Source organism: Paraburkholderia atlantica, assembly GCF_009362785.1.
Classification (GTDB): domain Bacteria; phylum Pseudomonadota; class Gammaproteobacteria; order Burkholderiales; family Burkholderiaceae; genus Paraburkholderia; species Paraburkholderia atlantica.
Map to the genome: position 1 here is coordinate 112,309 of NZ_WHNQ01000009.1, position 112,805 is coordinate 225,113.

Annotated in this window: 110 protein-coding genes and 1 other RNA gene (2 of these 111 only partly in view); 44 read left to right on the forward strand and 67 right to left on the reverse strand. The window is 65.0% G+C overall.

The window, feature by feature from the left end; all coding sequences use genetic code 11:
• Both GCT19_RS15550 and GCT19_RS15555 read right to left on the reverse strand, forming a co-directional pair.
• On the reverse strand, positions 1-637 hold the 5' portion of the coding sequence (locus GCT19_RS15550) for an MFS transporter (RefSeq protein WP_152852459.1). It extends 530 nt beyond the left edge of the window; the window shows 637 of its 1,167 coding nt (coding positions 1-637); the start codon lies at positions 635-637; its stop codon lies off the left edge, out of view.
• Between the two features lie 26 nt (positions 638-663).
• Positions 664-1,071: a VOC family protein gene (locus GCT19_RS15555; RefSeq protein WP_018437715.1), complete on the reverse strand. Its 408-nt coding sequence runs from the start codon at positions 1,069-1,071 to the stop codon at positions 664-666.
• Between the two features lie 109 nt (positions 1,072-1,180).
• Between GCT19_RS15555 and GCT19_RS15560 the strand changes: the two genes are divergently transcribed.
• The 7 genes from GCT19_RS15560 (at position 1,181) to lnt (ending at position 9,047) form a co-directional block, all read left to right on the forward strand.
• Positions 1,181-2,101, forward strand: coding sequence for a LysR family transcriptional regulator (locus tag GCT19_RS15560; protein WP_152852460.1), 921 nt, complete (start codon positions 1,181-1,183; stop codon positions 2,099-2,101).
• A 189-nt stretch (positions 2,102-2,290) separates the two neighbouring features.
• Positions 2,291-3,676, forward strand: a complete 1,386-nt coding sequence (miaB, locus tag GCT19_RS15565; protein WP_018437713.1) for a tRNA (N6-isopentenyl adenosine(37)-C2)-methylthiotransferase MiaB — start codon at positions 2,291-2,293, stop codon at positions 3,674-3,676.
• 52 nt (positions 3,677-3,728) lie between these two features.
• The gene (locus tag GCT19_RS15570; protein WP_152852461.1) at positions 3,729-4,808 is read left to right on the forward strand and encodes a PhoH family protein; all 1,080 of its coding nucleotides are present in this window, start codon (positions 3,729-3,731) and stop codon (positions 4,806-4,808) included.
• Positions 4,809-4,898: 90 nt separating this feature from the next.
• Positions 4,899-5,360, forward strand: a complete 462-nt coding sequence (ybeY, locus tag GCT19_RS15575) for an rRNA maturation RNase YbeY (protein ID WP_018437711.1) — start codon at positions 4,899-4,901, stop codon at positions 5,358-5,360.
• A gap of 31 nt (positions 5,361-5,391) precedes the next feature.
• The gene (locus GCT19_RS15580; protein WP_013090489.1) at positions 5,392-6,051 is read left to right on the forward strand and encodes a gamma-glutamylcyclotransferase; all 660 of its coding nucleotides are present in this window, start codon (positions 5,392-5,394) and stop codon (positions 6,049-6,051) included.
• Positions 6,052-6,270: 219 nt separating this feature from the next.
• Entirely contained in the window at positions 6,271-7,176 is a 906-nt protein-coding gene (locus GCT19_RS15585) for an HlyC/CorC family transporter (RefSeq protein ID WP_013090490.1), read from the forward strand.
• A 119-nt stretch (positions 7,177-7,295) separates the two neighbouring features.
• The gene (gene lnt, locus GCT19_RS15590) at positions 7,296-9,047 is read left to right on the forward strand and encodes an apolipoprotein N-acyltransferase (RefSeq protein ID WP_152852462.1); all 1,752 of its coding nucleotides are present in this window, start codon (positions 7,296-7,298) and stop codon (positions 9,045-9,047) included.
• Between the two features lie 87 nt (positions 9,048-9,134).
• On the opposite strand, the gene GCT19_RS15595 is transcribed toward lnt, so the two are convergent.
• Positions 9,135-9,749: a glutathione S-transferase C-terminal domain-containing protein gene (locus GCT19_RS15595; protein ID WP_018437709.1), complete on the reverse strand. Its 615-nt coding sequence runs from the start codon at positions 9,747-9,749 to the stop codon at positions 9,135-9,137.
• Between the two features lie 210 nt (positions 9,750-9,959).
• Between GCT19_RS15595 and GCT19_RS15600 the strand changes: the two genes are divergently transcribed.
• The 5 genes from GCT19_RS15600 (at position 9,960) to purH (ending at position 15,772) form a co-directional block, all read left to right on the forward strand.
• Positions 9,960-11,378: an aminopeptidase P N-terminal domain-containing protein gene (locus tag GCT19_RS15600; RefSeq protein ID WP_152852463.1), complete on the forward strand. Its 1,419-nt coding sequence runs from the start codon at positions 9,960-9,962 to the stop codon at positions 11,376-11,378.
• A gap of 6 nt (positions 11,379-11,384) precedes the next feature.
• Positions 11,385-12,656 carry a UbiH/UbiF/VisC/COQ6 family ubiquinone biosynthesis hydroxylase gene (locus GCT19_RS15605; RefSeq protein ID WP_152852464.1) on the forward strand — a complete coding sequence of 424 codons (1,272 nt, stop codon included), beginning with the start codon at positions 11,385-11,387 and terminating at the stop codon, positions 12,654-12,656.
• A 187-nt stretch (positions 12,657-12,843) separates the two neighbouring features.
• Positions 12,844-13,920: a tRNA dihydrouridine synthase DusB gene (gene dusB, locus GCT19_RS15610; protein WP_018437706.1), complete on the forward strand. Its 1,077-nt coding sequence runs from the start codon at positions 12,844-12,846 to the stop codon at positions 13,918-13,920.
• Entirely contained in the window at positions 13,917-14,150 is a 234-nt protein-coding gene (locus tag GCT19_RS15615; RefSeq protein WP_013090496.1) for a Fis family transcriptional regulator, read from the forward strand. The genes dusB and GCT19_RS15615 overlap by 4 nt, the downstream gene beginning before the upstream one ends.
• Before the next feature lie 56 nt (positions 14,151-14,206).
• Positions 14,207-15,772, forward strand: coding sequence for a bifunctional phosphoribosylaminoimidazolecarboxamide formyltransferase/IMP cyclohydrolase (gene purH / locus GCT19_RS15620; RefSeq protein ID WP_152852465.1), 1,566 nt, complete (start codon positions 14,207-14,209; stop codon positions 15,770-15,772).
• A gap of 74 nt (positions 15,773-15,846) precedes the next feature.
• Here the strand turns inward: purH and GCT19_RS15625 are convergent, their stop codons facing one another.
• A complete protein-coding gene (locus GCT19_RS15625; RefSeq protein WP_018437704.1) occupies positions 15,847-16,086 on the reverse strand; it encodes a hypothetical protein in 240 nt (79 codons plus the stop codon).
• 130 nt (positions 16,087-16,216) lie between these two features.
• Between GCT19_RS15625 and ruvC the strand changes: the two genes are divergently transcribed.
• The 4 genes from ruvC to GCT19_RS15645 all read left to right on the forward strand — a co-directional run bounded on the left by ruvC (position 16,217) and on the right by GCT19_RS15645 (position 19,521).
• Entirely contained in the window at positions 16,217-16,759 is a 543-nt protein-coding gene (gene ruvC / locus GCT19_RS15630) for a crossover junction endodeoxyribonuclease RuvC (protein ID WP_008919621.1), read from the forward strand.
• A gap of 90 nt (positions 16,760-16,849) precedes the next feature.
• Entirely contained in the window at positions 16,850-17,431 is a 582-nt protein-coding gene (gene ruvA, locus GCT19_RS15635; RefSeq protein ID WP_018421776.1) for a Holliday junction branch migration protein RuvA, read from the forward strand.
• Positions 17,432-17,461: 30 nt separating this feature from the next.
• On the forward strand, positions 17,462-18,523 hold the full coding sequence (gene ruvB / locus GCT19_RS15640; protein WP_013090500.1) for a Holliday junction branch migration DNA helicase RuvB: 1,062 nt from the start codon (positions 17,462-17,464) through the stop codon (positions 18,521-18,523).
• Between the two features lie 23 nt (positions 18,524-18,546).
• Positions 18,547-19,521: an oxygenase MpaB family protein gene (locus GCT19_RS15645; RefSeq protein ID WP_018437703.1), complete on the forward strand. Its 975-nt coding sequence runs from the start codon at positions 18,547-18,549 to the stop codon at positions 19,519-19,521.
• A gap of 36 nt (positions 19,522-19,557) precedes the next feature.
• On the opposite strand, the gene GCT19_RS15650 is transcribed toward GCT19_RS15645, so the two are convergent.
• The 3 genes from GCT19_RS15650 to tyrS form a co-directional block, all read right to left on the reverse strand.
• Positions 19,558-20,232 (reverse strand): histidine phosphatase family protein, encoded by a 675-nt coding sequence (locus GCT19_RS15650; RefSeq protein WP_018437702.1) that lies wholly within the window; start codon positions 20,230-20,232, stop codon positions 19,558-19,560.
• A gap of 102 nt (positions 20,233-20,334) precedes the next feature.
• Entirely contained in the window at positions 20,335-20,793 is a 459-nt protein-coding gene (gene dtd / locus GCT19_RS15655) for a D-aminoacyl-tRNA deacylase (protein ID WP_184132325.1), read from the reverse strand.
• A complete protein-coding gene (gene tyrS, locus GCT19_RS15660) occupies positions 20,790-22,040 on the reverse strand; it encodes a tyrosine--tRNA ligase (RefSeq protein ID WP_013090504.1) in 1,251 nt (416 codons plus the stop codon). Before tyrS ends, dtd begins: the two co-directional genes overlap by 4 nt.
• A 179-nt stretch (positions 22,041-22,219) precedes the next feature.
• Between tyrS and GCT19_RS15665 the strand changes: the two genes are divergently transcribed.
• Positions 22,220-23,350, forward strand: a complete 1,131-nt coding sequence (locus tag GCT19_RS15665; protein WP_321576814.1) for an anhydro-N-acetylmuramic acid kinase — start codon at positions 22,220-22,222, stop codon at positions 23,348-23,350.
• A gap of 122 nt (positions 23,351-23,472) precedes the next feature.
• Here GCT19_RS15665 and erpA read toward each other — a convergent pair whose 3' ends face one another.
• The 3 genes from erpA to rplM all read right to left on the reverse strand — a co-directional run bounded on the left by erpA (position 23,473) and on the right by rplM (position 24,905).
• Positions 23,473-23,838, reverse strand: coding sequence for an iron-sulfur cluster insertion protein ErpA (gene erpA / locus GCT19_RS15670; RefSeq protein ID WP_013090506.1), 366 nt, complete (start codon positions 23,836-23,838; stop codon positions 23,473-23,475).
• Positions 23,839-24,072: 234 nt separating this feature from the next.
• Entirely contained in the window at positions 24,073-24,465 is a 393-nt protein-coding gene (rpsI, locus tag GCT19_RS15675; RefSeq protein WP_013090507.1) for a 30S ribosomal protein S9, read from the reverse strand.
• Between the two features lie 11 nt (positions 24,466-24,476).
• Positions 24,477-24,905 carry a 50S ribosomal protein L13 gene (gene rplM / locus GCT19_RS15680; RefSeq protein WP_013090508.1) on the reverse strand — a complete coding sequence of 143 codons (429 nt, stop codon included), beginning with the start codon at positions 24,903-24,905 and terminating at the stop codon, positions 24,477-24,479.
• 638 nt (positions 24,906-25,543) lie between these two features.
• Between rplM and GCT19_RS15685 the strand changes: the two genes are divergently transcribed.
• Entirely contained in the window at positions 25,544-25,966 is a 423-nt protein-coding gene (locus tag GCT19_RS15685; protein ID WP_026226035.1) for an OsmC family protein, read from the forward strand.
• A gap of 87 nt (positions 25,967-26,053) precedes the next feature.
• Here the strand turns inward: GCT19_RS15685 and rnpB are convergent.
• The 3 genes from rnpB to pyrC form a co-directional block, all read right to left on the reverse strand.
• An RNA gene (gene rnpB, locus GCT19_RS15690) (RNase P RNA component class A) lies at positions 26,054-26,467 on the reverse strand.
• 35 nt (positions 26,468-26,502) lie between these two features.
• Positions 26,503-27,429, reverse strand: coding sequence for a DUF3025 domain-containing protein (locus tag GCT19_RS15695; RefSeq protein WP_152852467.1), 927 nt, complete (start codon positions 27,427-27,429; stop codon positions 26,503-26,505).
• An 11-nt stretch (positions 27,430-27,440) separates the two neighbouring features.
• Positions 27,441-28,502 (reverse strand): dihydroorotase, encoded by a 1,062-nt coding sequence (gene pyrC, locus GCT19_RS15700; RefSeq protein WP_018437697.1) that lies wholly within the window; start codon positions 28,500-28,502, stop codon positions 27,441-27,443.
• Between the two features lie 163 nt (positions 28,503-28,665).
• Between pyrC and GCT19_RS15705 the strand changes: the two genes are divergently transcribed.
• A complete protein-coding gene (locus GCT19_RS15705; protein WP_084598445.1) occupies positions 28,666-29,625 on the forward strand; it encodes a class II glutamine amidotransferase in 960 nt (319 codons plus the stop codon).
• 101 nt (positions 29,626-29,726) lie between these two features.
• Here GCT19_RS15705 and GCT19_RS15710 read toward each other — a convergent pair whose 3' ends face one another.
• The 6 genes from GCT19_RS15710 to GCT19_RS15735 form a co-directional block, all read right to left on the reverse strand.
• The gene (locus tag GCT19_RS15710) at positions 29,727-30,452 is read right to left on the reverse strand and encodes an amino acid ABC transporter ATP-binding protein (protein ID WP_013090513.1); all 726 of its coding nucleotides are present in this window, start codon (positions 30,450-30,452) and stop codon (positions 29,727-29,729) included.
• Positions 30,449-31,126 (reverse strand): glutamate/aspartate ABC transporter permease GltK, encoded by a 678-nt coding sequence (gltK, locus tag GCT19_RS15715; RefSeq protein ID WP_018437695.1) that lies wholly within the window; start codon positions 31,124-31,126, stop codon positions 30,449-30,451. The genes GCT19_RS15710 and gltK overlap by 4 nt, the downstream gene beginning before the upstream one ends.
• The gene (locus GCT19_RS15720) at positions 31,126-31,866 is read right to left on the reverse strand and encodes an amino acid ABC transporter permease (protein ID WP_152852468.1); all 741 of its coding nucleotides are present in this window, start codon (positions 31,864-31,866) and stop codon (positions 31,126-31,128) included. Before GCT19_RS15720 ends, gltK begins: the two co-directional genes overlap by 1 nt.
• Before the next feature lie 91 nt (positions 31,867-31,957).
• Positions 31,958-32,851, reverse strand: a complete 894-nt coding sequence (locus tag GCT19_RS15725; RefSeq protein ID WP_013090516.1) for a glutamate/aspartate ABC transporter substrate-binding protein — start codon at positions 32,849-32,851, stop codon at positions 31,958-31,960.
• Between the two features lie 283 nt (positions 32,852-33,134).
• The gene (locus tag GCT19_RS15730) at positions 33,135-34,457 is read right to left on the reverse strand and encodes a Glu/Leu/Phe/Val family dehydrogenase (protein ID WP_018437693.1); all 1,323 of its coding nucleotides are present in this window, start codon (positions 34,455-34,457) and stop codon (positions 33,135-33,137) included.
• Between the two features lie 162 nt (positions 34,458-34,619).
• Positions 34,620-35,576, reverse strand: coding sequence for a LysR family transcriptional regulator (locus GCT19_RS15735; protein WP_152852469.1), 957 nt, complete (start codon positions 35,574-35,576; stop codon positions 34,620-34,622).
• A 186-nt stretch (positions 35,577-35,762) separates the two neighbouring features.
• Between GCT19_RS15735 and purB the strand changes: the two genes are divergently transcribed.
• The gene (gene purB, locus GCT19_RS15740; protein ID WP_018437691.1) at positions 35,763-37,151 is read left to right on the forward strand and encodes an adenylosuccinate lyase; all 1,389 of its coding nucleotides are present in this window, start codon (positions 35,763-35,765) and stop codon (positions 37,149-37,151) included.
• Positions 37,152-37,246: 95 nt separating this feature from the next.
• Here the strand turns inward: purB and GCT19_RS15745 are convergent, their stop codons facing one another.
• Together GCT19_RS15745 and GCT19_RS15750 are read right to left on the reverse strand one after the other, a co-directional pair.
• Positions 37,247-37,741, reverse strand: coding sequence for a gluconokinase (locus GCT19_RS15745; RefSeq protein ID WP_013090520.1), 495 nt, complete (start codon positions 37,739-37,741; stop codon positions 37,247-37,249).
• A 10-nt stretch (positions 37,742-37,751) separates the two neighbouring features.
• Positions 37,752-39,137, reverse strand: a complete 1,386-nt coding sequence (locus GCT19_RS15750; RefSeq protein WP_013090521.1) for a GntP family permease — start codon at positions 39,135-39,137, stop codon at positions 37,752-37,754.
• Between GCT19_RS15750 and GCT19_RS15755 the strand changes: the two genes are divergently transcribed.
• Positions 39,136-39,324, forward strand: coding sequence for a hypothetical protein (locus GCT19_RS15755; RefSeq protein ID WP_026229119.1), 189 nt, complete (start codon positions 39,136-39,138; stop codon positions 39,322-39,324). The genes GCT19_RS15750 and GCT19_RS15755 overlap by 2 nt on opposite strands.
• 66 nt (positions 39,325-39,390) lie before the next feature.
• Here the strand turns inward: GCT19_RS15755 and eda are convergent, their stop codons facing one another.
• Positions 39,391-40,032, reverse strand: a complete 642-nt coding sequence (gene eda / locus GCT19_RS15760) for a bifunctional 4-hydroxy-2-oxoglutarate aldolase/2-dehydro-3-deoxy-phosphogluconate aldolase (protein WP_152852470.1) — start codon at positions 40,030-40,032, stop codon at positions 39,391-39,393.
• A gap of 2 nt (positions 40,033-40,034) precedes the next feature.
• Positions 40,035-41,999: a phosphogluconate dehydratase gene (gene edd, locus GCT19_RS15765; protein ID WP_152852471.1), complete on the reverse strand. Its 1,965-nt coding sequence runs from the start codon at positions 41,997-41,999 to the stop codon at positions 40,035-40,037.
• Between the two features lie 299 nt (positions 42,000-42,298).
• Here edd and GCT19_RS15770 point away from each other — a divergent pair, with 299 nt between their 5' ends.
• Positions 42,299-43,144: a MurR/RpiR family transcriptional regulator gene (locus GCT19_RS15770; RefSeq protein WP_152852472.1), complete on the forward strand. Its 846-nt coding sequence runs from the start codon at positions 42,299-42,301 to the stop codon at positions 43,142-43,144.
• Between the two features lie 113 nt (positions 43,145-43,257).
• On the opposite strand, the gene GCT19_RS15775 is transcribed toward GCT19_RS15770, so the two are convergent.
• The 9 genes from GCT19_RS15775 to GCT19_RS15815 form a co-directional block, all read right to left on the reverse strand.
• Complete coding sequence (locus GCT19_RS15775) at positions 43,258-43,674, reverse strand: CopD family protein (protein ID WP_013090525.1); 417 nt, start codon at positions 43,672-43,674, stop codon at positions 43,258-43,260.
• A gap of 62 nt (positions 43,675-43,736) precedes the next feature.
• Entirely contained in the window at positions 43,737-45,008 is a 1,272-nt protein-coding gene (locus tag GCT19_RS15780; protein ID WP_152852473.1) for a glutamate-5-semialdehyde dehydrogenase, read from the reverse strand.
• Positions 45,009-45,254: 246 nt separating this feature from the next.
• A complete protein-coding gene (holA, locus tag GCT19_RS15785) occupies positions 45,255-46,382 on the reverse strand; it encodes a DNA polymerase III subunit delta (protein ID WP_152852474.1) in 1,128 nt (375 codons plus the stop codon).
• A gap of 54 nt (positions 46,383-46,436) precedes the next feature.
• A complete protein-coding gene (locus GCT19_RS15790) occupies positions 46,437-46,988 on the reverse strand; it encodes an LPS-assembly lipoprotein LptE (protein ID WP_026229118.1) in 552 nt (183 codons plus the stop codon).
• An 88-nt stretch (positions 46,989-47,076) separates the two neighbouring features.
• The gene (gene leuS / locus GCT19_RS15795) at positions 47,077-49,668 is read right to left on the reverse strand and encodes a leucine--tRNA ligase (RefSeq protein WP_018437682.1); all 2,592 of its coding nucleotides are present in this window, start codon (positions 49,666-49,668) and stop codon (positions 47,077-47,079) included.
• Between the two features lie 199 nt (positions 49,669-49,867).
• Positions 49,868-50,299 (reverse strand): ExbD/TolR family protein, encoded by a 432-nt coding sequence (locus GCT19_RS15800; protein ID WP_018437681.1) that lies wholly within the window; start codon positions 50,297-50,299, stop codon positions 49,868-49,870.
• A 91-nt stretch (positions 50,300-50,390) separates the two neighbouring features.
• The gene (locus GCT19_RS15805) at positions 50,391-51,107 is read right to left on the reverse strand and encodes a MotA/TolQ/ExbB proton channel family protein (protein ID WP_018437680.1); all 717 of its coding nucleotides are present in this window, start codon (positions 51,105-51,107) and stop codon (positions 50,391-50,393) included.
• 78 nt (positions 51,108-51,185) lie between these two features.
• Positions 51,186-51,983 (reverse strand): 4-hydroxy-tetrahydrodipicolinate reductase, encoded by a 798-nt coding sequence (gene dapB, locus GCT19_RS15810; RefSeq protein ID WP_013090532.1) that lies wholly within the window; start codon positions 51,981-51,983, stop codon positions 51,186-51,188.
• Positions 51,984-52,351: 368 nt separating this feature from the next.
• Positions 52,352-53,188, reverse strand: coding sequence for an outer membrane protein assembly factor BamE (locus GCT19_RS15815; protein WP_152852475.1), 837 nt, complete (start codon positions 53,186-53,188; stop codon positions 52,352-52,354).
• A 152-nt stretch (positions 53,189-53,340) separates the two neighbouring features.
• Here GCT19_RS15815 and fur point away from each other — a divergent pair, with 152 nt between their 5' ends.
• Positions 53,341-53,769, forward strand: a complete 429-nt coding sequence (gene fur / locus GCT19_RS15820; protein ID WP_013090534.1) for a ferric iron uptake transcriptional regulator — start codon at positions 53,341-53,343, stop codon at positions 53,767-53,769.
• A 106-nt stretch (positions 53,770-53,875) separates the two neighbouring features.
• On the opposite strand, the gene GCT19_RS15825 is transcribed toward fur, so the two are convergent.
• The 3 genes from GCT19_RS15825 to GCT19_RS15835 form a co-directional block, all read right to left on the reverse strand.
• Positions 53,876-54,388: an ureidoglycolate lyase gene (locus GCT19_RS15825; protein WP_152852476.1), complete on the reverse strand. Its 513-nt coding sequence runs from the start codon at positions 54,386-54,388 to the stop codon at positions 53,876-53,878.
• 27 nt (positions 54,389-54,415) lie between these two features.
• Positions 54,416-55,426 (reverse strand): allantoicase, encoded by a 1,011-nt coding sequence (gene alc, locus GCT19_RS15830; protein WP_152852477.1) that lies wholly within the window; start codon positions 55,424-55,426, stop codon positions 54,416-54,418.
• Positions 55,427-55,558: 132 nt separating this feature from the next.
• A complete protein-coding gene (locus GCT19_RS15835) occupies positions 55,559-56,887 on the reverse strand; it encodes a C4-dicarboxylate transporter DctA (protein WP_018437675.1) in 1,329 nt (442 codons plus the stop codon).
• A 235-nt stretch (positions 56,888-57,122) separates the two neighbouring features.
• Here GCT19_RS15835 and GCT19_RS15840 point away from each other — a divergent pair, with 235 nt between their 5' ends.
• A complete protein-coding gene (locus tag GCT19_RS15840) occupies positions 57,123-57,809 on the forward strand; it encodes a FadR/GntR family transcriptional regulator (RefSeq protein WP_018437674.1) in 687 nt (228 codons plus the stop codon).
• Between the two features lie 76 nt (positions 57,810-57,885).
• On the opposite strand, the gene gap is transcribed toward GCT19_RS15840, so the two are convergent.
• Entirely contained in the window at positions 57,886-58,896 is a 1,011-nt protein-coding gene (gene gap, locus GCT19_RS15845; RefSeq protein ID WP_013090539.1) for a type I glyceraldehyde-3-phosphate dehydrogenase, read from the reverse strand.
• A gap of 112 nt (positions 58,897-59,008) precedes the next feature.
• Positions 59,009-61,030 (reverse strand): transketolase, encoded by a 2,022-nt coding sequence (gene tkt / locus GCT19_RS15850; RefSeq protein ID WP_152852478.1) that lies wholly within the window; start codon positions 61,028-61,030, stop codon positions 59,009-59,011.
• A gap of 712 nt (positions 61,031-61,742) precedes the next feature.
• Between tkt and GCT19_RS15860 the strand changes: the two genes are divergently transcribed.
• Entirely contained in the window at positions 61,743-62,156 is a 414-nt protein-coding gene (locus GCT19_RS15860) for a VOC family protein (RefSeq protein WP_008923880.1), read from the forward strand.
• A gap of 19 nt (positions 62,157-62,175) precedes the next feature.
• Positions 62,176-62,916: a 16S rRNA (uracil(1498)-N(3))-methyltransferase gene (locus GCT19_RS15865; RefSeq protein ID WP_152852479.1), complete on the forward strand. Its 741-nt coding sequence runs from the start codon at positions 62,176-62,178 to the stop codon at positions 62,914-62,916.
• 129 nt (positions 62,917-63,045) lie between these two features.
• On the opposite strand, the gene GCT19_RS15870 is transcribed toward GCT19_RS15865, so the two are convergent.
• The 3 genes from GCT19_RS15870 to GCT19_RS15880 form a co-directional block, all read right to left on the reverse strand.
• Complete coding sequence (locus GCT19_RS15870; RefSeq protein WP_152852480.1) at positions 63,046-63,606, reverse strand: barstar family protein; 561 nt, start codon at positions 63,604-63,606, stop codon at positions 63,046-63,048.
• A gap of 16 nt (positions 63,607-63,622) precedes the next feature.
• Complete coding sequence (locus tag GCT19_RS15875) at positions 63,623-64,036, reverse strand: ribonuclease (RefSeq protein WP_018437670.1); 414 nt, start codon at positions 64,034-64,036, stop codon at positions 63,623-63,625.
• 421 nt (positions 64,037-64,457) lie between these two features.
• Positions 64,458-66,797 (reverse strand): NADP-dependent malic enzyme, encoded by a 2,340-nt coding sequence (locus GCT19_RS15880; RefSeq protein ID WP_152852481.1) that lies wholly within the window; start codon positions 66,795-66,797, stop codon positions 64,458-64,460.
• Positions 66,798-66,973: 176 nt separating this feature from the next.
• Between GCT19_RS15880 and thiL the strand changes: the two genes are divergently transcribed.
• The 4 genes from thiL to GCT19_RS15900 all read left to right on the forward strand — a co-directional run bounded on the left by thiL (position 66,974) and on the right by GCT19_RS15900 (position 69,713).
• On the forward strand, positions 66,974-67,975 hold the full coding sequence (gene thiL / locus GCT19_RS15885; RefSeq protein ID WP_152852482.1) for a thiamine-phosphate kinase: 1,002 nt from the start codon (positions 66,974-66,976) through the stop codon (positions 67,973-67,975).
• Entirely contained in the window at positions 67,965-68,540 is a 576-nt protein-coding gene (locus GCT19_RS15890; RefSeq protein WP_152852483.1) for a phosphatidylglycerophosphatase A family protein, read from the forward strand. The genes thiL and GCT19_RS15890 overlap by 11 nt, the downstream gene beginning before the upstream one ends.
• Positions 68,541-68,648: 108 nt before the next feature.
• A complete protein-coding gene (locus GCT19_RS15895; RefSeq protein WP_013090547.1) occupies positions 68,649-69,149 on the forward strand; it encodes a CinA family protein in 501 nt (166 codons plus the stop codon).
• 33 nt (positions 69,150-69,182) lie between these two features.
• Entirely contained in the window at positions 69,183-69,713 is a 531-nt protein-coding gene (locus tag GCT19_RS15900) for a cupin domain-containing protein (protein ID WP_152852484.1), read from the forward strand.
• A 121-nt stretch (positions 69,714-69,834) separates the two neighbouring features.
• On the opposite strand, the gene pyrF is transcribed toward GCT19_RS15900, so the two are convergent.
• The 16 genes from pyrF to mpl form a co-directional block, all read right to left on the reverse strand.
• A complete protein-coding gene (gene pyrF / locus GCT19_RS15905; RefSeq protein WP_018437665.1) occupies positions 69,835-70,650 on the reverse strand; it encodes an orotidine-5'-phosphate decarboxylase in 816 nt (271 codons plus the stop codon).
• 154 nt (positions 70,651-70,804) lie between these two features.
• The gene (locus tag GCT19_RS15910) at positions 70,805-71,866 is read right to left on the reverse strand and encodes an aldose 1-epimerase (protein WP_026229113.1); all 1,062 of its coding nucleotides are present in this window, start codon (positions 71,864-71,866) and stop codon (positions 70,805-70,807) included.
• 220 nt (positions 71,867-72,086) lie between these two features.
• A complete protein-coding gene (locus GCT19_RS15915; protein ID WP_176137225.1) occupies positions 72,087-73,028 on the reverse strand; it encodes an SMP-30/gluconolactonase/LRE family protein in 942 nt (313 codons plus the stop codon).
• The gene (locus GCT19_RS15920) at positions 73,025-73,825 is read right to left on the reverse strand and encodes an SDR family NAD(P)-dependent oxidoreductase (RefSeq protein ID WP_018437661.1); all 801 of its coding nucleotides are present in this window, start codon (positions 73,823-73,825) and stop codon (positions 73,025-73,027) included. The genes GCT19_RS15915 and GCT19_RS15920 overlap by 4 nt, the downstream gene beginning before the upstream one ends.
• Positions 73,826-73,866: 41 nt before the next feature.
• Positions 73,867-74,883, reverse strand: coding sequence for an L-arabinose ABC transporter permease AraH (araH, locus tag GCT19_RS15925; protein ID WP_018437660.1), 1,017 nt, complete (start codon positions 74,881-74,883; stop codon positions 73,867-73,869).
• Positions 74,884-74,937: 54 nt separating this feature from the next.
• A complete protein-coding gene (gene araG / locus GCT19_RS15930; protein WP_018437659.1) occupies positions 74,938-76,500 on the reverse strand; it encodes an L-arabinose ABC transporter ATP-binding protein AraG in 1,563 nt (520 codons plus the stop codon).
• 103 nt (positions 76,501-76,603) lie between these two features.
• Positions 76,604-77,602 carry an arabinose ABC transporter substrate-binding protein gene (locus GCT19_RS15935; RefSeq protein WP_013090555.1) on the reverse strand — a complete coding sequence of 333 codons (999 nt, stop codon included), beginning with the start codon at positions 77,600-77,602 and terminating at the stop codon, positions 76,604-76,606.
• Between the two features lie 120 nt (positions 77,603-77,722).
• Entirely contained in the window at positions 77,723-78,505 is a 783-nt protein-coding gene (locus GCT19_RS15940) for an SDR family oxidoreductase (RefSeq protein ID WP_152852485.1), read from the reverse strand.
• Positions 78,502-79,182 carry a 2-dehydro-3-deoxy-6-phosphogalactonate aldolase gene (locus GCT19_RS15945; protein ID WP_013090557.1) on the reverse strand — a complete coding sequence of 227 codons (681 nt, stop codon included), beginning with the start codon at positions 79,180-79,182 and terminating at the stop codon, positions 78,502-78,504. The genes GCT19_RS15940 and GCT19_RS15945 overlap by 4 nt, the downstream gene beginning before the upstream one ends.
• A gap of 45 nt (positions 79,183-79,227) precedes the next feature.
• Positions 79,228-80,343 (reverse strand): 2-dehydro-3-deoxygalactonokinase, encoded by a 1,116-nt coding sequence (locus GCT19_RS15950; RefSeq protein WP_026229112.1) that lies wholly within the window; start codon positions 80,341-80,343, stop codon positions 79,228-79,230.
• The gene (locus tag GCT19_RS15955; RefSeq protein WP_152852486.1) at positions 80,340-81,347 is read right to left on the reverse strand and encodes an IclR family transcriptional regulator; all 1,008 of its coding nucleotides are present in this window, start codon (positions 81,345-81,347) and stop codon (positions 80,340-80,342) included. The genes GCT19_RS15950 and GCT19_RS15955 overlap by 4 nt, the downstream gene beginning before the upstream one ends.
• Before the next feature lie 363 nt (positions 81,348-81,710).
• The gene (mtgA, locus tag GCT19_RS15960; RefSeq protein WP_152852487.1) at positions 81,711-82,445 is read right to left on the reverse strand and encodes a monofunctional biosynthetic peptidoglycan transglycosylase; all 735 of its coding nucleotides are present in this window, start codon (positions 82,443-82,445) and stop codon (positions 81,711-81,713) included.
• A 25-nt stretch (positions 82,446-82,470) separates the two neighbouring features.
• Positions 82,471-83,334, reverse strand: a complete 864-nt coding sequence (gene aroE, locus GCT19_RS15965; protein ID WP_018437655.1) for a shikimate dehydrogenase — start codon at positions 83,332-83,334, stop codon at positions 82,471-82,473.
• Positions 83,331-85,469 carry a ribonuclease catalytic domain-containing protein gene (locus GCT19_RS15970; protein WP_321576812.1) on the reverse strand — a complete coding sequence of 713 codons (2,139 nt, stop codon included), beginning with the start codon at positions 85,467-85,469 and terminating at the stop codon, positions 83,331-83,333. Before GCT19_RS15970 ends, aroE begins: the two co-directional genes overlap by 4 nt.
• Before the next feature lie 218 nt (positions 85,470-85,687).
• Positions 85,688-86,302, reverse strand: a complete 615-nt coding sequence (locus GCT19_RS15975) for a YqiA/YcfP family alpha/beta fold hydrolase (protein ID WP_018437653.1) — start codon at positions 86,300-86,302, stop codon at positions 85,688-85,690.
• Positions 86,299-87,693 carry a UDP-N-acetylmuramate:L-alanyl-gamma-D-glutamyl-meso-diaminopimelate ligase gene (gene mpl, locus GCT19_RS15980; protein ID WP_152852488.1) on the reverse strand — a complete coding sequence of 465 codons (1,395 nt, stop codon included), beginning with the start codon at positions 87,691-87,693 and terminating at the stop codon, positions 86,299-86,301. The genes GCT19_RS15975 and mpl overlap by 4 nt, the downstream gene beginning before the upstream one ends.
• A gap of 188 nt (positions 87,694-87,881) precedes the next feature.
• On the opposite strand from mpl, the gene GCT19_RS15985 reads away from it, so the two are divergent.
• The 10 genes from GCT19_RS15985 (at position 87,882) to GCT19_RS16030 (ending at position 96,294) form a co-directional block, all read left to right on the forward strand.
• A complete protein-coding gene (locus GCT19_RS15985) occupies positions 87,882-88,532 on the forward strand; it encodes a hypothetical protein (protein WP_018437651.1) in 651 nt (216 codons plus the stop codon).
• A 19-nt stretch (positions 88,533-88,551) separates the two neighbouring features.
• Positions 88,552-89,112 carry a TlpA family protein disulfide reductase gene (locus tag GCT19_RS15990; RefSeq protein WP_026229111.1) on the forward strand — a complete coding sequence of 187 codons (561 nt, stop codon included), beginning with the start codon at positions 88,552-88,554 and terminating at the stop codon, positions 89,110-89,112.
• Positions 89,113-89,321: 209 nt separating this feature from the next.
• Positions 89,322-89,777 (forward strand): type II 3-dehydroquinate dehydratase, encoded by a 456-nt coding sequence (gene aroQ / locus GCT19_RS15995; RefSeq protein WP_152852489.1) that lies wholly within the window; start codon positions 89,322-89,324, stop codon positions 89,775-89,777.
• Between the two features lie 76 nt (positions 89,778-89,853).
• Positions 89,854-90,321: an acetyl-CoA carboxylase biotin carboxyl carrier protein gene (gene accB, locus GCT19_RS16000; protein WP_018437648.1), complete on the forward strand. Its 468-nt coding sequence runs from the start codon at positions 89,854-89,856 to the stop codon at positions 90,319-90,321.
• A 116-nt stretch (positions 90,322-90,437) separates the two neighbouring features.
• Positions 90,438-91,802 (forward strand): acetyl-CoA carboxylase biotin carboxylase subunit, encoded by a 1,365-nt coding sequence (gene accC, locus GCT19_RS16005; RefSeq protein ID WP_013090569.1) that lies wholly within the window; start codon positions 90,438-90,440, stop codon positions 91,800-91,802.
• 3 nt (positions 91,803-91,805) lie between these two features.
• Positions 91,806-92,708 carry a 50S ribosomal protein L11 methyltransferase gene (gene prmA, locus GCT19_RS16010; RefSeq protein WP_018437647.1) on the forward strand — a complete coding sequence of 301 codons (903 nt, stop codon included), beginning with the start codon at positions 91,806-91,808 and terminating at the stop codon, positions 92,706-92,708.
• Positions 92,709-92,755: 47 nt separating this feature from the next.
• Positions 92,756-94,186 carry a zinc-ribbon and DUF3426 domain-containing protein gene (locus tag GCT19_RS16015; protein ID WP_152852490.1) on the forward strand — a complete coding sequence of 477 codons (1,431 nt, stop codon included), beginning with the start codon at positions 92,756-92,758 and terminating at the stop codon, positions 94,184-94,186.
• A gap of 72 nt (positions 94,187-94,258) precedes the next feature.
• Positions 94,259-94,759 (forward strand): thiol peroxidase, encoded by a 501-nt coding sequence (gene tpx, locus GCT19_RS16020; RefSeq protein ID WP_013090572.1) that lies wholly within the window; start codon positions 94,259-94,261, stop codon positions 94,757-94,759.
• A 94-nt stretch (positions 94,760-94,853) separates the two neighbouring features.
• Positions 94,854-95,792 carry a carbohydrate kinase family protein gene (locus GCT19_RS16025; protein WP_018437645.1) on the forward strand — a complete coding sequence of 313 codons (939 nt, stop codon included), beginning with the start codon at positions 94,854-94,856 and terminating at the stop codon, positions 95,790-95,792.
• Positions 95,793-95,817: 25 nt separating this feature from the next.
• Positions 95,818-96,294: an outer membrane lipoprotein gene (locus GCT19_RS16030; RefSeq protein WP_013090574.1), complete on the forward strand. Its 477-nt coding sequence runs from the start codon at positions 95,818-95,820 to the stop codon at positions 96,292-96,294.
• Between the two features lie 238 nt (positions 96,295-96,532).
• Here GCT19_RS16030 and GCT19_RS16035 read toward each other — a convergent pair whose 3' ends face one another.
• From GCT19_RS16035 to GCT19_RS16065, 7 genes are all read right to left on the reverse strand, one after another.
• Positions 96,533-97,159 carry a histone H1-like DNA-binding protein gene (locus tag GCT19_RS16035; protein ID WP_013090575.1) on the reverse strand — a complete coding sequence of 209 codons (627 nt, stop codon included), beginning with the start codon at positions 97,157-97,159 and terminating at the stop codon, positions 96,533-96,535.
• A 29-nt stretch (positions 97,160-97,188) separates the two neighbouring features.
• Positions 97,189-97,506, reverse strand: coding sequence for a hypothetical protein (locus GCT19_RS16040; protein ID WP_013090576.1), 318 nt, complete (start codon positions 97,504-97,506; stop codon positions 97,189-97,191).
• Positions 97,507-97,593: 87 nt separating this feature from the next.
• On the reverse strand, positions 97,594-98,817 hold the full coding sequence (locus tag GCT19_RS16045; protein ID WP_018437643.1) for a ribonucleotide-diphosphate reductase subunit beta: 1,224 nt from the start codon (positions 98,815-98,817) through the stop codon (positions 97,594-97,596).
• 585 nt (positions 98,818-99,402) lie between these two features.
• Positions 99,403-102,408: a ribonucleoside-diphosphate reductase subunit alpha gene (locus GCT19_RS16050; RefSeq protein ID WP_152852491.1), complete on the reverse strand. Its 3,006-nt coding sequence runs from the start codon at positions 102,406-102,408 to the stop codon at positions 99,403-99,405.
• A gap of 533 nt (positions 102,409-102,941) precedes the next feature.
• Entirely contained in the window at positions 102,942-103,538 is a 597-nt protein-coding gene (gene ampD / locus GCT19_RS16055) for a 1,6-anhydro-N-acetylmuramyl-L-alanine amidase AmpD (protein WP_152852492.1), read from the reverse strand.
• On the reverse strand, positions 103,535-103,837 hold the full coding sequence (locus GCT19_RS16060) for a PP0621 family protein (protein ID WP_018437638.1): 303 nt from the start codon (positions 103,835-103,837) through the stop codon (positions 103,535-103,537). Before GCT19_RS16060 ends, ampD begins: the two co-directional genes overlap by 4 nt.
• Before the next feature lie 8 nt (positions 103,838-103,845).
• Complete coding sequence (locus tag GCT19_RS16065) at positions 103,846-104,769, reverse strand: cytochrome C assembly family protein (RefSeq protein WP_152852493.1); 924 nt, start codon at positions 104,767-104,769, stop codon at positions 103,846-103,848.
• Between the two features lie 81 nt (positions 104,770-104,850).
• Here GCT19_RS16065 and ffh point away from each other — a divergent pair, with 81 nt between their 5' ends.
• On the forward strand, positions 104,851-106,218 hold the full coding sequence (gene ffh / locus GCT19_RS16070) for a signal recognition particle protein (protein WP_013090582.1): 1,368 nt from the start codon (positions 104,851-104,853) through the stop codon (positions 106,216-106,218).
• A gap of 158 nt (positions 106,219-106,376) precedes the next feature.
• Positions 106,377-106,928 (forward strand): hypoxanthine-guanine phosphoribosyltransferase, encoded by a 552-nt coding sequence (locus GCT19_RS16075; protein ID WP_018437636.1) that lies wholly within the window; start codon positions 106,377-106,379, stop codon positions 106,926-106,928.
• A gap of 93 nt (positions 106,929-107,021) precedes the next feature.
• Here GCT19_RS16075 and GCT19_RS16080 read toward each other — a convergent pair whose 3' ends face one another.
• Positions 107,022-107,621 carry a MarC family protein gene (locus GCT19_RS16080; protein WP_013090584.1) on the reverse strand — a complete coding sequence of 200 codons (600 nt, stop codon included), beginning with the start codon at positions 107,619-107,621 and terminating at the stop codon, positions 107,022-107,024.
• A 12-nt stretch (positions 107,622-107,633) separates the two neighbouring features.
• Entirely contained in the window at positions 107,634-109,370 is a 1,737-nt protein-coding gene (locus GCT19_RS16085) for a proline--tRNA ligase (RefSeq protein WP_018437635.1), read from the reverse strand.
• 299 nt (positions 109,371-109,669) lie between these two features.
• On the opposite strand from GCT19_RS16085, the gene GCT19_RS16095 reads away from it, so the two are divergent.
• Positions 109,670-110,419 (forward strand): RNA pyrophosphohydrolase, encoded by a 750-nt coding sequence (locus GCT19_RS16095; RefSeq protein WP_013090586.1) that lies wholly within the window; start codon positions 109,670-109,672, stop codon positions 110,417-110,419.
• A 77-nt stretch (positions 110,420-110,496) separates the two neighbouring features.
• Positions 110,497-111,054, forward strand: coding sequence for a CNP1-like family protein (locus GCT19_RS16100; protein ID WP_152852494.1), 558 nt, complete (start codon positions 110,497-110,499; stop codon positions 111,052-111,054).
• Between the two features lie 123 nt (positions 111,055-111,177).
• On the opposite strand, the gene proB is transcribed toward GCT19_RS16100, so the two are convergent.
• The gene (gene proB / locus GCT19_RS16105; protein ID WP_152852495.1) at positions 111,178-112,296 is read right to left on the reverse strand and encodes a glutamate 5-kinase; all 1,119 of its coding nucleotides are present in this window, start codon (positions 112,294-112,296) and stop codon (positions 111,178-111,180) included.
• A gap of 69 nt (positions 112,297-112,365) precedes the next feature.
• Positions 112,366-112,805, reverse strand: partial view of an Obg family GTPase CgtA gene (gene cgtA / locus GCT19_RS16110; protein ID WP_018437632.1) — the final stretch only. The gene runs 682 nt beyond the window's last position; only the last 440 of its 1,122 coding nucleotides appear in the window; the start codon falls outside the window, past its right edge — the gene reads right to left on this strand; the stop codon is at positions 112,366-112,368.

Below are 112,805 nucleotides of genomic sequence, written 5' to 3' on the forward strand. Positions count from 1 at the left end.
CGAAGCCGAGCACCGTCATCGCGAGCGCGGTCCACACTTGCGGGTCTTTCAGCACGCGCACTTCGTGACCGAGGCCGGCCGGCCCGGTGTCGTGGCGGTTCGGCACCAGCGCGCTGATGCCCGCGAGCGACAGCACGCCGAAACCGCTGACGATCCAGAACGCCGCGCGCCAGCCGAACTGCTGGCCGATGAAGGTGCCGAACGGCACGCCGAGCACGTTCGCCAGCGTCAGGCCCGTGAACATCAGCGCGATCGCGCTCGCGCGCTTGTCGGCCGGCACTAGCGAGGCGGCGACCACCGCACCGATTCCGAAGAACGAGCCGTGCGCGAACGAGGTCACGACGCGCGCGATCATCAGCACCGCATAGCTAGGCGCCACCGCGCACAGCACATTGCCGACGATGAACACGCCCATCAGCAGTTGCAGCGCGAATTTGCGCGACATCCTGCTCGTGATCACCGCGAGCAGCGGCGCGCCGACCGCGACGCCAAGCGCATAGCCGCTGACGAGCAGGCCCGCGGACGGAATCGACACGGCCAGATCGTGCGCGACCTCGGGCAACAGGCCCATGATGACGAATTCGGTCGTACCGATCGCGAATGCGCTAATCGCGAGCGCGAGTAATGGAATGGGCATTTTTCTGCTCCGGTAATGAGGTGTGGTCAGGATTCGGGTTGGATGGTCTGGCGCGCCGCCGTCACGAATTCGATGACGACGCCCTGCGCGAGCGCGACGAACAACTGCCGCTCCGCCGGTTGCGCGGCGCTCGCCGGCACCTGCGCGGTCTGATAGCCGATGTGGTGCGCGTCGAGCCGCTCGAGCAACGCTTGCCATTCGCCGGCGCTATCGAGCCGAAAGGCGATGTGATCGATGCGCGGCGTGATGCGGCCCACCGCGCCGGAAGCCGGCGCGCCGATCAGATGCAAGACCGGGCGGCCGCTTGCGTACAGCCAGTAGCCGTCGACGGAAAACGGCGGGCGCGCGCCGTCGGTAAGCCCGGCGATATCGACGAAGAAACGTCGGGCCGAATCGAGGTCGGCGGTGACGATGGTCGCGTGATCGAGTTGCATGGCTAAGGACAGCAGCGGAGTTTCGACGGCTGCATTGTCGTGGCGCCGCGTCGATTTGATAATTGGCGTAGCATTTGAAGCATTTTCAAATTCTGCTTGAAAGCCAGCGATGGATAACCTCGGCGACATCCGCCTCTTCGTCGAAGCGGCGCAGCAAGGCAGCCTGTCGGCGGCGGGCCGCAAGATGGGTCTGACGCCCGCCGCGGCGAGCGCGCGGCTCGCGAAGCTCGAAGCGAGGCTCAAAGCGCGCCTGTTCGAGCGCACTACCCGGCAACTACGGCTCACCGACGAAGGCCGCCTCTACCTGAACTGCTGCCGCCAGGCGCTGCAATCGCTCGACGACGCCGAAGCCGCGCTGCAAGCGGGCCAGGGCGTCGTGCGCGGCAAGGTGCGGGTGTCGGCGACTTCGGACTTCGGCCGCAATCTGCTGATGCATTGGCTCGACGAATTCAACGCGCTGTACCCGGACGTGACGTTCGCGTTGACGCTGTCCGATGCGCTGGCCAATCTCGTGCAGGAGGACATCGATCTGGCGATTCGCTTCGGCGTGCCGCAGGACAGCTCGCTGGTCGCGCGCCGGCTCGCGCCGAACCGGCGCGTGCTGTGTGCATCGCCGGAATACATCGGGCGTCGCGGCGAGCCGAAAGACCCGCTCGACCTCGCCAATTTCGACTGCATCGTGCTCGGTACCACATCGGGGCCGGCCAGCGAATGGCGCTTCACGCGCGGCGACGAGGTGCAGCACTACAGCGTGCCGTTCGAAGCGGCGCGCGAAACCAACGACGGCGCGGTCGCGCGCGAATGGGCGTTGCGCGGCTACGGCATTGCGATCAAATCGATGTGGGACGTGGAAGCGGACCTGCGCGCCGGCCGCCTGAAGATCCTGCTGCCGGAGTGGCGCTATCCGGATGCGCCGCTGCACGCGCTGTATCACCGCAACCGCTTCATGGCGCCGCGCGTGCGCGTGCTGCTCGATTTCCTCGCCGAGCGCTTCGCGCAGGTGTCGGATGAACTGGAAAGCCTGTTGTGACTGCCGCCGGACCGGCCAATGAGCGCCCAGTGGCCGACAAAAACCCCCGCAGCTTGAAGGGCTATAATATGCAGTTACGCTGCGAAGACATGCGCAAGCCGGCCATCACGCGCCGCGCTGCCCCGCGCCGCGGCCTCCTTCACCTTTTTACGACGCCCCCAGGTTAACCACTGCGACCGGCGAAATTCGATGACCAAGAAAGTTTATGTAAAGACCTTTGGCTGCCAGATGAACGAGTACGACTCCGACAAAATGGTCGACGTGCTCGGTGCCGCTGAAGGACTCGTCAAGACCGACACGCCGGAAGACGCCGACGTGATCCTGTTCAATACCTGCTCGGTGCGCGAAAAAGCGCAGGAAAAAGTCTTCTCCGACCTCGGCCGCGTGCGCGAGCTGAAGGACGCGAATCCGAATCTGATCATTGGCGTGGGTGGCTGCGTCGCGAGCCAGGAAGGCGCATCGATCGTCGCGCGCGCGCCTTACGTCGATATCGTGTTCGGTCCGCAAACGCTGCACCGCCTGCCGCAGATGATCGACGAGCGCCGTGCGAGCGGCCGCGCGCAGGTCGATATTTCGTTTCCCGAAATCGAGAAGTTCGATCACCTGCCGCCGGCGCGCGTCGAAGGTCCGAGCGCGTTCGTGTCGATCATGGAAGGCTGCAGCAAGTACTGCAGCTATTGCGTCGTGCCGTACACGCGCGGAGAGGAAGTGTCGCGTCCGCTCGACGACGTACTGACCGAAATCGCCGGTCTCGCCGACCAGGGCGTGCGCGAAGTCACGCTGCTCGGCCAGAACGTGAACGCTTATCGTGGAAAATTCGGCGGCGCGCTGACCTTGGGCTCGACCGAGATCGCCGACTTCGCGACGCTGATCGAGTACGTCGCGGACATCCCCGGCATCGAACGGATTCGCTATACGACGTCGCATCCGAAGGAATTCACGCAGCGCCTGATCGACACCTACGCGAAGGTGCCGAAGCTCGTCAGCCACCTGCATCTGCCGGTACAGCACGGCTCCGACCGCATCCTGATGGCGATGAAGCGCGGCTACACCGTGCTCGAGTACAAGTCCGTGATCCGCAAGCTGCGCGCGATCCGCCCGGACCTGTCGCTGTCGACGGACATGATCGTCGGCTTCCCCGGCGAGACCGAGGAAGACTTCGCGAAGATGATGGCGCTCGTCGAAGAGATGAAGTACGACACGAGCTTCTCGTTCATCTACAGCCCGCGCCCAGGCACGCCGGCCGCGAACCTGCACGACGACACGCCGCGCGAGGTGAAGCTGAAACGTCTTCAGCATCTGCAGGCCACGATCGAAGAGAACGTGCAGCGCATCAGCGACGCGATGGTCGGCAAGGTCGAGCGCATTCTGGTCGAGCGCCCGGCGCGCAAGGACCCGAACGAGCTCGCGGGCCGCACCGAGAACAACCGCGTCGTCAATTTCCCGGCGCCGGTGGCGTCGCATGCACGGCTGATCGGTCAGATGGTCGACGTGAAGATCGTGCACGCGTACCCGCACTCGCTGCGCGGCGAACTGGTGATGGTTCACGACGACAGCACCGCCGCGACGCACTGAGCGCACTGACCGACATTCTGAGTATCGCAACCGACAGGATCGACTCACCGCCTTGAAGACCACTCAGCAGCATCTGGAATTCACCGCACCGCGCGAAGACAACGCGCGGCTCGCCAACCTCTGCGGACCGCTCGACGAAAATCTGCGGCAGATCGAGCAGGCCCTCGACGTGACCCTGTCGCGCCGCGGCCACCGCATCACGATTCGCGGGCGCGGCGCGAAACTCGCGCTCACCGCCCTCGAAAACTTCTACAACAGCGCACGCGAGCCCTTGTCGGTCGATGACATCCAGCTCGCGCTCGTCGAAGTGCGTCATCCGGCGCGCCATCGTTCGAATGGCAACGGCAATGGCGACGGCGACGGCGACGCGCGCTTCGCGGGCAACCCCGATCATCCGTTCGACCAGCCCGCCGATGCGAATGCGAGCGAAGACGACTTCGAGGAATACGGCCCGAAGCTGTACACACGGCGCGCGGATCTGCGCGGCCGCACGCCGGCGCAACGCGAATACCTGAAGCAGATCGTGTCGCACGACGTCACGTTCGGCGTCGGCCCGGCCGGTACAGGCAAGACCTACCTCGCGGTGGCCTGCGCGGTCGACGCGCTCGAGCGCGATCAGGTCAAGCGCATCGTGCTGACGCGCCCGGCCGTCGAAGCGGGCGAACGCCTCGGCTTTTTGCCGGGCGATCTCGCACAGAAGGTCGATCCGTATCTGCGTCCGCTGTACGACGCGCTGTACGACCTGCTCGGCTTCGACAAGACCGCCAAGATGTTCGAGCGGCAGATGATCGAAATCGCGCCGCTCGCGTACATGCGCGGCCGCACGCTGAATCACGCGTTCATCATCCTCGACGAGGCGCAGAACACCACGCCCGAGCAGATGAAGATGTTCCTCACGCGGATCGGCTTCGGCTCGAAGGCGGTCGTCACCGGCGACACGACCCAGGTCGACCTGCCGCGCGGCCAGAAGAGCGGGCTGATCGAAGCGCAGCAGGTGCTCGCGAACGTGCGCGGCATCGCGCTCACGCGTTTCACGAGCGCGGACGTGGTGCGCCATCCGCTGGTCGCGCGAATTGTGGAGGCGTACGATGCGCATGCGCAGAAGTCGACGGCTGCGGCCGATCCGCGCTAAAGCGATGCGCTTCGCAGCGCGAGGCCCTGGTGGCCTCGCCACCACGCCGCAAAAAACGACTGAGCCACGAACGCCACGCATAGACACCGCATGAGCCGCACCCCGAAACTAACGCTGAGCCTGCAATTCCCCGCCGCCAAAGCCTGGCCGGAACACAAGGCGTTGCTGCCGCGCGCGACGGTGGCAGGCTGGATCAAGGCGGCGCTCTTCGCGGACGGCGAACTGACGGTTCGCTTCGTCGACGCCGAAGAAGGCCGCACGCTGAACCGCACCTATCGCGGCAAGGATTACGCGACCAATGTGCTGACCTTCGCCTACGCCGAATCGGAAGACGACCCGGTGACGGGCGATCTGATTCTGTGCTGCCCGGTCGTCGAGAAGGAAGCCGCCGAGCAGGGCAAGCCGCTCGCCGCGCATTACGCGCACCTGCTCGTGCACGGCACGCTGCATGCACAAGGCTACGACCACGAGGTCGAAGAAGAAGCCGAGGAAATGGAAGCGATCGAAACCGAAATCCTCGCCAGACTCGGCTTTCCGGACCCTTATCAATAGGCGTCCCCGCCCCCTTCCAACCGAACCTACCGTGAGCACTCCGTCCCCCGAAGCCGAGATCCCCGTGCGCTGTCCGGACTACCCGCCGGTACTCGGCGAATCGCGGCTTCTGACGAACGACGAACTGCACGCGTCGCTCGAATGCACATTGCGCGGCTGGGACCGCCAGAGCGATCTGTGGCTGTTCGGTTATGGCTCGCTGATCTGGAATCCGGGCCTGCCCACCGTCGAAGCGATGCGCTCGAAGGTGCACGGCTATCACCGTGGCCTCTATCTGTGGTCGCGAGTGAATCGCGGCACGCCCGAGCAACCCGGCCTCGTGCTCGCGCTCGACCGCGGCGGCTCGTGCACCGGCATGGCGTTCCGGCTCGCCGCCGATGGCTCGATGCCGCATCTCGAAGCACTGTGGCGCCGCGAAATGCCGATGGGCTCGTACCGTCCCGCGTGGCTGCCATGCGTGCTCGCCGACGGCCGGCGCGTCGACGCGCTCGCCTTCGTGATGCGCCGCGACGTACCGAGCTACACCGGCAAGCTTCGCGACGACATCATCCAGACCGTGCTGGGCTGCGCGAGCGGCCGCTACGGCACGACCTTCGATTACGTCAGCCGCACCGTGCATGCGCTGCGCGAAAGCGGCATGCCGGACCGTGCGCTCGAAGCGCTGCTCGCGCGCTGCAAGCCGGCCGTGTAATTTCGTCATCTCGGCGAAAACCCCACCCGCGACTTTTTTGCCGGCGAGCGCTTTTGCCCGCGTAATCGGTTAGGATGATTCCACGCCACGCCATCGCGGCGCGGCCGTTTCACCCTGGCTTCGCTCATCGCCCGGCCCGGCGGGACACGGTTCCGCCATGTGCCTGGTGTATCCTTAACGCTCTGTAACAGCGCGCCCAGTCTCGCCGGGCGCACTACCATGAACGACACGTATCCCAGTCGACGCCATACCGGACGCCAACTCGACAAACCGCAGGAAAAGCGCTCGCTGCTCGAGCGCCTGACCGACTTCATCTCGCCCGAACCCGACTCGCGGGCCGAACTTCTGGAAATTCTGCAGGACGCGCACGAGCGCAACCTGATCGACGCCGACTCGCTGTCGATGATCGAAGGCGTGTTCCAGGTGTCGGAACTGAGCGCACGCGACATCATGGTGCCGCGCGCGCAAATGGACGCGATCAACATCGCGGACAATCCCGCTGAATTCATCCCCTACGTGCTGGAGAAAGCGCACTCGCGCTATCCGGTCTACGAGGGCAATCGCGACAACATCATCGGCGTGCTGCTCGCGAAAGATCTGCTGCGCTACTACGCAGAAGAAGAATTCGACGTGCGCGGCATGCTGCGCCCGGCCGTGTTCATCCCCGAGTCGAAGCGGCTGAACGTGCTGCTGCACGACTTTCGCGTGAACCGCAACCACCTTGCGGTGGTCGTCGACGAATACGGCGGCGTCGCGGGCCTGATCACGATCGAAGACGTGCTGGAGCAGATCGTCGGCGACATCGAGGACGAATACGATTTCGACGAGGAAAGCGGCAACATCATCGCGTCGCCGGACGGACGATTCCGCGTGCGCGCGCTGACCGAAATCGAGCAGTTCAACGACACCTTCGGCACGCATTATTCAGACGAAGAAGTCGACACGATCGGCGGGCTGGTCACGCATCACTTCGGCCGGGTGCCGCATCGGGGCGAGAAAGTGCGCCTCGACGATCTGATCTTCGAGATCCTGCGCGGTGACGCCCGCCAGATCCACATGCTGCTGGTGCGCCGCGATCCGCTCGCGGGCCAGCGCGAGCGCGAGTCTCAGCACGTGCAGACCTGAGCCAGCGGCTCGGGCCGATGCACGGCCCAAGCGCGCGCGCACTTTTATTGCGGGCGCATGTCGCCTGCTCGTTTGCCTACTGATTTGCCCTTTCAACTTCCGACGCCGACCGAGCAACAATGGCCGACCCGATTACTTCCCGTTCACAGCGCGGCGTGAGCGCCCCCGCTCCCACCGACGACGCCACGCGCAGCCGCGCGCTGCCGCGCTGGCACTACCTCGTCGCACTGGCCGCGGGCGCGGCCAATACGCTGTCGTTCGCGCCGACGCCGCATGGCGGCTGGCTGCAACTCGCAATCTTCGTGTTCTTCTTCGCGTGGCTCACACGCAGCACCGGCTGGAAAAGCGCCGCGCTGACGGGCGGCGCGTTCGGCTTCGGCAACTTCGTGAGCGGGGTCTGGTGGCTGTATGTGAGCATGCACTACTACGGCGGCATGCCGGCGCCGCTCGCCGGCACGGCGCTCGTGCTGTTCTCGCTGTATCTCGCCCTCTATCCGGCGCTCGCCGCGGGGATATGGTCGTTCTGCGCGGGCCATGCGCGCAACGGTGCGGCCGACGACCGCGCGCCATTCTCGCCGACCTGGCACGGCGCGCTGGCTTTTGCCAGCGCGTGGGCGATCGGCGAATGGCTGCGCGGCACGGTGTTCACGGGCTTTCCGTGGCTCGCCACCGGTTATGCGCAAGTCGACGGCCCGTTGGCGGGGTTCGCGCCGGTAGTCGGCGTGTATGGCGTCGGCTGGATGGTCGCGCTGACGGCCGCGTTGATCACGCAGGCGTTGCTGGCGCTGCTGCCGTCGTGGCGCCCCGGGCATGCCAATGAATCGCGCGAGCCGAACGCCAGCGCCGCTGGTGAGGTCGACACCCGCGCCGTGCGAGGCCGCGGCACGCGCGTCGCCCGCATCGCCGTGCCAGCCGGCGTCGCGCTCGCGCTGCTCGTGATCGGCCTGCTGCTGCCGCTCGTGCAGTGGACCACGCCCGCCAACGCGCCGCTGACGGTGCGTCTACTGCAAGGCAACGTGAAGCAGGAGATGAAATTCGAGGAAGCCGGCTTGCGCGCGGCGGTCGACGAGTATCAGAAAATGATCACATCGAAGCCGGCCGATCTGATCGTCACACCCGAAACTGCGATCCCCGTGCTCGCGCAGCAGCTGCCGCCGAACTTCGCGGCGGCGATCCGCCAGTTCACCGATTCGACCGGCAGTGCGCTGCTGTTCGGCGCGATCGGCGGCACGATCACGCCGGACGGCCGGGTGGTCGACTACACCAACAGCCTGTTCGGCGTCACGCCCGGCTCGCACGAGATCTATCGCTACGACAAGCACCATCTGGTGCCGTTCGGCGAATTCGTGCCGTGGGGCTTCCGCTGGTTCGTGAACCTGATGAACATTCCGCTCGGCGACTTCTTCCGCGGCCCGACGGTGCAAAAGCCGTTCATGGTGCATAACCAGCCGGTCGCGGTGAACATCTGCTACGAGGACATCTTCGGCGAGGAAATCGCGCGCACGCTGCGCGAGAACTCGACGCCCGCCGGCGTGCTGATCAACTCGACCAATCTCGCGTGGTTCGGCGACACGATCGCGCTCGACCAGCATCTGCAGATCGCGCGCATGCGCTCGCTTGAAACCGGCCGCCCGATGCTGCGCGCAACCAACACCGGCATGACCGCCGCGATCGACGCGAACGGCCGCGTGATCGGCCGCCTGACGCCGTACACGGTCGGCTCGCTCGACGTCAACGTGCAAGGCACCGCCGGCAACACGCCTTACGTGACGAGCGGCAACAACACGGTGCTCGCGGTGTCGGTGCTGCTGCTCGCGATCGGTTTCGCGTTCGGACCGGGAATCGCGCGGCGACGCAACGGCAAGCGGTAACGCCTACGCTGACGTAACGGGAACACCACCCGCAAAAAAAATGCGCCTGACATGCAGGCGCATTTTTTTATGCTCATTCGAGCTTCATCAATCCTTCGGCGCGGTATCGATGAACGACTGCCGCTGCGACAGCTTCTGGAAATGCTTGTCCAGATTCGGATGCGATTCGCGCCAGTTCAGATCCGGCATACGGAAGTCCAGATACCCGAGCGCGCAGCCCACCGCGATGTCGGCGAGCGTGTAGTGATTGCTCGCGCACCACGGCTTGCTGCCGAGCCCCTGCGACATCGCGATCAGCGCTTCGTCGATCTTGCGCTGCTGCCGCGCGACCCACGCGTCCACGCGCTGCTCGGGCGCGCGCTGTGTGCTTTCGAGACGGATCAGCACGGCCGCGTCGAGCACGCCGTCGGCGAGCGCCTCCCAGCAGCGCACTTCGATGCGCTCGCGCCCCGACGGCGGAATCAGCTTGCCTACCGGCGACAGCGTATCGACGTATTCGCAGATCACGCGTGAATCGAACACGGCTTCGCCGTCTTCCATCACGAGGCACGGCACCTTGCCGAGAGGGTTGAAGGTGTGAATCCGGGTATCCGGCGCCCAGACGTTCTCGGGCACCAGTTCGTAGTCGATCTTCTTGTCGGCGAGCACGATGCGCGCTTTACGCACGTACGGGCTGCCGAACGAACCGATGAGTTTCATCATGACCTTCTGCCTTTTTCTGAATCCGGCGAAAGTATAAGTGGTCTAAGGCTTTCGCGAGATGCTGGCGGCATCTTCGCGAACCGCTCGCCGAGCCGCTGTGGACGGATTGCAACATGACGGCGGCCGCCGCGCCGTCGGAATCCGCACAAAGCGAGGCAATGTCGTGCGCGGAGAATGGGGCCAGCAGACACGCGGCGCTACAATCGCACGATGAACCAGCCGACCGAACCCACCATCGCCATCGACGTCTACCGCACGCGCCGCGAGCGCGTTCTCGCCGCGCTGCGCGCCGCGGGCGGCGGCGTCGCCATCGTCCCGACCGCGCCGGAAGCGCTGCGCAACCGCGACACCGACTATCCGTACCGCCACGACAGCTACTTCTATTATCTGACCGGCTTCACCGAGCCCGAAGCGCTGCTGGTGCTCGATGCGAGCGCCGCGCCCGGCGCGCCCGCGTCAGTGCTGTTCTGCCGCGAGAAAAGCGTCGAGCGCGAGACGTGGGAAGGCTTCCGTTTCGGCCCCGACGGCGCGCGCGAAGCATTCGGGCTCGATGCCGCGTTCCCGATCGGCGAACTCGACACGCAGTTGCCGCGCATCATCGCCGACAAGCCGGGGCTGCACTACGCGTTCGGCACCTCGGCGCATCTGGACGAGCAGGTGCGCGGCTGGCTCGACGCGGTGCGCGCACAAAGCCGCAGCGGCACCGTCGCGCCCACGGCCGCGCGCGACCTGCTGCCGTTGCTCGACGACATGCGGCTCGTCAAGGACGACCACGAACTCGCGATCATGCGCCGCGCCGGACAGATTTCGGCGGCCGCGCATCGTCGCGCGATGGCGGTGTGCCGGCCCGGTATCCGCGAGTACGAACTCGAGGCCGAACTGCTCTATACGTTCCGCAAGTTCGGCGCGCAGGCGCCGGCCTATACGTCGATCGTCGCGGCCGGCGCGAACGCGTGCGTGCTGCACTACCCCGCCGGCAACGCGATCGCGCACGACGGCGACCTGATCCTGATCGACGCGGCCTGCGAACTCGACGGCTATGCGTCGGACATTACGCGCACGTTCCCGGCGAGCGGCCGGTTCACGCCGGCGCAGCGCGAGCTGTACGACATCGTGCTGGCCGCGCAGCAGGCCGCCGTCGACGCAACGCACGCCGGCGCTAGCTTCGACGATCCGCACCAGGCCGCGCTGCGCGTGCTGTCGCAGGGGCTGCTCGACACCGGCATCGTGGCGCGCGCGAAGTTCGCATCGGTCGACGACGTGATCGCCGAGCGCGCCTACGCGCCGTTTTACATGCACCGCACCGGCCACTGGCTCGGCATGGACGTGCACGATTGCGGCGATTACCGTGAGCGTGGCGCGGCTCGCGACGAGACCGGCGCGCTGCCGTGGCGTACGCTGCGCGCGTCGATGACGCTGACGATCGAGCCGGGTCTGTACGTGCGCCCGGCCGAAGGTGTGCCTGAGCGCTACTGGAACATCGGCATCCGTATCGAGGACGACGCGATCGTCACGCCGAGCGGCTGTGAGCTGATCACGCGCGACGTGCCGGTCGCCGCCGACGAGATCGAGGCGCTGATGCAGCAAGCACGAGCGGCCGATCAAGCGTTTCCTCAACAGAGGACCTGATCCGCGATGAACGAAGCATCTCCATCGGCGGTGATCCTGAGGCCCGCCTCCCACCAGCACAGGTTCGATTTCGATGTGACGATCGTCGGCGCCGGTCCGGTCGGACTCGCGCTCGCCGGCTGGCTCGCGCGCCGCAGCGTGACGCGCGAACTGAAGATCGCGCTCGTCGACGCGCGCGAGCCGGAAGACTCGATCGCCGATCCGCGCGCGATCGCAGTCTCGCACGGCAGCAGGATGATCCTCGAGCCGCTGCGCTGGCCGGCCGACGCCACCGCGATCGAGCGCATCCACGTGTCGCAGCGCGGTCATTTCGGCCGCACGCTGATCGATCATCGCGAGCACGGCCTGCCCGCGCTCGGCTACGTGCTGCGCTACGGCTCGATCGTGCACGGCCTCGCCGACGCCGTGCACGCGACGCCGGTCCACTGGTTCCGCTCGACGTCGGCCGGCGCGCCGGTTCAGGAGCTCGACGGCGTCACCCTGCCGATCGAAACCGCGGGCGTCGCGCGCCAGTTGCGCACGCGAATTCTGGTGAACGCCGAGGGCGGCCTGTTCGGCGACCAGAAGCACGCGAAAAAAACGGGCCGCGCCCCGGACGAAGGCCCCGGCGCACACAGCATCGGTAAAAACAACACCGGCTCGCGCGACTACGGCCAGACCGCGCTGGTCGGCACGGTCACCGTGTCCGCGCCGCAGCCGCACGTCGCATGGGAGCGCTTCACGTCGCAAGGCCCGATCGCGCTGCTGCCGATGGGCGGCGTACGTGGCGCCGACTACGCGCTCGTCTGGTGCTGCGCGCCCGACGAAGCCGCGCGCCGCGCCCGGCTTCCCGACGAAGCGTTCCTGCGCGAGCTCGATGCCGCGTTCGGCGACCGCATGGGCCGCTTTACGCACATCAAGGGCCGCGCGTCGTTTCCGCTCGGTCTGAACACGGTCGACACGCTCGTGAACGGGCACATCGTCGCGATCGGCAACGCGGCGCAGACGTTGCATCCGGTGGCGGGCCAAGGCCTCAACCTCGGCCTGCGCGACGCGCACGCGCTCGCCGACGCGCTGTCCGCCGAGGGCCCGACACCGCTCGCGCTCGCCACTTTCGCGCAGCGCCGCGCGCTCGACCGGCGCCTGACGATCGGCTCGACCGACACGCTCGCGCGCCTGTTCACCATCGACTTCGCGCCGCTCGCGGTACTGCGCGGTCTCGCGCTGACCGCACTCGAATTCGTCCCTCCGGTGAAAACCGCGCTCGCGCGTCAGATGATGTTCGGCCAGCGGCGCTAGCGGCGCAAAACGCCGCGCGGCTCTATGAACCGCGCGACTTTCATAGAAGATTTAACGGGTTACGAGACCCGGTTCGCGAGTCCCGGCAACCCGTTAACGCTAAAATGGTGGTTTTCCCTCGCATTTCGCGCTGCGTCGGCCGTCACGATTGTCAAATCCTGACCCGTCGTCGGCGCACGCTCACGTCATGCCCACTCTCGGCCCCCACAATCTGCGCAATAACCTGTTCGTCGCTCCGATGGCCGGCGTGACCGACCGGCCGTTCCGCCAGCTGTGCAAACGGCTCGGCGCGGGCTACGCGGTGTCGGAAATGGTCGCGTCGAACGCGCAGCTGTGGAAAAGCGAAAAGACCATGCGCCGCGCGAATCACGAAGGCGAGGTCGAGCCGATCGCGGTGCAGATCGCCGGCGCTGACCCGGACATGATGGCCGAGGCCGCCCGCTACAACGTCGCTAACGGCGCGCAGATCATCGACATCAACATGGGCTGCCCGGCCAAGAAGGTTTGCAACGTGGCGGCCGGCTCGGCGTTGCTGCAGAACGAGCCGCTCGTGCAGCGCATCGTCGAGGCCGTCGTGAACGCGGTTGGCGTCGGGCCCGACGCGGTGCCCGTCACGCTGAAAATCCGCACCGGCTGGAATCGCGAGAACAAAAACGCGCTGAACGTCGCGCGTCTCGCTCAAGCCGCGGGCATTTCGATGCTGACCGTGCACGGCCGCACGCGCGCCGACCTGTACCACGGCGACGCCGAGTACGAAACCATCGCCGCCGTGAAAGCGGCGGTGGACATTCCGGTCGTCGCGAACGGCGACATCACGTCGCCGCAAAAGGCGCGCGAGGTGCTCGCCGCGACCGGCGCGGACGCGATCATGATCGGGCGGGCCGCGCAGGGCCGTCCGTGGCTGTTCCGCGAGATCGAGCATTTCCTGCAGACGGGCGAGCTTCTGCCGCCGCCGCGCATCGATGAAATCCAGCAGGTGATGAACGAGCATCTCGAAGATCACTATGCTTTTTACGGGGAATTTACCGGTGTTCGCACTGCGCGCAAGCACATCGGCTGGTACACTCGCGGCCTTTCCGGCGCCAACCTGTTCCGGCATCGCATGAATACGCTGGACACCACGCGCGAACAACTCCTCGCCGTCAACGAGTTCTTTGACGCGCAAAAGGCGATCTCAGACCGCCTCGTCTACGTCGACGAAGCGCCCGGCAATCCCGGGCTCGACAGCCAGGGCGAGGACAACACCGACCGACTAGCAGCATGAGCAAGAACAACATCGAACAATCTGTCCGCGACAGCCTGGATGTGTATTTCCAGGATCTCGACGGCTCCAATCCGCACGACGTCTACGACATGGTCATTTCATGCGTGGAAAAACCCTTGCTCGAAGTGGTGCTCGAGCAGGCCAACGGTAACCAGTCGCTGGCCGCCGAGTATCTCGGCATCAACCGCAATACGCTGCGCAAGAAGCTGCAACAACACGGTTTGCTGTAGCGCGTTGTAGTTTCTCGCGCCCTGCCACGTTTCCCCTTCGGCTTTTCGTCTTCATCATGATCAAGCAAGCGCTCATCTCCGTTTCCGACAAGTCCGGCATCGTCGACTTCGCCAAATCGTTGTCGGACCTCGGCATCAAGATCCTGTCGACCGGCGGCACCGCGAAACTGCTCGCGGACGCGGGCCTGTCCGTCACCGAAGTCGCCGATTACACGGGCTTCCCGGAAATGCTCGACGGGCGCGTGAAAACGCTGCATCCGAAGGTGCACGGCGGCATCCTCGCGCGCCGCGATCTGCCCGAACACATGGCCGCGCTCGAGAAGCACGAGATTCCGACCATCGACCTGCTGGTCGTGAACCTGTACCCGTTCGTGCGGACCGTGTCGAAGGAAGAGTGCTCGCTCGAAGACGCGATCGAGAACATCGACATCGGCGGCCCGACGATGCTGCGCTCGGCCGCGAAGAATCATCGTGACGTGACGGTGGTGGTCGATCCGGCCGACTACGCGGTCGTGCTCGACGAAATGCGCGCGAACGGCAACACGGTGTCGTACAAGACGAACTTCCGCCTCGCGACCAAGGTGTACGCGCACACCGCGCAGTACGACGGCGCGATCACGAACTACCTGACGAGCCTGACCGACGAGTTGCAGCACTCGTCGCGCAACGAATACCCGGCCACCTTCAACTTGGCGTTCAACAAGGTGCAGGACCTGCGCTACGGCGAGAACCCGCACCAGAGCGCGGCATTCTTCCGCGACCTGACCGTGCCGGACGGCGCGCTCGCGAACTACAACCAGTTGCAGGGCAAGGAACTGTCGTACAACAACATCGCCGACTCCGACGCGGCGTGGGAATGCGTGAAGACCTTCGACGTGCCCGCCTGCGTGATCGTCAAGCACGCGAATCCGTGCGGCGTCGCGATCGGCGCGAACGCGCACGAAGCGTACTCGAAGGCGTTCCAGACCGACCCGACCTCGGCGTTCGGCGGCATCATCGCGTTCAACCGCGAAGTCGACGAAGCGGCCGCGCAAGCCGTCGCGAAGCAGTTCGTCGAAGTGCTGATCGCGCCGTCGTTCAGCGCCGAAGCACGCCACGTGTTCGCGGCGAAGCAGAACGTGCGTCTGCTCGAAATCGCGCTGGGCGAAGGCCATAACACGTTCGATCTGAAGCGCGTCGGCGGCGGCCTGCTGGTGCAGTCGCTCGATTCGAAGAACGTGCAGCCGCGCGAACTGCGCGTCGTCACGAAGCGTCATCCGACGCCGAAGGAAATGGACGACCTGTTGTTCGCATGGCGTGTCGCGAAGTACGTGAAGTCGAACGCGATCGTGTTCTGCGCGAACGGCATGACGCTCGGCGTCGGCGCGGGTCAGATGAGCCGCGTGGACTCGGCGCGCATCGCGAGCATCAAGGCGCAGAACGCCGGTCTGACGCTGGCCGGTTCGGCGGTCGCATCGGACGCGTTCTTCCCGTTCCGCGACGGTCTCGACGTGGTGGTCGCGGCAGGCGCGACCTGCGTGATCCAGCCGGGCGGCTCGGTGCGCGATGACGAAGTGGTCATGGCCGCCGACGAGCACAACATCGCTATGGTGCTGACGGGCGTGCGTCACTTCCGTCATTGACCGGCTGAAGTTCGCTAGCTGAAAAAAGGCCCGGCGGGTTGTCCCGCCGGGCCTTTTGTCTTGCAGCGACGCGTTCAATCATCCGGATCTTTGCGCGCGTAACCGTCCCGCACTTGCGTATGCTGGCTGATGTACGTGCCCAAACCCTGGCCGCGCCGCGCGAGACGCTTCAGCACCGAGAGATGCTCGGCGCCGACACTTGCCTCTGTGTACCAATACACGACGCCCGGCCGAAAACGCACCTTGATGAAATCGTCGCCGATTTCATAGGCGTCGACGCCCGAGTCGCGGCTGAGATTGCGGTAGCGCTCCATTCCCGATCGCCCTCCTCGTGCAAAGCTTTAGCAGGTTTTATTCCGCCTGGCATGCTGCCAGCAGTCCGCCGCACGCCGCGTTCGTTGTAGTATCGCAGGCACCTGGTTTTTATCGCTTGTGCGGCACTTCATGAGAATTCTCGGCATCGACCCCGGCCTACGCGTGACCGGCTTCGGCGTGATCGAACAACACGGCCACACACTGCGCTACGTCGCGAGCGGCGTGATCCGCACCGCCGACGCCGATCTGCCGTCGCGGCTTGGCACCATCTTCGCAGGCATCTCGACGCTGATCCGCGAGCACGCGCCGGATCAGGCGGCGATCGAAAAAGTCTTCGTCAACGTCAATCCGCAGTCGACGCTGCTGCTCGGCCAGGCACGCGGCGCCGCGATCTGCGGGCTCGTCGCGGGCGGCGTGCCGGTCGCCGAATACACCGCGCTGCAGCTGAAGCAGTCGGTGGTCGGCTATGGCCGCGCGACCAAAGAGCAGATGCAGCAGATGGTCGTGCGGCTCTTGAGCCTGTCGGGCGTACCCGGCACCGACGCCGCCGACGCGCTCGGCATGGCCATCTGCCACGCGCACGGCGGCTCGACGCTGAGCACGCTCGGCGGCATCGCACCGGCGCTCGCGAAGAAGGGGCTGCGGGTGCGGCGCGGGCGTCTGGTCGGCTAGCGCGACGCATGGCCCGGTAACGCCGTTCGCATCGCCGATCCGCTACGCTACACTCGCGCATTCCCATCCGACTCTGAAAACTAATCCGCCATGATCGGTCGCATCGCCGGCGTTCTGCTGGAAAAAAACCCGCCGCATCTGCTCGTCGACTGCAACGGCGTCGGCTATGAAGTGGACGTGCCGATGAGCACGTTCTACAACCTGCCGTCGACCGGTGAGCGCATCGTGTTGCTTACGCAGATGATCGTTCGCGAGGACGCGCATCTGCTGTACGGCTTCGGCACCGCACAGGAACGCGCGACGTTCCGCGAGCTGCTGAAGATTTCCGGCATCGGCGCGCGCATGGCGCTCGCGGTGCTGTCGGGCATGAGCGTCGCGGAGCTCGCACAGACCGTCACGATGCAGGACGCCGCGCGCCTCACGCGGGTGCCGGGCATCGGCAAGAAGACCGCCGAGCGGCTGCTGCTCGAACTGAAGGGCAAGCTTGGCGCCGACCTCGGCGCGATGGCGGGCGCCGCGTCGCCATCCGACCACGCGTCCGACATCCTCAATGCGCTGCTCGCGCTCGGCTACTCGGAAAAAGAAGCGCTTGCGGCGATCAAGAACGTGCCGGCCGGCACGGGCGTGTCCGAGGGCATCAAGCTCGCGCTGAAGGCGCTGTCGAAGGGCTGATGCGCGATCCGTGCGCGGTACAATGAGCAGATGATCGAAACCGACAAACTCGCCGCCGAGCGCATCATCGCGGCCACGCCCGTGTCGCCGAACGAAGAAGCGTTCGAACGCGCGCTGCGCCCGCGTCAGCTCGACGAATATGTCGGGCAGGAGAAAGTTCGCGGCCAGCTCGAAATCTTCATCGAGGCCGCGAAGCGCCGTTCCGAATCGCTCGACCACGTGTTGCTGTTCGGCCCGCCTGGCCTCGGCAAGACCACGCTCGCGCACATCATCGCGCGCGAGATGGGCGTCAATCTGCGGCAAACGTCGGGGCCGGTGCTCGAACGCGCCGGCGACCTCGCCGCGCTGCTCACCAATCTCGAAGCCAACGACGTGCTGTTCATCGACGAAATCCACCGGCTGTCGCCGGTCGTCGAGGAAATCCTCTATCCGGCGCTCGAGGATTATCAGATCGACATCATGATCGGCGAAGGGCCCGCCGCGCGCAGCGTGAAGCTCGATCTGCAGCCGTTCACGCTGGTCGGCGCGACCACGCGCGCGGGTATGCTGACCAATCCGCTGCGCGACCGTTTCGGCATCGTCGCGCGGCTCGAGTTCTACAACGCCGAGGAGCTCGCGCGCATCGTCACGCGGTCGGCCGCGCTGCTCGGCGCGCAGATCCATCCGGACGGCGCGTTCGAAATCGCCCGTCGCGCGCGCGGCACACCGCGTATCGCGAACCGCCTGCTGCGGCGCGTGCGCGACTTCGCCGAGGTGAAAGCCGACGGCAACATCACCGCGCAAGTGGCCGACGCCGCGCTCAGCATGCTCGACGTCGACGCGGTCGGCTTCGACCTGATGGACCGCAAGCTGCTCGAAGCGATCCTGTACAAGTTCGACGGCGGTCCGGTGGGTGTCGACAATCTCGCGGCGGCGATCGGCGAGGAGCGCGATACGATCGAAGACGTGCTCGAGCCGTATCTGATCCAGCAGGGCTTTCTGCAGCGCACGCCGCGCGGCCGCGTCGCGACGCTGCTCACGTATAGGCACTTCGGACTGGCCGCGCCGGATTCGTCGAGCGCGCTGCCGGGTCTGTGGAATTCCACGAACTGAGTCACACGGCGAGGCCGACCAGGATGTCCGATCAGACCCAGCAACCCGGCCCTTCCAACCGTTCACCCGTCAATCCCGCCGGCGACCCGTCCGGCAATTTCGCGGCGCGCCTCACCCACCGCCTGCGCTCGAAACTCGCCGCCGGCGTCACGCATCTGACGACCGGTAGCGGACCGGTGCTCGATTACTCATCGCCGCCGGGCGATCCTGGCCTGTTCGGGCCGAACTCCGTCTGCTGGAAAGTCCACGCCGACTTCACGTCGATGATGACGGGCGGCATCAGCGCGCTGCTGCTGCAAGCGCTGCATCCGCTCGCGCTCGCGGGCGTCTGGGACCACTCGAGTTTTCGCACCGACATCCTGGGCCGGCTGCGCCGCACGGCGACGTTCATCGCCGGCACGACGTACGGCAGCAAGAGCGATGCGCTCGCGTTGATCGAGCGGGTGAAGCGCATCCACCTGGACGTCGCCGGCGTCGCGCCGGACGGCCAGTCGTATCGCGCGAGCGAGCCCGCGCTGCTGACGTGGGTGCACGTCGCGGAAGTGTCGAGCTTCATGACCGCGCATCTGCGCTATGTGAATCCGGTGCTGTCCGTCGCCGCACAGGATCAATACTTCGCGGAAACCGCGCGCATCGCGGAAATGCTCGGCGCCGTCGATATTCCGCGCTCGCGTGCCGAGATCGAGGCGTACCTGCTCGCGATGCGGCCCGCGCTCGTCGCCAGCGAGCGCACGCGCGAAGTCGTCAGGATTCTGATGAACGCGCCGGCACCGAGCTTCGCGATGCGGCCCGCCGGCACGCTGATGCTCAACGCGGGGGTCGATCTGTTGCCCGACTGGGCGCAGACGATGCTCGATTTGAATCGCTACGCGGTGCTGCGTCGAACCTTCGCACGGCCTGGCGTGCGGGTCGTCGCGCCGGTGATCCGCTGGGCGCTGGTCAATGGCGTATCGAAGCGAGCGCGGCGGCGCGCGGCGGCGGCCCGACGGCAGGATTGATTGCGCCGCGCGAGCCTGGCCATTGTCGGCTTCGGCTTACCGCGTCGACTCCGGTCCCTTCCTGAAACCATCGTCGTCGGCGCTGCCGGCTTCGAGATGCGATACGTCCGCCCACGTCACGATCGTCGCGCGATCGCTCCCGTAATCCACGACGTTCAGGCTGGTGTTCAGCAGCGGGTAATTACGGGGTGCGTCGAGCGGCATACTGGTTGCAAAGCGGTGCACGCAGTCGAGCACGCCGCCATGCGTGACACACACGATGCGTCCACCCGGATGCGCGGCGACGAGCGGCTCGATCGCATGCATGATGCGGTGGTAGAACACGCGGTGCGACTCGCCCTCGGGCGGCGCAAAGCCGGGATCGCGGGTTTGCCACTGCGCGTATTCGTCGGGGAAACGTAGCGCGATCTCGTCGCTGTCATGGCCCTGGAACGCGCCGTACGAGCGCTCGCGCAAGTTCTCGCGCGATTGCAGCGGCAGGCCGAGCGCCTCGCCGATCGGCTGCGCGGTCTGCTGCGCGCGCTGCAGGTCGCTCGAATAGATCGCGTCGAGCCGCGCGCCCTGCTTCGCCTCGGCGGCTAGACGCTGCGCGAGACGTTGCGCCTGCGCGATGCCGGTCGTCGCGAGCGGAATGTCGATGTGGCCTTGAATGCGCTTGATGCGGTTCCAGTCGGTCTCGCCGTGTCGGATAAACAGGATCTGCGTCGTCATGAGAGAGGGGGCCGTTCGCGGTTGTGTCCAACGGCTATTGTCGCAAAAAGCGGCGGCGCGGCTCGGGTGCCGCGACCGCGCGCTCGCATTGTTCGCGCTCTTTTACGCGTTGGTCTGCAACCAGAACGTGACCGGCCCGTCGTTGACGAGTGACACCTGCATTTCCGCGCCGAACTCGCCGGTCTCGACGATCGGATGCTTTGCGCGCGCGGCCGCGACGAAGTAGTCGAACAGGCGCTTGCCCTCGTCGGGCGGCGCGGCCGGCGTGAAGCTCGGGCGCAGGCCGCTGTTGGTATCGGCCGCAAGCGTGAACTGCGAGACGAGCAGCAGGCCGCCCGCGCGTCCGGCGCCGTCGAGATTTTGCACCGACAGGTTCATCTTGCCGGCCGCGTCGCTGAACACGCGGTAGCCGAGCACCTTGGCGAGCAGCTTGTCGGCCACGGCCTCGGTATCGCCGCGCTCCGCGCAGACGAGCGCGAGCAGGCCCGCGTCGATCGCGCCGGTTACACGATCGGCGACGCGCACTTCGGCGCGCCGCACGCGTTGGATCAGCGCGATCACGCCGTCAGCGTCACGCGTGCGAAGCGGCGCTTGCCGACCTGCACGACGTATTCGCCCGCTTCGACCTTCAGGCCTTTGTCGGACACCGCGGTGCCATCGATTTTCACGCCGCCTTGCTCGATGTTGCGCAGTGCCTCGCTCGTCGACGGCACGAGGTTCGCCTGCTTCAGCAACTGGCCGATCGCAAGCGGTGCGCCCGCGAGCGTCACAGCCGGAATATCGTCGGGCACACCGCCCTTCGCGCGATGGTTGAAGTCCTCGAGCGCACGCTCGGCATCCGCCTGCGAGTGGAAACGCGCGACGATTTCCTGGCCGAGCATCACCTTGAAGTCGCGCGGATTACGGCCCGCTTCGGCCTCGCGCTTGAAGCCGGCGATTTCGTCCATCGGACGGAACGACAGCAATTCGAAGTAACGCCACATCAGCGTGTCGGAGATGCTCATCAGCTTGCCGAACATGTCGGTCGGCTTTTCGCTGATGCCGATGTAATTGTTCTTCGACTTCGACATCTTCTCGACGCCGTCGAGCCCTTCGAGCAGCGGCATGGTCAGGATGCACTGCTGCTCCTGACCGTACTGCTTCTGCAACTCGCGACCGACCAGCAGGTTGAACTTCTGGTCCGTGCCACCGAGTTCGAGGTCCGCGTTCAGCGCGACCGAGTCGTAGCCCTGCATCAGCGGGTACAGGAATTCGTGAATCGAGATCGGCACGCCGCCCTGGAAGCGCTTCGTGAAGTCCTCGCGCTCGAGAATGCGCGCGACCGTGTAGCGCGACGCGAGCTTGATCATGCCGTCGGCGCCGAGCGGCATCGACCATTCGCTGTTGTAGCGGATCTCGGTCTTGTCGCGATCGAGCACGAGCGCCGCCTGCTCGAAGTACGTCTTCGCGTTCGATTCGATCTGCTCGCGCGTGAGCGGCGGGCGGGTCGCGTTGCGCCCGGACGGGTCGCCGATCAGCGACGTGAAATCGCCGATCAGGAAAATCACCGTGTGGCCGAGGTCCTGCAGCTGGCGCATCTTGTTCAGCACGACCGTGTGGCCGATGTGGATGTCGGGCGCGGTCGGATCGAGCCCGAGCTTGATGCGCAGCGGCTTGGCCGTCGCCGCGCTGCGCGCGAGCTTTTGCGCGAATTCGTCTTCGATCAGCAGTTCGTCGACGCCGCGCTTGGTCACGGCGAGCGCGTGACGGACTTCGTCGGTGATCGGGAAGGCGGAAGCGGGAGTGGGCTGGGTGGACTCGGTGCTCATGCTGGAAACGTGAAGTCGCGAAAAAACAGGATTGTCCCATAGATGCGCGCCGCCGCGCCCACTGACACGCCCTGCGCGGCTCCGCGACGGGCGATTTCGTTGCCGCTCGCGTCAACTTCGGCGTTTGCGCCGATAATCTGCTACAACGAATCGCAATGAACATCGACAGGAGCAGCGACGTGGCGCAAGACCCCGCAGACGGCATCTATTTCGGACTGATGTCGGGAACCAGCATGGACGGCGTGGACGGCGTGGCCGTCCGGTTTGCCACAGGGAAACCGCCCGAAGTGCTGGCCGAGGCGTTCGTCGGGTTTTCGGCCGGCATCCGCGAGGCGCTGTTCGCGCTGCAACAGCCGGGGGACAACGAGATCGAGCGCGAAGCGCTTGCCGCCAATGCGCTCGCGACGCGCTACACGGTGTGCTGCCACGATCTGCTGCGCGACAGCCGCGTATCGGCCGATCAGGTCCGCGCGATCGGCGTGCATGGGCAGACCGTGCGGCATCGGCCGGAAAAGGGCTATACGCGGCAGATCAACAACCCGGCGCTGCTCGCGGAAATGTTGCATATCGACGTGGTCGCCGATTTCCGCAGCCGCGACGTCGCAGCGGGCGGCCAGGGCGCGCCGCTCGTGCCCGCTTTTCACGCGACGATCTTCGGCGCGAAGGACGAAACGCGCGTCGTCTGCAATCTCGGCGGCATCAGCAACATCACGATCCTGAACGCAACCGGCGGGGTGCGCGGCTTTGACTGCGGCCCGGCGAACGCGCTACTCGACGCGTGGGCCGAGCGCCATCTCGGCAAGCCATTCGACGAAAACGGTCATTTCGCGGCGAGCGGCCAGGTCGATCGCAAGCTGCTGAATGCGCTGCTCGACGAACCGTTCTTCGCCGAGCAGCCGCCCAAGAGCACCGGCCGCGATCTGTTCAACACCGCATGGCTAGATGCGAAGCTCGAGCCGTTCACCGCGCTCGCACCAGCCGACGTACAGGCGACGCTCGTCGCGCTGACTGCGGTGACGGTTGCGCGCGAGATCGAACGACATGCATCCGACGCGCGGGCCGTGTACGTGTGCGGCGGCGGCGCGCGCAATCCGGAGATCATGAAGGCGTTGCAGCAGGCGCTCGAAGACAGCGGCGTAAGCGGCGTGCCCGTGATGACGACCGACGCGCTCGGCGTGCCGCCGAGCCAGGTCGAGCCGCTGGCGTTCGCGTGGCTCGCGATGCGCTGCATCGCGCGTCTGCCGGGCAGTCTGCCAAGCGTGACGGGGGCGTCCGCGCAGCGGGTGCTGGGGGCGATTTATCCGCGTTGACGAGAGGCAAAGGCGAAGAAATTGACGCCTATCGTCGTCACGCGCTGCTTCCGCGGTGTGAAAGCAATAAAAAAAACGGGGCCGAGGCCCCGTTTGCGCTGTGGCTGAATGAGCCTTTCCGCTCAGACCGAGAACGACGAACCGCAACCGCAGGTCGTGGTCGCATTCGGGTTCTTGATGACAAACTGCGCGCCGTTGATGTCATCCTTGTAGTCGATCTCTGCGCCTACCAGGTACTGATAGCTCATCGAGTCGATCAGCAGTTGGACGCCGCTCTTGTTCATCACGGTGTCGTCTTCGTTGATCGCTTCGTCAAACGTGAAGCCGTACTGGAAGCCCGAGCAGCCGCCGCCCTGCACAAATACGCGCAGCTTGAGCTCCGGGTTGCCTTCCTCATCGATCAGTTGCTTGACCTTGTCAGCCGCTGCGTCGGTGAAGACGAAGGGGGCCGGCATCTCGGTCACGGGGGTGTCGGTGACTGCGTTCATTCGAACTCTCCAAAAAGCTTTAGCCGATATTGTAGGGCTGTTCCGAAGATCGTGCTGATGCCCACAAAATCAATGGGTTCTTGTTGCAAGGTCGATGCAAGGCAAGCCGTTGCCGCTCGAGCGAACGAGACCGGGCTGCAAACCCCAGTGAATCATAAAAAAAGCCGCCTTCGCGCGTGGCGTTGGCGGCTTTTGCTGCAAACCGGCGTGAAGGCCGGTTCGCGCCCGAAACGATTAACGCTTCGAGAACTGCTTGCGGCGACGTGCCTTGTGGAAGCCGACCTTCTTACGTTCGACTTCACGAGCGTCACGCGTCACGAAGCCAGCGTTCGACAGTTGCGGCTTCAGCGTTGCGTCGTAGTCCATCAGCGCGCGGGTGATGCCGTGGCGAACCGCACCGGCTTGACCCGTTTCACCGCCGCCGGTCACGTTCACCTTGATGTCGAACGTGGTGCCGTGGTTCGTGAGTTCCAGCGGCTGGCGCACGATCATCAGCGACGTTTCGCGCGAGAAGTAGTCGGCGATGGGCTTGCCGTTCACAACGATGTCGCCCTTGCCTGCCTTGATGAACACGCGAGCGACGGCGCTCTTGCGGCGGCCCGTGCCGTAATTCCAGTTACCGATCATGTGGGCTCCCCTTAGATCTCGAGCGCCTTCGGCTGTTGTGCCGAATGCGGATGCGTTGCGTCAGCGTAGACCTTCAGCTTCTTGATCATCGCGTAGCCGAGCGGGCCCTTCGGCAGCATGCCCTTGACCGCCTTCTCGAGCGCGCGGCCCGGGAAGCGTTCCTGCATCTTGCCGAACGTCGTTTCATAGATACCGCCCGGGTAGCCCGAGTGACGGTAGTACTTCTTGTCGGTAACCTTGTTGCCCGTGACCTTCAGCTTGCCTGCGTTGATAACGATGATGAAATCACCGGTGTCGACGTGGGGAGTGAATTCAGGCTTGTGCTTGCCGCGAAGACGGTGTGCCACTTCGCTGGCGACACGCCCGAGAACCTTATCCGTCGCGTCAATCACGTACCATTCGCGCGTCACCTCATGGGCTTTTGCGGAAAACGTCTTCATGATCGATCCAAAAAAATTGCTGCGCCCAATGTGTTCTTTCCTGCTTGTAGTGTGCGCATCGAGGCGCGTGCAGGCTCTCCCTGGTTCTTCTTCCGCGGGCGCGGATGCGGAAAAGCCCTGAATTATAAAGGAATTTGTGCTCGCAAGTCAAAACGTGCGATGTGCACGCCAGAAGCGGTCCGAAATCGGGGCAAAACGCCGGACAAAGGCAGACGAAAAAAAACCCGAACAAGTGGTTCGGGTTTAATCCACCAAAGGAGGAGGTGGAGGAGACAGCGGAGGTTGCAGAGCTGCTGCAACGATGGGTGAATTATAAGAGTCGCCCTTGTGCAACGCAAGAATATTTGCATTGCGAAATGCGCTTTCATAATGTGACACACTCGGTGCACTGCGAACGTTGGGCAAAAAATCCCTTATGGATCAACCGCGAACGGCGAAATAATTCAAACCGCATTCAAACATCCCCTAGAGTAAAACCCCTAAACCGGATGCGGGACAGCGAATCGAGCGTCCATTCCGCACTGCAGCAAGAAAGCAATCAGTGTGCATGGAAACCGGGTGCGGTCAGCCGCAGCTAATTGTCAGACGCCGGGCTACAATGCCGTCTCGACAAAGCGATGCGCGGTGGGAGTGACAGCATGGAATGCAAAGTAAGCTGGATGGGACAAGACGGGATGGCGTTCGCAGCCGAGACGGGCAGCGGTCATCTGGTCGCGATGGACGGCGCACCCGAGGGTGGCGGACGCAACCTCGCGCCGCGTCCGATGGAAATGGTGCTGCTTGGCACCGGCGGCTGTACCGCCTACGACGTCGTGATGATCCTGAAGAAGAGCCGCCAGGAGATCGCCGGCTGCTCGGTGACGCTGAAGGCCGAGCGCGCAAGCGAAGATCCGAAGGTGTTCACGAAGATCCACTTCCACTTCACGGTGACGGGCAAGAATCTGAATCCAGCGACCGTCGAGCGCGCGATCAATCTGTCGCACGACAAATACTGCTCGGCGTCGATCATGATCGCGAAGACCGCCGAACTCACGCATTCGTTCGACATCGTCGCGCTCTGAGCGCGATAGCGATAGCGGCCACGGCCGCCACCCTCGCCTCAAATGAAAAAGCCGGCGTCCCAACGGACGCCGGCTTTTCTTATTCAGCGGCAAAGCAGGCCGATAAGCCGGATTCTGTGCACACGCCGCGTCCGGAGACGCGACGCGCGTGGCAGCCATTCCTCTAGGCGCGCCATTACTGACGCGCTCAAGCTTCCTACCCGCAGACGAGACGGGGGCCCCGTCCTGCATCGCGAAGATGCGCGCCTGCCTACTTGGAATTGCTCCGGGTGGAGGTTACCGTGCCGGTCTGCCTTGCGACAGCCGCGGTGCGCTCTTACCGCACCGTTTCACCCTTACCTGATCCCGGCTTGCGCCGGGCCATCGGCGGTTTGCTTTCTGTTGCCCTGTTCCGCGTGTCGCCACGGATGGCCGTTAGCCATCACCCTGCCCTGTGGAGTCCGGACTTTCCTCGCCCTCGTTGGCCGAAGCCGCCGAGGCCGCGACTGCCTGGCCTGCTTTGCTGGCGCGGATTTTAACACCGAAAGCAAAAGCGCCTAACGCTTGCGCCGCCCAGCTCGAAACACGGTCGCGTCGTCATAGAACGCGGGTGATTCGTTCTCCGGCCACCAGCCCGGAATGCCGAGCACCGGCAGCGGTGCGAACAGGCTGCTCGTCAAAGCCTCGGTACCTAGCAGCGCCGTGCTGACCGCTTCATCTAGCCATGCGTCGCGCGCCAGGGTGTCCCAGTCGAAATACTCGGCCGGCACGTCGACGATCCACGCATGACCGGTGCAGCCCTTGAACGGCGCGATCAGCTTTTCCAGCAGCGCATGGCCGAAGCAGCGCACTTCGCAGCCGCGCCCCCACGCATCGCGCCGCGCGACGAACAGCGTCTGCCAGTCGAAGCCCCGTAGCGCGGCGCTCAGCGCGGGATCGGCGCAAGCGAACAGCAGCGCGTTCTCGTCGAACAGAGTCAGCATGTCGCGCACGCCGCCACGCGTCGGGCCGACGCCGAGCACGTCGAGTTCGGCCGACTGCCGCGCGTTCAACGCCGCCTTGATGCGCGGAAACGCGAACCACATCGAACCGTTGAAGAAGTCGTGCAGATTGTGGCGCGTCGGCACGCAACCGGTCGACGCGATATGCCCCTCGTACGCGGCGCCCGGTGGCAGATCGTCCTGCGCGATAAACGCGAGACGGCGGCCGCGACCGGTGGTCTGTTGCATCAAAGCGGCGTCGGCGTTCATCGCGGCGAGCAAATCTGCATAGCCGGTCAGCGCGGCTTGCTGCCAACGCTGACCGCGTGCGGCGAATTGCGCGAACCACGGCGTCGACCAGTCGATCGCGGCGAAGCCTGGCGGCACAGGCTCGGGTGCCATGCCGCGCGCAGCTTTGGCCGCGGCTTCATGTGCTAGCGCGGAGCTCGAGTTCGCCGCGACATCAACATTGGCAGCGCGCTGGCCCGCGTCACGCTCGGGCATCTAACGCAGCCTCAAACGAGACGCCAGCCAATCGATTCGCCGCCGCGCAGCGGCACGACCGGCGTATCGCCAGCCGGCAGTTCGGCCGGCAGCGTCCATTCCTCGCGACGCAGCGTGACCTTCTCCGTATTGCGCGGCAGACGGTAGAAGTCCGGGCCGTGGAAGCTCGCGAAGCCTTCGAGCTTGTCGAGCGCGCCGGCCTTGTCGAATGCCTCGGTGTAGAGCTCGAGCGCGTGCAGCGCGGTATAGCAGCCCGCGCAGCCGCACGCGTGCTCCTTCAGCCCCTTCGGATGCGGCGCGCTGTCGGTGCCGAGGAAGAAGCGCGGATCGCCCGAGGTCGCCGCCTCGACCAGCGCAACGCGATGCGTCTCGCGCTTGAGCACCGGCAGGCAGTAATAATGCGGACGGATGCCGCCCTGGAAAATCGCGTTGCGGTTGTACAGCAGATGGTGCGCGGTGATCGTCGCGCCAAGCAGTTCCGGCGCGACGCCCGCTTCGCGGACGTAATCGGCCGCGTCCTTTGTCGTGATGTGCTCGAACACGACCTTCAACGCCGGAAACGCGCGGCGCAGCGGCATCATCACGCGATCGATGAAGACCTTCTCGCGGTCGAACAGATCGATGTCCGAATCCGTCACCTCGCCGTGCACGAGCAGCGGCATGCCGACTTCCTGCATCACTTCCAGCGTCTTCGCGCACTTCATCAGATCGGTGACGCCCGCGTCGGAGTTCGTCGTCGCGCCCGCCGGGTACAGCTTCACGCCGTGCACGAAGCCGCTCTCGCGCGCGCGGCGGATTTCGTCGGGCGGCGTGTTGTCGGTCAGGTACAGCGTCATCAGCGGCTCGAATTTCGCGCCCTCGGGAATCGCGGCGATGATGCGCTCGCGATACGCCTTCGCCATCTCGGTCGTCGTGACCGGCGGCTTCAGGTTCGGCATGATGATCGCGCGACCGAACTGGCGTGCAGTGTCAGGCAGCACGGCCGCGAGCATCGCGCCGTCGCGCACATGCAGGTGCCAGTCGTCCGGACGGACCAGCGTGACGGAGTCGGGGGAAACGTTGGAAGCAGTCATGGCAGGAATACGAGACTTCGCGCGCCACGCTGATCGACCGGTCAAACCGCGTTGTAGCGGCCCAAACACGTGTCAATTTTGCTATTTGGCGTCTTCGGCTCGGTGATATGCTTGGAAAATCATCATTGTAACGGCTCGCTCCGTTCACAGGCTCACCTGCAACATGTGCCAACTTCTCGGAATGAATTGCGCCGCGCCGACGGACGTCACGTTCTCCTTTACCGGCTTTGCGGCTCGCGGCGGCGTCACCGATCACCACGCCGACGGCTGGGGCATCGCCTTCTTTGAAGACAAGGCCTGCCGCCTGTTCATCGATCATCAATCGTCGGCCACGTCGCCGATCGCCGAGATGGTCAAGCGCTACCCGATCAAATCGAAAAACACGATCGCGCACATCCGCAAGGCGACCCAAGGGCACATCCTGCTCGAAAACTGCCACCCGTTCATGCGCGAACTGTGGGGGCGTCACTGGATCTTCGCGCATAACGGCGATCTTCAGGCTTACGCGCCGGAGTTGAACGGCGTGTATCAGCCGGTGGGCACGACCGACAGCGAACTGTCGTTCTGCGCGCTGCTGCAAGGATTGCGCAAGGCTTTTCCGGGCACACAGCAGCCGCCGCTTGACGAGCTGTTCGCCGTGCTCGAAGCGCTCACGCGTGAAATCACGCAGTACGGCGTGTTCAACTTCCTGATGTCGAACGGCCAGGCGCTGTTCGCGCATTGCTCGACGCATCTGCATTACCTCGTGCGCCACTGGCCGTTTTCGACCGCGCATCTGGTCGACGCGGACGTATCGATCGATTTCGCCAAATACACGACGCCGGAAGACCGCGTCGCCGTCATCGCGACCAAGCCGCTGACCGACAACGAAGTGTGGACTGCGTTCAAGCCCGGCGATCTGCTGATGTTCCGGCATGGCGAAGTGATCGGCCAGGCCAATATCCCGGTGCCGGACTCGGTGCTCGAAAAACTGCGCAATCCCACGCTCGATGCATCCGCATCGGCCACGACGATCGCGGCATCGAACGGCGCGCACGCAGTGGGCACGCGCGAAACCACACTTTCGCCCGACAGCGAAACCGATCTCGAAGCCGCAGATGATGCGGCGGCGTTCGAGTCATGAGCCGCTGACGTCGCCCTCAGCCAGGCAACAAAAAGCCGCTCCACGGAGCGGCTTTTTTCATCCGCACGCAAGCCTCGGCAACGAGGCCTGCGCGGCGAATCTCAGTGCAGGATCTTCGCGAGAAAGTCCTTCGCGCGATCGGATTTCGGATTCGCGAAGAAGTCTTCCTTGCGGTCGTCTTCGACGATCAAGCCCTTGTCCATGAAGATCACGCGATGCGCGACCTTCTTCGCGAAGCCCATTTCGTGCGTCACGCACATCATCGTCATGCCTTCCTGCGCGAGTTCGACCATCACATCGAGCACTTCGTTGATCATTTCCGGGTCGAGCGCCGAAGTCGGCTCGTCGAACAGCATCGCGATCGGGTCCATGGACAGCGCTCGCGCAATCGCCACGCGCTGCTGCTGACCACCGGACAGCTGCCCAGGATACTTGTCCGCATGCGCGCGCAGACCCACGCGATCGAGCAGCTTCAGGCCCTTCGCGGTCGCCTCGTCGTTCGAACGGCCGAGCACCTTGATCTGCGCGAGCGTCAGATTCTGCACGATCGACAGATGCGGGAACAGCTCGAAGTGCTGGAACACCATGCCGACCTTCGAGCGCAGCTTCGACAAATTGGTTTTCTTGTCGGTCAGCGACTGGCCGTTGATGACGATCTCGCCCTTCTGGAACGGCTCGAGGCCGTTGACGGTCTTGATCAGCGTGGACTTGCCCGAGCCGGACGGCCCGCACACCACGACCACTTCGCCCTTTTTGACTTCCGTCGTGCAGTCGGTCAGCACCTGGAAATGGCCGTACCACTTCGAAACATTCTTGATAGAGATCATCTTGCGACCTTTTTCTGAAGACCTTTGACGAGGCTCGACGCGATCACACAGATCACGAAATAAACCGCACCCGCGAACAGTACCATCTCGACATTCGTGCCGTCACGATCGCCAATATTTGTGGCCGTGCGGAAGAAGTCGGCGAGGCTGATCACGTACACGAGCGATGTATCCTGAAACAGCACGATACCTTGCGTGAGCAGCAGCGGCACCATCGCGCGAAACGCCTGGGGCAGCACGATCAGACGCATTGACTGCCCATAGGTCATGCCGAGCGCGAACGCCGCGTTGACCTGGCCGCGCGGCACCGCCTGAATGCCGGCGCGGATGATCTCCGAATAGTACGCGGCCTCGAACAGCGAGAACGCGACCATCGCCGAGGCGAGCCGGATGTCGATGTCGGCCGACAAACCGAGCACGCTTTGCAGCACCTGCGGCACGATCAGGAAGAACCACAGCAGCACCATCACGAGCGGGATCGAACGGAAGAGCGTCACGTAGCCCTTCGCGAACCATTCGAGCGGCTTGATCGACGACAGTCGAAACATCGCGAGAATGGTGCCCCAGATGATGCCGAACACGATCGCGATCAGCGTGATCTTGAACGTGATGATTGCGCCGGTCCACAGCGTAGGCAGCGCGCCCGGAATACCGCTCCAGTCGAAATGATGCATCACTTGCCTCCGATATAGCCGGGCAACCGGGTCTTCGCTTCGACCCAGCGCATCAGTAGCATTACGACCAGATTGATCAGCATGTACGCGACCGTGACAGCGATGAACGACTCATAAGTTTGCGACGTATAGTCGACCAGCTGGCGCGCCTGCGCGGACAGATCGAGCAGACCGATCGTCGAGGCAACCGCGGAGTTCTTGAAGATGTTCAGAAACTCGGAGGTGAGCGGCGGCACGATGATCCGGTATGCGACCGGCAGCAGCACGTAGCGATACGTCTGCCATTGCGTGAAGCCCACCGCGAGACCGGCCGCGCGCTGGCCGCGCGGCAACGCGTTGATGCCCGAGCGCACCTGCTCGCACACCCGCGCGGCGGTGAAGAGGCCCAGACACACGATCGACGCCGAGAAAAACTGCGCGCTCGGCGGCAATTGCTTGAACCAGGTGCCGATCGACACGGGCAGCAGCTCCGGTATCACCAGATACCAGATGAAGAACTGCACGATCAGCGGAATGTTACGGAAAACCGCGACGTAGACGGTGCCGACGCCCGACGCCCATTTGTTCGGCACCGTGCGCAGCACACCGAACAGCGAGCCGACGATCAGCGCGATCACCCATGCCGACAGCGACACGGTGACCGTCACCCACAGCCCCGAGAGCAGCCAGCCCAGGTAGGTGGTCGGCTCGCCCGTGGAGACGGGACTCAGCAGAATGCCCCAGTTCCAGTGATATGACATGACCAAGACTCCGGCAAAAAGAAACGGAAGAAGCGCGTGGCCCCTTCCGTTCCGTTCAGCGTTTCGAAAGTGTCGAAAAAGCAGCTAGGGTTTAGTCGATTGCCTTGTCGTTCGGGTTCTTGAACAGCGCGCGCATGTCGTCGCTCATCGGGAAGTTCAGGTTCAGGCCCTTCGGCGGGATCGGCGATTCGAACCAGCGCTTGTAGATCGTTTCGCCTTCGCTCGACAATTGGACCTTCGCGATCGCGTCGTCGGCGACCTTCTTGAAGTCGGCGTCGTTCTTGCGCAGCATGCAGCCGTAAGCCTCACGCGATTGCGGCGTGCCGACGATCACGAAATCGTTCGGGTTGCTCGACTTGGCGCGCTCGCCAGCGAGCAGCGCGTCGTCCATCATGAACGCGGCTGCACGGCCCGTCGACAGCGTCAGGAACGACTCGCCGTGATCCTTCGCGCTGATGATGTTCATGCCCATGTTCTTGTCCTGGTTCATTTTGCGAAGCAGGCGCTCGGACGTGGTGCCGGCGGTCGTCACGACCGTCTTGCCCTTCAGATCCGGGAAGTCCTTGATGCCCGAATCTTTCTTGGTCATCAGACGCGTGCCGATCACGAAGATCGTGTTCGTGAACGCAGCCTGTTGCTGGCGCTCGAGGTTATTCGTGGTGGAGCCGCACTCGATGTCGACCGTGCCGTTCTGCACGAGCGGAATACGGTTCTGCGACGTGACCGGCACGAGCTTCACCTTCAGGTTCGGCATGTTCAGCTTCTGCTTGACGGCCTCGACGATCTTCACCGCGTAATCCTGCGAGTAGCCGATCACGTTCTGCTTGTCGTCGTAATACGAGAACGGGATCGACGATTCCCGATGACCCAGCGAAATGACGCCAGTATCCTTGATCTTTTTCAGCGTCCCCGAGTCTTGCGCATGCGCGCCAACCGTAAACAATCCGAGAGTGGCGAGCAACAGCGCAGCTTTTTTAACCTTCATCTTGATCTCCTTGGCAAGAACCGGCGCCAGTGTAACAAAGTAATTTTTCTGAAAGTATGCCTATTAACCATGCTGTTGCGCGCACGCCGCGATGGGCCCGGGGCGCGGTCGCACAGCCGTTTCGCACATACGAGAAGGCGGGCGGCATCGATAGGATGCCGCCCGCCGGTCAAACACGCCGTCTTGTGGACCGCGCTGATGCACAAAATTTCGACGGTTTCGCCTCCCGGCCCGGATACCGGGCCGTGTCACCGCCGCTTCCAACAAGATAGGACAGGGTCCATCAGGGATACAAGCCGCGCATCTCGCGCGCCTGCAAAATCCGCTTGCACGCGACGATGAACGCCGCCGTGCGCACCGACACGCCCTGCTCGCTCGACACCTGCCACACCGCCGCGAACGCTTCGCGCATCACGCGCTCGAGGCGCTCGTTGATCTCGTCCTCGGTCCAGAAGAAGCTCGAAAAGTCCTGCACCCATTCGAAATATGACACTGTCACACCACCCGCATTCGCGACCACGTCCGGGATCACGAGGATGCCGCGATCGTGCAGGATGTCGTCGGCGGCCGTGGTGGTCGGGCCGTTTGCGCCCTCGACGATGATCCTGGTCTTGATCTTGCCTGCGTTCTTTTCGGTGATCTGGTTTTCCAGCGCCGCCGGAATCAGGATGTCCGATTCGACGGTCCAGAACTCATCGGCGGTGATCGCGTCGGCTTCGGGGAATCCGCCGACGCCGCCCTTCTTCGCGACGTAATCGAGCAGCGCGACCGCGTCGATGCCGGTGGACTTGTACACAGAGCCGGTGTGGTCCTGCACCGCGACAACCTTGGCGCCCGCCTCCTGGAACAGACGCGCGGCGATGCCGCCGACGTTGCCGAAGCCCTGCACCGCGATTCGCGCGCCTTCGATGTCGAAGCCGATGCGGCGAGCCGCTTCGCAGCCCACCACGAACACGCCGCGGCCGGTCGCCTCGCGGCGGCCGAGCGAGCCGCCGAGCGTGATCGGCTTGCCGGTCACGACGCCGGTGGCCGTCTGGCCCTGATTCATCGAGTACGTGTCCATCATCCACGCCATGATCTGCTCGTTCGTGTTCACGTCCGGCGCGGGGATGTCAGTATTCGGTCCGATGATGATGCCGATCTCGCTCGTGTAGCGGCGTGTCACGCGCTCGAGCTCGCCCCGCGACAGCGTGCGCGGATCGACGCGGATGCCACCCTTCGCGCCGCCGTACGGCACGTTCACCGCCGCGTTCTTCACCGACATCCACGCGGACAGCGCCATCACTTCGGAGAGCGTAACGTCCTGGTGATAACGCACGCCGCCCTTGCCCGGACCGCGCGACACGTTGTGCTGCACGCGATAGCCCTCGAAGTGCGCAACCGTGCCGTTATCGAGTTCGATGGGCACGTCGACGACGAGAATGCGCTTCGGGCGCTTGAGGGTTTCGAGCCAGCGGGACAGCGAACCGAGATACGGCGCGACGCGGTCGACCTGGCGCAGATAGTTGCCCCAAGGGCCGAGGTCTTCTTTATTGAGGTAGGAGGGAACGGACTGCAACGTTGAGGCGGCTTGTGCCGATTCTGCGGCTTGTTGCTGGGATGACATGAACGCTCCGGCGTTTGATCGAGTACGGGCATTGTGGAAAAACGCCGTATTGAAATCCAATGCCGTTTCCTTATCCAGTTATGTTTTTCTTGCATAACGTTCGGAAAGCCGCAATTTCACGTCGCCGCGACGCAGGTCCGAACTCGACTTTTATGCCGCGTTTCAGGCGGCGCTCTGCCGGAGCTCCTCCGACACCACGTCCCACAACTGCCGCACGAGGATCTGGCGTGAGTCGTCGCTTTTCGCGGCAAGTTTGTCGCGGTACAGGCGAATCTCCATGCTGAGCGTCAGTTGCCCTTCGGGCGTGCCGCGGGTCGCCCGATCGAGGCGGATCAGCCGGCCGTCGGCCACCGCATCTTCGACCGCGCTATGCGGCAGAAACGCGATGCCGTGACCGGCGAGCGCCATCGCCTTGAGCCCCTCGGCCATGTCGGTTTCATAGAGTCGGTCGAGGTACAGGCGCTCCGGCGCGTTCGCGAGAATCACCTCGGTCATGCGCCCGAGGTATGCGTTCGGCGTGTACGACAGATACGGCGCGGGTGCGTCGGCCGAGCCCGGCAGCGTGTGACGCGGACGGCCCGCGCGGGCCGGCGCAGAGAACGGGCTGATCGGCTCGTGACCGAGCGTCAGCATGTCGTAGCGCGCCGGGTCGAGCGCGACTGGATGGCTCGGATGGTGGTAGCCCATCATCAGATCGCAGCCGCCCTCCACCAGCGACAGCGCCGCGTCGTGCACGTTCAGCGCACGCAGCCGCGTGTGAATCGGGCCCATCTGCGCCTCGATGCGCTGCAGCCAGCGCGGGAAGTATGTCAGCGACAGCGTGTGCGGCACTGCGAATTCGATCGTCGCTTGCGGCGTCGCCGTGTGGCCGCGCAACAGCGCGCGCGCCTCGTGGAATTGCGACAGCATCGCGAGCGCCTGCTCGTTGAACACCTGGCCGGCCGCCGTGAGCCGCGTCGGATAAACAGAACGGTCGATCAGTTCCGTGCCGAGCCACGCTTCCAGCGCCTGGATGCGGCGCGAGAAAGCCGGCTGCGTGACATGGCGCAGTTCGGCCGAGCGGCTGAAACTACGCGTTTCCGCGAGCGAAATGAAGTCTTCGAGCCATTTCAGTTCCATGCGAGTGCGTTTGCCGGCGAGAGGAAGAAGTCTGCATTCTAGCGGCGCGACGTGCGGCCGATGCATCCGGACGGGCGCATCGCATCACAGTGGTAAAATCCACGGTTCCCTCCGTTCCAGATCCGCTCGCTGAGCGCTCAGTGCCTTAACCCGCGCCTCAACCTGCGCCTCAACCCGGTCCTCATCATGTCCGACACCCGCCCCGACACCCTGTTCGCGCTGAACGCGCTCTCCCCGCTCGACGGCCGCTATGCCGCCAAAACCGAAGCCCTGCGCGACTGGCTTTCGGAAGCCGCCTTCATGCGCAATCGCGTGACGGTCGAAATCCACTGGCTGATCGCGCTGTCACGCGCCGGCTTTGCCGAAGTGCCGCGCTTCTCCGAGGCGTCCGAGCAGTTCCTGCTGCAACTGGCCGAGCGCTTCACCGCGCACGACGCCGCGCGCATCAAGGAAATCGAGCGCGTGACGAACCACGACGTGAAGGCCGTCGAATACTGGCTGAAGGAGTCGGTGAAGGGTCAGGAAGAACTGGAGCGCGCGAGCGAGTTCATCCACTTCGCGTGCACGTCGGAAGACATCAACAACACGTCGCACGGCCTGATGCTCGCCGGCGCGCGCGAACACGTGATCCTGCCGGCGCTGCGCTCGGTGCATCAACGCCTCGTCGCGCTCGCGCATGCGCAAGCCGCCCAGCCGATGCTGTCGCGCACGCACGGCCAGCCGGCCAGCCCGACCACGCTCGGCAAGGAAATCGCCAACGTCGCCGCGCGTCTCGCACGTGCGATCGAGCGCATCGCGAAGGTCGAGCTGCTCGGCAAGATGAACGGCGCGGTCGGCAACTTCAACGCGCACCTGTCCGCGTATCCGGAGTTCGACTGGGAAGCGTTCTCGAAGGACGTCGTCGAGAATCGCCTGAAGCTCACGTTCAATCCGTACACGATCCAGATCGAGCCGCACGACTACATGGCCGAGCTGTTCGACGCAATCTCGCGCGCAAACACGATCCTGTTGGATCTCGACCGCGACGTGTGGGGCTACATTGCGCTCGGTTACTTCAAGCAGCGCACCAAGGCCGGTGAAATCGGCTCGTCGACGATGCCGCACAAGGTCAACCCGATCGACTTCGAAAACTCCGAAGGCAACCTCGGCCTCGCGAACGCGACGCTGCGCCATCTCGCCGACAAGCTGCCGGTGTCGCGCTGGCAGCGCGACCTGACCGACTCGACGGTGCTGCGCAACATCGGCGTCGCGTTCGGCTACTCGCTGCTCGCGTACGACTCGCTGATCCGCGGCCTCGACAAGCTCGAAGTGAACGCGCAGCGTCTGAACGAAGACCTCGACAACTGCTGGGAAGTGCTGGCCGAGCCGGTGCAGACCGTGATGCGCCGTTACGGCATCGAGAACCCGTACGAACAGCTGAAGGAGCTCACGCGCGGCAAGGGCATCACGCGCGAGGCACTGCAGAGCTTCATCGGCAGCCTGGCGATTCCGCAGGACGCGAAGAACCGTCTGCTCGAAATGACGCCCGGCTCGTACATCGGCAAGGCCGTCGAACTGGCGAAGCGGATCGGCTGATCGGCTGGTCCAGCTTCCGCGCATAAAAAAGCCGCTCCGAGGAGCGGCTTTTTTTCGTCCCGCGTTCGAAGCTGGAACGCGGGGGAATCAAAGACTCAGCGCGCTTCGACCTGCTTGAGCACCTCGTCGACGATCTGCTCCGGCGTCAGATCGATGCTGACCGTGATCGCTTCGTCGTCACCCGGCTCCTCGAGCGTGTCGAGCTGGCTTTGCAGCAGCGACGGATCGAAGAAATGCCCGGTGCGATGACCGAGACGCTCCGCGAGCACCTCGCGCGAACCCTTCAGGTAGACGAAGCACACGTCCTTGTCGCCGGCACGCAGAATGTCGCGATACGAGCGCTTCAGCGACGAACACGTGAATACCGCCGTTTCGCCCGCCTTCTGCTTTTCCTCGATCGCCGCGCGGATCGTCTTCAGCCACGGCCAACGGTCTTCGTCGGTGAGCGGGATGCCGTGGTGCATCTTTTCCTTGTTCGCCGCGCTATGGAACGCGTCGCCGTCGGTGAACGCACAATGCAGGCGCTCGGCCAGCATTTCGCCAATCCTCGTCTTGCCGGCGCCCGACACGCCCATTGCGATCAGAATCATTTGAAACTCCTTACAGGACCGCCGCGAGTGCGAAGGTCAAGGCGAGCCCCATCACCGAAATGATGGTTTCGAGGAGCGACCACGTCTTGAAGGTCTGCACCACCGTCATGCCGAAATATTCCTTGATCAGCCAGAAGCCGCCGTCGTTCACGTGCGAGAAGATCAGCGAGCCCGAGCCGGTCGCGAGCACCATCAGTTCCGGTTTCACCTGCACCGCACCGGCCGCCGCGATCGGCGCGACGATGCCGCAGGCGGTCGTCATCGCGACGGTGGCCGAACCGGTCGCGAGACGGATCATCGCCGCGACGATCCAGCCGAACAGCAGCGGCGACAGATGCACCGCGGTCGCCACGTTGGTGATTTCCTTCGAAATGCCGCTATCCATCAGCACCCGACCAAAACCGCCGCCCGCACCGACGATCAGTGTAATACCCGCGATCGGCGCCAGACACTCGCCGCAGAACTTCTGGATCTGCTCGCGGTTAAAGCCGCGGCTCGCGCCGAAGGTCCAGAAGCTGACCAGCACGGCCGTCAGCAGCGCGACGTCGGTGTTGCCGAAGAAGCGCAGCAGATCGTTCGGCAGCGTCTTCGGTTCGAACACCAGGTCAGCCCAACTGCCGACCAGCATCAGAACCACCGGCAACAGGATCGTGGCCAGCGTGATGCCGAAGCCCGGCAGTTCGCGCTTCGGTGCGTCGGTTTTCACGCCGTTGCCGTTATTCGCGTCGTGACTGAGAAATTGGGCGGCAAGCGGATTTTCCTTCGGCAACTGGATATGGCGGCTCACCAGCAGCGCGAACAGCGGACCAGCGACGATCGCGCAGGGGATGCCGACGATCAGACCATAGGCGATCGTCTTGCCGATATCCGCGTGATACGCCTGCACGGCGAGCAGCGCGGCCGGGTGCGGCGGAATCAGCCCGTGCACGACGGACAGACCCGCGACCATCGGCAGGCCGACCAGCAGCAGCGATTTGTTGGTGCGCTTGGCAACGTTGAACGCAATCGGAATCAGCAGCACGAAACCGACTTCGAAGAACACCGGCAAGCCGACGATGATCGCGACGACCATCATCGCCCAGTGAATGTGTTTCTCACCGAACCAGTTGATCAGCGTGGTCGCGACGCGCTCGGCGCCGCCCGATTCGGCCATCATCTTGCCGAGCATCGTGCCGAGACCGACGACGATGGCTATGTGTCCGAGCGTGTTGCCGTTACCCGTTTCGAACGATTTGACGATGGTCTGCATCGGCATGCCGGCCACGAGGCCCAGCAGCAACGACACGATGATCAGAACGAGAAACGGATAGACCTTCAGGCGCGTGATCATGAAGATCAGCAACGCGATCGCGATTAACGCGTAGACCAGCAGCATGCTTCCGTGGGCAGATTCCATGAAGCCCCTCCTTAGGTTTATTGATTTCAGAGTGCGGATGCGGCCGGCACTTCGTCTCACGGCAATCTGCGCGATGCCTGAAACCCGGCTGACCGCGCGGACGCTGAATTTTACTGTTTGTTTCAAAAACGCGCGCAAATCCAGCACGCATATCAAGCAAAAAAAGAGTCTCGGCGCGACAGCCTGATGCGGCTGTATCGACGAGACTCCTGGGCCCGGTTCAGATAACCGATGCGCTGGTGTGTCGTGGGCCTTAGTGCGCGGGCGCCGCCAACTGGCTCGCGGCGCGCGCGAGGCGCGTCACCTCGTCCCAGTTCTGCGCGGAGAGCGCGGCCTTCGGCGTGAGCCACGAACCGCCGACGCAGACCACGTTCGGCAGCGACAGGAAGTGCGGCGCGCTTTCAGGCGTGATGCCGCCGGTCGGGCAGAACTTCAGTGCCGGGAACGGACCGTGGAATGCCTGCAGCATCGGCACGCCGCCCGCCTGCTGCGCGGGGAAGAACTTGACGATCTCGTAGCCGAGTTCGAGCGCGAGGATGATGTCCGATGGCGTCATCACGCCGGGCAGCAGCGGCAGACCCACGTCCTGCGCGGCCTGGTGCATCTCCTTGGTCAGACCCGGCGACACGCCGAACTGCGCGCCCGCCTTCTTCGCTTGCGCGCAATGCTCGGGCTTCGTGATCGTGCCGACACCGACCACGATGTCGTCGGCGAGCTCACACGCACGCTCGATCGCGCCGAGGCCCGCCGGCGTGCGCAGCGTGATTTCGAGCACCTTCACGCCGCCCGCGTGCAACGCGCGCGACACGTGTTCGCCCTGTTCGACCGTGTCGAACGCGAGCACCGGAATCACCGGGCCGAGGCGCACGATATCGCTTACTGTTTTCGACGTCATAGTCAGACTCCTTGTTTCTGCAGCGCCGCGCCGGCTTGGGCGGTGCTCGCGTGATGGTCGCTGGGTTGATGGGCGTGCTTGTCGGCGTGCTTGTGGTGACTGCCGTGGCCGTGCTGGCCGTCGAGCGCGCCGCCCTCGCCGATCAGCTTGCCGAACACCGACGCGCCCTGCTCCGCCGGCGCCGCCGCGGCGCGGAATACGCCGAACAGCTCGCGGCCGAAGCCGGCTTCGTTGTCCGCCTGATGCAGCGGCTCGGCGTTCGGACGCGCGGCCCATTCGGCTGCGTCGATCTCGATGTCGAGCACGCCCGCTTCGGCGTCGATGACCAGCATGTCGCCCGTGCGAACCTTGCCGAGCGGGCCCTGCAGCAACGCTTCCGGCGACACATGAATGACCGCCGGCACCTTGCCCGACGCGCCCGACATACGGCCGTCGGTCACCAGCGCGACATGGAAACCCTGATCCTGCAACACACCGAGCAGCGGCGTCAAACGATGCAGCTCGGGCATGCCGTTTGCGCGGGCGCCCTGGAAGCGCACCACCGCGATGAAGTCGCGCTTGAGCTCGCCCTTGTCGAACGCTTCCTGCACTGCCTCCTGCGAATCGAACACGATTGCCGGCGCCTTCACCTTGCGATGCTGCGCCGCGACCGCTGAAATCTTGATCACGCCGCGGCCGAGTTTGCCCTGCATCAGACGCAGGCCGCCGTCCGGCTGGAACGGCTCCTGGATGCCGCGCAGCACCGCGGTGTCCGCGCTCGCCTCGGCGCCCGCGACCCATTGCAGCTTGCCGTCGAGCAGCTTGGGCTCCTCGGTGTAGCGCTTCAGGCCCTTGCCCGCGACGGTGTTCACGTCTTCATGCAGTAGACCGCCTTCGAGCAGATTGCGCACGAGGAACGCGACGCCGCCCGCCGCGTGGAAGTGGTTCACGTCGGCCTTGCCGTTCGGATAGATCTTCGCGAGCAGCGGCACCGCCTGCGACAGCGTGTCGAAGTCGTCCCAGTCGATGATGATGCCGGCCGCGCGCGCGATCGCGACGAGGTGCAGCGTGTGATTGGTCGAGCCGCCGGTCGCCAGCAACGCGACGATGCCGTTGACGATCGCCTTCTCGTCGATCACGTGGCCGATCGGCATGTAGTGGCCGCGCTCGACCGTCAGATCGAGTACGCGGCGCGCGGCCTGGGCGGTCAGCGCGTCGCGCAGCGGCGTGTGCGGATGCACGAAGGCCGAGCCCGGCAGATGCAGGCCCATCACTTCCATCAGCATCTGGTTGCTGTTCGCGGTGCCGTAGAAGGTGCAGGTGCCATGGCTGTGATACGCGGCCGCTTCCGCTTCGAGCAGCGCTTCGCGGCCGCACTGGCCGGTCGCGAACTGCTGGCGCGTCTTGGCTTTGTCGTCGTTGGACAGGCCGCTCGTCATCGGGCCGGCCGGCACGAAAATGGTCGGCAGATGGCCGAATTGCAGCGCGCCGATCAACAGGCCCGGCACGATCTTGTCGCAGATGCCGAGGCACAGCGCCGCGTCGAACATGTTGTGGGTGAGCGCGACGGCCGTGCCCATCGCGATCACTTCGCGCGAGAACAGCGACAGCTCCATGCCCGCGTTGCCCTGCGTGATGCCATCGCACATCGCCGGCACGCCGCCCGCGAATTGCGCGACGCCGCCGTTTTCGCGCGCGGCCTGCTTGATGATGTCCGGGTAGTTTTTGTACGGCGCGTGCGCCGACAGCATCTCGTTGTACGACGACACGATGCCGATGTTCGGCTCGCGGATCTGTTTGATCACGAGCTTGTCGTTGCCTTCGAGACCGGCGAAACCGTGGGCCAGGTTCGCGCACGACAGCGCGCCGCGTGCCGGAAAGCGCCCCTGCGCGTGCTGGATGCGGGCCAGATACGCTTCACGCGTGGGCTTGCTGCGCTCGATCACGCGTTGCGTGACCTTCAACAATTGCGAATGCGGGGAAACCATCGGAGCTCCTTCGTCGCTGGCGGCAGGCGCACGCATGACACCAGGCGGTATCGCGGGGTTGTGATATCGAACGACGCCATATTAGTAGAAAAACTACATGCTCGCAATTACGAACGCTGTTGCGGTGCCGCATCGCGAGAATCGAGGAGTCGCCCAACTGGCGGCGTCTCAGCGCTTTGCAGCCGAAACCCAGGGAATACACTTACCCGCCGATATGTAGTTTTTGTACTTAGCTTTTTGTGCGCCAACGACCAATCGGATATAGTCCACACGTTCTTCAGCATAGTGCGAGTTTTCCGATGATGCTGTCCCAAGTGGAAGAGATGCGTGAACAGCTGCGCCCGTCCGAGCGCAAGCTGGCCGATTATGTGATCGAGGCGCCGCGCGAAGTGCTCGATCTGTCGATGACCGAGGTCGCCGCGCGCGCGGGCGTGAGTCAGCCGACGATCGCGCGCTTCTGCCATGCGCTCGGTTTTTCCGGCTTTCGCGAATTCAAGATCCGGCTCGCGCAGGGCATCGCCAGCGAAGTGCCCGCCGTCTATCGCGACGTGCGGCCCGACGAGCCGACACCGGGCGTCGCCGCGAAGGTGCTCGACCGGACGATCGGCGCGCTGATTCAGGTGCGCAACAATCTGTCGGCGGATAGCGTCGCGGCGGCGATCGACATGCTTGCGCAGGCGAAGCGCATCGAGTTCTATGGCGCGGGCGGCTCGGGCATCGCCGCGCTCGACGTGCAGCACAAGTTCTTCCGGCTCGGCATGCCGAGCGTCGCGTATTCGGACCCGCACACGTTTTTGATGTCGGCCGCGCTGCTCGGGCCGGGCGACGTAGTCGTCGCGATTTCCAACACGGGCCGCACGCGCGACATCATCGATGCCGCGAGGGCCGCGCTTAACGCGGGCGCGAAGGTGATCGCGATCACCCACGGCAACTCGCCGCTCGCGCGGCTCGCAACCGTGGGCCTCTTCGCAAACGTCGACGAAGACACCGACATCTTTTCGCCGATGACCTCGCGCGTATCGCATCTGGCGATCGGCGACATTCTGGCGGTCGGCGTCGCGTTGAGCCGCGGGCCCGAACTGGTGGAGAAGCTCGCGCAGACGAAGGAAGTGATTCACCGGCGGCGGGTGGACTCGCAGGGGTAATCCGGTCCGATAAAGAGCGGAACGACGGAGATAACGCAAAAGGGCGGTGTGCCATTCAACCGGCACACCGCCCTTTTGTCTTTTCCAGCGCCCTGCCGAACGCCGTCAGCCGCTCAGAACGGCTTGATCACCACCAGCGCGACCGCCGCGAGCATCCCGAGCACCGGCAGCTCGTTGAACATTCGATACCACTTGTCCGAGCGGCGATTTTCGCCGCGCTCGAATGTGCGCAGCAGCACGCCGCAATACGCGTGGTAGATGACGAGCAGCACGACCACGCCAACCTTCGCGTGAATCCAGCCCTGCCCGCTGCCGATGCCGATCACGAGCCACAACCACAAGCCGCACGCGATCGCTGGCACCGCGATGAAGCTCATGAAGCGGAACAGCTTGCGCGCCATCAGCAAAAGACGCGCCGTCGCCGCGGGTTCCGTTTCCATCGCCAGATTGACGAAGATGCGCGGCAGATAGAACAGGCCGGCAAACCAGGAGGCAATCAACACGATGTGAAACGTCTTTACCCAAAGCATCGGCGGGGTCCTTGTGGTCCTTGTTGTTGTGGTGTTCGTTTTTGCGGTGCTTCGATTCGTGCTTATTGACGACCTTCGCCGTGACCCAGCACGACGTATTTCAGTGACGTCAGCCCTTCGAGGCCGACCGGGCCGCGCGCGTGCAGCTTGTCGTTCGAAATGCCGATCTCGGCGCCGAGGCCGAACTCGAAGCCGTCCGCGAAACGCGTCGACGCATTGACCATCACGCTCGCCGAATCGACTTCGCGCAGGAAGCGCATCGCGCGGTCGTGGTCTTCGGTGACGATCGCATCGGTGTGCTGCGAGCTATACGTGTTGATGTGCTCTATCGCCGCGTCGATGCCGTCGACCACCTTGATCGCGAGCACCGGCGCCAGATATTCGGTGCGCCAGTCTTCCTCGGTCGCGTCGACGAGCGGGCCGACGCCCGCATCGGCCAGCACCGCGCGCGCCTCCGCATCGACGCGCAGCTCGACGTCCTTGCCGCGATACAGCTTGCCTAGCGGCGGCAACACTTCGGCCGCGATACCGCGCGCGACCAGCAGCGTTTCCATCGTGTTGCAGGTGCCGTAGCGGTGCGTCTTCGCGTTGTCGCAGACGTTGAGCGCCTTCGGCAGGTCCGCGCGATCGTCGACATAGACGTGGCAGATGCCGTCGAGGTGCTTGATCATCGGCACGCGCGCTTCGTTCATCAGACGCTCGATCAGGCTCTTGCCGCCGCGCGGCACGATCACGTCGACGTATTCGGTCATCGTGATCAGCTTGCCGACCGCCGCGCGGTCCGACGTCGCGACCACCTGCACCGCGTCCTGCGGCAGACCGGCTGCCTCGAGCCCTTCGCCGATCAGCTTCGCGAGCGCGGTATTGCATTCGAGCGCTTCCGAGCCGCCGCGCAGAATGGTCGCGTTGCCTGACTTCAGGCACAGCGCGGCGGCGTCGATCGTCACGTTCGGGCGGGATTCGTAGATGATGCCGATCACGCCGAGCGGCACACGCATCTGGCCGACCTGGATGCCGCTCGGCCGATACTTCAGATTGCTGATTTCGCCGATCGGATCGGCCAGCGCCGCGACCTGGCGCAGGCCTTCGACCATCGTCTTCAGCGCCTTGTCGGACAGCGTCAGACGGTCGATGAACGCGGCGTCGTGGCCCTTGCCGCGGGCGCGTTCGAGGTCGCGCGCGTTGGCGGCCTTCAGCAAATCGGCATCGCGCTCGATCGCCTCGGCAACCGCTGCAAGCGCCGCATTCTTCGCGGCGGTCGACGCCCGCGCCATCGCGCGCGAAGCCTGGCGAGCGCGTTGGCCGAGGTCGGTCATGTACTGGTCGATATCCATGGTCATTCTCGTGATGCCCGCACGTTGGCGTGCGGTGGTCGGGCAAGATTAGCGAAAGATCAAACGATTGTAAGTCGGGTACCGGGGCTTTGCTCGCGAGGGGCAGCGGGTGCGCTGTGCTGTCGCGGGCTTGCCGATGCGTTGCGTCGAGCGTGTGGCACGCGAAACACGGTGGTCTGCATGCGAAGCGACTGACGATTGCTGTGCGATAGCAATCGCTGCCGAAGCTCGCCCGCGCCCAGCTGCTTAGATTGGCCGCCGCGCTGGCGCCTCAGTCGGTGCCCGAGGTCGCGGCGGCGGCACTGGCGACGCCGCCGACGTTTTTGGCGCGGCCACCGTCATCGCGAGTTCGAACAGGCCGTCCCACGGATCGGGCGGCGGATCGTTGCGATGATTGCCCGGCGTGCCGCCCGACAAGCCCTTGACCTGCCGGTCGAGCCGCGCCGCCAAAGCGAGTGCCTTCTCGAGCGCCGCTTCGCTGACACGCGACAGCGCCGGCCCGATCAGTCGTTCGCGCGGACCCCACACGCGGTTCTCGCGCGTGAGCATCGCGAGCGGCTTGCCAGCTGCGACGCCGCGCTTGATCCGCAACAGCGTGCGCACTTCCTCGACAACGGCCCATAGCACGAGCACCGCCGCCTCGCCTTCACCGCGCAGGCCGTCGAGCATGCGCGCGAGACGGCCGACGTCGCCCGCGAGCATCGCCTCGTTGAGCTTGAACACGTCGTAGCGCGCGACGTTGAGCACTGCGTCCTGCACCTGATCGAAGCTCAGCGAGCCGCTCGGATACAGCAGCCCGAGTTTCTGGATTTCCTGATGCGCGGCGAGCAGATTGCCCTCGACGCGCTCGGCGATGAACGCGAGCGCGCGCCGCCCTTCCTCGCCGGCTGCGACGCGCTGGCCTTGAGCCGCGAGCCGCTGCCCGACCCAGTTCGGCAGCTGCGCGCGCTCGACCGGATCGATCTTCAGCGCGACGCCCGCGTCGGCGAGCGCGGTGAACCATGCCGACTTCTGCGTGGCCGCATCGAGACGCGGCAGCGTGATCATCGTCAGCACGTCGTCGTTGACGGTGGACGCTAGCGCCTTCAGCGCATCGGCGCCTTCCTTGCCCGGCTTGCCCGACGGAATGCGCAACTCGACCAGTTGCCGGTCGCCGAACAGCGACATCGACTGACTCGCGCCGAGCAGCGAACTCCAGTCGAAACCGCGCTCGACCGTGAACACCGAGCGATCGGTGAAACCGGCCGCGCGCGCCGCCGCGCGGATGCGGTCGCACGCTTCCTGGGCGAGCAGGTGCTCGTCGCCGTACACGACGTACAGTCCGGCAAGGCCCTTGGCGAGATGCGCTTCGAGCGCGTCAGGTCGCAGTTGCATGGCTGGCGGTTGACGGGATGGATGAGGTTCGACGCATCGCGGACGGCGCGATGCTCACAGCGGCGGCGGCGGCAGCGGCGCGCGCGGAACGATACCCGGCACGGCCTCGGCAGGCGTCGGATGCAGCGAGCGCACCACGCCGAGACGGCGGATCAGTTGATCGACCGCGTCGTTTTCCATGTCGGCGAACAGGATATCGGATTCGGCGGCCTTCGCCTGCGAGAACTGGTCGCTATAGGTCATCGCGCGGTTCAATGCGATCACGCTGCCCGGAATCAGCACCGTGCCGTCCTTGCCGGTCAGCGTGTAGGTCATCTGCAGATTCAGCTGATACTCGGCGACGACGCCCAGCGAATTCAGCGTCAGCGTGCTGAGGTTGCGGTTCTGCGTGATCTGCAGGATCGCGTCGGCATTGGCGACCGAGTTCACCACGACGGTGTCGCTGCCGCCCTGCACCATGCGCGTGAAGCGCGCGATGGCCGCGGGCGAGCCGCCCGACACATAGAGACGCTTGAATGCGAAGTCCTGCTGGCCGCGCAACTGGAAGCCGCAGGCCGACAACATCATTACGCTGCAAGCGAGCGTCAAAAACGATCTGCGAGTCACATTCGCTCCCGGTTCGCAGTGGATTCGCGGTGCCGAGGAACGCCGCCGGGTGGGCGGCGCTCCATCTGCCGGATGAGGGTTCGGAACGTCAAACGACCACGTTCACGAGACGGCCCGGCACCACGATGATCTTCTTCGGCGCCTTGCCTTCGCTGAATTTGGCGACCATTTCGTGCGCGGCCGCTTGCTGCTCGATCGCTTCGCGCGATGCGTCCTTCGCGACCGTGATCGCGCCGCGCACCTTGCCGTTCACCTGCAGCACGAGTTCGATCTCGGCCTGTTCGAGCGCCTTCTCGTCGACCTTCGGCCACGGTGCGTCGAGCAGCGGGCCAAATTCGTCCGCGTAGCCGAGTTCCTGCCACAACTGGAACGTCAGATGCGGCACGACCGGATACAGCACGCGCAGCATCACGCCGTAGGTCTCACGCAGCACGGCCGTCTGCGCACCCTTTGCGCCGTCGAGCGCGTTGAGCATCTTCATCGCGGCCGATACCACCGTGTTGTACTGCAGACGCTGATAGTCGAAATCGGCCTGCTTCAGCACGCTATAGATCTCGCGACGCAGCGCCTTGTCCGCGTCGTTGAATTGTGCGGCGTCCAACTGGCCACCCGTGCGCAGCGCAGCTTCGTTCGTATAGCCGAAGTTCCACACGCGACGCAGGAAGCGGCTCGCGCCTTCGACACCCGACCCCGACCACTCGAGCTGCTGCTCGGGCGGAGCCGCGAACATCACGAACAGACGCGCGGTGTCCGCGCCGTGCTGATCGATCAGCATCTGCGGATCGACGCCGTTGTTCTTCGACTTCGACATCTTCTCGACGCCGCCGAGCACGACCGGCTGGCCGTCCGCGTTCAGCACCGCGCCGACCGGGCGGCCCTTGTCGTCGAACGACACGGTCACATCCGCCGGGTTGTACCAGGTCTTCTTGCCCGCCTCGTTTTCGCGGTAGTAGGTTTCGTTCAGCACCATGCCCTGCGTGAGCAGGTTCTTCGCCGGCTCGCCGAACTTCACGAGACCGAGATCGCGCATCACCTTCGCCCAGAAGCGCGAGTACAGCAGGTGCAAAATCGCATGCTCGATACCGCCGATGTACTGATCCATCGGCGCCCAGTAGTCGGTGCGCTCGTCGACCATCGTCTTCGCATCCGGCGACGCGTAGCGGTAGAAGTACCACGACGAATCGACGAAAGTGTCCATCGTGTCGGTTTCGCGCTTCGCCGCACCGCCGCAGCTCGGACACGTGCAGTTCAGGAACGCTTCGGACTTCGCGAGCGGATTGCCCGTGCCGTCCGGCACGAGGTCTTCCGGCAGCACGACCGGCAGGTCTTTTTCCGGCACCGGCACGTCGCCGCACTTCGGGCAGTGGATGATCGGAATCGGCGTGCCCCAGTAACGCTGGCGCGACACGCCCCAGTCACGCAGACGCCACGTGATCTGCTTGTCGCCGAGGCCGAGTTCCTTCAGATCGGCGGCGATGCGGTCCACCGCTTCGTCGTACGCGAGACCGTCGTACTTGCCGCTGTTGACCAGCGTGCCGGTCTTTTCGCCGTACCACTCCGCCCAGGCTTCAGTCGAAAACTCCTTGCCCTCGACCGCGACCACCTGCTTCACCGGCAGACCGTACTTCTTCACGAACGCGAAGTCGCGCTCGTCGTGCGCCGGCACGCCCATCACGGCGCCTTCGCCGTAAGTCATCAGCACGTAGTTGCCGATCCACACCTCGACCTGCTCGTGCGTCAGCGGATGCGTGACGTAGAAGCCGGTCGCCATGCCCTTCTTTTCCATCGTCGCGACGTCGGCTTCGGCGACGCCGCCGCGCTTGCATTCGTCGATGAACGCCTGCAGTTCCGGCTTGTCTTGCGCGAGACGCGTGGCGAGCGGATGCTCGGCGGCGATCGCGCAGAACGTGACGCCCATGATCGTGTCGGCGCGCGTCGTGAATACGCGCAGCAGCTTCTGTTCACCGTCGATTTCATACGGGAAGCCGAAGTTCACGCCGAAGCTCTTGCCGATCCAGTTCTGCTGCATGATCTTCACGCGCTCGGGCCAGCCGAGTCCTTCGAGATCGTTCAGCAGTTCATCGGCGTACTGCGTGATGCGCATGTAGTACATCGGGATTTCGCGCTTTTCGACGAGCGCGCCCGAGCGCCAGCCGCGCCCGTCGATCACCTGCTCGTTCGCGAGCACGGTCTGGTCGACCGGGTCCCAGTTCACGGTGCCGGTTTTCTTGTACGCGATGCCCTTTTCGAGCATCTTCAGGAACAGCCACTGGTTCCACTTGTAGTAGTCGGGGCTGCAGGTCGCGACTTCACGCGACCAGTCGATCGCGAGACCCATCGACTGCATCTGCTTCTTCATGTAAGCGATGTTGTCGTAGGTCCACTGCGCGGGCGGCACGTTGTTGGCCATCGCGGCGTTTTCCGCCGGCATGCCGAACGCGTCCCAACCCATCGGCATCAGCACGTTGTAGCCGTTCATCCGCAGATAGCGGTACATCACGTCGTTGATCGTGTAGTTGCGCACGTGCCCCATGTGCAGCTTGCCCGACGGATACGGCAGCATCGAGACGCAGTAGAACTTGGGCTTGTCGGTGGTTTCCGTCGTCTTATAGGCGTCGATGGCGCGCCATTGCCCTTGCGCGGCGGCTTCGACGTCGGAGGGAACGTATTTTTCGTGCATGGTGTGATGGGATCGCTAGGTTCGGTGCTTTCGCACCGGCCCGGTGCTCTGCAGAATGTCGTTGCGTCGTTTCCCCTTTGGCGGGGAAAGGGCTGATTATACCGTTCGCGGACGGGTGCGCCGCTACGCGCGGCGTGGTGCGGGGCGGGGTATGCCGGATTCGTCGACGTGGTGCGCGCCCGGCGGCGCCCGGCGATGCTCAGTGCTGCGCGGCGGGCGGCGGCGGGTCCGTCACGAAGCCGATCCGCTCGAGCCCCGCCTGCTGCGCGGCGCCCATCACCTGCGCGATCACTTCATAGCGGGTCGAGCGCTCCGCGCGCAGTTGGATGTCCGGCTGGTCCGCCTGCTTGCCGGCCTCGGCGAACTGCGCGCGCATCTGCGCGAGCGTGATCGGCTTGCCGTTCCAGTAGAGCTTGCCGGCGCCGTCGATCGACAGCGAGATGGTCTGCGGAGTCTGGCGCGCGGGGGCCGCCGCGACCTTCGGCAGATCGAGCCGGATCGCGTGCGAGAACAGCGGCGCGGTAATGATGAAAATCACCAGCAGCACCAGCATCACGTCGATCAGCGGCGTCATGTTGATCTCGGCCATCGGCGCGGCCGTCTGCTTCTTCTCGAGTCCGCCGAATGCCATGTCGCCTCCTTGCGTCTGAGCTTGGTCCTACGATGGGCGGTGTGTCGTGTGGGGTAGGTCGCGATTTATCGGGCCCGCCGCACGCCAGGCGTCAGCGGTGTGCCTCGTGCGCCGCCTGCTGCGCGCGCGGCGGCGTCGGCGCGTGCTCCGGGGAGCACACGTACGCGTGCAGATCGTGCGCGAAGCCGTCCAGCTCCTCGGTCAATTGCCGCACGAGGCGGCCCAGCACGTTGTACCCGAGCACCGCCGGAATCGCGACCACCAGACCGAACGCGGTCATGATCAGCGCCTCGCCGACCGGTCCTGCGACGTTCTCGATCTGCGCCTGCCCGCTCGCCGCGATGCTGCCCAGCGCGTGATAGATGCCCCACACGGTGCCGAGCAGACCGACGAACGGCGCGGTGCTACCGACCGACGCCAGCAGCACCTGACCGAATTCGAGCCGCCGCTGCGACGCGCTGAGCGCCTGGCGCAGCGCGCGCAGCACCCGTTCGCTGCGCTCGACGCGCGCGAGCAGCGCGCCCGGAATGTCGACCTCGGCCGCATGCAGCGCCGCTTCGGCGAGCGGCGCGAACACGCGCTCGCGGTCGGCGCGGCGCAGGATGGCGACGCCCTCGGCGAGCGTCGGAGCCTGCCAGAAGCGCGCGATCGCTCGCGAGGACTGGCGTTTCGCGCGCGTCAGAATCCAGCTCTTGACGATCAGAAAACACCAGCTCGCAATCGACATGGCCAGCAGCACATAGGCGACGGCATGCGTAATCGCGTCGCTCGTTTGCAGGTAATGGATGATGCCGCTGCTGCCTGTCATCTGACCTCGCCTTGGGAAAGTGACTTCGGGAGGGCGCGCTCGGGATGCGCTGCCCCGCCTATGCGCAACGAACTTCGCTCAACGCAGGCCGAGCACGTCCTGCATGTCGAAGAAGCCGTTGTCGTGACCTTCGAGGAAGCGTACAGCACGAAGTGCGCCTTGTGCATACGACAGGCGGCTCGCCGATTTGTGCGTGATCTCGATGCGCTCGCCGATGCCCGCGAACAGCACCGTATGATCGCCGACGATATCGCCGCCGCGAATCGCCGAGAAGCCGATCGTCGACGGATCGCGCTCGCCGGTCACGCCTTCGCGGCCGTAGACCGCGCAATCGTCGAGATTGCGGCCGAGCGCGCCCGCGATCACTTCGCCCATCGTCAGCGCGGTGCCGGACGGCGCATCGACCTTGTGGCGATGATGCGCCTCGATGATCTCGATGTCGTAGCCGGTCGAGAAGTGCCGCGCCGCGTATTCGAGCAGCTTCAGCGTAACGTTCACGCCGACGCTCATGTTCGACGCGAACACGACGCCAATCTTCTGCGCCGCCGCGCGCAGCTGCGCTTTTTGCGCGTTGTCGAAGCCGGTCGTGCCGATCACCATTTTCACGTCGTGGCGTTGCGCGGCTTCGAGATGCGCGAGCGTCGCATCCGGGCGCGTGAAGTCGATCAGGTAGTCGGATTCGGCAAACACGCGCTCGATATCGTCGGACAGCAGCACGCCGGTCTCTTTGCCGAGGAACGCGCCGGCGTCCTGGCCAAGCTGCGGCGCGCCCGTGCGGCAGAGCGCGCCGGACAGCGTCGCGTCGGCATCGTTGAGGACGGTTTCGATCAGCATGCGGCCCATACGGCCCGATGCGCCTGCAATGGCAATTTTCATGACGATGAGGATTCGAAAAGAGTCAACCGGGATGGAGCCCGGCAAACGCGGCCCGGCGAATGCACCGACCAGTGTGCCGGGGAATGCGCCAGGTCGATATAGGGACAAGCGGCGACAGGCGGCACGATCTTGCGGCAACACCAGTCGGCTCGCTGCGGAAGTCAATGCGCGCGGCCAACCGGGACGGCTCGCCTAGGTGACTGACTGATACGGCACGCTGCGGCGACCCACTGCCGCGACAGACTGCGGCAACGGGTTCATGCGGCCCAAGCGGCGCATTTCCGGCCTCGCCTGACGCCGGACAAACACAGATCTGGCGGGCGCCGGCCATCTGGCGCGCAGCCCGCCTTACAACACCGACCAGTGGATCAGTTGCTCGTTCCGGACGTCGACGGCGAAGCGTTCGGCGTCGAGCTGTCGCCGCTTTGCGAGCCCGTCGGGCCGACCGGGTTGCTCTCGTTTTCCGGCGCCGGCGGCGGCGGACGTTTGAACTGGAACTGCGGCTGACCACCGGCCGTCGGGCCTTGCGTCGGGATCCCGCCAGCGCCCGCTCTCGGCACGGCCGAACGCACCGACGGCGTGCCGCTCGGCGTCGACACCGCGCTGGTCGCGCGATTGGCCGCCTGGGCGGCTTCCGCGTTGGCGTCCATGGACGGCGTGGCGGCCTGCTGGGCGCCTTCTACCGACGGCGAGCGCGTCGTATCCACCGTGGCCGGCGCCGCGGCGGCTGCGGCCGCGCTTGCGGCGGCCGCGTCGCTGGCGGCCACGGCCGCGCTCGCAGCGGCCGGCGGCGTCGCGGTCGAGCGGCGGCCACTGCGGTCGCCGTCGATTTCGGCCAGCAATTCGAGATTGGTCGGCAGATCCTCGCCGCCCGTCCAGTGGGTCACGGTGTCGCCCGAGAAGAACACGACGAAGTCACGCTGCTGAACGATCGCGGTGTTGCCGCGCTTGAAATAGAACGTGTAATCCCACCGATCGGCGTGGAACATGTCGGTCAACAGCGGCGTGCCGAGCACCTGACGCACCTGCGCGCGCGTCATGCCGACCTTCATCTGGCCGGCCATTTCCTGCGACACGAAGTTACCTTGCACGACCGTAATCCGATACGGCGTAATGCTTTGGGCAACGCGCTGGGTCAGGCTGTCGTAAGTGGAACATCCGGCAAGAACCGCGACAGTCGCAACAGCGATCAAGGTACCCCGCATGCGGCTCCCCCGGTAAATCAATTGAGATTTAGAAATCATTTCACTCACCGTGCGGGCCCGCTTGCGGGCCGCGCTCATTCCATCGAAAATGACCAGAACGGCAAAACACATTACTATGAGAGCCCAGCATTGTACTCTAGGGATCCCTTGTCATGACCAATCCAACCGATCTCAAGAATATCGGGCTCAAGGCGACCCTTCCGCGCCTCAAAATCCTTGAGATTTTCCAGCACAGCCCGGTGCGTCACCTGACCGCCGAAGACGTGTACCGCAACCTCCTGCACGAGGAACTCGATATCGGTCTCGCAACCGTGTATCGCGTGCTGACACAGTTCGAGCAGGCCGGCCTGCTTTCGCGCAGCAATTTCGAATCGGGCAAGGCGGTCTTCGAACTCAACGAGGGGTCGCACCACGACCATCTCGTTTGCCTCGATTGCGGTCTCGTGGAAGAGTTTTTCGACCCCGAAATCGAAAGTCGTCAGCAGTCCATCGCCAAGGCACGCGGCTTCAAGCTGCAGGAACACGCGCTGGCACTGTATGGGGCATGCACGAAGGAGAATTGCCCGCATCGTAAGCACTGATGCGCCTCGCGGGCCGCCTGCGAGTGCGCGGCCTGACAAGTCAGAAGAAAGACCCGGCCGATGGGGATCGGTCGGGTTTTTTTCGTTCGGTCGGCGGGAAAAACGGCTATCCGACCAGTTCCACGCTCGGCTCGAAGGCGAGCCGCCACGGCTCGGCCAACTGCAATTCGTCGCAATTCGGCGCGTCGCCGCCACGATCGACGACTATGAAGTCGCTAACCTGATCCAGCGCGAGCAGCGGATGGTGCCAGACTCCTTTCCCGTAGTTGACGCCCTGCCACGCGTCGGTCCAGAACCCGCGCATCTGCGTGGCGTCGAACTCGCCGGCCGGCGCGACCACCACCAGATAGCGGCCCGCGCGCAAGGGAATGAAAGCCTGGCTGCCGAGCGGATGCCGCTCCATCATCGTGATCTCTACCGGCAGCGCGCGCGGTTGCGCGCGAAACAGATTGACGAGCGGCCGGCCGCCTTGCTCCGCCACGTCGACGCGCGCGAGGTCGTGATAGCGCTCGGTGGTGCCGCCATTGATCGAAAAATTACGCGCGCCGTCGAGTTCGATCACATCGCCGAACGGCGCGAACGCCGCGCGCGTCAGGCGTTCCATCTGCAGGATCTTCATGCGTGCCGCTCCATCACGTAGCTTGCGTTAAGCGATCTCGCCCCACAGACGCAGGCGCGACACGCCGCCGTCCGGGAAGATGTTGAAGCGCACGTGCGTGACCGGCCCGAGTGCGGCGAGGTCGTCCGTGAACGTGTGCATGTGATCCATCTGCAACTTCTGCTCGCCGAGCAGCACCGGCCAGAACATCGCCTGCGTGACGAGGGAATCGTCGGTGCCACCGGTCACCGATGCGGCCTGCAGCGAGCAGCGGTCCGGGAAGTTGCCTTTGAAGTGCGCCGTGTCCACTTCGATCCTGCGGATCACGCCAGGCCGCGCGAGCGAAACGATCGCCCAGTCGTTGCCCGGCTCGCGACGCCGCCGGGTTTCCCAGCCGTCGCCCATGTTCACGCCACGCCCCGGCATCAGCATCTGCGAGGCCGGCCCGAAATGCTGGTTGTTCGCGGCGACGAGGTACGCGCCGTTTTCGATCGCGGCGAGATCGAGCAGCGTGCCGCGCTCGACGCGGCTCCAGTCGCGCTGCGGCTGGCCGTACACGCGCAGTCGCGCGAGCCCGCCGTCCGGATACAGATTCACACGCAGATGGGTGACCGGGCGCGCGTCTTTCACCTCGACGTAGTGATGCTGGTTGCCCTGGAGCGTCGTCGCCGGCACGAGCGGCTGCCAGTCGGCGTGCTCGGGCGGCACGTCGGCGTCGCTGTGGCAGGCATCGATCGACGCCGCCGGCGGGAAATTGCCGGTGAAGTGGCTCGTGTCGAGATCGACGCCATGCACGACGCCCGGCCGCGCGAGACGGATCACGCAATGGTCGTGGCCGTTCGTGCGCTTGCGACGCGTCTCCCAGCCGTCCATCCACTTGCCGTGGTCGTCGTATTTGCCCGGGATGAACACCGCCGGCTGCGGCTCCAGCATGCGCTCTTTCGGTGCGAAGAATTCGTCGCTGGCGAACAGCGCTTTCGCGCCGAGGCGCGGATCGGCGAGGTTCATGTAGCGGCGCGTGAAGGCGGGAGCGTTCGGGTCGAGGATCGGGTTGGCCATGATGTCGGTCAGTGTCGAAGAGGTCAGAAACAACCGGCGGCGCCATGGCAGCCGCCGGCTTGCGAAAAAAGGTCGAAAAGCTGTCTAAAACGATGCCGGTTGGTCTGGTCCGACCAGATCGGCGTGCCGCCGTCAAACTGCCGGCGCGTGTTCGCCCGCCCCCGGCTCGGCGAGCGTGTCGTCGACGGCGGGCACGTAGCGCAGCGCCGCATCGCGATTCAGCACGCGGTGCGCACGCGCCTTGTCGATATCGTTTTCCCACACGGCGACCACCACTGTCGCGACGCAGTTGCCGATCAGGTTGGTCAAGGCGCGGGCGATGCCGACGAACCAGTCGACCGGCAGAATCAGCACGAGGCCGAGCACCGGAATCGCGGGAATCGCGGACAGCGTTGCCGCGAGAATCACGATCGCCGAGCCCGGAATGCCGTGCGCGCCCTTCGACGTCACCAGCGACACCAGCACGACGACGATCAGGTCATGAGTCGACAGCGGGGTGTTGGTCGCCTGCGCGATGAACAGCACCGCCAGCGTGAGATAAATCGAGAAGCCGTCGAGGTTGAACGAGTAGCCGGTCGGAATCACGAGACCGACCGTCGAGTCCTTGACGCCCATCCATTCGAGCTTGCGCATGATCTGCGGCAGCACGGCGTCGGACGACGCGGTGCCGAGCACGATCGACAGTTCTTCGCGCAAATAGCGGATCAGCTTGAAGATGCTGAAGCCGGCGAACCGCATCACCGCGCCGAGCACGAGCACGACGAACACTACGCAGCTCGCGTAGAACACCAACACCAGCATGCCGAGCTGCTTCAGCGACTCGACACCGTAGGTGCCGGTCGTGAACGCGATCGCGCCGAGCACGCCGAGCGGCGCGAGCTTGATGATGAAACCCATCACACGGAAAAACACCTGCGAAAGCTCATCGATCAACCCGCTCACGCGTTGCGCGCGCTTGCCGAGCAGCGACAGCGCCGATCCGAACAGCACCGAGAACACGAGGATCTGCAGGATGTCGCCGGTCGCGAACGCGTTGATCGCCGTATCGGGGATGATCTTCAGCAGGAAGCCCGCGGTGTCCTTCAGGCTCTTCGCGTGCTCGGTATAGGTGGTGAGCGACGCCGCGTCGAGCGAACTCAGGTTCACGTTCATGCCGGCGCCCGGACGCGTCGCGTAAGCGAGCACCGCGCCGATCACGAGCGCGATCGTCGTCATCGCCTCGAAATAGATCACCGACTTCAAGCCGACGCGGCCGACCTTGCGCAGATCGCCGGCGTGCGCCATGCCGCTCACCACTACGCAGAACACGATTGGCCCGATCACCATTTTGATCAGCTTCAGGAAGCCGTCGCCAAGCGGCCGCAAGGACTGCGCGAAATGCGGAAACACGGCACCGAGCGCGATGCCGACCACGAGCGCTATCACGACCCGGCCAAATAGCGAATTGAAGAATTTCAACACGGCTTCCTCCTGCGGATGGTTGTCTCGATCAATTCTGTTCAGACTGGTCCGACCAGAACTGTTATGGCGAATAGTAGGAAGCGGATATAGTCCCGTCAAGGATTGATTGAACAGTGTTTACCCGTTGTTTTTTCGGCGATTTCGGGTCGGGGTCGGGTATTCGCAGGTCGTGCGGCGCGCGGTTTTCGAGCGCGTATTAGAATTGCGGTCAGACCACACCACCAAGTGAGTTTTTATGAAAAACGTCCCGCACACCGTCACCGACGCGGCCATCGCGACGATCCGCGAGCGTATCGAGGGGGGCGTCTATCCGGTGGGCAGCCTGCTGCCGGCGCAGCGCCAGCTATCCGATGAACTGTCGATCAGCCGGGCGTCACTACGCGAAGCGCTGTCCACGCTCGAAGCGCTCGGCCTGCTGGTGATCCGCCCCGGCAAGGGCGTGTACGTGGAAAGCGCGCAGGCGAAAACCGCTCAGGCGTGGCGTTTCGCCGAACAGTCGTCGCTGCCCGACACGTATCAGATGCGCTACGCGCTCGAAGGCTTCGTTGCACGCATGGCAGTGCTCGCGGTCACCAACGACGACCTCGCGTGGCTCGAGGAAAACGTCACCGCGATGCAAAGCGCGCTCGCCTGCGAGGAACTCGACGAAGCGGCGCGGCTCGACTACGCGTTCCATATGCGCATCGTCAGCATCGCGGGCAATGCGGCGATCGAGTCGATCCTGCGCAGTAGCGCAGAAATCATGAAGGAAAGCCAGCGCATGCCGTTCTACCGGCGCGAGCGGGTGCTTTCCACCTACACCGAGCATCGCGCGATTCTAGACGCGCTGAAGGCCCGCGATTCGCTCGCCGCCGGCAAGGCGATCGAGACGCACATCGCGAACGCCGCGCAGCGCGCCGGCGTCTATTTCCCGACGCCGTAGCCGCCGCGCCGATACCGCAGACGAAAAAAAAGCCGCTCCGAGGAGCGGCTTTTTCATGCAGCGTGAAACCCGGAACTTACTTCGCGTTCGCGAGCGCCACAGCCGTGTCCAGCATGCGGTTCGAGAAGCCCCACTCGTTGTCGTACCAGCTCGACACCTTCACGAGACGGCCCGACACCTTGGTCAGCGTCGAGTCGAACGTCGACGAAGCCGGGTTGTGGTTGTAGTCGATCGACACGAGCGGCGCGTCGTTGTAACCGAGGACGCCCTTCAGCGAGCCTTCCGATGCTTCCTTCATGATCGCATTGACTTCCTCGACCGTCGTATCGCGCGCGGCGATGAACGACAGGTCGACGACCGACACGTTGATCGTCGGGACGCGGATTGCGTAGCCGTCCAGCTTGCCGTTCAGTTCCGGCAGCACGAGGCCGACCGCCGATGCAGCACCGGTCTTGGTCGGGATCTGGCTATGCGTGGCCGAACGCGCGCGGCGCAGGTCTTCGTGGTACACGTCGGTCAGAACCTGGTCGTTCGTGTACGCGTGGATCGTCGTCATCAGGCCGTTCACGAGACCGATCTTGTCGTTCAGCGGCTTGACCAGCGGCGCGAGGCAGTTGGTCGTGCACGATGCGTTCGAGATGACCGTGTCCGATGCCTTCAACACGTTGTGGTTCACGCCGTAGACGACGGTCGCGTCGACGTCCTTGCCGCCCGGCGCCGAGATGATGACCTTCTTCGCTCCGCCCTTGATGTGCGCGCTGGCCTTTTCCTTGGTCGTGAAAAAGCCCGTGCACTCCATCACGACGTCGACGCCCAGCTCGCCCCACGGCAGTTCGGCCGGGTTGCGGTTCGCCAGCACGCGAATCTTGTCGCCGTTCACGACGAGGTAGTCGCCGTCCACCGACACCTGGCCCGGGAACTTGCCGTGCGCGGTGTCGTACTGCGTCAGGTGGGCGTTGGTCTTCGCATCGCCCAGATCGTTGATGGCGACGATTTCGATATCGTGCTTCTTGCCGTTTTCATAGAAGGCGCGCAGGGTATTGCGGCCGATCCGGCCGTAGCCGTTGATTGCGACGCGAATCGTCATGATTTATCTCCTGATGGCTAAAAAATCCGTTTATGTTCGCCTGGTCGGACATCCGGTTCGGTGCGTTGCCCCGCGCAGCCACGAGGGGCGCGACGGCAACGCGACGCAACCATCAGCCGAGAGCGGCCTTGACCGTCGCCACCACGTGCTCGACGGTGAAACCGAAATGCTTGAAAAGCACACCTGCCGGGGCCGATTCGCCGAACGTGTCGATGCCGACTACGCCGCCTTCCAGACCCACGTACTTGCGCCAGAAATCCGACACACCCGCTTCGATCGCGACGCGGCGCACGCCATGCGGCAGCACGCGTTCGCGGTACTCGGCGTCCTGCTTGTCGAACACGGTCGTCGACGGCATCGACACGACGCGGGCGGCGATGCCTTCGCGCGCGAGCGGCTCGACGGACTTCATTGCCAGTTCGACTTCGGAGCCCGTCGCGATCAGGATGATCTTACGCGCGACGATCTCTTCGTCCCAGTCGCGCAGCACGTAGCCGCCCTTCTCGATGTTGGCGATCTGCGCGTCGGTGCGTTCGTTGAACTGCAGGTTCTGACGGCTGAAGATCAGGCACGACGGACCTTCATGTTCGATCGCATGGGTCCAGGCCACCGCGGTTTCGACGGTGTCGGCCGGGCGCCACGTTTGCAGATTCGGGATCAGGCGCAGGCTCGCGACGTGTTCGATCGACTGGTGGGTCGGGCCGTCTTCGCCGAGACCTATCGAGTCGTGCGTGAACACGAAGATCGATTGCGACTTCATCAGCGCGGCGACGCGCAGCGCATTGCGGCTGTAGTCCGAGAACGTCAGGAACGTGCCGCCGAATGCCTTGTAGCCGCCATGCAGCGCGACGCCGTTGATTGCCGCGCTCATGCCGAACTCGCGCACGCCGTAGTTCACGTAGTTGCCGGCGGCACGGCCTTCGGCGTTCACGCGCACCGGCTTCGCGGCCTTCCAGTTGGTCAGGTTCGAGCCGGTCAGGTCGGCGGAACCGCCGAGCAGTTCGGGCAGCGCGGCCGACAGGCCTTCGATGGCCTGCTGCGACGCCTTACGCGTCGCCACGGTCTCGGCGCGTTCGTTCGCGCCGGCGATGATCGCCTTTGCCTTGTCCTTCCAGTCGGCCGGCAGCTGCTTCGCGCTGCGGCGCTTGAACTCGGCCGCTTCCTGCGGATACTTGGCCGCGTAGGCAGCGAACGCCTTGTCCCACTCGGATTCGAGACGCGCGCCCGCATCCTTCGCATCCCATGCCGCGTAGACTTCCTGCGGAATCACGAACGGCTCCCACTTCCAGCCGATCGCTTCGCGGGTTGCCGCAATTTCCTTGTCGCCGAGCGGCGCGCCGTGCGAGTCGTGCGAGCCCGCCTTGGTCGGCGCGCCTTCACCGATCACGGTCTTGCAGCAGATCAGCGTCGGCTTGTCCGACTGCTTCGCCTGCTTGATCGCCGCGTCGACCGCGTCGACGTCATGGCCGACCACGTTCGGGATCACGTTCCAGCCATACGCTTCGAAGCGCTTCGGCGTGTCGTCGTGGAACCAGTGCACCACTTCGCCGTCGATCGAGATGCCGTTGTCGTCGTAGAAAGCGATCAGCTTGTTCAGCTTGAGCACGCCCGCGAGCGAGCAGGCTTCGTGCGAGATGCCTTCCATCAGGCAGCCGTCGCCGACGAACACGTACGTATGGTGATCGACGATCTTCGCGTCGGCCTTGTTGAATTCGGTGGCGAGCAGCGACTCGGCGAGCGCCATGCCGACCGCGTTCGCGAGACCCTGGCCGAGCGGGCCGGTGGTCGTCTCCACGCCCGGCGTGATGCCGTATTCCGGGTGACCGGGCGTCTTCGAATGGAGCTGGCGGAAGTTCTTCAGCTCTTCCATCGGCAGGTCGTAGCCGGTCAGATGCAGCAGCGAGTACAGCAGCATCGAGCCGTGACCGTTCGACAGCACGAACCGGTCGCGATCGGCCCATTGCGGGTTCTTCGGGTTATGGCGCAGATGACGCGACCACAGGGCTACGCCGATTTCGGCCATGCCCATCGGCATGCCGGGGTGGCCGGAGTTCGCCTTTTGAACGGCGTCCATGGACAACGCGCGGATCGCGTTGGCCATCAGGGAGGTGGGTGCGGGAGACGGGGTCGTCATGTCGAGTCCGGAGACAGAGTCAGAAAGCGGGGCGCGCTTGAGGCCCGGAAGCTCGGCGGCCAGTTCGCTACGGCGCACGATGCGGCGCCAGGAGACGCGAAACGGGCAGAGCAAGCGGACAAGGCTGAAAGCGTCACATTCTAGCAGAAGGTTAACCCCTACCCGGCCGGAAAGCCGCCTGGCCGCGTGGTTCAACGCACTCCGCCCGGCGGCGGAATTTGCAATTCGAGCAGCTGTTTCGCACACGCTGCCGATCGAGCCCGTACGCCGTGAACGCCCCGCTATTGTTCCAGCCTTGTGCCGACGCCGTCTACGGATTTCCTCATGCGCGCCTCGATTCGTTCGATGCCCGGACGCCTGTCGCGCTTCGCGACGGCCCGCCGGATTCGCCCGCGGCCGGTCTGTACGCACCGACGTTCTGCGCACTTCGCGCATCGCCGCGCTGCTCGGCGATAGGCGGGCCGCGTTCGCCCGCTCGCCGAACGCCTCGCCGCACGCGACATCGATTCGCTGCGTCATGACGAACCGGCCCTGCACGCGGGGCTACTCTCGGCAGCACGAACGGCGCGCGATAAACTGAGTCCGACGACGAAGCCATCCAATTGAAGAAGCGCGGCCACCTTGCGCGAATCGGTTCGAGCGATGCCGGCATGCCGCGCCCGACCGAAGCCGCAACCGTGGCCTCGCTGCCCCACGAGATCCGGAGAACCCCATGACCGCCCCCCGCCCCGCCGGTGTGCCCTGGCTGACCCCCTATCTGACGGTGCGCGACGCGCGCGCGTCGACGGCGTTTTTTTCGGCGGCGTTCGGCTTCGACGTGCGCGACAGCGTGCAGGACGACGGCGTCGTCATGCACGTCGAAATGACCTACCAAGGCCAGTTGATCGTGATGTTCGCGCCCGAAGGCGCGTTTGGCTCGACCGCGAAGACGCCGAAAAGCGCGGGCACGATCGCGCCGCAATCGTTTTATGTCTATGTCGAGGACGTCGACGCCGTGTATGCTCGCGCGCTCGCGGCCGGCGCGAAGTCGCTGAGCGAGCCGCAAGACCAGTTCTGGGGCGACCGCTTCGCGCAGGTCGAAGATATCGACGGCTATCGCTGGGCGCTCGCCCGCCACCTTTCCTGAATCCAGGAGTCTTTCGTCGATGCCCCGTTTTTTTGTTGATGCGCTGCTTTACCCCGATGACGTGATTGCATTGCCCGACGACGTGGTGCGCCACGTGGCCGTGCTGCGTTTGCAGCCTGGCGATTCGCTGGTGCTGTTCAACGGCCGGGGTGGCGAATACGGCGCCGAACTCGTCGAGGTCGAGCGCCGTTCGGCTCGCGTGAAAATCGGCGAATTTCGCGCGGTGGAGGTCGAGCCGCCGTATCGGCTGACGCTCGCCCAGGGCATCGCCGGCGGCGACAAGATGGACTGGCTGATCGAGAAGGCGGTCGAGCTCGGCGCCTCGGGCTTCGTGCCGCTCGCGACCGCACGCAGCGTCGTGCGGCTGACCGGCGAGCGCGCGCAGCGGCGGCAGCAGCACTGGCAAGGTGTGGTGCGGGCGTCGTGCGAACAGTGCGGGCGGAATCGGCTGCCGGACGTCACCCCGGTGGGTGAGATTGGTCCGTGGCTGGGTACCCTATCGCGCGAGCCGGCGCCCGACGAACTGCGCCTGCTGCTGTCGCCGCGCGCGAGCATCGGCTTCGCGGCGCTGCCCGACGCGCCGCCGCCTGGCGGCGTGACGCTGCTGATCGGCCCCGAAGGAGGCCTTTCCGCCGACGAGGAAGCCGCCGCCGTTGAGCAGGGCTTTACCGCGGTTGGCCTGGGACCTCGTGTACTGCGCACCGAGACCGCGGGGATCGCGGTGCTGGCGGCACTCGCGGCGCGCTGGGGCGGTTGGTAAGGGCCGCTTGGCGAAGTAGCGCCACAAAAGGCAAAGGCCCGCTAATTAGCGGGCCTTTGCCGTCTATACCGCTTCGTTCACCGCAAGATCCAAGCAAGGACGCCTGAACAGGCGAACATGCTGCGACCCTCAGGCGAACGAGTAAAACACCCGGAACGCAACCTTGCGCTCGGCCCAGAATTCGGCCGCTTCGCGGAACACGTCGAGCAGCGTCTCGCGACCTTCCTTGTCGAATTTCTGCGCGATCGGCAGGTGTTCGAGCACGATCACGAAGCCGGGCTGCGCGCCGGCCTTGTGCACGAGGTCGGTCAGGCAATCGTAGAGCGCGTCGTAGTTTTTGCCGAAATGCTTGGGAAACAGGAAGGACGTCGCGATCGTCTCGAGCACTTCCTGCTTCGAGGCGGCGTTCGCGCAGTATGCATACAGAAAGTGCTGACCAAGGTTGTTGGCCTCGTCGGCGAGATCCTGCACGCGGAACGCGCGGATCGACTGCACGATGTTCGGCCGCACCGTCCTGAAAAGGCTCATGGGCTCTTCGTTCGATGAAACCACCGTGCCAGCCTCGCTTTGGTTGTCGCGACCCTGCTCGTCGGCGCGCATCTTCATGACGCGTTGGAACAAATTGCCGTCGCCGGCCGCGAAAAGATCCGTCGCGACTCCGGAATCGTGCGCGTAGATGTTGTCGCTCATGCCGTTCATCCCAATGTCATTCAACAATACGGTTAAAACTGGTGTAATGGTCGTCCGAGTAATAACAATTGTCGGTTCGCTGTAGCGGACCTCCGCAGACGATGCGGCGCGCCCCGCGATTACGCGCGTGAGGCGTGGGGACGGTGTATTCGTGGTAGTAGCCTCGCCGATGTGCGGGCAGCACCCGTTCGTAGTTGCCGAATACGATGCCGTCCTTCTGATATGGGTAAGGCCCGCCGGTAGCAATGAGGTTCAACGTATCGACAGCCTCGCGCGGCAATTGCGCCAGCGCGATGGTGCCTACCTGCGCTTCCGCCGCAGCTGGCGCCGAGTAATCTCGCGCCAGCGCCTCGGGCGCCGAACTTGACAACGCGCAGAGCGCGGCAGCACCGATCAGCACGCCTTTCATGCGCAACCAGTTGCGTGCCATGTATCAGGTTTCCCCGCTGTCAGACCACGAGTTTGACGACCATGAAAGTCGTAAGGGTATCGCTAATAGCCTTTGGAATCAACGTTCGACGGCCCGGCGACACCCTGCATCGCTGCCTGGAAAAGCCGGCGGTCGGGGCTTTGACGACTTTTGACAGAATGTTTAGCTCGATCGGGCTAAACTGACCTCAACCGTGATCGAACGCAGTGCAGACAGTGCGAGCGGCCGCTGGCCGAGGCGATCGATTGCGGTTTTAGAGCCTGGAACCACTCAGCCGAAAGGCTGTGTCATTGCCATTTTTCGGGGTGGCGATCCCCAGCTTGCCCTGAGGGCGTGCCCATTGCGGGCACGCCATTTTTTTCAGGATGCACCGGTTGGAGAACCGGCGCCGGGCCCATCGCGGCCCGGTCACGATGCGCGGTTAGCGGGTTGCGCTGACGTCCGCAACCAGCAGCGCCGCCATGTTGACGATACGACGCACCGTCGCCGACGGCGTCAGCACGTGCACCGGCTTGGCCGCGCCGAGCAGGATCGGGCCAATCGCGATGTTGTTGCCCGCCGCCGTCTTCAGCAGGTTGTACGCGATGTTGGCCGCATCGATGTTCGGCAGCACCAGCAGGTTGGCATCACCTTCGAGCGTCGAATCGGGCAGCACTTCGCGGCGCAGATTGGAGTCGAGCGCGACATCGCCGTGCATTTCGCCGTCAACCTGCAGCTCTGGCGCCCGTTCACGCAGGATCTCCAGCGTATCGCGCATCTTCTGCGCGCTCGGCGCGTTGCTCGAACCGAAGTTCGAATGCGAGACGAGCGCGACCTTCGGTTCGATACCGAAACGGCGCACTTCCTCGGCCGCCATGATCGTGATCTCGGCCAACTCCTGCGGCGTCGGATCGACGTTCACGTGCGTATCGACAAGGAAAATCTGCCGATTCGGCAACACCAGCCCGTTCATCGCCGCGTACACCTTCGCGCCGGGCTTCTTGCCGATCACCTGGTCGATGAAGTGGATGTGACGGTGCGTCGTGCTGACCGTGCCGCAGATCATGCCGTCCGCCTCGCCCTTCTTGACCATCATCGAGCCGATCAGCGTGGTGCGGCGGCGCATCTCGAGCTTGGCCATCTGCGTGGTGATGCCCTTGCGCGACATCATCTTCGCGTATTCCTGCCAGAACTCGCGGTAACGTTCGTCATGATCGGTGTTGACGACCGTGTAGTCCTGCCCAGCGACGAGCCGCAGACCATAACGCGCGATCCGCTGTTCGATCACCGCCGGCCGGCCAATCAGAATCGGCTTGGCGAGCTTTTCGTCGACGACGATCTGGATTGCGCGAAGTACACGTTCCTCTTCGCCTTCCGCGAACACGATACGCTTCTTCTCCGGCTCGACGCTGCGCGCGAGCTGGAAGATCGGCTTCATCGTCGTGCCGCTGTGGTAGACGAATTGCTGCAGATGCTGCGCGTACGCGTCCATATCCTCGATCGGACGCTCGGCGACGCCGCAGTCCATCGCGGCCTTCGCCACCGCGGGCGCGACCTTGACGATCAGACGCGGATCGAAGGGCTTCGGAATCAGATATTCCGGTCCGAACGACAGATCCTGAATGCCGTACGCAGTCGCGACGATGTCGCTCTGCTCCTGGCGCGCCAGTTCGGCGATCGCGTTGACGGCGGCGATTTCCATTTCGCGCGTGACCGTCGTCGCGCCGGCGTCGAGCGCGCCGCGGAACAGGAACGGGAACACCAGCACGTTGTTGACCTGGTTCGGGTAGTCGGTGCGGCCCGTGCACAGCACCGCGTCCGGACGCACTTCGAGCGCGAGTTCCGGCAGGATTTCCGGCGTCGGGTTCGCGAGCGCGAGGATCAGCGGCTTGGCGGCCATCTTCTTGACCATGTCCTGCTTGAGCACGCCGCCAGCCGACAGGCCAAGGAACACGTCCGCGCCGTCGATCACCTCGGCGAGCGAGCGCGCGCTGGTTTCACGCGCGAAACGCTCCTTGTCCGGGTCCATCAGTTCGGTACGGCCCTTGTAGACGACGCCCGCGAGGTCGGTCACGGTGATGTTTTCGAGCGGCAGGCCGAGGTCGACCAGCAGGTCCAGACAGGCGAGCGCCGCGGCGCCAGCGCCCGAGGAGACCAGCTTGACTTCCTTGATGTCCTTGCCAACGACCTTCAGGCCGTTGGTGACGGCCGCCGCGACGACGATCGCGGTACCGTGCTGGTCGTCGTGGAAGACCGGAATCTTCATGCGCTTGCGGCATTCGCGTTCGACGATGAAGCAGTCCGGCGCCTTGATGTCTTCGAGGTTGATGCCGCCGAAGGTCGGCTCGAGCGCGGCGATCACGTCGACCAGCTTGTGCGGATCGGTCTCGTTGATTTCGATATCGAACACGTCGATGCCGGCGAACTTCTTGAACAGGACGGCCTTGCCTTCCATGACCGGCTTCGACGCGAGCGGGCCGATGTTGCCGAGACCCAGCACCGCGGTACCGTTCGTGACGACGCCGACAAGGTTGCTGCGCGCGGTGAAGCGCGCGGCGTTCAGCGGGCTCTCGACGATTTCCTCGCACGCGAACGCGACGCCAGGCGAATACGCCAGCGCGAGGTCGCGCTGGTTGATCATCTGCTTGGTCGGGGCGATCGCGATTTTGCCGGGAGTCGGGAACTCGTGGTAATCGAGAGCTGCTTCGCGGAGTTTGGTATTGACGGGATTCGACATAAGGCGGGCTTCGGAGGGCAGATTAGAATAGACGTTCGACGGCATTGTAGCCCCAATTGCCTACGCAATTCCTTCAATACGGGTACAACTGCCGCGACTGAAACAGCGTGAAAGCGCGTTGCCCGTTGCACGGGTGGTCCGGCGCTTGCGACGGGGCATTACGCTCGAACCTCCTGATCCACGCTGTTTCTCCAACCGTTCTCCGCTCATCGTCCGCCATCATGCTTTCCGAGTTTTCGCTGATCGACCGCTTCTTCGCCCGCCGCGCCGCCGTCGTGCGGCCCTCCAATGCCGAAGGCGGCACTCTCGGCATCGGCGACGACTGCGCGTTGCTGGCACCGCCTGCCGGCGAAATGCTGGCGATATCGACGGACATGCTGGTCGAAGGCCGTCATTTCTTCGCCGATGTCGATCCCGAAGCACTCGGTCACAAGGCGCTCGCGGTCAACCTGTCGGACCTCGCCGCGATGGGCGCCAAGCCGCGGGCGTTCACGCTCGCCTTCTCGCTGCCGCAAGCCGACGAAGCCTGGCTGTCCGGATTCAGCGAAGGCCTGTTCACGCTGGCCGAGCGCCACGGTTGCGAGTTGATCGGCGGCGATACCACGAGCGGCCCGCTCAATTTGTGCATTACGGTGTTCGGCAGCGTGCCGCCGCAAACGGCATTGCGCCGCGATGCTGCGCAACCCGGCGACGACATCTGGATTTCCGGCACGCTCGGCGACGCGCGCGCCGGCCTCGGCGTGCAGCGCGGCGAATGGTCCGCCGACCCGAACGACGCCGCGACGTTCCGCCAGGCACTCGAACGGCCTGAGCCGCGCATTGCGCTCGGCCTCGCGCTGCGTGGCATCGCGCACGCGGCGCTCGACCTGTCGGACGGACTCGCTGGCGATCTGCTGCACATCCTCGAACGCTCGTCGATGAGCGCGAGCGTCGACGTCGATGCGGTGCCGCGTTCGGCCGCGCTGCGCCGCCTGCCGCCCGACGTCCAGCAGCGCTGCACGCTCGCCGGCGGCGACGACTACGAGCTGTGCTTCACCGCGCCCGCCGCCGCGCGCGCCGCGGTCGAGGCGGCCGCGCAGACGGCCGCTGTGCCGGTCACTCGCATCGGTACAATAAGCGCACTTGAGGCGGCCACCGACCGCCCGGCCATCGCGTGGCGCAACGCCACCGGCGCGCCGCTCACTCTGACGTTGCAAGGTTTCGATCACTTTCATGCAGAATGACCCCCCGCTCGGCCCCGCCGACGACTTCCTCGGCAGCGAGCCGCCCCAGGCGCCAGGACCGCGCGCGCCGAAGCCCGCTCAGCCACGCCGCGCGACCGCGCGCTTCATGCTGTCGCATCCGGTCCACATCCTGTCGCTCGGTTTCGGCAGCGGGCTGTCGCCCGTCGCGCCGGGCACGATTGGCACCCTGTTCGGGTGGGCGTCGTTCGCGGTACTGAGCCGCTATCTGACCGTTATCGAATGGGGCGTGTTGATCGGCGTCGGCTTTCTCGCAGGCATCGCGCTGTGCGGCTTTACCGCGAAGCGGCTTGGCGTCGAGGACCCGTCGGCGGTCGTGTGGGATGAAATCGTCGCGTTCTGGCTCGTGCTGCTGATGGTCACGCCTGCCACGCTCGCCGCTCAGGTGTGGGCGTTCGTGATCTTCCGCTTCTTCGACATGGTGAAGCCGCCGCCGATTGGCTACTTCGACCGCCGGCTGAAAGGTGGCTTTGGCATCATGTTCGACGACCTGATCGCCGCGTTCTTCACGTTGCTCGTGATTGCGCTGTGGCGTATGTCGGTTTGAGCGCTGCCCGAGTGCTACCTGATCATCATTCGACTCTTTTAGTCGCCGCCCGGCCTCGCCGTTCGCCGCGCCTCACGGCCGGCTTCGTTTTCGGGATTGACTGACGCTATGCCTACCGATTCCGTCGTTCACCAGCTTGCGATCCGCGTGAGCAACCGTCTGCGCGACGAGCGCCTGATGCTCGTGACTGCCGAGTCCTGCACAGGCGGCATGGTCGCGACCGCGATCACCGACATCTCCGGCAGCAGCGGCTGGTTCGAACGCGGCTTCGTCACGTATTCGAACCAGGCGAAGAGTGAAATGATCGGCGTGCCGGCCGATCTGATCGAGAAGCACGGCGCGGTCAGCGAACCGGTCGCACGCGCGATGGCCGAAGGCGCGCTGCGTAATAGCCGCGCGCAGGTGTCGCTGTCGATCACCGGTGTCGCCGGGCCCGGTGGCGGCACCGAAACCAAGCCGGTCGGCATGGTGTCGTTCGGCTGGACCAACCGGCTGCATACGTCGGTGGAAACGAAGATTTTCAAGGGCGATCGCGAGCAGATCCGCGTACAGGCCGCGGCGCACGCGCTTCGCGGTCTGCTGGCGCTACTCGACGAACGCGAGCATTGAGCGGCGCCTGACTATCGCTGAGGAGACGGACCTATGCCGGATTCGCGCGCGAACGCAGAACAACTGATCCGCCGCTTCGATCTGAAGCCGCATCCTGAGGGCGGTTTTTTCGCGGAGACCTATCGCTCAGCCGCGCGTGTGCTGCGCGCCGGAGAATCGAGCGAGACTGAGAACACCCGTGCGGCGTCGACCGCGATTTACTACCTGCTGTGCGACGGCGCGCATTCGGCGTGGCATCGGATCCGTTCAGACGAGGTCTGGCATTTCTACGCCGGCGAGCCACTACTGGTTCACGTGCTCGATGAAAGCGATGCCGGCGGTGCGCTCGTCACGCATCGGCTCGGCAATCCCCTCACTCATCCCGATACGGTGTCGCAGGCCGTCGTGCCGGCCGGCATGTGGTTCGCGGCCGAGTGCGCCGATCCGGCGTCGTTCGCGCTGGTCGGCTGCACGGTCGCGCCGGGTTTCGAATTCAGCGAGTTCGAGCTCGCGGAGCTCGACTCGCTGAAGGCGCGGCATCCGCGCCATGCGGAGTTGATCGGGCGGCTCGGACCGGCGCGCTGACGCGTTGCCCGCCGCGGGACCGCCCGCCGCGGGATCGCCCGCCGCGGGATCGCCCGGCGCGGGATCGCCCGCCGCGGGATCGCCCGCCGCGGGATCGCCCGGCGCGGGATCGCCCGCCGAATCAACGAAACGCGTTGATCCGGTCGCGCGTGTCTTTCGCGGCCTGCGCGGCCGCTTGCGCGAAGTCGTCGCCCTTGCCCGCGTAGATGATTGCGCGCGAAGAGTTGATCAGCATGCCGGTGCCGTTCGCGGTGCGTCCCGCGCTCACGGTGGCCTGCACGTCGCCGCCTTGCGCGCCGATGCCCGGAATCAGCAGAGGCATGTCGCCGACGATCCCGCGCACCACTTCGATTTCCTTCGGAAACGTCGCACCGACCACGAGCCCGAGCTGGCCGCTCGCATTCCACTTCTGCGCGGCCAGTTGCGCGACGACCTGGTACAGCGGCCGGCCGCCCGTCTCGAGAAACTGCAGATCCGAGCCGCCCGCGTTCGACGTGCGGCACAGCACGATCACGCCCTTGCCCGCGTGCTCGAGATACGGCTCGATCGAATCGAAACCCATGTACGGATTGACCGTAACCGCGTCCGCCTGGTAGCGCTCGAACGCCTCGCGCGCGTACTGCTCGGCGGTGCTGCCAATATCGCCGCGCTTGGCGTCGAGAATCACCGGCAGGCCCGGATGGTTCGCGTGAATGTGGGCGATCAGTTGCTCGAGCTGGTCCTCCGCGCGATGCGCGGCGAAGTAGGCGATCTGCGGCTTGAACGACGACGCATACGGCGCGGTTGCATCGACGATCGTGCGGCAGAACTCGAAGATCGCATCGGCGCGGCCCGCGAGCGCGCCGGGAAATTTGCTGGGCTCGGGATCGAGCCCAACGCACAGCAGCGAGTGCGTGCGCTGCCAGGCGTCGTTGAGTGTCTGAATGAAGTTGGACATGGTGAGTCTCGCGGCGAGCCGGTAATCGGAAGAGGCGCGTATTTTACCCGTCCCACGATCGCCATCCGTCGATGGCGGTCAACGCGCGGCCCGCACCTCATTGGCGGTAGCAGCGCCAGCCGCCCTTCCGGCGGCCCGGCGGCTATGGCGACAACTACTGCCTGCGCCGCGCGCCACGCCCGCCCGGCATCGAGCGCAGCCCAGTCCGCTCGACGGTGAAGCGGAAAGTGCGCGTCAACCGCTCGCCGCGCTTGAGCAGCGTCATGCCGTTTTCGCTCGCGCCGCCGGCCAAGTTCATCGCATTGATCGGATGGTCGACCGGCTCGAAGCAGAAGAAGTCTTCGCCGGGCGGCGTGTACAGCACGTAGTAGTCGGTATCGGCAGCGATATTCAGCGACAGCCGGCGCTTCGGCCACACCACCGCCGCCTGACCGCTCCAGCCGGTGAACGCGTGATTGACGATCGTCTCCGGCAGCGGATACGCGACGCCGAACTGCCACGCGGGCGGCGCCGGCACATGGCGCACCGGCAGCCAGTCGTCGCCCGACAGCCACAGGCCGCCGGCCGCCGCCGACAACTCGGTGTCCTCATCGCGCACGAAGAACGGATGCACGCCGAGCCCGAACGGCAGCGTCTCGCGGCCAGCGTTTTCGATTTCGAGCGCGACGATGAGCGTCGGGCCGTCGAGCGTATAGGTTTGCGTCGCGCGGAACGCGTACGGCTTGCCGTCGCTGCGGTCGAGCGCGAGGCGCACGTGCTCGCGGCCCGCGTCGAGCACCTGCCACTGCGCGAGCCAGCCGTCGCCGTGAATCGGCAGCGGCTCGTCGGCGCGGTTGCGCGGCACCTCGACGCGCCGCCCGCCCACGCTGAAATGACCGCCGCCGATGCGGTTCGAGTACGGCAACAGCGGATAGCAGGCAAGCTGGTTCGGTTCCGTATCGACGCCGACTTCGCTGCAGCGCCGGAAGATCGGCGTCAGCGCGCCGTCGTCGCGCCAGTCGAAGCGGGTCACGCCACCGCCGAGCGTCGGCGCGACATCGAGACGCAATTGCGAGTTGGCGAGCGTGATGCACGCGACATCGCCGGCGCTGCCTTCGCCGAGCGCGACCGCCGACGTGCTCGGGCCCGCCAGCACCGGATTGGCCGCCGCGGCAAGTCGCGAGCGTCGCGTTTGAGAGGTTGGGGATGAGGCTGAAACGAGATTCGCAACAGTCATATCTGGCTCCATCGAGAGGCGTGGGACGTTGCCGTCAGGGTTGACGGGAGTTGAGGGCGATTTTTTATGACCAATTCGCCTCGAGTCCGAACTGCATGCTGCCGATTCGTTGCCGGCCGGACGCGAGCGTGCCGCTCGCAGACCGAAACTGCTACATCGACTTCTGCTTCACCTTCAGGATCGCGGCCCCGGCGCGCGGCCGGGGCTGCGTCATTCTGCGCTAGATAGGCGCGCCCTGGAACAGCGGTTCCGCAACACCGCGCCGTGCGAGTGTCGCGACGAACAGGTCGCCCGCGAGCGTATCGGCCGCGCGCGCCGTCGCATCGAGCTCGGCGTAGGCGCTCGTGATGTACAGCGTGTCGAGCGCCGTCTCGCCCTGGGCGCTGCCCGCGGCCTTACCGAGCGCGGCACCGCCGATCGCGACGCAGCTCGGCTGCGTGGTCGGCACGTCGATGCGCTCGGTTTCCACGCCGTCGGGTCCGTAGCGCACCACGCGCGCGCCGCCCCACTGCGCGTTCCACAGGCCGCCGTCGCTGTCGACGGTCGAGCCGTCGGGGATGCCGTTCGCATCGGTTAGACGCGTGAACAGGCGATCGTTCGCGATGCTGCCGTCCGCGCGATAGTCACACGCGCGGATTTCACGCGTCGGCGAATCGCAGTAGTACATCGTCGCGCCGTCGGGACTGAATGCGATGCTGTTCGAAATTGCGGGCGCTGGCAACGGTAAACGTTCGAGCGATAGATCGTGATTCAACCGATAAAAGCCGGCGACCGTCTGCCGTTGCCCGCTTTCGTCCTTGGTGCCGAACACGAAGCGCCCTTGCCGATCACAGCGGCCATCGTTCACGCGCGTGTTCATGCCGGGTTCGACGTCGACGATCCGCCGCGTAGTGCCGGTCTGCAGATCGAAAAACGCCAGATGCGATGCGAGCCCGAGCAGCACGTAGCGCGGGTTTTCGCACAGCGCGAAGGTGGCGAGCCGCTCGGACATGTCGAACGAATCGCTGCTGCCGTCGGCCGGATCGTAGCGCCACAGCCGCGCGCCTTCGATGTCGGTCCAGTAGAAACGGCCGCTGCGGGCGCACCAGGTCGCGCCTTCGCCGAGCTCGCACTGCGCGTCGAGCAGCAGCGTGGCCCGTTGCACGCGCGGGTTGCCGCTCACGCCCAGCCTCCGTCGACGACGATGTCCTGCGCGGTGATCATGCGGCTGTCGTCGGCGGCGAGGAACAGCGCCATGCGCGCGAGGTCGGCCGGCATCAGCTCGGCGTCGATGCACTGGCCTTCCTTGATCTGGCGGCGGCCGTTGTCGTCGAGCCACAGGCGCAGCTGCTTCTCGGTCATCACCCAGCCCGGCACCAGCGTGTTGACGCGGATATTGAAGTGGCCGAGGTCGCGCGCGAGCCCGCGAGTCAGCCCCTGCACCGCCGACTTCGACATCACGTACACCGGATAGCCGCCGTTCTTCAGCATCCAGCTGATCGAGCCGAGGTTGATGATAGAGCCGCTACGCGCAGCCTTCATGTCCTCCATCACGGCCTGCGCAGCGAAGAACTGGTGGCGGATGTTGACGGCGATGCCGGCGTCGAACGACTCGCGCGTCACCTCGGCGATCTGGTGGCGCTTGTCGTTCGCCGCGTTGTTGATCAGCACCTGGATCGGACCCAGCGCCGCCTTCACGTCGGCGATCGCTTTTTGCAGCGCGTCGACATCGGTTAGATCGCAGGCCAGAAAGAGTGGCTTGTGCTTCGAATCGCCGAGCTGGTCGGCGAGGGCTTCGCCTGCGTTCGCGTCGATATCGAAGAACGCGACGCGCGCGCCCTGCGCCGCGAAGTGCTCGACGAACGATGCGCCGATGCCGGTCGCGCCGCCCGTGATCAGCACCGTACGGTCGACGAGGCTCGGATAGCGCGCGTACGCGGTGTCAGCGAGACTGGCGTTTGCATTGGCCGGAGACGACATCGTTCGATTCCTTTATGAGCTTGGGATGGGGTGAAAGCGACTCAGTCGCGCGAGCCGCGGTTCTTCAACTGGTCGAGCAACACGGCCGCGAGCAGGATCGCGCCGCGTACCAGGTACTGATAGAACGCGTCGATGTTCAACAGGTTCATCACGTTCTCGACCGTGCCCATGATCAGCACGCCGATCACGACGCCCGAGATGGTTGCACGGCCGCCCAGCAGCGACACGCCGCCGAGCACGCACGCGGAGATCACGTTCAGCTCGAAGCCTTCGGCGGCGTTCGGCTGACCCGACGTGATACGCGATGCGAGAATCACGCCGGCAAGCGCGGTGACGGCGCCCTGGATCAGGAAGATGTAGACGCGCGTGCGCTCCACGTTGATACCGGCGAGCCGCGACGCTTCCGGATTACCGCCGATCGCGAGCGTATTGCGGCCGTACACGGTCTGGTTCAGCATCACGCCGAACACGATGAAGCAGATCAGCGTGACCCAGATCGGCAGCGACACGCCGAAGAACGTCAGGCCGCCGAGCGCGATGAAGGTATCCGACGATACGCCGACCGCCTGACCATGCGACACGATGAAACCGAGGCCGCGGACGATTTCCATCGTCGCGAGCGTCGTGATCAGCGCGTTGATCCGCAGATAAGCGATCACCGCGCCGTTGACGAAACCGATCACCGCGCCCGCCGCGACCGCCGCGATGATCGCGATGACGGTGCTATTGGTCGCGTTGAGCACCATCGCGCACAGCACGCCGGCGAACGCGACGGTCGAGCCGACCGACAGGTCGAAGTCGCGCGACGCGAGGCAGAACATCATCGTGCACGCGACCATGCCGATCTGCGAGATCGACAGCGCGAGGCCGAGCATGTTCTCGATCGAGAAGAAATGATCGACGGTCAGCGACATCGTGACGAACATCACGATGAAGATCACGATCAGGCTGTACTCGGTGATCTGCTGCCACCACCTGGCCTTGTCGCTGGTCTGCGGAATCAGCGCGTCGGCCGCGCTCTTGGCGGCCTGCTGCGCGAGGTTTTCTCTGGCTTGCATGTTCAATACTCCTCCCCGTTCCCCACGGGTTGCGGACTCTCGTCCGGATAAGGTTCAGGCCGCGCGCGAGCCGCTCTGGTTGGCTGCGTTGGCATTCGTGTTCGAGTCACCAGGTAGCGCGGTCGAGCTTTGCGGCAGCGCGAGGCCCAGCACCGACTGCTCGGTCGCATCCTTGCGCGCGAGCTCGCCGGAAATGCGGCCTTGGCGCATCACGACGATCCGGTCGGACACGCCGAGCACTTCGGGCAATTCCGACGAAATCATCACGATCGCGCAGCCGCGCTCGGCGAGCTGATAGATCACGTTATAGATCTCGTGCTTCGCGCCGACGTCGATGCCGCGGGTCGGTTCGTCGAGAATCACGACTTTCAGATCCGGCTCGGCGAGCCAGCGCGACAGAATTGCCTTCTGCTGGTTGCCGCCCGACAGGAAGCGGATCTTCTGCCGGCGATGCGGCGTCTTGATCTTCAGCAGCTTGATAAAGCGGTCGGCTGTCTGCGCCTCTTTCTTGCGATCGAGAAACACACCCGCGCGCAGGTAGTGACGGCGGCAGCTGATGTTGATGTTCTCCGCGACGCTCGCCATCGCGACGATGCCCTCTTCCTTGCGATCTTCGGGGCACAGCACGATGCCGTGCCTGATCGCCTCGCCCGCGCTGCGCACCTTGATCGGCTTGCCGTCGAGCACGAGTTCGCCGCCCTTGCGATGCTCGGCGCCGTACACCAGATGCATTAGCTCGCTGCGGCCCGCGCCGACGAGTCCGAAGAAGCCGACGATCTCACCGCGCCGCACCTCGAAGCTGGCCGGCTGCGCGAGCGGATGACCTTCGATCGCCTTCGCCGCGAAACGCACTTCGCCGAGCGGCCGCGCCGTATAGCTATAGATGTCCGAAATTTCGCGCCCGACCATCTCGCTGACGATCGTGTCGCGCGACACGCCTTCGAGCGTCGGATGCGACGCGACCTTGCGGCCGTCGCGGAAGATCGTGCACGCGTCGCACAGCTCGTAGATCTCGTCCATCCGATGCGAGATGTAGATCATCGCGCGGTTGTCGGCGCGCAGATCGCGCACCAGCTTGAACAGCACCTCGGTCTCGCGATGCGACAGCGAACTGGTCGGCTCGTCGAGCGCGATCACGCGCGCGTTGCGCATCAGCGCCTTGCAGATTTCCACCATCTGCCGCTGCGCGATCGACAGCTTGCGCAGTTTCGCGTTCGGATCGAGCGCGACGCCCATCGCTTCGAGCCGCTCGCGCACGAAACGCTTCGCCTCGCGCTTGTTGACCCAGCCGAGCGCATTGGGCAACTGGCCGAGCAGCAGATTTTCCGCGACCGTGAGGTCCGGCACGTACTGCAGTTCCTGGTGAATCACCGCGATGCCGGCACCGATCGACGCGGCCGCGCTCGGAAAGCGCACCTCTTTGCCGTCGATCATCATGCGGCCCGAGTCGGGCTGATACTCGCCGCCGAGAATTTTCAGCAGCGTCGATTTTCCCGCGCCGTTTTCGCCCATCAGACCGTGCACCTGGCCGACGTTGACGTCGAAGGACACACCGTCGAGCGCACGCACGCCTGGAAAAACCTTGCCGATATTGTCAAAACGTAGCGTCGCTGACACTTCGCCTCCTCATCCCTCATTTGAACCCTACGCGCCGCCCTCCGCGCGATGCGGAAAGGGCGGCGCGCCAGCGGTGTACTTCATGTCACCGCGAGACCCGCGATTACTTCGACGCGAGGCCCATCTTCTCGCGCACTTCGCCGACGTTGTCGCGCGTCGCCAGCATGCCGGTCGTCAGCGTCAGCAGCGGCGGCTCCTTGCCCTGCGTGATCCACGAGTACATCAGTTCCGAGGTTTCCTCGCCGTGGCGCTTCGGGCTGATGATCACGGTGCCGAAGAAGCCTGTCGGCTGCGGCTTCTTGAACTCGTTCAGCGCGGATTCCGAGCCGCCGATGCCGATGCCGATCATGTTGTCGGCCTTGAAGCCACGGCCTTCTGCCGCGCGCACCGCGCCGAGCACGCCTTCGTCGTTCAGCGCGTAAGCGACCCAGTGCTTGAACTGCGGGTTCTTCGTCAGCGCGATGTTGGCCGCGTTGAACGCGTTTTCCGTGTCGGTCTTTGCCTGCGGCGCGGTGATCACGTTCGCTTTCGGGAAGCCCGCGGCGATCAGCGCGTCGGTTGCGCCGGTGGTGCGGTCATGCGCGGTCGGCAGCTGTTCGTAGGTTACGTCGATCGCGCCGACGTCCTTCATGTCCCAGCCGCGCTTCTTGATTTCAGCCGCGATGCCGTCGCCGACCTGCTTGCCGATGTTATACGCCGAGATGCCCATATGCGGCACCGCTTCGATCGGCTTGCCCGCGCCGTCGACGAGGCGGTCGTCGACCGTCATCATCTTCAGGCCGTCGGCCTTCGCCTTGGCGACGATGCCCGGCCCGAGCTTGACGTCGGGCGTGCAGATCACGAATCCCTGCGCCTTCTGCGCGGCGAGGTTATCGATTGCGCTCATCACCTTCTCGCCCGACGGCGCGCCGATCTTCACGAGCGTGAAACCCTTCTCCTTGGCGGCGATCTCGGCGAACTTCCATTCGTCCTGGAACCACGGCTCTTCCGGCTGCTTCACGAGGAAGCCGATCTTGACCGTATCGGCAGCCTGTACGACCGGCGCGTTGAAGAGCACACCCGTCGCCGCCGCTGCCAGCGTGAGGAAAATTCTGCGTTTCATGATGCGTGTCTCCTGACTAATTGATAACGAGAAGGTAATCGGCCGCGTCTTCTAATACCGGTCCTGACACACGCGGCCAGCGCGTCGTCCGGTGTTCTGTGCGTCTTTGGCGATGCGAATTCAGTCGTGATACAGCGCCGAGCGGCCACCATCGACGGTGATGCAGCTCGCGTTGATGAACGGCGCCTCGTCCGATGCGAGGAACACCGCGGTCATCGCCACTTCCTCCGGGCGGCCGATGCGCTTCATCGGTTGCAGATCGAGCGTCGCCTGCCTGGCGGTGGCCGGATCGGGCTGCTCGTTCCACCAGTCGTGCGTCAACTGCGTCTCGATGTAGCCCGGCGCGATCGCGTTCACGCGCACGTTGCGCGGCGCGTACTCGATGCCGAGCGCGCGCGTGAGGCCGATCACGCCATGCTTCGCGACCGGATACGGGAAGCAGCCCGGAATGATCTTGAACGCGTGTGTCGACGCGATGTTGACGATGCTGCCGGCGCCGCGCTCGACCATGCCCGGCAGCACCGCGCGACAGCCGTTCCACACTCCGTCGAGATCGACCGCGAAGCAGCGCCGCCAGTCGGCATCGGTCATCGTCAGCGGATCGCAGAACACGTTGATGCCCGCGTTGTTGACGAGGATGTCGAGCGCGCCGAACGCGCGCTCTCCTTCGCTGACCGCATGCCGTACCGACGCGGGTTGCGTCACGTCGGTCTGCACCGCGAGCACGCGCGCGCCGGCGCCGACTTCCGCCTCGATCCGCGCGGCCGTGCGCTGTGCGGTATCGACGTCGAGTTCCGCCAGCACGACCGCCGCGCCCTCGCGCGCGAATGCGAGCGCGATCGCGGCGCCGATGCCGCGCCCGGCGCCGGTCACGAGAGCAGCTTTGCCGGCGAGCCGGTTCATTTCTTCACGCCCGCGCGGGCGATTCGCAGACCGTTGATGAACGCCTTCGCATGCGACGCGGTCACCGCCGCGCTCTGGCCCGGCTTGTACAGCGCCGAGCCGAGGCCGAAACCGTTGGCGCCGGCGCTCAGAAACGGGCCCATGTTGTCCGGCGTGATGCCGCCGACCGGCACGAGCGGCACCTGCGCGGCGATCACCGCACGCCATGCCTTGACGACCTGGCAGCCGAGCTGCTCGGCGGGGAACATCTTCAGCACGTCCGCGCCGTTCTTCAGCGCGATGAACGCTTCGGTCGGCGTCGCGACGCCGGGCGCGCAAGCGAGGCCGCGCGCCTTCGCCGCGATCACGACTTCCGGATCGCTGTGCGGCATCACGACGAGCTCGCCGCCCGCCGACTTCACATCGTCGACGTACAGCGGATGCAGCACCGTGCCCGCGCCGACGATCGCGTCGGCCGGCAGCACCTTGCGGATCGCGGAGATGCTGTCGAACGGCTGCGGCGAATTGAGCGGTACTTCGACGATGCGAAAACCCGCTTCGTACAGGGCTTGACCGTGATCGGCCGCGTCGGCGGGCGTGACGCCGCGCATGATCGCGATCAGCGGACAGGCTTCGAACGCGGCGATCAGACCCGCGTGCGGCATGTACTGTCCGGGCAGATTGATGTGTGGTTGCATGTCGGTTCCTTGTTTCGTGAGCGTCGTAAAGGGCTCTGCCGCCGGTCAGCCCGCGCGCGCCGCCTGGGCGGACGGCCGGACGAGCCCCGCCTCGACGGCAACGCGCCACAGGCCGCGTTCGGTCGCGTGCCTGACCGGCTCCGCGCGCAGACAGCCGAATTGCGCGAGCGCGAGGCGGTAGCGCTCGCACAGCGCGTCGTTGCCGATCAGCCGCAGACTCTGCTGCGCGAGCGAGCTGCCTTGCTGAGCGAGTACCGCTTCGAGGCCGGCGAGTTCGTGTCCGATCAGCAGGCCCGACAGATAGTCGGGCTGTGCCTCGCTCGACAGCGCGCCGGTCAGGCCGAGCGTGCGCGTGCTGAACACGGTCGCGAGCACGCCAGCCTGACCTTTCTCGCGCGCGATGTTCACACCGCGCAAAAAAGCTTCGGTATCCGGCCGATCGGGTGTGACCATCGTGCGGCCGAGAATCGTGTGCTCGCGCAGCGCGGCGAACACCTCGCCGGTCATGAAAGTATGAAAACGCTCGATGCGCTCCGCCTGCACGAGCGCCCATTTCGCGTGCGTGCCGGGCAGGCCGATCAGTGAGCGGGCGTTGCTGTCGACGGCGCTCGCGTCTTGCGCGCCGTTCGCGTCCGCGCTGAGTGCGCCGACAATCTGCGTCTCCTCGCCGCGCATCACGTTCGGCAGCTCTCCGCGCTGCAGCACGCCCGGCACGATGTGCAGCGTCGCGCCGCGCGCGGTCTGCACGCGGACGATGCCGGCCACCAGCGCATCGGCGTTCGCCGGTGTCTCGACATACGGCGCTTCGAGCCAGCCCTGCGCGCTGCCCACCATTCCCGCCGCGATCACCGGCACGCTGCGCGCGTGGTCGAGCCATGCGCCGCAGGCGTCGTCGAACGCGGCGTCGAAGCCGCCCTCGGCCGCGCTGCGCGGCAGATTCATGATGCCGGCCGTCGATGCGCGCGTCGCCAGCACGCGACCGTGCGCGTCGAACAGATAGGCGCGCAGCGACGTGGTGCCCCAGTCGAGCGCGATCAGTGCGGCGTGCGTGAAATCGACGGCGGCGGCATCCGTGCCGTCGGTCGCATCCGACTTCACGCCCGCGTTGGGCGCGGCGGGCGCCTGGTGGTTCGCCAGCGTGGCAGTGCCCGCTTGTTTCATCGCTTGATCCTGCGCGTGGCCGGTTGCGGTGCGCGCCAACCGAGTTCTTCCGAGATCGCGCGTGCCTCGCGCTGCACGACCGGAATCAGTTCGTCCATCCGTTCGAGCGGCATATAGGGAATCGTGCTCGCCACCGACAACGCCGCGACGATCGCGCCCGACGCATCGCGCACCGGCGCCGCGACGCAACGGATCGACGCTTCGTTCTCTTCCAGATCGAATGTGTAGCCGCCGGCCGCGTAGTTCGTCATGCGCTGCAGGAAGGTCGGTGCGTCGGGGCGGTTGTCGGGCTTGAAGCTGACGCCCGCGAGCGCGCGGCGCGACGCGTCGAACAGCGACTGCCATGCGTCCGGCGCGAGGTCGAGCATCATCGCCTTGCCGATGCCGGTCGACGCGAGCGGCATCCGATGGCCGACGCGCGAGCGCATTTCAAGGCCGCGCGTGCCGGGGATCTTGTCGATGTACAGCACGTCGTCGCCGTCGCGCACGCCGAGGTGGATCGTGTCGAGCGTCTGCTCGGCAAGCGACTGCAGGTGCGGACGTGCGACGGCCGTCAGCGGCATCTGTTCGAGCGCGATCGTGCCGAGCTCGATCAGCTTCGGCCCGAGCAGATAGCCGCCCTGCACCTGGCGCAGATAGCGCGCCTGCACGAGGCTGCTGACGAGACGATGCGTGGTGCTGCGGGTCGTGCCGAGCGCGGCGCCGAAGCTACGCAGGTCGCGCACGCCGGCCGCGGCCGCCTCGAGAATGGCGAGACCGCGCAGCAACGTCTGCGTGCCCGCCTGCTGCGGCGTGATTTCCAGCAGCGTGACCGGCAGCCCGAGGCCGTCGACGGTCGCCGCGCGCTGCACCGGGCGCGACGCTCTCGCGGTAGCGGACGCACTGGCGGCGACATTGGCGGTGGCCTCGCGCGGCGCGGGATTCGCGGCGCTGTCCGGCCCGCCGGTCGACCCCGGCGCCACCTCGGCCCGGCTGGCTCCGTGAGTGTGCATCGCTTTGTTCATGGCGATTCGCTTTCGGATGGTTTCTGCGCTTAGCGCGCGGGGCATGAGAACAGGGCGGGGATGCGTGCGGCGCCGCGCTCGCGCGGCTGCTGTGGTTGGCTGCCAGACATGTTGGCCTCGTCTCCGGTTTCTTCTGTCGCGGCTCGCTGTTTCGGCGCGCTGGAGCGCCTACTTGCGATGCATGTTGGCTTGGATTGTAGGGCGACTTTTGAGAATCACCAATATGTGAATGTTGAGTCCAGATAGTGAGATTTTAGTCGGCGATCAAGTGTTTAGCGCAACGCCATGCCGCTGCGAAAACACGCAAAAAAGCCCGCGCGAGGCGGGCTTCGGAGCGGGATAAGCAGGGAAAGGCGTGCGCTTTCAGTCCGGCAATTCGGCCGCGCCCATCCGCCGCGCGATCACGCGCGCGCGTTGCGTCAAATACGCGGAATTCCGGTGTTCGTCGAAATATTTGGGGCGCGGCAGCATCACCGCGAGCCGCGCCGACTGCGCGGCCGTGAGCTTGCTCGCCGAGGTCTTGAAGTAGTACTGCGCGGCCGCCTCGGCACCGTACACGCCGTTGCCCCATTCGACCGAATTCAGATAGATCTCGAAGATGCGCTGCTTGTCCATCAGCGTTTCGAGCATCCACGTGATGATCAGCTCCTGGCCCTTGCGGATATAGCTTTTCTCGCGCGACAGGAACAGGTTGCGCGCAAGCTGCTGTGAGATCGTCGAGCCGCCGCGCACGATCCGGCCTTGAGCCTTGTTGCGCTCCCATGCCTGCAGCATCGCGTCGGTTTCATAGCCTTTGTTGGTGACGAAGTTCGCGTCTTCGGACGCGATGATCGCGCGCTTCAGGTTGCGCGAAATCTGGTCGTACGGCACCCATGTGCGCTGTACCGACAGATCCGGCCGGTCCTGCGACAGACGCCACGCGTCCGAGCGCATGAACGCGGTCGAGCGCGGATTGACTACGTTCCAGATCGCGATCTGCGCGAAGTAGTACGCCTGCGTCGCGAGCCAGGCGATGGCCACGACCGCGATCAGCCAGGCGAACCAGCGCAGCGGGCCGGCCTGGCCGCGCGAACCGCTGGCGCGCCGCGTCGCTGTCATGGTGCGTGCTATCCGCGCGCTGACGTTATGCGGGCGGCGGCGCAGTCAGCAGCGCGCGCAACTCGGCGAGCACCGGCGCGCCGTCGGGGCGCACACCGCGCCACACGTAGAACGATTCGGCGGCCTGCTCGACCAGCATGCCGAGGCCATCGGCTCCACGCGCTCCGAGCTTTGCCGCGTGCTGCATGAAGACGGTCGGATGCGCGCTGTACATCATGTCGTAAGCCAGCGTGCCGTTGCCGAACGCGCGGTCGTCGCACTCGGGCAGCGACGCATCGAGGCTGCCCGCGGTCGCATTGACGATCACGTCGTACTGCCCCCCTTCGATCGCGCGGGCGCTGCCGCCGCTCAGACGGCAGTGCGCGTCGCCGGCAGCCTGGGCGAACTGGTCGACCAGCGCCTCCGCCTTCTGCGCCGTGCGATTGACGATCGTCAACGTATGCGGCGCGCGGTCCAGCATCGGCAGCACCACACCGCGCGCGGCCCCGCCGGCGCCGAGCAACAGGATGCGCGCACCTTTCAGCGACACGCCGAGGTTCACCTCGATGTCGCGCACGAGGCCGAAGCCATCCGTGTTGTCGCCATAGATGCCGTCGGCGTCGACCCTCAGCGTGTTCACCGCGCCGGCGGCCGCCGCGCGCGGCGACAGCGTGTTCGCGAACGCATGCGCGTCGAGCTTGAACGGCACCGTCACGTTCAGACCGCGCCCGCCCGCGTCGATGAACGCACGCACGTGCGGCACGAACGCGTCGACCGGCGCGAGAAGATGACCGTACTCGACCGGCTCGCCGGTTTGCGCGGCGAAGCGGCCGTGGATGAACGGCGACTTGCTATGTCCGACCGGATTGCCGATGACCGCGTAGCGGTCCCGCGTTGGGTTGCCGCTCATCGTCCCGGCTCCGTGATGTGTTGGTCGTTGTCGGCGGTGTTCGCGGCGTCGTTGTCGTTGCCGTTGCCGCCTGCCGCGGATTCGTCGGCGCCGGGGTCGTCGTTCGGATTGCCGCCGTCGGCTTCGGCTTCCGCCTCCGCTTCGCTTTCGGCGCTGTCGTCCGCGGCGTCGAGCAACTCTTCGTCGCCCTCGTCCTCGCCTTCTTCGGCTTCGGCGCCGCTCGTCACGGTCGGCGCGTCGAGCACGTGCAACAGACGCACCGACGCTTCGATCGTCAGTTCATCGATCGACATCACTTCCAGTTGCAAGCGCGTGCCGCGCGCATGCACGCCGAGACCCGGCACGTGCAGCAGCAGCGGAATTTCCTCGAGCCGCACGAGATCGCCCTTCACGACCGACGCGACGACCTGCTTACGGTTTTCCTGCGTGAGCCAGCGCAGACACCAGAAGTACTCCATGCGGCGCTGGTAGTCGGCATATGCGGTGTAGGTATCGTCGAAGCCCTGCACGACCGCGAACAGATCGGCGTCCTTCGGCTTGAACGGCGCGGCGAGCTTGGCGGTCACGCCATGCTGCACGCATGCGATCAGCTGCCACTGGTTCACGAGGTCGACGTAGCGGCGCAGCGGCGACGTGCTCCACGCGTATTGCGACACGCCGAGCCCTTCGTGCGGTGCGGCGTTGGTCTGCATGCGCGTGCGCTTCGGCCCGCTCGGCGCGCCGAACGCGCGCTGCGTGCGATAGATGCCCGGCACGCCGTGATCGTGCAGGAACGCGCCCCACGACGAGTTCGCGAGAATCGCCAGTTCGGCGACGATCGTGTCGAGCGGCGAACCGCGCCGGCGTGGCGTGATCGTGATGTGCTCGCCGTCGACATAGAAATTGAAGTCGGTATTGCGCTGCACTTCACGGCGCAGGCCGTAGCCGGCGCGCGCGGTCTGGCGCTTTTCGAACAGAGCCTGCGCGAACGGCCACAGCACGGCGATATCGTCCTTGTGCGGATACTCGCCGGTGCCCTCGGCGAGCGCCTCCTCGGTGACGACTTCGTCGAGCGTGTTGTGGCGCAGATTGTTCTTCACGAATACGCGCTCTGCGCGCGTTTCGCTCGCGACGATCTCTTGGGTCTCGCGATTGACGATCACATACAGCGACAGCGCCGGCCGATACCCGCCCTCGGCGAGCGTGAAGGTGTCGACGACGCTGTCGGGCAGCATCGTGATCTTGTCGCCGGGCATGTAGACCGTCGACAATCGCGCGCGCGCAATTGCATCGACGTCGTCGCCGCGCTGAATGCCGAGCGCTGGCGCGGCGATGTGCACGCCGATCCGCACGCGGCCGTCGGCCAGATGCTCGACCGAGAACGCGTCGTCGATTTCGGTGGTGGTGATGTCGTCGATCGAGAACGCTTCGACGTCGGCCTGCGGCAGATCGTCGGGTACGTTCGCGGCCGCGACGGACGGGAAGCCGGTGCCGTGCGGAAAGTACTCGGACAGGAATTTCGCTTCGTGCAGCGCCCGCGGCGACGCGATCGCGCCGCATTCGAGCATCAGCCGCGCCTGCGAGATGCCGCGCGCGGCCGCGGCACCTTCGAGCGCCTTGTACTCGATCGTGTTCTTGTCGGGCTTCGTCAGGAGCGCGAGGCCCTTGCCGCCCGCGAACGCTTCCGGCAGACGGCCTGCCTTCAGTTCTTCCTCGTACTGCGCCTGCACGAGCGCCTGCTGGCGCTTGCGCTCGAGGCCCGCGAGCGCCATCTTCAGCTGCTCTTGCGGCGCGCGCTGGTACATGCCGCGGCCCTTGCGCCGGAAGTACACCGGCGAACCGTGCATGCGCAGCACCAGCGCCGCGCGCTCGATTGCGCCGAAGCTCGCGCCGAAGTACTCGGCGCCCAGCGTCGCGAACGGGAATTCATCGTCCGGCGCGCATTCCCACAGGAAGTCCAGATCGATTTCCTGCGCCAACGCGTCGGCCTGCTGCATCAGTTCGGCCGCGGTGGGCTTCTCGAACTCGATCAGCACATCCTTGGCGCGCACCTTCGCGCGCCGCCCGCCCGGCAACTCGACCTGAAACGCGTCACCCTGACGCGACAGTACGCTGCCGGCCTTGAAACTGCCCGATTCCTCGAAGAAAACGTTCACTCAATACTCTCGTTCTGACTTGCATCTGCCGGCGCGCCCGACGCCCTGTGGCGATCGATCACTGCATGCGCGGCACGGCAACCTGTTCGTGATAGTGAATCCGCGGCGCGCACTGCGCGTGCCAGCGGGTTGAATCTTGCGACCAGCGGTGGCGGCGGTCGGTGTGTCTTTCCGGCTGTTGTCCTTGTGGGGATCGGTGCCGCGGCCCTTGCGCGCCGTCAAGCCGCCGCGCGCGGCGCCGGCGGCTCGACGTGTTCGCCGTCGCAGAACGCCAGCACGTCGTCGAGATACTGCGCGAACTCGCTGATTGCGTGGTCGCTGCCTTCGATCAGCGTGGTGCGCGCGCCCGGATAGTGCGCGAGCATTTCGCGATAGTCGAGCACTTCGTCGCCGGTGGCTGCCATCAAATAATAGCGTTCGGGCCGCGTGATCGACGCCACGCCGAGCGCGCGCAATTCATCCAGATGATGCGGCTCGACGACGATGCTGCCGCCGCCATGCCACAACGGCTGCTCGCCGAGATACGCGCTCAGGTCACGCTGCGGCACGACCGCCGGGTTCAGCAGCACGGCCGGCCAGCCGTGCTTCTCGGCCAGATGCGTGGCGAAGTAGCCGCCGAGCGAACTGCCGATTACGGTCACCTGCCCTGCATCGCCGTTCGCGCGCGCGCCGGCGACCAGCGATTCGGCGAGCGCCACGGTTTCGAGCGGCGACACCGGCAGCATCGGGCAGCACCATTCGTCGGCGCGGCCCAGCTCGGCGAGACGCGTCGCGAGCAGTCGCGCCTTGAACGAATTCGGCGACGAACGGAAACCGTGCAGATACAGAATCACGACGCGCCTCGCGTCGAAAGACCGTCGAGCAGCTTCTGATGCACGCCGCCGAAGCCGCCATTGCTCATCACCAGAATCTGATCGCCGGGACGCGCCGCGTGGACCACCGCCTTCACGAGCGCGTCGAGGTTGTCGAACGCCTGAGCCTTGCCGTCGAGCGGCGCGAGCGCTTCGCCGAGGTTCCAGCCGAGCGCGTCGCGCCCGCTCGGCGCGCCGTAGCCGAACACGAGGTCGGCGTCGGCGAGGCTTGCCGGTAGTTGCGCTTTCATCACGCCGAGCTTCATCGTGTTCGAGCGCGGTTCGAGCACCGCGAGAATTCGCGTGTTGTCGCGGCCGACGCGTGCGCGCAGCCCAGCCACCGTCGTTTCGATCGCGGTGGGGTGATGCGCGAAGTCGTCGTATACGGTCACGCCGTCGACGCTGCCCCGTACTTCCATGCGGCGCTTGACGTTGCGGAAGCTCGACAGCGATTTCGCGGCCTGCGCGGGCGGCACGCCCACATGGCGCGCGGCGGCGATCGCGGCGAGCGCGTTCATGCGGTTATGTTCGCCCTGCACCTGCCAGTCGACCACGCCGACGCGCTCGCCGTTGTGATAGACGGCAAAGCGTTCGTCGACGGGCACGCCTTGCTCCGCCGGCTGGATCTCCCAGCCACCCTGCACCCCGAAGCGCTCGACCTCGCTCCAGCAGCCGCGCGTCAGCACGCGCTCGAGCGCGTCCTCGCGGCCGTTCGTGACGACGCGGCCAATGCGCGGCACTGTACGGATCAGATGGTGGAACTGCGTTTCGATCGCAGCGAGATCGGGGAAGATGTCGGCGTGATCGAATTCGAGATTGTTCAGCACCGCCGTTTTCGGGCGGTAATGGACGAACTTCGAGCGTTTATCGAAGAATGCGGTGTCGTATTCGTCGGCTTCGATCACGAAGAAGCTCGAATCGGTGAGCCGCGCCGACACGCCGAAGTTCAGCGGCACACCACCGATCAGAAAACCCGGATTCAGGCCCGCGTGTTCGAGCAACCAGGTCAGCATCGAGCTCGTGGTGGTCTTGCCGTGCGTGCCGGCCACGGCCAGCACCCATTTGCCGTTCAGCACGTGCTCGCCGAGCCACTGCGGACCGGACACGTACGGCAGGCCGCGGTCCAGAATCGCTTCCATCAGCGGGTTGCCGCGCGTGACCACGTTGCCGATCACGAATAGATCCGCGTTCAGGCCGTTCAGCTGTTCCGCGTCGTAACCCTCGATCAGACGGATGCCTTGCGCCTCGAGCTGCGTGCTCATCGGCGGATAGACGCCGGCGTCGCAGCCGGTCACCGTGTGGCCCGCATTGCGCGCGAGCACCGCGAGTCCGCCCATGAAGGTGCCGCAGATGCCGAGGATGTGGATATGCATAAGCCTGTCGTGCCGCGGGGGCGTTTTTTTGCGAGGGATGGGAGGCCGCAGGACGGCCGGAACGACCGTCTGCAAAGGACGCCTATTGTAACCGACACGGCGCGCGCCGCCCCTGCGGGCCACGCCCGGCGCCGCCCCGTCCGGGCCGCCCAACCGCGTCGCCAGGCCCGATCTAGTATGATGCAGGGATGGTCCGCAAATCACATTTCGATCCGCAACGCGTGCGCGAGGAAATCGCGATCGCGGCTGCGCGCATGATTGCCGAGGACGGTCTGGACTACGCCAGCGCGAAGCGCAAGGCGGCCCGGCAGGTCGTCGGCGAGACCCGTGTTGCCGGCGAATGGCTGCCGGATAACGACCAGATCGAAGAAGAAATCCGCGAATATCAGTCGCTGTTCCAGGGCGACAGCCAGCCGGCGCTCTTGCGGCGGCTGCGTGTGATCGCGGTCGACTGGATGGAGCGGCTCGCGCCGTTCAACCCGTATCTGACGGGCGCAGTGCTCGGCGGCACGGCCGGCGAGCACTCGGACGTGCATCTGCAGGTGTTTTGCGACAACCCGAAGGAAGTCGCGATCTACATGCTGAATGCGAACATCCAGTACGACGTGTCTGAAACGCGGCATTTCGCGGGACGTGGCTATGTGGAGACGCTGAGCTTTCTGTGGCGTCCCGCGGACGATCGCAACGCCGAGCCGGTCGGCATCCATGTCGCGCTGTACGAAACCGACGACCTGCGCGGCGCGGTGCGCGCCGACGCGCGCGGCCGCACGGCGCGGGCGAACTTGCAGGCGGTGCAGGCGCTGCTCGACGGCGACCAGGTGCCATCCTTCACCAATTGACCAGATAGAACGGAGCACGATGAACACAAGACGTATGCTGGCGGGCGCGGCCGTCGCGCTGGTCGCTGCAGGCGGCGGCGTGCTGGCCAATCACTGGCTCAATCGCGGTATCGACGTCGCGTACGCGGCGCAGGGCGGGTCACAGCCCGACACCCATGCGAGCCCCGTCCAGCAGCTGTGGAGCGCGCCCGTCACGAATGTCGACGGCAAGCCGCAGTCGCTGAGCCTGCTCAAGGGCCACCCGATCGTCGTCAACTTTTGGGCGTCGTGGTGCGCTCCGTGCGTCGAGGAAATGCCGGCGCTATCGCAAATCCAACGCGAGTACGCGAAGAAGGGCATCCAGTTCGTCGGTCTCGGCGTCGACTCGGAAAAGAACATCCAGACCTTCCTGCAGAAGGTCAAGGTCGCGTACCCCATCTACATCACCGGCTTCGGCGGCGCGGATCTCGCGCGCGCCTTCGGCAACACCGCCGGCGGTTTGCCGTTTACCGTCGTGATCGACGCAAAAGGCAACATCCGCTCGACAAAATTGGGCCAGATCGACCCCGCGGCCCTGCGCCAGACGCTCGATACGCTGTAAATTTCCCCGATTTCCGACGCTGCGCTTTTTGGCATCCGATTCCGTGCAGAACGAGCAAAAATGCACGGATAATCCCCGAATTTGAGTGAAGTTCGGCTCACGGCTGTGCGGCGGCCCAACCCGGCCGCCGCCGCGTACGCGCGCGAAACTAGACAAGTTTCTCTAATCAGCGCTAAAGTGCGCGCAATTCCACGGAAAAAGAAGCGACCATGACGCGCCTGCTGGTACTGCACGGACCCAACCTCAACCTTCTCGGCACCCGAGAACCCGAGGTCTACGGTCGCGTGACCCTGCCGCAGATCGATCAGGCGCTGGCAGACCGTGCAGCCGATGCAGGCGTCGAACTCGCGTCGTTCCAGAGCAATTACGAAGGCGCGTTGGTCGACCGTATTCAGGCGGCCCGCACCGAACAAACCGATTTCATCCTGATCAATCCCGCCGCGTACACGCACACGAGCGTGGCCATTCGGGACGCACTAGCGGGGGTCGGCATCCCGTTCGTCGAGATTCATCTGTCGAACGTGCATCGCCGGGAACCGTTCAGGCATCACTCGTATTTCTCCGACCAGGCAGAGGGCGTAATTTGCGGCCTCGGCTGGAAGGGGTATCTGTACGCGCTCGAATTCGCGTTCGACCGGCTCGCCGCCGGCACGTCGCGCGGCTGAATCCAAACACGTCCAATTTGAGCCGGCTACTGCACTTGCACACGCCGGCACACTACGCATTGAAAGGGGCACCCTGATGGATCTACGTAAACTCAAAACTCTGATCGACCTCGTCTCGGAGTCCGGTATTTCCGAACTCGAAGTGACCGAGGGCGAAGGCAAAGTCCGCATCGTCAAGAATGCGCCGCCGGTTTACGTCCAACCGTCCGCCTCGTACGCCGCACCGCAATTCCCGCAAGCCGCGCCGGCAGCAGTCGAAGCGCCGGCCGCCGCCAGCGCGCCGGCCACGCCGGCAGCCGCCGCGCCGCAGGGTCACGTCGTCACCTCGCCGATGGTCGGCACGTTCTACCGCGCGCCGTCGCCGGGTGCCGATCCGTTCGTGCAGGTCGGCGACACAGTCAAGGAAGGCCAGACCATCTGCATCATCGAAGCGATGAAGCTGCTCAACGAGATCGAGGCGGACAAGTCGGGCGTGGTCAAGGAAATCCTCGTCGAAAACGGCCAGGCGGTCGAGTACGGCCAACCGCTGTTCGTGGTCGGCTAACGCGGCACGCACCATTCGCCGCCCGCGCGCCGTTCGTCCCGAGGCGCGCGACCGATCCTCTGCGGCAGCCAGCGTCGTGACCGACCCGGCGCCCATTGATGAGTCGAAAACCCGCTATGTTTGAAAAAATCCTCATTGCCAATCGTGGCGAGATCGCGCTTCGTATCCAGCGCGCCTGCCGCGAGCTCGGCGTCAAGACGGTCGTCGTCTATTCGGAAGCCGACAAGGAAGCCAAGTACGTGAAGCTCGCCGACGAGGCGGTCTGCATCGGCCCGGCACCGTCGAATCTGAGCTATCTGAACATGCCCGCGCTGATCAGCGCGGCCGAAGTCACCGACGCCGAAGCGATCCACCCCGGCTACGGCTTCCTGTCGGAGAACGCCGACTTCGCCGAGCGCGTCGAGCAGTCCGGCTTCACCTTTATCGGCCCGCGTCCGGAAACGATCCGCATGATGGGCGACAAGGTCACGGCCAAGCAGACCATGATCAAGACCGGCGTGCCCTGCGTGCCGGGTTCGGAAGGCGCGCTGCCGGACGATCCGAAGGAGATCGTGAAGATTGCCCGCCAGATCGGCTATCCGGTCATCATCAAGGCGGCCGGCGGCGGCGGCGGCCGCGGCATGCGCGTGGTGCACACGGAAGCGGCGCTCGTCAACGCGGTCAACATGACCCGCGAGGAAGCCGGCCGCGCGTTCGGCAACCCGCAGGTCTACATGGAGAAATTTCTCGAGAACCCGCGGCACATCGAAATCCAGGTGCTGGCCGACTCGTTCAAGAACGCCGTGTGGCTCGGCGAGCGCGACTGCTCGATGCAGCGCCGTCACCAGAAGGTGATCGAGGAAGCGCCGGCGCCGGGCATCGCGCGCCGTCTGATCGACCGGATCGGCGATCGTTGCGCGGATGCGTGCAAGAAGATGGGCTATCTCGGCGCGGGCACCTTCGAGTTCCTGTATGAAAACGGCGAGTTCTACTTCATCGAGATGAACACGCGCGTGCAAGTCGAGCATCCGGTGACGGAACTGATCACCGGTGTCGACATCGTGCAGGAACAGATCCGCATCGCGGCCGGCGAGAAGCTCGCGTTCCGTCAGCGCGACATCCAGTTCCGCGGCCATGCGATCGAATGCCGGATCAACGCCGAAGATCCGTTCAAGTTCACGCCGTCGCCGGGACGCCTGACGTCGTGGCATATGCCGGGCGGTCCTGGCATCCGCGTCGATTCGCACGCCTACAATGGTTATTTCGTGCCGCCGAACTATGATTCGATGATCGGCAAGCTGATCGCTTACGGCGCCACGCGCGAACAGGCGATCAGCCGGATGCGCATCGCGTTGTCGGAGATGGTGGTCGAAGGCATTCAGACCAACATCCCGCTGCACCGCGAGCTGATGCTCGACGCGAAGTTCGTCGAAGGCGGCACCAGCATCCACTACCTCGAAAACCGGTTGGCCGCGCGTCAGCAGGTCGCAGAAGAAGCGTAAGTCATGAGTTATCGGGAACTGGTCGCGGAACTGGCGCGCGAGCACGCTGAGGAGTTGTCCGACGCGCTGCTCGAACTGGGCGCGCTGTCGGTGTCGGTCGAAGACGCCGACGCCGACACGCCCGACGAGCAGCCGCTGTTCGGCGAGCCCGGTCTCACGCCGGATCGCACGGCGTGGCAGCATTCGCGCGTGATCGCACTGCTCGCGCCGGAGCATGATCCGGCCGTGCTGCTGACCGCCGCGGCCAACGAAATCGGACTCGAAACCGCGCCGGCCTATACCGTGCGCGAGGTCGAGGAGCAGGACTGGGTGCGGCTCACGCAGTCGCAATTCGATCCGATCCAGATCGGCGAGCGCATCTGGGTCGTGCCGTCGTGGCACGATGCGCCGGACCCCGACGCACTCGTGCTCGAACTCGATCCGGGCCTCGCGTTCGGCACCGGCAGCCACCCCACCACGCGTCTGTGCATGGAGTGGATCGAGCAGTCGATCAAGCCCGGCCAGTCCGTGCTCGACTACGGCTGCGGCTCGGGCATCCTTGCGATTCTCGCGAAGAAGTGCGGCGCCGATCCGGTGATCGGCATCGACATCGATCCGCAGGCGGTCGAATCGGCGCGTCACAATAGCGAGCGCAATCACGCCGAAGTGACCTACGGCCTGCCCGATGCCTGCCCGGCCGGCGAATTCGATGTCGTGGTCGCGAACATCCTGTCGAATCCGCTGAAGCTGATGGCGTCGATGCTGTCGTCGAAGGTGAAGCCGGGCGGCCGCATCGCGCTGTCGGGCATTCTCGCGCGCCAGGCCGACGAAGTCGCGCAGGTCTACGCGCGCTGGATCGATATCAGCGTGTGGCGCGAACATGAAGGTTGGGTGTGCCTCGCCGGAACGCGTCGCGAAAGCAATTAGAATAAGGCGTATTGTCAACCTAACGGCCTCTGGCTCAACGGCTCGATATGCACCTGGCGACGCGTTGCCCCTTCTGCGAAACTGTCTTCCGTCTGCAACCGGCGCAGCTTGCTCAGCGCCGCGGCCTCGTGCGGTGCGGGCATTGTCAGGAAGTCTTCGACGCGTCGAGCAGTCTGTTCGACGTCTCCGAAGGCGGCGATTTTTCCACGGCCAAGCCGGTTGCCGCCGCGGCGGCGATCGAAGCGCTGTCGGGAGTGCGGCAACCAGGCCCGGACTCCAGTGGCGACGCATGGGCCCCGGGAGCACCGGCTCCGGAACAGGACTCCACCAGCATTTCCCGCAGCACGCTCGATAGCCGTTTGCGCGACCACGCGAGCAGCGTGCCGCTCGCGCCGCTGCCGCTTGGCGGCACCGGGCACGCCACCGTCACATCCGGCGCTCCGCGCCAGACCGAACCTGAATTGCCCGCTGGCGCTTTCTCGGCGCCACTACCCGCGGACGATGAGCCGACGCTGGCCGACGCGCCGCTCGAACCGTTCGCCTATCCCGCCGACGACGCGGTCGATGAACCGCCTGTCGTCCCGCCCTCCGCGCCTGCTGCCCCACCGCGAGTCGACGACGAAGCGCCGCGCGTCGAAGACGAAGCGCCGCGCGTCTGGCACAAGGTCGAACGCCCCGAGCCGTCCATGCTCGACGAACGCGCGCGGCGCGGGCCAGCAAGCCTGCATGGCATGCGCGACAACGAACCGCACTTCGGTGCGGCCGGCTTAGGCGCGACGGGCTTAGGTGCGGCTGGCTTCGGCGCGGCCGGTGCGGACGCGGCCGGCTTCGGCGCCGCCGCGGGCGCTTCCGGCGCCGGCGGTCCCGGCGGCCCGCGCCCGCCGGGCGGTCCTTCGTCCGCCCCATCGAGCGGCGAGCCGTTCTCGGTCAATCCCCCAATCAGCGCTGGCGACGATCCGTTCCCGGTGATGCGCGAAACCCGCCCGGTGGACGCCGGACGCGTCGGCTGGATCGTGGCCGGCGTGGTGCTCGCCGCGCTGCTCGTCATTGCGCTGCTCGCGCAACTCGCGTGGTGGCAACGCGAGACCATCATGGTCAACGTGCCGCGCTCGCAGATCCTGTATGCGCAGGCCTGCGCGCATCTCGGCTGTCAACTGACGCCGCCGCACGACATCGAAGGCCTGCTGGTCGAGCCCTCCGATCTGCGGCAGATCGACGGCCCGCACAAGCTCGAGCTGAAGATGCCGCTGCACAATCGCCTGAACATCGCGCTCGCCTATCCCGCGATCGAACTCACGCTGCTCGACGATCAGAACAACGTCGCGGTACGGCGCGTGCTGTGGCCGCAGGATTACGTGCCGCCCGGCACCGTGATCGCGGCCGGCCTGCCCGCGCATGCGACGCAGACGATGATCGTGCACCTCGACACCGGCACCGCGATCGCCTCCAATTTTCGCGTACAGATTTTTTATCCGTAACGCACCCTCGCGCGCCCGCTCCCGAGCGGGCGCATCATTGTCGTCACTGACGCCCTTTTCGGAGCACAACACATGAGTCAAGTCACGCTGGGTGGCAACCCGATCGAAGTAAGCGGTACGTTCCCGTCGGTCGGCCAGCAGGCCGCCGCGTTCTCGCTGGTCGGCAAGGACCTGAAGCCGCTGACGCTCGCCGACTTCGCCGGCAAGCGCAAGGTGCTCAACATCGTCCCGAGTCTCGACACGCCGACCTGCGCGACGTCGACGCGCAAGTTCAACGAAGCCGCCGCGAAGCTCAGCAACACGGCCGTGATCGTCGTGTCGGGCGACCTGCCGTTCGCGGCGTCGCGCTTCTGCACGACCGAGGGCATCGAGAACGTGGTGACTGCGTCGACGTTCCGCGGCCACGAGTTCGCGCAAGCGTACGGCGTCGACGTGACGAGCGGCCCGCTGACCGGCCTGACCGCGCGCGCGGTCGTCGTGCTCGACGAGAACGACAAGGTCCTGCACGCAGAACTGGTCGGCGAGATCAAGAACGAACCGAACTACGACGCAGCGCTCGCCGCGCTGAAGTAAGCCCTCTTGCGCACGAACGACAGCGCCGCGCCTCGCGCGGCGCTGTCGGCGCAGCGCGTCTTTTCCCCACCGCTTTCATACAGGAACGCTCGCCTTGGCTACGCTCATCTGCGGCTCGCTCGCGTACGACAACATCATGACCTTCGAAGGCCGCTTTCGGGAGCACATCCTGCCGGAGCAGGTCCACATCCTGAACGTAAGCTTTCTCGTGCCGACCATGCGTCGCGAGTTCGGCGGCTGCGCGGGCAACATCGCGTATGCGCTGAATCTGCTCGGCGGCGACGCGCGCATCATGGGCGCGATCGGCGCCGTCGACGCGCAGCTTTATCTGGACCGGCTCGCAGAGCTCGGCCTGTCGACGGAAAACGTGCTCGTCGTACCCGACACCTACTCGGCGCAGGCGATGATCACGACCGACCTCGAGAACAACCAGATCACCGCGTTCCATCCGGGCGCGATGATGCAGTCGCATCAGAATCGCGCCGACGAAGTGAAAGGCCTGACGCTCGGCATCGTCGCGCCGGACGGCTATGACGGCATGGTTCAACACTCCGAACAGCTGGCCGCCGCGGGCGTGCCGTTCATCTTCGATCCGGGCCAGGGTTTGCCGCTGTTCGACGGCGAGACGCTGCGGCGCGTCATTGAACTTGCTACCTATGTAGCGGTCAACGATTACGAAGCCGCGCTGGTGAGCAACAAGACCGGCTGGTCGATCGAACAGATCGCCAGCAAGGTCGATGCGCTGATCATCACGCTCGGCGAGAAGGGTGCTCAGATCCATCACGGCGGCGGTATCGAAGAGATCCCGGCGGTCACGGCCAGGCGAGTGCTCGATCCCACCGGTTGCGGCGACGCATTTCGCGGCGGCCTGCTCTACGGTATCGAGAAGGGCCTCGGCTGGGCCACGACCGGCCGTCTTGCCAGCCTGATGGGCGCATTGAAGATCGAGCATCAAGGCCCGCAAAACTACGCGCCCAGCCGGGCGGAAATCAACGAGCGGTTCAAGCAGGCCTTCGGATACGACCTGCACTGATATCGCGTGCTATGGGAGTTTGGGAATGAGAACCTCGAGTCGCCTGATCGTCGCCACCTTGATCGCCGGTTCGCTGGCCATGTCGGGGTGTGCGGTCAACAGCAGCTCTCCCGACGTTTTCACCGCCTCACAGGCGCAGCGTGAACAGACGGTTCGGATGGCCACGGTGGAGAGCGTGCGCGCGGTGCGGATCAGCACGAACGAAGGTCAGCCGATCGGCATCGGCGCACTCGGCGGCGCCGCGCTCGGCGCGCTCGCCGGCACTGCGTTCGGCGGCGGACGTGGCCAGGTCGCGACGGGTATCGTCGGCGGCATCGGCGGTGCGGTCGCCGGCAATGCGATCGAAAACCGCGTCGCGATGCGCGACGGCATCGAAATCACCGTGCGGCTCGACAACGGCGACATGCGCGCCATCACCCAAACTGCCACCGGCGAAATCTTCCGCGCCGGCGATCGCGTGCGGCTGCTGTCGAGCGGCGGCGTCACGCGCGTCACGCACTAGCGCAGTTTCCCTCCCGCGCGGCCGCGCGTAGTTCAGCGCCGCGACGACGACATCACACGCATGCGCCCTCACGGGTCCATGCGTGTTTTTCTTTCTGGGCGACGGGCAAAAAAAACCCGCCACCGGCACACCGGCAACGGGACATTGACCGGGTGGCGCTCGCAACAGCTCGAGCACGACCCGGTCATCCGACACATCGTGCGATGCGTCGACGTACAGCTACTGCTACTGCTACTGCTTACGGACGGCTGCCCGTCGGGAACGGCCATGCCGCTGCCGGGTTCAGCGCGGTCTTCACCGTCGCCGCCGGTGCGCTCGAGACAGCAGGCGCAGCGGGAGCAGGCGCGGCCTTCTTGGCGACAGCCTTCTTCGCAGGCGCAGCCTTCTTCGCAGGTGCGGCGGCCTTCTTCGCGGCAGCCTTCTTGGCAGGTGCAGCTTTCTTGGCTGCAGCCTTTTTCGCAGGCGCGGCCTTCTTGGCAGCGGTCTTCTTCGCCGCGGCCTTCTTCGCCGGTGCTGCCTTCTTCGCTGCGGCCTTCTTCGCCGGTGCTGCCTTCTTCGCTGCGACCTTCTTCGCTGCGACCTTCTTCACCGCGGCTTTCTTCGCCGGTGCTGCCTTCTTCGCCGCGACCTTCTTGGCTGCGACCTTCTTCGCCGCGACCTTCTTCACTGCGGCTTTCTTCGCCGGTGCTGCCTTCTTCGCCGCGACCTTCTTCGCTGCAACCTTCTTCGCTGCGACCTTCTTCACTGCGACCTTCTTCGCGGCGACTTTCTTGGCCGGAGCAGCCTTCTTAGCCGGAGCAGCCTTCTTGGCTGCGGTCTTCTTTGCTGCGGTCTTCTTGGCCGCGGCTTTCTTTGCAGTTGCCATCATTTTCTCCTTCAGGTTTTCAGATGAGGTCAGTTCAAACTACACCCTTCGTCAAAACCCGCTTCCCGCGGACGCTTCTCAGGGCGCGCGCTACGAAGCGGGCTATTCATCGGCGTACGCAGGTGCGGCGCGCTTACGCTAATGAATGCGGTAAGGCGCGCCGTGCCCCAAGGCACCGCGCGCCAAATCTGGTCGGCGTCGCGAGGCGACGCCGGCAATTGCTTGATCGGGCCGCCGGCAACGACGCCAGCGGCTTTTTCCGGGGGGAAGTTTGCCCATCCCACTGAAGGGTCCGCAAAGTGCCTGTCATGTTTGTGGGCCGTCAAGGCACCGGGCACGCTTTGCATCAGGCCGTTCTGCTCCTAACCCGGGGCGCCGCGGCCACAGGCGGCGGCATCCCCATCAATGAAACCATCCGCGACGCGAATCCCGGCTCACTCCCAGGAAAGCGCACCGCCAGTCTGATATTCGATCACTCGCGTCTCGAAGAAATTGCGTTCTTTCTTCAGGTCGATCATCTCGCTCATCCACGGGAACGGGTTTTCCTCGTTCGGGTACAGCGGATCGAGACCGATCTGCTGGCAACGACGGTTGCAGATGAAGCGCAGATAGCTCTTGAACATCGACGCGTTGAGGCCGAGCACGCCGCGCGGCATCGTATCTTCGGCGTAGCGGTATTCGAGCTCGACCGCCTGCTGGAAGATCGCGCGAATTTCGGCGCGAAACTCAGCCGTCCACAGGTGCGGGTTTTCGAGTTTGATCTGGTTGATCAGGTCGATGCCGAAGTTGCAGTGCATCGACTCGTCGCGCAGGATGTACTGGTACTGCTCCGCCGCGCCGGTCATCTTGTTCTGGCGGCCGAGCGCCAGGATTTGCGTAAAGCCGACGTAGAAGAACAGGCCTTCCATCACACAGGCGAACACGATCAGCGAGCGCAGCAGCGTCTGGTCTGCTTCGAGCGTACCGGTCTTGAAGGCCGGGTCGGTCAGCACGTGGATGTACGGAATCAGGAATTCGTCTTTCGCGCGGATCGACGGGACCTCGTGATACGCGTTGAAGATTTCGCCCTCGTCGAGACCGAGCGACTCGACGATGTACTGGTAAGCATGCGTGTGGATCGCCTCTTCGAACGCCTGGCGCAGCAGGAACTGGCGGCATTCGGGCGCCGTGATGTGGCGGTAGGTGCCCAGCACGATGTTGTTGGCGGCGAGCGAGTCGGCCGTCACGAAGAAGCCCAGGTTGCGCTTGACGATGCGGCGCTCGTCTTCGGTCAGCCCGTTCGGGTCTTTCCACAGGGCGATGTCGCGCGACATGTTCACTTCCTGCGGCATCCAATGGTTGGCACAACCCGCCAGATACTTTTCCCAGGCCCACTTGTACTTGAACGGCACCAGCTGATTGACGTCAGTCTGGCCGTTGATGATGCGCTTGTCGGCGACATTGACGCGCGCTTCGGAAGCAGCCGCCGCGTTGCCAGCATGAGCGACGGGAGCGACAGCGATGTCGTTCGCGAAGACTTCTTGAGCGGAGGGAGCATGAGGAGCGGAACGCGTTCCGATTTGCGAACCCACAGCCGACCCCGCAGCGTTGCGCAACACGTTCGGTTGCGTCGCGCTCGAGGGAGTTACGGCAGTGATCTCGTCATCCCAGTTGAGCATAAATGTCACCATCAATTTAGAACGGTTTGTACCATCTTTTCACGAGCGATAAAAGAGCTCACTCGCGAAAATTCCTGTTTTCGATTCGCGTTGCTACGTTCATACAACACTTTGTTCGACACGCTTCGTGCGACTCATGCAGTAACGCATCGAGTGACGCGTGATGAACGCGTGTTGAACATGTGTTGCCGAGGTCCTTCGCGAACTCGAAGAGCAACGTTTCGACACGACGTTTCGTTGCTCTATCTATATGTATTGCGCAGTGCGCTCGCGGCATCCGCCGACTGATCGATGGACCGATCGATGCCGCGCGAATCGCTCATCGCGAGAGTCGGCGGTGAGCCGCGTTGAGCATGTTGCGTCAGCGTTGGCGGGTGAGGTGCGATGCCATGTCGAGCGATCGTCTGGTGTTGCCAACTGCTGTGTTGCTTCTCTGCATCGACGAGCGGTGAGGCTTCGATACCGCTCACCGCTCATCGACCTGCTTCTACTTCATCAACGGGGCGCGTCGCTCGCCGCCTGCGGGTCTCCACCTACGACCCTCGTGTGCAGTTAGCAAGCATCGCTCCCGCTGCTTGCCTCTAGTTACTGGCAAGCCTCGCACTCGTCGAAGCCGGGATCGCCAGGACGCATCATGCAGACCGGACCATCCGCTTCGGGTGCCGCTTCGACTGCCACCGCGGCAGTCGCTGCCTGGAAGCCGCCGTTCACGCCGCCCGCCACACCACCCGTCGAGCCGCCCACACCGAAGCCGCCTGCCGCGCCGCCTGCGCCGCCCGAGCCGTCATGACCCGAGCTCACCGCGTTCAGCGCGCCGTGCGCGACCGTCGATTTCTCGACGTGCGTCGCCGCCATCGTGCGCAGGTAGTAGGTGGTCTTCAAACCGCGCAGCCATGCGAGCTTGTAGATCTCGTCGAGCTTCTTGCCCGATGCGCCCGCCATGTAGATGTTCAGCGACTGCGCCTGGTCGATCCACTTCTGACGACGCGAGGCCGACTCGACGAGCCACACCGGATCGACTTCGAAAGCGGTCGCGTAGATCGCGCGCAGGTCGGCCGGGATGCGGTCGATGCGCGAAAGCGTGCCGTCGAAGTACTTCAGGTCGGCGACCATCACTTCGTCCCACAGGCCGCGCGCCTTCAGGTCGCGCACCAGGTAGTCGTTGACCACCGTGAACTCGCCCGACAGGTTCGACTTCACGTACAGGTTCTGATAGGTCGGCTCGATGCACGCCGACACGCCGATGATGTTCGAGATCGTCGCGGTCGGCGCGATCGCCACGCAGTTCGAGTTGCGCATGCCGTAGGTCGCGATGCGCGAGCGCAGCGCGGGCCAGTCCATCGACTCGCTCGAATCCACCTCGACATAACCGCCGCGCGCTTCGGCGAGCAGCGCCACCGAATCTTGCGGGAGGATGCCGCGATCCCACAGCGAGCCGCGGTAGCTCGAGTAGCGGCCGCGCTCTTCGGCAAGCTCGGTCGACGCGTAGTACGCGTAGTAGCAAACCGCTTCCATCGAGCGATCGGCGAACTCGACCGCTTCGGGCGACGCGTACGGCGTGCGCAGCACGTGCAGGCAGTCCTGGAAGCCCATGATGCCGAGGCCGACCGGACGGTGCTTCAGGTTCGAGTTGCGCGCCTTGGCGACCGCGTAGTAGTTGATGTCGATCACGTTGTCGAGCATGCGCATCGCGACGCTGATCGTGCGCTTGAGCTTGTCGTGGTCGAGCGCCACCGTGCCGTCGGCCTGTTCCTTCAGGTGCGCGACGAGGTTCACCGAGCCGAGGTTACAAACGGCGATTTCGGCGTCGCTCGTATTCAGCGTGATTTCCGTGCACAGGTTCGACGAGTGGACGACGCCGACGTGCTGCTGCGGCGAGCGCACGTTGCACGGGTCCTTGAACGTGATCCACGGATGGCCGGTTTCGAACAGCATGCCGAGCATCTTGCGCCACAGCTGCGCCGCCGGGATCTTCTTGAACAGCTTGATCTCGCCGCGCGCGACCTTGTCTTCGTAAGCTGTGTAAGCCGTTTCGAACTCGGCGCCGAACTTGTCGTGCAGATCCGGGCAGGTGGACGGCGAGAACAGCGTCCAGTCGCCGCCTTCCATCACGCGCTTCATGAACAGGTCGGGAATCCAGTTCGCGGTGTTCATGTCGTGCGTGCGACGACGGTCGTCGCCGGTGTTCTTGCGCAGCTCCAGGAATTCTTCGATGTCGAGGTGCCACGATTCAAGGTACGCGCACACCGCGCCCTTGCGCTTGCCGCCCTGGTTCACCGCGACCGCCGTGTCGTTGACGACCTTCAGGAACGGCACCACGCCCTGCGACTTGCCGTTGGTGCCCTTGATGTGCGAGCCGAGCGCGCGCACACGCGTCCAGTCGTTGCCGAGACCGCCAGCGAACTTCGACAGCAGCGCGTTTTCCTTCAGCGCTTCGTAGATGCCGTCGAGGTCGTCGTCGACCGTGGTCAGGTAGCACGACGACAGCTGCGAGCGGCGCGTGCCCGAGTTGAACAGCGTCGGCGTCGAGCTCATGAAGTCGAAGCTCGACAGCACGTTGTAGAACTCGATCGCGCGCGCTTCGCGGTCGATCTCGTTCAGCGACAGACCCATCGCGACACGCATAAAGAATGCCTGCGGCATTTCGATACGGACGTTGTCGTGATGCAGGAAGTAGCGGTCATACAGCGTCTGCAGACCGAGGTAGCCGAATTGCAGGTCGCGGTTCGCGTCGAGCGCGGCACCGAGACGCTTCAGGTCGAACTGCAGCAGCTTGTCGTCGAGCAGCTCGGCTTGCACGCCGCGCTTGATGAACTGCGGGAAGTACTCGGCGTAGCGCTCGCCCATTTCGGCTTGCGTGACTTCTTCTTCGAGGATCTCGCGGCGGATCGTGTGCAGCAGGATGCGCGCGGTGACCTGGCTGTAGGCCGGGTCCTTTTCGATCATCGTGCGGGCAGCGAGGATGGCCGAGTCATATACCTGGCTCATCGGCACACCGTCGTACAGGTTCTTCACCGTTTCCGCGACGATCGGCTCGGCGCTCACCGCGTCGCCGAGGTTCGCGCACGCGGACTCGATGATGCCGCGCAGCGCGGCCATGTCCAGCGGACGCGTGATGCCGTTGTCGGTCACGTTCAGGCCCGGCGTGCTCGCGGCATCTGCGTGGTCGTCATGCGCGCGCGCCTGGTTGCGCTTCTCGCGATACAGCACGTAAGCACGCGCGACGTTGTGTTCGCCGCCGCGCATCAGCGCGAGTTCGACCTGATCCTGAATGTCTTCGATATGGAACGTGCCGCCGTTCGGACGGCTGCGCAGCAGCGCGCGCACCACGTTCTGCGTGAGTTGCTCGACCAGTTCGCGCACCCGTGCCGACGCCGCGCCCTGACCACCGTTGACGGCGAGGAACGCCTTCGTCACGGCGATCGCGATTTTCGACGGCTCGAACGACACCACGGTGCCGTTGCGGCGGATCACCTTGTAGTCGGCGTAGTTCGCTTGCGGCGCGAGCGACTGTGCGCCTTGAGTCTGGCCGAACGCCTGGCCAGTCGGTGAGCCCTCGTACCGGGTCGTCACGTTGTCGGTGGTTTGCATTTGCAAAGCTCCTGGTCTTGGAAATGGCGGCGGGTGCCGCGGATTAAATCGAACGCCGCGCCGTCGCGTGCGCGAGCGATGAGGTGCAGGAAGGCCGGCTACGCCGGTTGGCGGGATGCAACTGCGAGGAAGCCTGGTTCGATTTGATGACGGTCTTCATCGGGTCGGTCGCGATCACTGGCTGGTCCTTTCCTGAATGCTTCTGGATGCGGCCGGAGATCCCCCAACGGCTGCGCCCCAGGAATTTTTTTCGCTGTCTGGAATGCTTGCGGCGCCGTGCTCGGGGAGCGGGGCGCCGCAGACTTATCCACTCTTATTCACTCGGTTATGCACATGGTTATTCACAGCACAACACAAGATATAGTGCGAAACTCAGTTGTCGGCACCAAGTATAGTGGAGATTCGAGACAGGTCAAACCGTTTTATTTGCGTTCGAAGTCTTGACTTTTGCGTCGCGCGACGCGCATAAGCTCCGCGGAGAAGCAGGCTGCGCCTCGTTCTCTGCGGATCACGCAAGATCGTGCGAAGGGGGATTACCGCGTTTCGGAAAACTTGAGATAGGGGAAATACCGAGCGTCGAGCAACGTGTCGCGTTGCAGCCGCGGCCACTCGAAATGTGGACCGGGATCGGTCTTGCGACCGGGTGCGATGTCGGAGTGTCCGGCAAGCGCGTCGATCGGATAACGCGCCTTCAGTGCGATCACGAGCGCGGCGAGTGTGCGGTATTGCGCCGCTTCGAAGGCGGTGGTGTCGCTGCCTTCCAGTTCGATGCCGATCGAGAAGTCATTGCAGCGCTCGCGGCCGAAAAAATTCGACGGTCCCGCGTGCCATGCGCGCTCATTGCAGGACACGAACTGCTCTAGCGCGCCGTCGCGATGAATCACGAAATGCGGGGACACACGCACGCCGCGCAGATGCGAGTCGTAGTACGGGTGAGCGTCGCAGTCGAGCGTGTTCTGGAACAGCTCGGCAATCGCGGTGCCGCCGAACTCGTTCGGCGGCAGGCTGATGTTGTGAACGACGATCAGCGTCGGCACCGCGCCTTGCGGCCGCGCTTCGAAGTTCGGCGAGGGGAGCTTGCGTGCGGCGGGAACCCAGCCGTCGACATCGACGGTGAAGACGTCGCTCATCGGGCGTCGCGGCCGCTCGGACGCGCGCCGTGGCGCTGCGCGTGCGCGGCGCAGCAGAACGCCTGCCCCGCGACGCTGACCGAGTCGCTCTTCGGTGCGTGCACGCCGCACTCGACGCAGCGAATCATCGGTTCGGCGAGCTGCGGCTGTTGTCCATTCGAAGAACGCGCGCCGCCATTCGCGGCGCCGGCACCGTCGGCGCCGCGGGCGCCGGTGCGTTGCGCGTCGTGGCGGCGCAGCGCCTTAACGAGCCACTGACCGACGATGAACAGCAGAATCAGCAAAACGATTTGTCGCATGGGGACACTCACACTACAGGCCGGTGCAACAGCACCTCTAAAACGAAACGGCTGCCGACGTACGCGAGCAACAACGCGACGAACGAGGCCAGCACCCAGCGCAATGCCGCTCGGCCGCGCCAGCCGGACACCTTGCGCGCGGTCAGTAGCGCGCCGAACATCACCCACGAAAGAATCGCGAACACGGTCTTGTGATCGAGCCGCAACGCGCGGTCGAGCAGCTGCTCGCTGAACAGGATGCCCGACAGCAGCGTCAGCGTGAGCAGCACGAAGCCGGCGCCGATCAGACGAAACAGCAGCTTCTCGAGCGTGAGCAGCGGCGGCAGCGTGTCGAGCCAGCTCGACCACCAGCCGTTGCCGGCCGACGCGTGTCGCTGCGCGAGAGCGCCGCGCATCGAATGCAAACGCCGCTCGACCGCCAGCATCAGCACGGCGTGTAACGCGGCGATCGCGAACAGACCGTACGCGATGTTCGCTATCAGGAAGTGCAGCTTGAACATCGGCGCGGCCGCATACGGCAGCACGCGCACGCCGCCGAACGCGAGCGGCAGCAGCGACGCGGCGCACGCGAGCGGCAACACCAGCAGGCGCAGTCCGTCGAGCGGGAAGAAGAAGCTTTCGATCCAGTAGATGCCGGCACCGAGCCAGAACATCGCCGACAGCGCGAACGCGAAGCCGAACACCATCGCGTTCTGCGGGAAGATCGTGGTATGCAGCAGTACGCCGTGAGCGAGCAGCGCGACGAATAACAGCGCGCGCCCGGGCGCGCTCATGCCGGAGGCCACCAGAGCGCCCGCGTGGGCGGCTTGATCGGGCAGCGGCGGCACGCTCTCGAGCAGCGGACGCACGGCCGCGTGCCGGTGCGAGCGCCAGCCGGCCACGGCGAGGCCGCCGTAGAGAAGCGCGGTGAGGGCATACAGTACAATATCCATATTCGAAGTTTACACTAGGGCCCTTCCCCGCGACGCCTTCCGCTTCGCGCGCTGCGCGGGCCCCACCGTTCATCGCTCCCCATGCTCGACAATCTGACTCAACGGATGGCGCGCGTCGTCAAGACGCTGCGCGGCGAAGCCCGGCTCACCGAGGCGAACACCCAGGAAATGCTGCGCGAGGTGCGTCTCGCACTGCTCGAGGCCGACGTGGCGCTGCCCGTCGTGCGCGAGTTCATCGCGAAGGTCAAGGAGAAGGCGCTTGGCGAGGAAGTGATCTCCAGCCTGTCGCCGGGTCAGGCGCTCGTCGGCGTGGTGCAGCGCGAGCTGACCGCGGTGATCGGCGGTGACTACGAAGGCAAGGCCTCCGAGCTCAATCTCGCCGTCACGCCGCCCGCGATCATCCTGATGGCGGGTCTGCAGGGTGCCGGTAAAACGACCACGGTCGGCAAGCTCGCGAAGCTGCTGCGCGAGAAGTACAAGAAGAAGGTGCTGACGGTTTCGTGCGACGTCTATCGTCCCGCCGCTATCGCGCAGCTGAAAACGGTGACCGAGCAGGTCGGCGCGGACTTCTTCCCGTCGGAGCCGAACCAGAAGCCGGTCGACATCGCGCGCGCCGCGGTCGACTGGGCCAAGCGCCACTATCACGACGTGCTGCTCGTCGACACGGCCGGCCGTCTCGGTATCGACGAAGCGATGATGAACGAAATCGCCGCGCTGCACGCCGAGCTGAAGCCGGCGGAAACGCTGTTCGTCGTCGACGCGATGCTCGGTCAGGACGCGGTCAACACCGCTAAGGCGTTCAGCGACGCGCTGCCGCTCACCGGTGTGGTACTGACCAAGCTCGACGGTGATTCGCGCGGCGGCGCGGCGCTGTCGGTGCGTCATGTGACGGGCAAGCCAGTCAAGTTCGTGGGTGTCGCCGAAAAGCTCGACGGCCTCGAAGTTTTCCACCCCGACCGCATGGCGAGCCGGATTCTCGGCATGGGCGACATTCTCGCGCTCGTCGAGGAAGCGCAGCGCGGCGTCGACGTGCAGGCCGCGCAGAAGCTCGCCGACAAGGTCAAGAAAGGCGGCGACTTCGACCTCAACGATTTCCGCGCGCAGCTCTCGCAAATGAAGGGTATGGGCGGCTTGTCGTCGCTGATGGATAAGCTACCCGCGCAGTTCCAGCAGGCCGCAGCCGGCGCCGACATGAGTCAGGCCGAGAAGCAGATGCGCCGCATGGAAGGCATCATCAACTCGATGACGCCGACCGAGCGCGCCAAACCCGAGTTGATCAAGGCGACCCGCAAGCGTCGCATCGCCGCGGGCGCGGGCGTGCAGGTACAGGAAGTCAACCGCATGCTGAACCAGTACGAACAGATGCGCACGATGATGAAGAAGCTCAAGGGCGGCAACCTGCAGAAGATGATGCGCGGCATGAAGGGCATGATGCCCGGCATGCGCTAAGCTTGATGGGACCGGCGCGCGCTCGCGCCGATGCGCGGCGCGGCTGACTTCGGCATCGTGCGGGTTTATTCTGTAGCGCATCGCGTCGTCCCTCGCGGGAACGTCCCTCGGGATGTTGCCACCCACACTATGTATACAGTTATCGGCCGTCAGACGTCATGAACCGCGAAGAAGCCCTGCAGATTTTTCAACATTCCGAAGAGATCGTTTCGGCCTCGGACGTCACTGCGTCGATCGCCCGCATGGCGGCCGCCATCCGCGACGAGATGAGCGAGGACTTCCCGCTCGTCCTGTCGGTGATGGGCGGCGCCGCGGTGTTCACCGGCATGTTGCTGCCGCACCTCGATTTCCCGCTCGAATTCGACTACATCCACCTGACGCGCTACCGCAATACGACGAAGGGCAGCAACGAGATGCAATGGCGCGTCGCGCCGGCCGAGTCGGTCAAGGATCGGGTGGTGCTCGTGCTCGACGACATCCTCGACGAAGGCGAGACGATGGCGGCGATCCGCGACCGCATCCTCGCGATGGGTGCGAAGCGCTTCCTGTCCGCGGTGCTGTGCGAGAAGATCATTCCAAAGGCGAAGCCGCTGCGTCCCGATTACTGCGGCTTCGAAGTGCCGGACCGGTACGTGTTCGGCTGCGGGATGGATGCGAAGGGTTACTGGCGCAACCTGCCGACCATTCGGGCGTTGACCGAGGGGGCGTGAGCGGCGCATCCGCGTCCCGGCGAAAAAAAAGCAGCCTGCCTGGCTGCTTTTTTTATGGCTGCAACGCTGGCCGCTCGGGCACCGGTTTCCGGTTCAAAGCTTGTGCACGAAAGAGCGAATGCCGCCGAGCATCATCTCGACTGAAATCGCGACGAGCACGAGCCCCATCAGCCGCTCGAACGCCGCCATCACCCGTTCACCGAGCCACGCCTGAATGCGCTCGGCGAGCATCAGTACGATCGCGCAGATGATCATCGTGACGGTCAGCGCGCCGACCCACTCGAACGTCTGGCCCGGCGCCTGCGAAGTCAGCAGCATGACCGTCGCCAATGCCGACGGACCCGCCAGTGCCGGAATCGCGAGCGGCACGATCAGCGGCTCGCCGCCGCGCGCGTCGCCGCCGAATGGACCATCCGGATGCGGAAACACCATGCGCAGCGCGATCAGAAACAGCACGATGCCGCCGCCGATCCGCAGCGACTGGTCACTCAGGCTCATCATGCGCAGAAAGCTCTGCCCGAGCACCATGAACACCAGCAGGATCGCAAACGCGATCGCGACCTCGCGCAGGATCACGACCGTGCGGCGCTCCGGCGACACCCCGCGCAGACAGCTAATGAAGATCGGGATGTTGCCGAGCGGATCGGTGATCAGGATCAGCAGCACCGTCGCGGACAGGAAGGTGTACTCCACTGCCCGCTCCGCTTAGTTCGCGAGCGCGGCGCGCACTTTGTCGATCACGGTCTGCGCGGCGTCCGCGACCGGCAGCAGCGTCGCTTCGGCGTCGCGGCGGCCCTGATACTCGATCTTGCCGTCCTTCAGCCCGCGGTCGCCGATCACCAGCCGATGCGGCACGCCGATCAGCTCCCAGTCGGCGAACATCACGCCCGGACGCTCGCCGCGATCGTCGAGGATCACGTCGATGCCGGCCGCGGCCAGTTCCGCGTACAGCTTGTCGGCCTGCTCACGCACCGCGTCGCTGCGGTCATAGCCCATCGGGCACAGCACGACTTCGAACGGTGCGATCGACTCCGGCCAGATGATGCCCTTGTCGTCGAAATTCTGTTCGATCGCGGCGCCGAGAATACGCGTGACGCCGATGCCGTAACAGCCCATTTCCATCGGCTGCGGCTTGCCGGTTTCGTCGAGGCAGGTCGCGTTCATCGCTTCGGAATACTTGGTGCCGAGCTGGAACACGTGGCCCACTTCGATGCCGCGGCAGATGTCGAGCACGCCCTTGCCGTCCGGCGACGGATCGCCCTTCTTCACGTTGCGGATGTCGGCGACGACCGGCTCCGGCAGGTCGCGGCCCCAGTTCACGCCGGTGGTGTGATAGTCGACCTCGTTCGAGCCGACCACGAAATCGCTCATGTTCGCGACCGTGCTGTCCGCGATTACCTTGACCGGCTTCTTCGTGTTGATCGGGCCGAGATAGCCCGGCGGCGTGCCGAACGTCTCGATGATCTCGGCTTCGGTCGCCATGCGGAAGTCGGCGAGACCGGGCAGCTTGCCGACCTTGATCTCGTTCAGGTCGTGGTCGCCGCGCAGCATCAGCAGCCAGATGGTCGGCTCGGCGCCTTCGTTTTCGGTGGCGAGAATGACCGACTTGATCGTGCGCTCGAGCGGAATGTTCAGCAGTTCGGCGACCGCCTCGCACTTCGCCTTGCCGGGCGTCGCGGTCTTTTTCAATTCCTCGGCGGGCGCGGCGCGTTGCGCGATCAGCGGCAACGCGTCGGCGGCCTCGACGTTCGCGGCGAAATCGGAACTCGGGCAATAGGCAATCGCGTCTTCGCCAGTGTCGGCGATCACGTGGAACTCATGCGAGCCGCTGCCGCCGATCGAACCGTTGTCCGCCGCCACCGCACGGAACTCGAGGCCGAGGCGCGTGAAGATGCGCACGTACGCGTCGTACATCTTGCGATACGACTCGCGCAGACCCTCCGCGTCCTTGTCGAACGAGTACGCGTCTTTCATGATGAACTCGCGGCCGCGCATCACGCCGAAACGCGGACGGATCTCATCGCGGAACTTCGTCTGGATCTGATAGAAGTTGACCGGCAGCTGGCGATAGCTCTTGATCTGGTTGCGCGCGATGTCGGTGACGACTTCCTCGTGCGTCGGACCCAGCACGAAGTCGCCCTGGCGGCGGTCCTTGAAGCGCAGCAGCTCGGGACCGTACTTCTCCCAGCGGCCCGATTCCTGCCACAGTTCGGCCGGCTGCACGGCCGGCATCAACAGCTCGATGGCGCCAGCCCGGTTCATTTCCTCGCGCACGATCGCTTCCACCTTGCGGATCGAACGCAGGCCGACCGGCAGGTAGTTATAGATACCGCCCGCGACGCGGCGGATCATGCCCGCGCGCACCATGAGCTTGTGGCTGATGATTTCGGCGTCGGCGGGCGCTTCTTTGAGGGTGCCGATAAAGAAACGGGAAGCTTTCATTCAAGGTGTCCAAAAGCGGCGGCTTCCGGTGGGACCGCCAGAAAAGGTGAAAACATGGGGAAAATCGACACAGATCAGCGGCGAAGCCAGCGGGGTTCCCCCGACTGGCGGCACCCTGTCCCCGTGCGGCGCCGAAACCGCCGCGCAAAGCCTCTCGCAAGGGATCGGGCACGGAAAACCGACAGGCTACCGCAAACACGGCTGTTGCGGCGAATCGCGGCAATCTCATGCGATTCGGTGCGTAGGGTCCGTTATCTGTTTATAATCAAAGCAATTTTAAAGGATTCGAAGGTGGTTGTATGCTGGATCGTGAAGGCTTTCGCCCGAACGTCGGCATCATCCTCTTGAACGCGCACAACGAGGTGTTTTGGGGCAAACGGCTCCGTGAACATTCCTGGCAGTTTCCGCAAGGGGGCATCAAATATGGCGAGACCCCCGTGCAAGCGATGTATCGGGAGTTACACGAAGAGACCGGACTGCTTCCTGAGCACGTCAAGGTGATCGGTCGCACGCGCGACTGGTTGCGTTATGAGGTGCCTGACAAGTTCATCAAGCGCGAAGTACGCGGTCATTACCGCGGCCAGAAACAAATCTGGTTTTTGCTCCGGATGGTAGGACGCGACTGCGACATCTGTTTGCGCGCCACCGACCACCCTGAGTTCGATGCGTGGCGTTGGAACGAGTATTGGGTACCGCTCGACTGTGTGATCGAGTTCAAGCGGGATGTGTATCAGTTGGCGCTGACGGAGCTGTCCCGTTTCATGCGCCGGCCTGCGCCGCGTGCGGAAAAACCTGGCGGGCATCATGGATCGCGTTATCCGCGGATAGCGTCGTCGATGCAAAGCCCACCAGATTCCACGGTAAGCACGGTGGTCACCACCGTCACAACCGTAAGTTCGGTCAGCGTCGAGACTTCGACGCGCGTGCTGGTCGTGCCGGATTGCGGTCCCGGCTCACCGGATGCGAACATCGCCCCGGAGCATGAGCGCGAAACGGCCGAAGCCGACGAGGCCGTCGCCCCGATAGTCCGACGAGGCGTGCGCGATTGACCATTCAAAGGCGGCGGCTCGCGCCGCCTCTCGCTGGCGCGGCTTTCGAGCCGCGTCCGTCTTTCGAGGGAATCATATTGAAAGTATTTGCACTCGCCGTGGCGTGCGTCGCCACCGGCGCCCTGCTGGCAGGCTGTTCGAGCGCCGGCAAACCGACCAACAAAGACGACAGCGCGTTCGTCTATCTGCTGGATCGCAAAAGCAACTGGGTTGAAAACAAGGTCGACACGTTGCCGCCGCTGCCCACTGACGCGAACCTTCTGCCGTTCGAGGTCTCCGGCAATACGCCGCTCCAGTTCGCGATCGACCCGAAATCGGTCAGCGTCGGCGACGACGGTGTCGTGCGTTACACGGTGGTCGTCACGAGCCCGGGCGGCGCGCGCAACGTCAATTACGAGGGCATCCGCTGCGACACGTATGAATGGCGTCAATACGCGGGCCTGAACGCCGATCACGACGGTTGGGACACGACGGTCGCGAACCAGTTTTCGCGCATCGAAAACGGCGCGCTGAACGCGTATCAGGCCGCGCTGTATCAGGACTATATGTGCGCGAACAAGATTCCGACCGGCAGCGCGCAGCGCATCGTCGAGAACATTCGTTACAAGCGCACGCAGACGTCGCAGATTCATTGAGGCAGGTCACGCGGCGCGCACCCGATTCAGGCGCCGTTGCTTGTGCGTGACGAAAAAAAGCCGTTCCAGCCTGTGCTGGAACGGCTTTTTTGTCGGCTCTTTGCGCGCGCGCAGTCCGAAAGATCAAAGCAGCACGAGATTGTCGCGATGAATCAGCTCGGGCTCGAGCATATAGCCGAGCACCGACTCGATTTCGCCGCTCGGACGCCGCTGGATCAGCCTGGTTTCCGCGCTGCTGTAGTTCGTCAAACCACGTGCGACTTCGCGGCCCGACGCGCTCAGACACGCGATCACCTCGCCGCGCGCGAAAGCGCCCTGCACGCCGACGATGCCGATCGGCAGCAGGCTCTTCCCACCGGCGGTCAGTTTTTCGACCGCTCCATCGTCGATCACGACGTGGCCGCGCACCTGCAGGTGATCCGCCATCCATTGCTTGCGCGCCGCCATGCGCGCGGTGCGCGCAATCAGCTGCGTGCCGATCGCCTCACCGGCCGCCAGTCTCAGCAGCACGTCCGCCTCGCGCCCACTCGCGATCACCGTATTGGCACCGCTATGGGCTGCGCGCTTCGCGGCAAGAATCTTGGTCAGCATGCCGCCGCGGCCGAGGCTCGAGCCCGCGCCGCCCGCCATCGCCTCGAGATCGGGCGCGCCGGCGTCGGCTTGCTGGACGAGCGTCGCGTTCGGGTTCTTGCGCGGATCGGCGGTGAAGAGTCCTTGCTGGTCCGTCAGAATGATCAGTGCATCGCCTTCGATCAGATTGGCGACCAGCGCGCCGAGCGTGTCGTTGTCGCCGAACTTGATCTCGTCAGTGACGACCGTATCGTTCTCGTTGATGATCGGTACAACTCCGAGCCGCAGCAGCGTAAGCAGCGTGGAGCGCGCATTCAGATAGCGCTCGCGGTCGGCGAGGTCGGCGTGAGTAAGCAGGATCTGCGCAGTCTGGATGGAGTGCTCGGCGAAGCGGCTTTCGTACACTTGCGCGAGGCCCATTTGGCCGACTGCCGCGGCCGCCTGCAATTCATCGATTTCACGCGGCCGCTTCGTCCAGCCGAGCCGCTGCATGCCCTCGGCGATTGCGCCCGAACTGACCAGCACCACTTCCTGGCCCTGCGCGCGCAGTGCGGCAATTTGTGCGGCCCAGCGGCCGATCGCCGCATGATCGAGGCCGCGCCCATCGTTCGTGACGAGGCTCGAACCGACTTTGACGACCAATCGCCGTGAAGCTGCGATGACGGAACGCATTGTGCGCTGTCTCCCAAGATGACGCGTGAGGCATGCCGACACCCGCCGCAGGTGCCGGCGCTCGAGTTGTTATTTCTGCGGATCGGTGCCGGCTTCGCCGGTCGCGGACGGCACTTGTGTCCCCTCGCGGAAACGCACGTCGGAGGCCAGATCTTCGGCTTCGGCCGCGCGTTGCGCGTCGGAGTGCTCGGCGAGGTAGTCGAACACCGCATAGCAAAGATTTTCACAGCCCTGGCCAGTCAGCGCCGAAATTTCGAACACCGGACCGTCCCAGCCGAAGCCTTCGAGGAAAGCCGCCACGCGCGCTTCGCGATCGTCCTCGGGCACCATGTCCAGCTTGTTCAGCACGAGCCAGCGCGGTTTCCGATAAAGCTCTTCGTCGTACTTGCGCAGTTCGTTGACGATCGCCTTCGCTTCCGCGATCGGATCGATCGATTCATCGAATGGTGCGATGTCGACGATGTGCAGCAGCAGCCCAGTGCGCTGCAGGTGACGCAAGAATTGATGGC

Excerpts from the sequence above, each read along its gene's own strand:
- GCT19_RS15555 (WP_018437715.1), bottom strand. The coding sequence starts at position 1,071 with ATGCAACTCGATCACGCGACCATCGTCACCGCCGACCTCGATTCGGCC.
- GCT19_RS15560 (WP_152852460.1), top strand. The coding sequence starts at position 1,181 with ATGGATAACCTCGGCGACATCCGCCTCTTCGTCGAAGCGGCGCAGCAA.
- miaB (WP_018437713.1), top strand. The coding sequence starts at position 2,291 with ATGACCAAGAAAGTTTATGTAAAGACCTTTGGCTGCCAGATGAACGAG.
- ybeY (WP_018437711.1), top strand. The coding sequence starts at position 4,899 with ATGAGCCGCACCCCGAAACTAACGCTGAGCCTGCAATTCCCCGCCGCC.
- GCT19_RS15585 (WP_013090490.1), top strand. The coding sequence starts at position 6,271 with ATGAACGACACGTATCCCAGTCGACGCCATACCGGACGCCAACTCGAC.
- lnt (WP_152852462.1), top strand. The coding sequence starts at position 7,296 with ATGGCCGACCCGATTACTTCCCGTTCACAGCGCGGCGTGAGCGCCCCC.
- GCT19_RS15595 (WP_018437709.1), bottom strand. The coding sequence starts at position 9,749 with ATGATGAAACTCATCGGTTCGTTCGGCAGCCCGTACGTGCGTAAAGCG.
- GCT19_RS15600 (WP_152852463.1), top strand. The coding sequence starts at position 9,960 with ATGAACCAGCCGACCGAACCCACCATCGCCATCGACGTCTACCGCACG.
- GCT19_RS15605 (WP_152852464.1), top strand. The coding sequence starts at position 11,385 with ATGAACGAAGCATCTCCATCGGCGGTGATCCTGAGGCCCGCCTCCCAC.
- dusB (WP_018437706.1), top strand. The coding sequence starts at position 12,844 with ATGCCCACTCTCGGCCCCCACAATCTGCGCAATAACCTGTTCGTCGCT.
- GCT19_RS15615 (WP_013090496.1), top strand. The coding sequence starts at position 13,917 with ATGAGCAAGAACAACATCGAACAATCTGTCCGCGACAGCCTGGATGTG.
- purH (WP_152852465.1), top strand. The coding sequence starts at position 14,207 with ATGATCAAGCAAGCGCTCATCTCCGTTTCCGACAAGTCCGGCATCGTC.
- GCT19_RS15625 (WP_018437704.1), bottom strand. The coding sequence starts at position 16,086 with ATGGAGCGCTACCGCAATCTCAGCCGCGACTCGGGCGTCGACGCCTAT.
- ruvC (WP_008919621.1), top strand. The coding sequence starts at position 16,217 with ATGAGAATTCTCGGCATCGACCCCGGCCTACGCGTGACCGGCTTCGGC.
- ruvA (WP_018421776.1), top strand. The coding sequence starts at position 16,850 with ATGATCGGTCGCATCGCCGGCGTTCTGCTGGAAAAAAACCCGCCGCAT.
- ruvB (WP_013090500.1), top strand. The coding sequence starts at position 17,462 with ATGATCGAAACCGACAAACTCGCCGCCGAGCGCATCATCGCGGCCACG.
- GCT19_RS15645 (WP_018437703.1), top strand. The coding sequence starts at position 18,547 with ATGTCCGATCAGACCCAGCAACCCGGCCCTTCCAACCGTTCACCCGTC.
- GCT19_RS15650 (WP_018437702.1), bottom strand. The coding sequence starts at position 20,232 with ATGACGACGCAGATCCTGTTTATCCGACACGGCGAGACCGACTGGAAC.
- tyrS (WP_013090504.1), bottom strand. The coding sequence starts at position 22,040 with ATGAGCACCGAGTCCACCCAGCCCACTCCCGCTTCCGCCTTCCCGATC.
- erpA (WP_013090506.1), bottom strand. The coding sequence starts at position 23,838 with ATGAACGCAGTCACCGACACCCCCGTGACCGAGATGCCGGCCCCCTTC.
- rpsI (WP_013090507.1), bottom strand. The coding sequence starts at position 24,465 with ATGATCGGTAACTGGAATTACGGCACGGGCCGCCGCAAGAGCGCCGTC.
- rplM (WP_013090508.1), bottom strand. The coding sequence starts at position 24,905 with ATGAAGACGTTTTCCGCAAAAGCCCATGAGGTGACGCGCGAATGGTAC.
- GCT19_RS15685 (WP_026226035.1), top strand. The coding sequence starts at position 25,544 with ATGGAATGCAAAGTAAGCTGGATGGGACAAGACGGGATGGCGTTCGCA.
- GCT19_RS15695 (WP_152852467.1), bottom strand. The coding sequence starts at position 27,429 with ATGCCCGAGCGTGACGCGGGCCAGCGCGCTGCCAATGTTGATGTCGCG.
- pyrC (WP_018437697.1), bottom strand. The coding sequence starts at position 28,502 with ATGACTGCTTCCAACGTTTCCCCCGACTCCGTCACGCTGGTCCGTCCG.
- GCT19_RS15705 (WP_084598445.1), top strand. The coding sequence starts at position 28,666 with ATGTGCCAACTTCTCGGAATGAATTGCGCCGCGCCGACGGACGTCACG.
- GCT19_RS15710 (WP_013090513.1), bottom strand. The coding sequence starts at position 30,452 with ATGATCTCTATCAAGAATGTTTCGAAGTGGTACGGCCATTTCCAGGTG.
- gltK (WP_018437695.1), bottom strand. The coding sequence starts at position 31,126 with ATGCATCATTTCGACTGGAGCGGTATTCCGGGCGCGCTGCCTACGCTG.
- GCT19_RS15720 (WP_152852468.1), bottom strand. The coding sequence starts at position 31,866 with ATGTCATATCACTGGAACTGGGGCATTCTGCTGAGTCCCGTCTCCACG.
- GCT19_RS15725 (WP_013090516.1), bottom strand. The coding sequence starts at position 32,851 with ATGAAGGTTAAAAAAGCTGCGCTGTTGCTCGCCACTCTCGGATTGTTT.
- GCT19_RS15730 (WP_018437693.1), bottom strand. The coding sequence starts at position 34,457 with ATGTCATCCCAGCAACAAGCCGCAGAATCGGCACAAGCCGCCTCAACG.
- GCT19_RS15735 (WP_152852469.1), bottom strand. The coding sequence starts at position 35,576 with ATGGAACTGAAATGGCTCGAAGACTTCATTTCGCTCGCGGAAACGCGT.
- purB (WP_018437691.1), top strand. The coding sequence starts at position 35,763 with ATGTCCGACACCCGCCCCGACACCCTGTTCGCGCTGAACGCGCTCTCC.
- GCT19_RS15745 (WP_013090520.1), bottom strand. The coding sequence starts at position 37,741 with ATGATTCTGATCGCAATGGGCGTGTCGGGCGCCGGCAAGACGAGGATT.
- GCT19_RS15755 (WP_026229119.1), top strand. The coding sequence starts at position 39,136 with ATGAAGCCCCTCCTTAGGTTTATTGATTTCAGAGTGCGGATGCGGCCG.
- GCT19_RS15750 (WP_013090521.1), bottom strand. The coding sequence starts at position 39,137 with ATGGAATCTGCCCACGGAAGCATGCTGCTGGTCTACGCGTTAATCGCG.
- eda (WP_152852470.1), bottom strand. The coding sequence starts at position 40,032 with ATGACGTCGAAAACAGTAAGCGATATCGTGCGCCTCGGCCCGGTGATT.
- edd (WP_152852471.1), bottom strand. The coding sequence starts at position 41,999 with ATGGTTTCCCCGCATTCGCAATTGTTGAAGGTCACGCAACGCGTGATC.
- GCT19_RS15770 (WP_152852472.1), top strand. The coding sequence starts at position 42,299 with ATGATGCTGTCCCAAGTGGAAGAGATGCGTGAACAGCTGCGCCCGTCC.
- GCT19_RS15775 (WP_013090525.1), bottom strand. The coding sequence starts at position 43,674 with ATGCTTTGGGTAAAGACGTTTCACATCGTGTTGATTGCCTCCTGGTTT.
- GCT19_RS15780 (WP_152852473.1), bottom strand. The coding sequence starts at position 45,008 with ATGGATATCGACCAGTACATGACCGACCTCGGCCAACGCGCTCGCCAG.
- holA (WP_152852474.1), bottom strand. The coding sequence starts at position 46,382 with ATGCAACTGCGACCTGACGCGCTCGAAGCGCATCTCGCCAAGGGCCTT.
- leuS (WP_018437682.1), bottom strand. The coding sequence starts at position 49,668 with ATGCACGAAAAATACGTTCCCTCCGACGTCGAAGCCGCCGCGCAAGGG.
- GCT19_RS15800 (WP_018437681.1), bottom strand. The coding sequence starts at position 50,299 with ATGGCATTCGGCGGACTCGAGAAGAAGCAGACGGCCGCGCCGATGGCC.
- GCT19_RS15805 (WP_018437680.1), bottom strand. The coding sequence starts at position 51,107 with ATGACAGGCAGCAGCGGCATCATCCATTACCTGCAAACGAGCGACGCG.
- dapB (WP_013090532.1), bottom strand. The coding sequence starts at position 51,983 with ATGAAAATTGCCATTGCAGGCGCATCGGGCCGTATGGGCCGCATGCTG.
- GCT19_RS15815 (WP_152852475.1), bottom strand. The coding sequence starts at position 53,188 with ATGCGGGGTACCTTGATCGCTGTTGCGACTGTCGCGGTTCTTGCCGGA.
- fur (WP_013090534.1), top strand. The coding sequence starts at position 53,341 with ATGACCAATCCAACCGATCTCAAGAATATCGGGCTCAAGGCGACCCTT.
- GCT19_RS15825 (WP_152852476.1), bottom strand. The coding sequence starts at position 54,388 with ATGAAGATCCTGCAGATGGAACGCCTGACGCGCGCGGCGTTCGCGCCG.
- alc (WP_152852477.1), bottom strand. The coding sequence starts at position 55,426 with ATGGCCAACCCGATCCTCGACCCGAACGCTCCCGCCTTCACGCGCCGC.
- GCT19_RS15840 (WP_018437674.1), top strand. The coding sequence starts at position 57,123 with ATGAAAAACGTCCCGCACACCGTCACCGACGCGGCCATCGCGACGATC.
- gap (WP_013090539.1), bottom strand. The coding sequence starts at position 58,896 with ATGACGATTCGCGTCGCAATCAACGGCTACGGCCGGATCGGCCGCAAT.
- tkt (WP_152852478.1), bottom strand. The coding sequence starts at position 61,030 with ATGACGACCCCGTCTCCCGCACCCACCTCCCTGATGGCCAACGCGATC.
- GCT19_RS15860 (WP_008923880.1), top strand. The coding sequence starts at position 61,743 with ATGACCGCCCCCCGCCCCGCCGGTGTGCCCTGGCTGACCCCCTATCTG.
- GCT19_RS15865 (WP_152852479.1), top strand. The coding sequence starts at position 62,176 with ATGCCCCGTTTTTTTGTTGATGCGCTGCTTTACCCCGATGACGTGATT.
- GCT19_RS15870 (WP_152852480.1), bottom strand. The coding sequence starts at position 63,606 with ATGAGCGACAACATCTACGCGCACGATTCCGGAGTCGCGACGGATCTT.
- GCT19_RS15875 (WP_018437670.1), bottom strand. The coding sequence starts at position 64,036 with ATGGCACGCAACTGGTTGCGCATGAAAGGCGTGCTGATCGGTGCTGCC.
- GCT19_RS15880 (WP_152852481.1), bottom strand. The coding sequence starts at position 66,797 with ATGCCGTCGAACGTCTATTCTAATCTGCCCTCCGAAGCCCGCCTTATG.
- thiL (WP_152852482.1), top strand. The coding sequence starts at position 66,974 with ATGCTTTCCGAGTTTTCGCTGATCGACCGCTTCTTCGCCCGCCGCGCC.
- GCT19_RS15890 (WP_152852483.1), top strand. The coding sequence starts at position 67,965 with ATGCAGAATGACCCCCCGCTCGGCCCCGCCGACGACTTCCTCGGCAGC.
- GCT19_RS15895 (WP_013090547.1), top strand. The coding sequence starts at position 68,649 with ATGCCTACCGATTCCGTCGTTCACCAGCTTGCGATCCGCGTGAGCAAC.
- GCT19_RS15900 (WP_152852484.1), top strand. The coding sequence starts at position 69,183 with ATGCCGGATTCGCGCGCGAACGCAGAACAACTGATCCGCCGCTTCGAT.
- pyrF (WP_018437665.1), bottom strand. The coding sequence starts at position 70,650 with ATGTCCAACTTCATTCAGACACTCAACGACGCCTGGCAGCGCACGCAC.
- GCT19_RS15910 (WP_026229113.1), bottom strand. The coding sequence starts at position 71,866 with ATGACTGTTGCGAATCTCGTTTCAGCCTCATCCCCAACCTCTCAAACG.
- GCT19_RS15920 (WP_018437661.1), bottom strand. The coding sequence starts at position 73,825 with ATGTCGTCTCCGGCCAATGCAAACGCCAGTCTCGCTGACACCGCGTAC.
- araH (WP_018437660.1), bottom strand. The coding sequence starts at position 74,883 with ATGCAAGCCAGAGAAAACCTCGCGCAGCAGGCCGCCAAGAGCGCGGCC.
- GCT19_RS15935 (WP_013090555.1), bottom strand. The coding sequence starts at position 77,602 with ATGAAACGCAGAATTTTCCTCACGCTGGCAGCGGCGGCGACGGGTGTG.
- GCT19_RS15940 (WP_152852485.1), bottom strand. The coding sequence starts at position 78,505 with ATGAACCGGCTCGCCGGCAAAGCTGCTCTCGTGACCGGCGCCGGGCGC.
- GCT19_RS15945 (WP_013090557.1), bottom strand. The coding sequence starts at position 79,182 with ATGCAACCACACATCAATCTGCCCGGACAGTACATGCCGCACGCGGGT.
- GCT19_RS15950 (WP_026229112.1), bottom strand. The coding sequence starts at position 80,343 with ATGAAACAAGCGGGCACTGCCACGCTGGCGAACCACCAGGCGCCCGCC.
- GCT19_RS15955 (WP_152852486.1), bottom strand. The coding sequence starts at position 81,347 with ATGAACAAAGCGATGCACACTCACGGAGCCAGCCGGGCCGAGGTGGCG.
- mtgA (WP_152852487.1), bottom strand. The coding sequence starts at position 82,445 with ATGACAGCGACGCGGCGCGCCAGCGGTTCGCGCGGCCAGGCCGGCCCG.
- aroE (WP_018437655.1), bottom strand. The coding sequence starts at position 83,334 with ATGAGCGGCAACCCAACGCGGGACCGCTACGCGGTCATCGGCAATCCG.
- mpl (WP_152852488.1), bottom strand. The coding sequence starts at position 87,693 with ATGCATATCCACATCCTCGGCATCTGCGGCACCTTCATGGGCGGACTC.
- GCT19_RS15985 (WP_018437651.1), top strand. The coding sequence starts at position 87,882 with ATGGTCCGCAAATCACATTTCGATCCGCAACGCGTGCGCGAGGAAATC.
- GCT19_RS15990 (WP_026229111.1), top strand. The coding sequence starts at position 88,552 with ATGAACACAAGACGTATGCTGGCGGGCGCGGCCGTCGCGCTGGTCGCT.
- aroQ (WP_152852489.1), top strand. The coding sequence starts at position 89,322 with ATGACGCGCCTGCTGGTACTGCACGGACCCAACCTCAACCTTCTCGGC.
- accB (WP_018437648.1), top strand. The coding sequence starts at position 89,854 with ATGGATCTACGTAAACTCAAAACTCTGATCGACCTCGTCTCGGAGTCC.
- accC (WP_013090569.1), top strand. The coding sequence starts at position 90,438 with ATGTTTGAAAAAATCCTCATTGCCAATCGTGGCGAGATCGCGCTTCGT.
- prmA (WP_018437647.1), top strand. The coding sequence starts at position 91,806 with ATGAGTTATCGGGAACTGGTCGCGGAACTGGCGCGCGAGCACGCTGAG.
- GCT19_RS16015 (WP_152852490.1), top strand. The coding sequence starts at position 92,756 with ATGCACCTGGCGACGCGTTGCCCCTTCTGCGAAACTGTCTTCCGTCTG.
- tpx (WP_013090572.1), top strand. The coding sequence starts at position 94,259 with ATGAGTCAAGTCACGCTGGGTGGCAACCCGATCGAAGTAAGCGGTACG.
- GCT19_RS16030 (WP_013090574.1), top strand. The coding sequence starts at position 95,818 with ATGAGAACCTCGAGTCGCCTGATCGTCGCCACCTTGATCGCCGGTTCG.
- GCT19_RS16035 (WP_013090575.1), bottom strand. The coding sequence starts at position 97,159 with ATGGCAACTGCAAAGAAAGCCGCGGCCAAGAAGACCGCAGCAAAGAAG.
- GCT19_RS16040 (WP_013090576.1), bottom strand. The coding sequence starts at position 97,506 with ATGCAAAGCGTGCCCGGTGCCTTGACGGCCCACAAACATGACAGGCAC.
- GCT19_RS16045 (WP_018437643.1), bottom strand. The coding sequence starts at position 98,817 with ATGCTCAACTGGGATGACGAGATCACTGCCGTAACTCCCTCGAGCGCG.
- GCT19_RS16050 (WP_152852491.1), bottom strand. The coding sequence starts at position 102,408 with ATGCAAACCACCGACAACGTGACGACCCGGTACGAGGGCTCACCGACT.
- ampD (WP_152852492.1), bottom strand. The coding sequence starts at position 103,538 with ATGAGCGACGTCTTCACCGTCGATGTCGACGGCTGGGTTCCCGCCGCA.
- GCT19_RS16060 (WP_018437638.1), bottom strand. The coding sequence starts at position 103,837 with ATGCGACAAATCGTTTTGCTGATTCTGCTGTTCATCGTCGGTCAGTGG.
- GCT19_RS16065 (WP_152852493.1), bottom strand. The coding sequence starts at position 104,769 with ATGGATATTGTACTGTATGCCCTCACCGCGCTTCTCTACGGCGGCCTC.
- ffh (WP_013090582.1), top strand. The coding sequence starts at position 104,851 with ATGCTCGACAATCTGACTCAACGGATGGCGCGCGTCGTCAAGACGCTG.
- GCT19_RS16075 (WP_018437636.1), top strand. The coding sequence starts at position 106,377 with ATGAACCGCGAAGAAGCCCTGCAGATTTTTCAACATTCCGAAGAGATC.
- GCT19_RS16085 (WP_018437635.1), bottom strand. The coding sequence starts at position 109,370 with ATGAAAGCTTCCCGTTTCTTTATCGGCACCCTCAAAGAAGCGCCCGCC.
- GCT19_RS16095 (WP_013090586.1), top strand. The coding sequence starts at position 109,670 with ATGCTGGATCGTGAAGGCTTTCGCCCGAACGTCGGCATCATCCTCTTG.
- proB (WP_152852495.1), bottom strand. The coding sequence starts at position 112,296 with ATGCGTTCCGTCATCGCAGCTTCACGGCGATTGGTCGTCAAAGTCGGT.